The following is an 81,435-nucleotide window of genomic DNA, read 5'->3' on the forward strand; positions in this document are numbered from 1 at the left end:
GGGGCGCCCGCCCCCCCCCCCCCCCGGGGGGCCCCCGGCGGCGCCCCCCCCCCCCCCCCGCGCGGGCCCCCGGGGGGGGGGGGGGGGGGCCCCCCCCGGGCCCGGGGGGGGGGTGGGCCCGGGGGCCCGCCACGACGAGGCGACGCTCGTAGGTGACGACGCGAGCCTCGGCCAGCGCGGCGCGCACAACGTCGCCGTAGGCCCGCACGAGCCCTCCGGCGCCGAGCAGCGTGCCGCCGAACCAGCGCGTCACGACGGCGACGACGTCGCTCAGACCCGAGGCGACGAGCGCCTCCAGCATCGGCGCGCCCGCCGTGCCCGACGGCTCGCCGTCGTCGTTGCTGCGCCGCACCTGACGCTGGGGGCCGAGCACGAACGCGCTGCAGTGATGGCGCGCGTCCCAGTGCTGCTTACGAGCGGCCTCGACGACGGCCCGTGCGGCCACCTCCGACGCGTCGTCGTCACCCGCCCCCACCGGCGTCAGTTCACACAGGAACCGCGAGCGCTTGACCTCGATCTCGGCGATGGCCGGGCCTGCGAGGGTGGTGAACCGAGACGTCGTCATGTCCGGCGACGATACCGGGCGCGATGATGCGAAACGACGACGCGGAACGTGGCGCCCCCGTCGCGTGCACGTCAGAATGGGGGCATGACGTCGCGCCATCTGCCCGCATCCGCTCGCGCCCTCGTCGTCGGTGGCGCCTGCGTGCTCGCCGTCGCCGCGGGGTCGTCCTCTCCCGCCGCCGCCATCACGCGCAGCCCGGGTGTGAGCTCGAGCAGCACCGCCGGGGCGTCCGAGGGAGCTCAGGAGTTGACCGTGCAGACCGCCACGGCCTCCCCGAGCACCGTCAAGGGGCCGACGACGCCGACGGTCGACGAGCCCGGCGACAACGAACCTGCCCTCGTCCTGGGTGGTTTCGGCCTCGGCGCGCTCGCCCTCGCGGGAACGTTCGTCGTCGCCCGGCGGCGTGTCGTCGACGATCCAGGCTCGGCCACCACCCACACGGAGTGAGACCGGTCACTCATGGCCGCGCGAGGCGCCCGGCGATCCGCGTCGATGGGCGGAAATCAACGCACCTGAGGTAGCGTTACTCCCACGACAGAAACTTAGGATCCCCAGGGCCCTCCGCCTGACGTCCGCACGCCCGCGTGCGGGGTGATGACGGCCGCCCTGGCAACACGACAGAGGGGGTCTCGCCATGGGGCGCGGCCGGGCCAAAGCCAAGCAGACCAAGGTTGCACGCGAGCTCAAGTACTTCTCGCCGGACACCGACCTCAGCGCGTTGGAGCGAGAGCTCCGTGCCTCGCGCAGCGCGAACGAAACGCGTCAGGCGCAAGCCGACGACGAGGGCGACGAATATGACCGCTACTCCAAGTGGGCGTCGGACGACGACTGACCACGACGAGCGCGCAACCCGCTTCTTCTTGAGTTGACGTGAACGAGAGCCTCCATCCCATCGGGACGGAGGCTCTCGTCGTGCTGACTTTTGCGTGGGCCGGCGACGAGCGCCGAGCTCGAGGGGCTCGAGCGCCCGTGCTCACGCGTCAGGCGTAGCTGCCCACGATCTGGCAGGCGCCGGCGTCGACGCCCTTGGCGCCGGAGATGATCTCTGCCTCCGCGGCGTCGAGGTTCTCGGTGCGTGCGATCTCGCCCATGCGCCATGCGGGCAGGTCGAGTTCGGCGCACACCTCGATGGCCGTCGCGGCCTGCTCGGCGGGCAGCACGGCGACGAAGCCGACGCCCATGTTGAGGGTGCGTTCGATGTCATCCTGGGGCACGTTGCCGACGCGCTGGGTGACGTCGAAGACGGCCGGCGGCGTCCACGTCGAACGCTCGATGCGCGCGCCCATGCCCTTGGGCAGGACGCGGGCGACGTTCGCCGCCAGGCCCCCGCCGGTGACGTGGGACAGCGCGTGGATGTCGACGCCGTCGGTGCGGATGAGGCGCAGCAGGTCGGCAGCGTAGACCCGCGTCGGTTCGAGCAGCTCCTCCCCCAGCGCGCGGCCGAACTCCTCGACGTGCTTGTCGTAGCCCCACCCGGCGCTCGCGTAGACCTTGCGCACGAGCGAGTAGCCGTTGCTGTGCAGGCCGCTCGCGGCGAGGCCGAGGACGACGTCACCCTCGCGCACCGACTCGGGAAGGATGAGATCGGCCTTGTCGACGACGCCCGTCGCGGCGCCCGCGACGTCGTACTCGTCCGCGGCGAGCAGGCCCGGGTGCTCGGCCGTCTCCCCACCGATGAGGGCGACGTTCGCCTGACGGCACGCGGCGGCGATGCCCTTGACGATGGCCGCGATGCGCTCGGGCACGACCTTGCCGGTCGCGATGTAGTCGGTCATGTAGAGCGGCTCCGCGCCGCACACGACGATGTCGTCGGCGACCATGCCGACGAGGTCGAACCCGATCGTGTCGTGCGTGTCGAGCGCCTGCGCGATTGCCACCTTCGTGCCGACGCCGTCCGTCGACGTCGCAAGGATCGGGTGCTCCATGCGCGCGAGGGCGGAGGCGTCGAACAGCCCAGCGAACCCGCCGAGGCCGCCGAGCACCTCGGGGCGCTGGGCCTGCTTGACGGACGCCTTCATCAGCTCGACGGCCTTGTCGCCGGCCTCGACGTCGACGCCGGCGCCGGCGTAGGTGATGGGTTCGTTGTGCTGGGTCATCGTCGTCCTTCGAGGTGCGAGGTCACGGTGCGGGCGCGGCGCCGCCGTCAGTGCTGCGGCGGCGCGGGAGGATCGAGAGGCGTCGGTCAGTTCGACGTGTGCCGACGGGCCGGGCTGACGGCGGCGCCCCCGGCGGGCGAGACGCCGTCGGGGTTGGTGCGGGCGAGGTCGATCGACTCGTCCTGGCCGAGGTCGGCCGTACCGACCGTCGTCGGATCGACGCCGCCGAACTCGACAGGCAGCTGCAGCTCGAGCAGGCCCTTGCCGAGGCGATCATCAGCGGGCAGCTCGACGGGGTAACGGCCCGTGAAGCACGCGGTGCACAGGTTCTCGCGGGGCTGCCCGGTGGCGGCGATCATGCCGTCCTCGCTGATGTAACCGAGCGAGTCGGCACCGAGAGACGTCGCGATCTCGTCGACGACGAGGCCGTTGGCGATGAGTTCGGCGCGCGTCGCGAAGTCGATGCCGTAGAAGCACGGCCAGCGCACGGGCGGGCTCGAGATGCGCACGTGCACCTCGGCCGCGCCGGCCTCGCGCAGCATCCGCACGAGGGCGCGCTGGGTGTTGCCGCGCACGATCGAGTCGTCGATGACGACGAGGCGCTTGCCCTTGATGACGGGCTTGAGCGGATTGAGCTTGAGGCGGATGCCGAGCTGGCGGATCGTCTGGCTCGGCGCGATGAACGTCCGCCCGACGTAGGCGTTCTTCACCAGGCCCATGCCGTACGGAATCCCGGACTCCTCGGCGTACCCGATCGCGGCGGGCGTCCCGGATTCCGGTGTCGGCATGACCATGTCGGCGTCGACGGGGAACTCACGCGCGAGCTGACGACCCATCTCGACGCGGCTCTCGTAGACCTCGCGGCCGGCGATCGTCGTGTCGGGACGGGCGAGGTAGACGTACTCGAAGACGCAGCCCTTCGGCTCGGGCTCGGCGAACGTCGTCGAGCGCAGACCGTCCGCGTCGATGGCGATCATCTCGCCCGGCGCGACCTCGCGCACGTAGCTGGCGCCGACGATGTCGAGCGCCGCCGTCTCGCTCGCGACGACCCAACCGCGCTCCAGGCGGCCGATGACGAGCGGGCGGATGCCCTGCGGGTCACGCGCGCCGTAGAGCGTGTTCTCGTCCATGAAGACGAAGCAGAACGCGCCCCGCAGGTGAGGCAGCAGGGCGAGGGCCGTCTTCTCGAGGCTCGTGTCGAACTGAGCGCCGAGCAGCGCCGTCACGAGCGCGGTGTCGGTTGTGTTGCCGCGACGCAGCTCGCCGAAGGTGTTGCCGAGCTCGCCGTGGATCTCTTCGAGCTTCTCGCGCAGCTCGGCGGAGTTGATGAGGTTGCCGTTGTGCGCGAGCGCCACGGTGCCCGCCTCGGTGTCACCGAGCGTCGGCTGCGCGTTCTCCCAGGTGGAACCACCCGTCGTCGAGTACCGGCAGTGGCCGATCGCGAGGTGGCCGCGCAGGGAGGCGAGGCTCGTCTCGTCGAACACCTGGGAGACGAGGCCCATGTCCTTGTAGACGAGCAGGCTCTTGCCGTCGCTCGTCGCGATACCTGCCGACTCCTGGCCGCGGTGCTGCAGCGCGTACAGGCCGTAGTAGGTGAGTTTCGCGACCTCTTCACCCGGCGCCCAGACCCCGAAGACGCCACATGCGTCCTGGGGGCCCTTCTCGCCGGGATGGATGTCGTGTGAGAGTTTGCCGTCGCCGCGTGCCACAGACATCAGTCTTTCACGACCTGAGCCGCAGCGTGCATCCTACGGGCAGCCGGGCGCCGGGGCGCAGGACGCATACGGGCGTCAGGAACGACGGTCGGCGACGACGAACGCGAGGCCGCCGAGCAGCGTGCCGAGGGCACCGAACAGGACGACGAGGTAACCGGTCGATGACGACGCCGTGTAGTTGCCGCCGTCACCGCCGTCGAGGGAGACGAAGAGGCCCGCGAGGGCTCCGATGACGGCGCCCGTCAGCAGGAACGGCATGACGCGGGGCGCACGACGCACGCGAGCGAGGGGCACGCCGTCGCGGTTCATGGCCGGACGTTCGTCGGCGCGCACCTCGTCATGTGCCGGGCGTGGGGCCTCCGACGCCGGGCGGGCGTCGTCACGGGTGTCGTGGCGGCTCTCGTCGCGCTCGGCGGTTTCGGTGCGGGGTTCAGGCGTGCTCACCCCACCACGGTAGCAACGCCCGCGGGCGCATCACGACGCGGTAAATCCCGGCCCGGCGCAAGTGACTCGGCGGTAGGGTGGCCACAGAAATGTGTGCTCGTACGACTGATGGGACGCGACCGTGAAGTGGTTCATCCTCGAAAACGTCATCCTGCTGCTGGCTCTGATCGCCTACCTGCTCATGCGCGACCCGAAGAAGGGCGCGCCGAAGCGCCCGGGTTCGGTCGGCATCCACGGAGTGAACGGCAAGAACAAGATCGGCCATAACGACTCCGTCGACGAAAGCGTCGAGACGCCTGACGCGAAGGCCGCGGCCACCTCCGAACTCGAGGAGAAGCCTGCGAAGGGTGCCGCAAAGACGGCCGACGAGGTGAAGACCGGCGCACCGAAGAACGAGACGGCCGAGCAGCAGCCGGCCGCCCAGGACGCGCCCGCGAAGACGGAGGCTCCCGCGCCGAAGAACGCGCCGTCCAACGGCCAGAAGGCTGCCGCGGCCGGTGCTGCGGCGGCTGCCGGTGGCGCTGCGGCAGCGGCCGACGACTGGGATGCCGCCCCGGCTCCTGCTCACGAGACGCCCGCCGCGCCCGCCGCATCGAGTGGTGACGACTGGGATGCCCCCGCTCCGGCTCTCGACGCGACCGCTGCCCCGGCCGCGCCGTCTCAGGCTGCGAACGCCGCGCCTGCCGCATCCGGCGGCGACGACTGGGACGCCCCCGCCCCCGCTCTGGACGACTCCGCCCCGGCCGCCGCTGCGCCTGCCGCGTCCGGTGGTGACGACTGGGACGCTGCTCCCCCGGCTCTCGACGACTCCGCTCCCGCCCCCGCTGCGCAGCCGCAGCAGACCCCGGAAGCCACCCAGGCACCGCAGGCCACGCCCGCCGCCTCCGGTGGTGACGACTGGGACGCTGCTCCCCCGGCTCTCGACGACTCCGCCCCCGCTGCGCAGCCGCAGGCAGCTGCGCCGGCAAGCGATCCGGCCCAGGCCGAGACCCCCGCACCGGCCCGGGACACGGCGACGAGCCAACCTGCCGCGGCCCCGGCACCCGCACCGGCGTCGTCGGGTGGCGATGACTGGGGAACGGAGCCGCTGCCGCTCGACCAGCTCGACTCGCTCGCCCCGGCAGCGCCCGCAGCGACGGACGAGAAGGCTGCCACTGCGGCCGCGTCCACCGCTGCTGACTCGACCCCGGTCGCCCCGGCTGCTCCCGAAGCTGACGGCGAGAAGGCCGCTGCCGAAGCAGCATCCACCCCGGCGGCGGACTCGACGTCGACTCAGGGCGCATCGACGAGCACGAACGACACGACGACTGACGCCGCCACCCGCCCGTCCGAACAGGCCGCTGACACCACCGACAACGGCACGTCCGGTGCTGCGGTTGCGGCCGGTGTCGCGGGAGGGTCGGCCGCCGCTGCCGCGATGGCGTCGGGCCGCTCGTCGGACGACACGGCGACCGACGCGTCGGACCGTTCCGCGGAAGCCGACTCGACCGCGACGCAGACGCAGTCCAAGCACGCGGGCTCGGGAGCGCAGGACGCCGCCGCGTCGGCACCCGCCACGACCCCTGCTGCGCCGAAGCCCTCGGGCGGCGACGATTGGGGCACCGAGCCGCTGCCGTTGGACCAGCTTGACCAGTTCGCTCCGGCGACGACAGACGCGGCCGCAGCGCCTGCGGAGTCGGCCGGTGTCGGTGTGAGCGAGCCCGTCGCCGACCCGTCCACGTCGACGACCGGCGCTGCGTCGAACGCTGCCACGACGACGGTGGCGCAGCCGCCGGCGACCGAGGATGCCGCGAGCGCCTCGCAGACGGCGGTCGAGGCCGACGTACGCACCGACGACGCCGCTCAGCCACTGCAGGACTTCACGTCCGACGAGCTGGCTCACGACACGGCTTCATCGAGCGAGTCGGGGCAGTCGCCGCAGGGCGCCGGTTCGCCGTTGCAGGCTGCTCCCACGGCGGCTGAGGTCTCGGCTGCCGAGGTGGCTGACGGTCCCTTCGGCCCCGGCTCGGCCGAGCCCAACGAGGACGGTTCGGCACCGTCGCCGGCGTACACGATCAAAGGCAACGCGGACACGATGCTGTTCCACACGCACGAAAGCCCGAGCTACGAGCAGACCGAGGCCGAGGTGTGGTTCACGAGCGTGGACGCCGCCAAGGCCGCGATGTTCCGCCACTGGGACCCCGCTCAGCGCTGATCGACTCGGCTCCTGAAGATGGCCGCTCACCTCGAAGGTGGGCGGCCATCGCCGTTCTCGGCCGCCTGACCGAGCCCTTCGGCACCCTGCGCACATCGCGCGGGTCCGCACACGCTCCCCTGACAGCAAGATGGCGAGTAGCTCACACGTCGGCAGGTAACTGCCCGCCGACCTGTGAGTTTCCCGCCATCCTCCAGGCTCCGTTTGCCTCCCGGGCGGGGCGGGGCCCCGGCCACCTCCGCGGCCGGCGCTGCTGGCCAGCCCGGCACCGTTGCGAGTCCCGTCAGGCTGGGACGAGCGGCAGTTGGGCCGAGACGTCGGCGCGCTGCCCCGACGTCCGCAGGCGCCCCTCGGAGCGGGCGGCGTCCCACGTCAGGCGGCCGGTGGCGAGTTCGAGCCAGGTGACGGCGTCGGTCTCGATGACGTTCGGGGGCGTGCCGCGCGTGTGGACCGGGCCCTCGATGCACTGGACGGCGCCGAACGGCGGCACGCGCACCTCGACGGTGCGGCCGGGCACCTGGATGCCGAGCTCTTCGAGCGTGTAGCGCACGGCGAGGGCGGTGGTGGGTCGTGCCGTGTCAGCGGGGTTCGCGGCCCAGGCGAGGACGGCGGCGCGACCCGCTTCTGGCGCGATGCGGCGACGAGGTGGCATGCGCCCCATCCTAGGGGCGCCCTCCCCTTCCGCGATTCTCGTTCCCATCGGCGAACCACGGACACGTCGGCGATTCCTGTCCACCTTCGCGATTCCTGCCTCCATCGGCGATTTCCGTCCACATTCGCACCGCCTACATTGGTCGCATGGCTCGCCGACGCATCCCCACGACTGCCCCTGAGACCGCCGCCGGCGACCCCTTCGAGTTCATCACCGACGAGCGCGGCGGCGTCACCGTCATGCGCGACGGGCACCCACAGTCGCACGTCCACCCGGACGATCCGACGCTGCTGGAGTTCGAGTACGTCCAGCACTTCGCGCTCGTGCTCGACGCGCTGACGCCGCCCGTGCCGTCCCTGCTCGGCGTCACGCACGTCGGCGGCGCAGGACTGACGTTGGCACGCTACGTCGAGGCGACCCGCCCCGGGTCGCCGCAGATCGTCCTCGAGCCCGACGTCCGCCTCACCGACGCCGTCCGTCGCGAACTGCCGCTGCCCCGCACGCATCGCATCCGGGTACGGCCGGCTGACGGCGCCTCGGGCGTCGCAGCTCTCAAGGACGACTCGGCCGACGTCATCGTCCTCGACGCATTCGCCGACGGACGCGTGCCGGCCGAGCTGGTCAGCCCGACGTTCGCGGCCGACGTCGCGCGTGTGCTCAAGCCGGGTGGCGTGTTCATCGCCAATCTCGCCGACGAGCCAGGGTTCGCGTGGACATCACGCGCCGCCGCGACGTTCACCGCCGTGCTGCCACACGCCGTCATTGTCGGGGCGCACGAGGTGCTCAAGGGCAAGCGCTTCGGCAACGTCGTGCTGGCCGCGTCGGCCGATGCCAGCGCCCTCGACCTCGACGCCGTCACCCGCGCCGCCGCTCGTGCGCCCCTGCCGACGGGCGTCCGGCGCGGCGCCGAGCTGGCACGGATGTTGCGGGCGGGCGCCCCTTTCACCGACAACGACGCGGCACGCTCCCCCGTCCCGCCGCAGCTCGGTGCGTGGCGAGTGCGCTGACGCCTGCGAGCGTGACACGATCGGCTGCACCGCCACGACGAAGGAGAACGATGCCCGAGGGTCACGTCACGCACCGCATCGCGGGGATGATGAACGACAACTTCGCTGGGCGAATCATCAAATCTTCCTCTCCCCAGGGCCGATTCGCCGAAAGCTCCGCGCGCATCGACGGCCGTGCCTTCGATCACGCCGAGGCCTACGGCAAGCACATGCTTGTCGCGTTCGAAGGGCTCGACGAGCGCGTCAACATCCACCTTGGTCTGCTCGGAAAGTTCTTCTGGACGTACGGTGTCGAGCCCGTCGAGGCGCCGATCACCGGCGCCATCCGGTGGCGTCTCGGAGCATCGGCCGACGACGGTGATGCGCGCGGCAGTGTGGTCATGGATCTGCGTGGCCCCAACGTCTGCGCGCTCAAGACTCCGGACGAGGTGGCGGCGATCGTCGGCAAGCTCGGGCCCGACCCGTTGCGCACGGACGCCGACCCTGACGTCGCGTGGGTGCGGATCCGCCGCACGTCGACGCCGATCGCCGCGCTGCTCATGGACCAGAAGGTGTTCAACGGCGTCGGCAACATCTACCGAGCCGAGGTGCTCTTCCGCCACGGCCTCGACCCGAAGATGCCGGGGAAGTTCCTGCGCCGCACCGAGTTCGACGCGATCTGGGCGGACCTCGTCGCGCTCATGCCGCTCGGGGTACGCGACGGCCGCATCGACACCGTCCGCGACGAACACTCGCCCGAGATCATGGGGCGTTATCCGCGCGTCGACAAGCACGGCGGCGAGGTCTACGTCTATCGACGCGCGGGGCAACCGTGCCTCGTCTGCGGCACGCCCGTGGCACTCGAGGAGTTCGCGGGCCGCAACCTGTTCTGGTGCCCACGCTGCCAGCCGCATCACCGCCGTCGCACGCCCAACCCGTGAGGGCCGCAATCCCGCATGGCAGAGTTTCAGACCCCGACTCGCCAGTTGAGAGCCGCAATCCCGCATGGCGCAGTTTCAGCCCCAATCCGAGCAGCCGAGCCGAGATGGGGCACCGCCCGGGCCCGCACCTCGTGAACACGCCGAGAGGCCCATTCCTGGTTCCAGGAATGGGCCTCTCGAACGACCGCGCACCAACCGTCAGCGATGCGCAGGCCGTCAGCCGAAGATCTTTCGCAGCGGCACCTGGTGCGTCTCGGAGAGCTCGGCGACCGGGATCGAGAACAGGTCACCGACGGCGAGCGCGCCGCCACCCGTCTCGCCGATCTTCGCTGCGGCTACACCGGCCTTCGACGCGAGCGCCTCGAACGCCTCGACGTGCTCCGGTGCCACCGCGACGAGGGCGCGAGCGGCCGACTCGGAGAACAGCGACACGAACGCGTTGTCGGTGAACGACACCGACGCACCGACACCATGACGCATGACGCCTTCAGCCAACGCGACCGCGAGACCGCCGGACGACAGGTCGTGAGCCGCGGCGAGCAGGCCGTCACGGGCACCGTCGATGAGCACCGACGCGAGCGCCTTCTCGTTCTCGAGGTGCACCATCGGCGGCGGGCCCCCGAGGTGGCTGTGCACGACGCCGGCCCATTCGGAGCCGTCGAGCTCGTCGCGCGTCTCCCCGAGCACGTAGAGCGCGAGGCCCGCATCCTTCCACGCCGACGGCGTGCGCTTGCTGACGTCGTCGAGCACGCCGAGGACGGCGACGACGGGCGTCGGGTGGATCGCGACGTCACCCGTCTGGTTGTAGAACGACACGTTGCCGCCCGTCACGGGAGTACCGAACGCGCGGCACGCCTCGATGATGCCGTCGACGGCCTGGCTGAACTGCCACATGACGCCCGCATCCTCGGGCGAGCCGAAGTTGAGGCAGTCGGAGACGGCAAGCGGCGTCGCGCCGGCGGCCGCGACATTGCGGTACGCCTCCGCGACGGCGTGCTGCGCGCCGATGAACGGGTCGAGCTTCGCGAAACGGCCGTTGCAGTCCGTCGAGAGCGCGACGCCGAGCCCGGTGCCCTCGTCGACGCGCACGACGCCGGCGTCGTCAGGCATGGCGAGCGCCGTGTTGCCCATGACGTAGCGGTCGTACTGGTCGGTGATCCACGACTTGTCGGCGATGTTCGGCGAACCCAGCACCTGCAACAGCTGCGCGCGCAGCTCGTGGCCCGACGCCGGTCGGCGCAGCAGCGACGACACGTCGTCCTGCATCGCGTCAAGGTACTCGGGTCGCGCGAGCGGGCGCTCGTAGACCGGCCCGTCGTGCGCGACGGAGCGCGGCGGCACGTCGACGACGACGTCGCCGTGCCAGGTGATGACGAGGTTCTCACCGTCGGTGACCTCGCCGAGGACGACGGCCTCGACGTCCCACTTCTCGGCGATCGCCATGAACGCGTCGAGCTTGTCTGGCGCGACGACGGCCATCATGCGCTCCTGCGACTCGGACATGAGGATCTCCTCGGCCCGCAGCGAGCTGTCGCGCAGCGGCACGCGGTCGAGTTCGATGTGCATGCCGCCGTCACCGGCGGAGGCGAGTTCGGATGTCGCGCAGGACAATCCGGCGCCCCCGAGATCCTGGATGCCCTCGACGACGCCCGCCGCGTACAGGTCGAGGCAGCACTCGATGAGCACCTTCTCGGCGAAGGGGTCGCCGACCTGGACGGCGGGTCTCTTCGTCGGCCCTTCGGAGTCGAACGTCTCGGAGGCGAGCACCGAGACGCCGCCGATGCCGTCGCCACCCGTCTTGGCGCCGAACAGCACGACCTTGTTGCCCTGGCCTGCGGCCTTGGCCAGGTGCAGATCCTCGTGGCGCAGCTTGCCGACGCACAGCGCGTTGACGAGCGGGTTGCCCTGGTAGCAGTCGTCGAAGACGACCTCGCCGCCGATGTTCGGCAGGCCGAGGCAGTTGCCGTAGCCGCCGATGCCGGCTACGACACCGGGCAGGACACGCGCGGTGTCGGGGTGGTCGAGCGCGCCGAAGCGCAGCGGATCCATGACGGCGATCGGGCGCGCACCCATCGCCATGATGTCGCGGACGATGCCGCCGACGCCGGTCGCGGCGCCCTGGTAGGGCTCGATGTAGCTCGGGTGATTGTGGCTCTCGACCTTGAAGGTGACGGCCCAGCCCTGACCGATGTCGATGACGCCGGCGTTCTCGCCGATGCCGGCGAGCTGCTTGCCGCGCGGCGTCTCGCTCGGCAGGTCGCCGAAGCGGCGCAGGTGCGTCTTCGACGACTTGTACGAGCAGTGCTCGCTCCACATGACGGAGTACATCGCGAGTTCGGCGCTCGTCGGGCGACGCCCGAGGATCTCGCGGATGCGCGCGTACTCGTCGTCCTTGAGGCCGAGTTCGGCCCACGGCTGCTCGACGTCGGGCGTCGCCTCGGCCTTGCTCACCGTGTCGAGGCCGTCCGTCTTCGGTGCGGCGATGATCTGGCTGTCGGCGCTGAAGCCCTCTTCGGCAGCGGCGAGCTGGCCCGGCTCCGGGCTCGTGTTCATCTCAGTCATCAGTGCTGTCTCCTCAGACGCTCGCGAGCGCCGTGATGGCGGACGTGAAGAAGGCGAGCCCGTCGGTCGAGGGGCCGAAGCCCTCCTCGACGCAGTGCTCGGGGTGCGGCATGAGGCCGACGACGTTGCCGCGTTCGTTCGTGACGCCGGCGATGTCGCGGTACGAGCCGTTCGGGTTGCCCTGCAGGTAGCGGAAGACGACCTGGCCCTCGCCCTCGAGACGGTCGAGCGTCGCGTCATCGGCGACGAAGCAGCCCTCCCCGTTCTTCAGCGCGATGGTGATCTCCTGATCGGCCGTGAAAGCGTTCGTCCACGCGGTGGAGGTGTTCTCGACACGCAGCACCTGGTCCTTGCACAGGAACTTCTGGTGGTCGTTGCGGATGAGCGCGCCGGGCAACAGATGCGATTCGCACAGGATCTGGAAGCCGTTGCAGATGCCGATCACCGGCATGCCGCCCTGCGCCGCGGGGATCAGCTCATCCATGACAGGGGCGAAGCGCGCGATGGCGCCGCAGCGCAGGTAGTCGCCGTAGCTGAAACCGCCCGGCACGACGACGGCGTCGACGCCCTTGAGGTCGGCGTCACCGTGCCACAGGTCGACGGGGTCTCCCCCGGCGAGGCGGACGGCGCGCTTCGCGTCGTGATCGTCGAGCGAACCGGGGAAGGTGATGACGCCGATCTTCACTGCTCGTCCTTCAGGTCGTGCACGCTGACGACGTCCTCGATCACGGGGTTGCTCAGCAGCTTGTCGGCCGCCTCACGCGCCGCAGCGAGGTGCGCGTCCGTCACATCACCGTCGACGGCGAGGACGAAACGCTTGCCCTGGCGCACGTCGGTGAACTGCTCGAAACCGAGGCGCGGCAGCGCACCGGCGACGGCCTGACCCTGCGGGTCGAGGATCTCGGACTTCAGCATGACGTCGACGACGACGTGGCCCATGGGTTCTCCCTGTGAGAGGCGGTGTGTCCAGCACCCTGAGTCTAGGCGGCGCCACCGACAACGCCCCATTCCCGCTCACGTCGTGCGCAGCGGCAGGTGGATCCAGCCCTCTTGACGGGCCGCGTCACGGTGCGCACTCGAGACCTGCACGCCGCGCAGATCCGCGTCGCGCGCGACGAGCGCGCAGATGAACGCGTCGAGGACGTGATCCGAGGCGATCAACGCACTGCGATGCTCGTCGATGTTTGCGCACGACGACATGATGTCCGGAACTCCTGCGCACAGCGCCGCGACGATCTCCGCGCGCTGGGCCTCGCTCCCCGCACCCTTGTACTTCCGATACGAGGGCGCGTTCCACAGGGCCAGGGCCGCTGCGGGATACACCTCGACGAGCGCCCCCGAACCGTCGCGTGGGGACGAGGAGGTGACGCTGAGGCGCGAGCGCAACCCCGCGAAGCGGAACGCCACGTGGGCGATGCGATCGGCCGAGACACTGAGCGGCCTGACGGCCGGCCGCGCCGGATCAGCGCTCGAGCCGTGGCGCTTCGTCACCTCGATGACGTCGAGATCCGTGGCCCGATAGACCAAGCGCTGGCGTTCGTCCGGCGTCGCGTAGGACGCTTCCCGCACCTCGGACCCTCCCGGTTCCCCACTACCCTGATCACCCACGAGTTCGACGAACTCCTGAGGCCAGCCGAACGGGCAGTCGACGCCGATCTTGGCGTCACTGCGATCGAGCAGGCTGATGAGCATCGCGTCTTCGACGCACTCACGACCCTCGCCCCAGACGTCGACGATCGTCGCGCGGTCCCCCTCCCAAGCCAGCTCCACCGCAGCGGTGTTGACCGGGGCGGCAGCCAGATCGACACCGATGCTGATGCCGTGGGCCGGTCGCTGAACCTCGGGCTCGCCCGCCGCCCTGCGACCCGTCACGCGAACGTGCGGCCCGTCAGTGCTTCGTAGGCCTCGATGTACTTGGCGCGCGTGGCGGCGACGATGTCGTCGGGCAACGCCGGCGGCTGCTCGCCCGACGACTTGTCCCAACCAGAGGCCGGGGACATCAGCCAGTCGCGCACGAACTGCTTGTCGTACGAATCCTGTGCGCGCCCCGGCTGCCACGACGCGGCCGGCCAGAAGCGCGACGAGTCGGGCGTCAGCAGCTCGTCGGCGAGCACGAGCGTGCCCTCGGCGCGCACGCCGAACTCGACCTTCGTGTCGGCGATGAGGATGCCCCGCTCGGCGGCGATCTCGTTGCCACGCGCGAGGATTCGCACGGTGAGGTCACGGATCTCATCCGCGCGCTCCCGCCCGACGAGCACGACGGCCTCGTCGAACGTCATCGGCTCGTCGTGATCCCCGATCTCGGCCTTCGACGTCGGCGTGAAGATCGGCGTCTCGAGCTTCGAGGCATCGACCAAGCCGTCCGGCAGGGCCACCCCACACACCGCCCCCGTCTCGCGGTACTCGGCGAGCCCGCCACCCGTCAGGTACGCGCGGGCGATGGCTTCGAGCGGCACCATGTCGAGCCGTTCGACGAGCACCGCACGGCCCGCGACGGCGTCGGGCACGTCCGTCGAGACGACGTGGTTGGGCACGAGGTCTGCCATCTGCTCGAACCACCACAGCGACAGCTGCGTCAGCACCTTGCCCTTGTCGGGGATCGGTGTCGAGAGGATGAAGTCGAACGCCGAGATGCGGTCGCTCGCGACGAGCAGCACCTGGTCGTCGCGAGCCTCGCCGTCCGCGTCGAGCGGCGCGTACAGGTCGCGCACCTTGCCGGAGTAGACGTGCGCGTACCCAGGAAGTTCGAGTGTCTCGCTCATGCCTGCTCTCCTTCGACGGTGATCTCACCCTTGAGTGCCTTGAGTGCGATGTCGGTGCGGTGATGACCGCCGGGCAACGTGATGCGCTCGACGCCCGCGTACGCCACCTCACGGGCGGCGGCGAGATCCGCACCCCGTCCGACGACCGACAGCACGCGCCCACCGGACGAGACGATTCCGCCGTCGCTGCCGAGCTTCGTCCCCGCATGCAGGACGTACGCACCGTCACCCGCCGCGGTGCCGTCGCCGTTCACCTCGTCGAGGCCGTCGATGCGCGCACCCGTCACCGGCTTTGCGGGGTAACCCTCGCTCGCGACGACGACGGTGACGGCGGCGTCATCGCTCCATTCGAGCGGCCCGAAGTCAGCGAGCTCACCCAGTGCGGCAGCGCGCAGCAGACCGCCGAGCGGCGTCCGCAGACGCGCGAGGACGACCTGCGTCTCCGGGTCGCCGAAGCGCGCGTTGAACTCGACGACCTTCGGGCCCTTCGACGTCAGCGCCAGCCCGACGTACAGCACGCCCGCGAACGGCGTGCCGCGGCGCGCCATCTCGTCGATCGTCGGCTGCGCGACTCGCTTCACGACATCGTCGACGAGCCCCGCCGGCGCCCAGTCGAGCGGCGAGTACGCGCCCATGCCACCGGTGTTCGGGCCCGCATCGTCATCATGGGCGCGCTTGAAATCCTGCGCCGGCTCGAGCGGAACGACCGTCTCACCGTCGCTGATGCAGAACAGCGACACCTCGGGGCCGTCGAGAAATTCTTCGATGACGAGGCTCGACCCGGCGTCGAGACAGGCCCGGGCGTGCGCGAGCGCCTCGTGGCGGTCGTTCGTCACGACGACACCCTTGCCGGCCGCGAGCCCGTCGTCCTTGACGACGTACGGGGCTCCGGTCGCATCGAGGGCCGCGGCGACCTGCGTCATGTTCGTGCACGCGTGCGCGCCGGCGGTCGGGACGCCGGCGGCCGCCATGACGTCCTTCGCGAACGCTTTCGACCCCTCGAGTCGGGCGGCTTCGGCGGACGGGCCGAACGTGTCGATTCCGGCTGCGCGCACCGCGTCCGCCACCCCGGCGACGAGCGGCGCCTCGGGCCCGATGACGACGAGGTCGGCTCCGATCTCCTGCGCGAGTTCGGCGACGGCGTGACCGTCGAGGATGTCGACGTCACGCACCTGGGCGTCGGCGGCCATGCCTGGATTTCCGGGGGCGGCGACGATGACGTCGACCTGCGGATCCGCTGCGAGCCCCTTGACGATGGCGTGCTCGCGCGCGCCCGTTCCGACGACCAAAGCCTTCATGGCTGCAACCCTACCGGCGAGGAGGCGGCGCGCGCGGCCCCGGGAACCCAGGGGGAGGAAATGCTCCCGGGGCGGCGCGCACCTGGCGCGAAGTGGGTCGAACCATCGGGGGGAGGTGGTGACACGCTCCTTCGCGCACCGGACGGGCCGGCACGACCCACTATGGCACGACCACGGGCACCCGTTCGCTCACGGTTTGGCAGAATTGCGTCATTGGCGAACATTCGCCAAGAGCGTCACTTCTTCCTCCCTCGTCGACAGGCGGCCGTCATGCCCCATGAGTCATCCACCGATGTACCTTCGGGGGCACCCGGCACACCCGCCGGCGCTCTCGGCGCGCCTGCCGGCACCCCCGGCACGATCGGCGGCGGCACGCCCGCCGACGCGATCGCCGACCTCGCCGCGATGATGCCCGAGGGCGCTGCGACGACGAACGCGCTCGCCGACCTCATCGGCGAGGACCGTCCGACCGAGCTCTACCTCCACCTGCTCATGCACGGCGCGTGCGACGAGGACGATCTCGCCGCAGCCGGATTCGCCGTTGACGCTACCGCCGTCGCCCTGCGCATCCTCACCGCGCGTGCCATGGTCGAGCGGGATTCGTCGGGGTGGCGGGTCACGCCTCCGGAGCAGGCGCTGCCCACCCTCGCGGGGCAGCTCGAGTCACGCGCGACGAGTATCCGCGCCGCGTTGCCGGGCCTCGTCGCCGCCCACCGCAACGCCGCGAAGGTCACGGGCGCGAACCGACTGTTCGAAGGCACCGACGCGCTCGACGGCGAGCGCGAGGTCGCTTTCGCGTTCGCCCAGTGCGTCGCGAACGCTCGTCATGAGGTGCGAGCCATGCGCACGCGATCCATCGCGACGCGCTCGCCCATCCTCGACGCGCTGCCCGGTTCACGCGACGGGCGCGTCGGCGCCTCGCAACGTCTCGTGACGGTCGACACCGTCATCGACTCGAGCCTGGTCGCCGACTTCGACGCCGACGACTTCGCCTCGCTGCAACCCACGCCGAACGTCCGCGTCACCCTTGCGACGGGCGTTCCGTTCACCGCCGCTGTCAACGACGACGGGATGGCGGTCATCGAGACCGTCAGCGGTGGCGGTGTGGCGGGGCTCGTCGTGCACGACGCCGGACTCGTCGCGGCGGTGTCGTCGACGATCGACCTCATGCTGCGCCTCGCCGCTCCCCTCGCCGCGACCCATCCGCGTGCGTCGACGCAGTCCATGGCGCGCCAACGCACGGACGGTGCGCAGGCTGCCACGACGGATGCGTTGAGCGACCAGGAGCGCCTCATCCTGACGCTGCTCGCCGCAGGAGTGCCCGACGCCACCGTGGCGCGTCGCGTCGGCGTCAGCCAGCGCACGTTCGATCGGCGCGTCCGCAGCGTCATGGATCGCCTCAACGCCCAGACACGGTTTCAGGCCGGGGTGCTGGCCGCCCGACGCGGCTGGTTGTGAGCCCTGTCGCGACATGCACCCCGACGCGCCGAACGGGCCGACGAACGCTCTAAGGTAGAGGGTCATCCGCGCGCGGCGCGGTGAGCCAGCACGGCGAGGGGAAGCACTGCGTGAGCACGGTTGAGGGACGTCCGGCCGGCCAGGTCGACGAACTGCCCGACGAGGTCACCCGCGAGATCGCGATCGAACAGGCGCACGTCGAGCGCGTCTACGCCGAACTGGCGAAGGCGGGCGAGCGCGTCGGCATCGTCGAATCCGAAGGCCTCGCGCGCGGGCGCGCGAGCCGTTCCGGCGACATGCGCGACGAGGAGAAGGCCGGCCTGTTCGAGCGCGACGCGCTCATGTTCTCCGCCGGCAAGCGACGCGCGACACTCGAGCAGCAGTTCGAGGGCCTCGTCTTCGGGCGCCTCGACCTCGACCACGCGATGACGGCGGGTGCGGGCGCGACCGACGCGACGGGCACCGAGGCGGCCGGCGGGTTCGTCTCCACCGGCTCGGGTGACGACCTCGAGGTGCGCTACATCGGTCGCCTGGGCGTGCGTGACGACGAGTACGAACCACTCGTCATCGACTGGCGCGCGCCGGCGGCATCACCGTTCTACCGCGCGACGCCCGTCGCCCCGGAGAAGGTCGTGCGCCGCCGCGTGCTGCGCTGCCGTGACGCTCGCGTCCTCGGCGTCGAGGACGACCTCATGACGGTGGAGGCGCCGGAGGGCATGACGGTCGTCGGTGACGGCGCGCTCATGGCCGCCCTGACGCGCTCGCGCGGGGCGCGGATGCGCGACATCGTGGCGACGATCCAGCGCCACCAGGACGAGGCGATCCGCGCCGACGCGCGCGGCGTCACCCTCATCACGGGTGGGCCGGGCACGGGCAAGACCGTCGTCGCGCTGCACCGCGCGGCCTACCTGCTCTACTCGGATCGGCGCCGATTCGAGTCGGGCGGCATCCTCGTCGTCGGCCCGTCGGCCGCCTACACCGCTTACATCGAGCGCGTCCTGCCGTCGCTCGGCGAGGATTCGGTGGCGCTGCGCGCGCTCGGCGACCTCGTCGGCGGGCTGACGGCGACGCGCCTCGACGCGCCGGCTGCGGCCGCCGTCAAGGGTGGGCTGCGCATCCGAAAGGTGCTCTCGCGCGCCGCGAAGGACGTCGCGCCCGACGCGGCGACGAGCCTGCGCACGATGGTCGCGGGCCTCGCCGTCCACCTCGATGAGCGCGAGCTGCGCCGCATCCGCGCGAGCCTGCTCAGCCACCACCAGCACAACAAGCTCGCCGGCAACCCCGCCGACGTCGTCGAGGCCCTCGCGGCCGCGGCGTGGCTGCAGGTGCGCGAGCACACGAACCTGGAGCGCACCGAGTTCGTCGACCGCTTCGAGGATTCGCGCGACGTCGAGGCGTTCGTCGCCGACTGGTGGCGCCCGATCGACCCGCGTCACGTGCTGCTGTGGCTCGGTGACGCCGACCGGCTCGCGCGCTATGCACGCGGCGTGCTGAGCATTGGTGAGCAGGCGGAACTCGTCGCGTCGATCGCCGTCGCGGTCGAGCGCGGCGAGTGGTCCGTGGCCGACGTTGCGCTCGTCGACGACCTGCTCGCCCGCCTCGCCGAGGTGCCCGAGGCCGCCCGCGAGGAGCGTGGTTTCTACGAGATCGAGGAGTTCGACAACCTCACCGACTACGGCGTCCACGAGGTCGAGGTGACCGGATCGCGCCGTCAGGGCGGCGAGGTCGGCTTCGAGGTAACGCCCGCCGACGCCCGCGAGCGGCTGCTCGCCGGGCGCCTCACGCGCGCCGAGGAATACAGTCACGTCCTCGTCGACGAGGCGCAGGACCTGTCGCCGATGCAGTGGCGCGCCGTCGGTCGGCGCGGAAAGTTCGCGTCGTGGACCGTCGTCGGCGACCTCGCGCAGGCGTCGTGGCCCGACCTCGACGAAGCCGCCGAGGCACGCGAGGAGGCCTTCGGGACGAAGAAGCGTCAGAGCTTCCACATGACGACGAACTACCGCAACGCGCGCGAGATCTTCGACTTCGCGGCCGACCTCATCCGACGCTACGTGCCCGACGCCGACATCCCCGACGCCGTGCGCGAGACCGGCATTCACCCCGTCTCGATCGACGTGAGCCGCGACGACGTCATCGCCCGCGCCCGCGAAGCCGTCACCGACCTGCTCGAGCAGGTCGACGGCAGCGTCGCCGTCATCGCGCCCGCGGCGTGGCGGCAGGCGCTGGCTGAGCTCGACGGCGCAGCGGGCCGCGTCGTCGTCATCGACCCGATGTCGACGAAGGGCCTCGAGTACGACGCGACGCTCGTCGTCGACCCCGATGAGATCACCGCCGAGTCACCTGGCGGCGCGCGCGTTCTCTATGTTGTGCTGACTCGTGCCGCGCACCGCATGACGGTGCTCGACGTGCGCTGACGCGAGACATGAGTGACGACGGAGCGAGGACGACATGACCCACACCCCTGACGCCGCGCTGCCGGCGAGTGACGGCCCCGACGGCGGCGCGAACGCGAGCCCGACCGCGGGCGACGGCGGTCTGCACGGCTCGGTCGCGGGCACGTCCGACGCGGTGCTCGGCGCGTACCGACGCAGCATCGACAACATCGACGCGGCGATCATCCACATGCTCGCCGAACGCTTCCGCATCACGCAGGCCGTCGGCGAGTACAAGGCGACGCACGAGCTGCCGCCCGCCGACCCGTCGCGCGAGGAGCGTCAGGTCGCCCGCTTGCGCGGCCTCGCCGCCGAATCGGGCCTCGACCCCGAGTTCAGCGAGAAGTTCCTGCGCTTCGTCATCGACGAGGTCATCCACCACCACCTGCAGGCGGCGTCCGACGCGTCCTGACGTCGGCGGTTCGCGTGTGCGTCAGCCGAACAACGCCACCGTCTGACGACTGATGGCGACGAGGGCGCCGCTCGCGGGGTCGTAGATGCGCGCCCCCGAGTGGGCGTAGCCGTCGTGGGCGGCGTCCGTCGTGACGTCGTACCACCACGTCGTCGCCGGGTCGGACGAGACGGGCGCGGTGAACTCGAGCGTCCACGTCATCGTCGACATCGGGGCCGGCGAGTGCAGCATCTGCCCCGCTGCCGGCGGCCACGCGTCGATGAGCGTGACGAGGTGCGCGACGCCGAAGTCGTCGGTCAGCTCGCGGAATCGCATGTAGCCGGTGAGGTCACCGTCAGTAGCTGCGGAGAACGGCAGCACCCCGCTGGCCGGGCGCAGGTCGACGCGTGCGATGAACTCGGGCGTGAACGGCTCGATGTACGGAATGGCCTCGAGCATCTCGAACGCCGGGCGCGTGCCTGCGTCGAAGGTCGGATCGAGCGCCACCTTCGAGTCGCGTTGCGCACCGAACGTCAGCAGGGCGATGGCGCGGACGGTGCTCTCGCCGGAATCGTCCGGCTGCACGAGGCGCGCCTCGACCTGTGTCGCCGACTTGCCCTGCCGCAGCACCTCGACGCGCACCTCGGCCGGGCCGGCGGAGGCCGGTGCGACGAAGTTGACGGTGAGCGAACGCAGCGACGTCGGATCCGCGGCCAGCTCACCGAGCACGCGGGCGACGAGGACGCCTGCGACGACGCCACCGAACGTCGCCCGACCCTGCCCCCAGCCCGCCGGAATCGTGACGGCGTGCTGCCGCGCGGCGGCGGCGAGCAGGACGTCGATGTCGTGCCGGTTCTGTTCGCCCGGCGTGTTCGAGGTGGTGGTGTCGCTCATGACGCCATCGTAGGAGTCGATTGGCCTTGTGTGGGCTGAGTCATACCGGCGAGTAATCCAGGGGGTGGCGGGGCGTGGCCGGGCCCTTCCCACCCACGGCGCGCGCCTGCATCGGCCGGCGTCGAGCAGGGTGGCCACCAGGCCGACGTGGTGCGCTGCGGTCAGGTCAGTCGTTCGCCATGCGCCACCCTGCGGCGATGGCCTCGGCCGCGGAGCAGAACATGCGCTCCCCCTTGCTCGGCGTGATGACGGTCTTGTCGTACGTCGCCGAACCGGGCGCGTGCGCGATCTTGGCGCCCTTCGAGTTGATGTTGCCCTTGATCGCGCACGCTCCGCCGGTCGAGCCGGCACCGGCCGGCGACGATGGAGCGGCTGGCGCGACGGGCGTCGAGGGTGCCGGCGCAGCTGACGTCGACGCAGCAGCGCTCGAGCCTGCGTCATCCTGGTGAAAACCGTTGCACGGCGGGCCCCACGTGCCGCGGTGGGCGTTCTTCGCCTGGTTCTGTGCCGCGAGATATTCGAGGCGATGCTCGTACGGCCCGTCGTAGGTCTCCTCACGCCCGTAGCCGCCCTCGATCTGCGCGAGCGCGACGTTCGTCGTCCCGCCGACGAAGACGTGACGCAGCAGGCGGCCGTACTTGTCGCGATCGCCCTGCGACGAGTCCGCCGCGAGCTGCACCTGCTTGCTCTGCACGAGCGACTGCATGTGACTGCTCGCCTCCTTGCCGAAGCACTGCACGGGCGTGTTCGGCTTGCGCGTCTCGGGGGTGTCGAGGCCGATGATGCGGATCTTCTCGCGCTTTCCGTCGATACGGACGGCGATGGTGTCGCCGTCGATGACGCCGACGACGTCGTACACCGCTCCCGAACCCGTCCCGGCGCCCTGCCCGCGCGTGTCGCCGCCCTTCGCGGAACTCGACGCGGCGTCGGACGCCGGTTTCGTCGATGTCGAGCCACTGTCGGCAGGCCTGGGCCCTGACGCTGACGCGCGCGACGAGCCCGACGCCGAGGGCGCCGGCTGCGTGCCGTTCGACGAGGACGCCGTGGGCGACGCGCTCGTCGCCGAGTGCGATGCGTCCGACGAGGTGCCGCAGGCCGCGGTGCCCGCGAGGAGCGCAGCCGCGCCCAGGCTCGTCACGGCTCCGCGGATCGTCGTCATCGTCGTCACGCGCGTCAGCGTAGACGTCGGCACCGACAACGCGGCCCGATCGGGGCGGAGACGCCCGTCACTGCGGCGTTCGCTGACCCGATCACCGACCCCGCCCGGCTCGACGAATGTGGCCGAGAATCGCCGATGTGGACGGGGGTCGGCCGTCAGGGGGTGACGAGTTCGCGCAGGCGCTGCGGGCCGACGGCGAGCAGCAGCGTCGGAAGACGCGGGCCGGTCTCCTTGTCGATGAGCAGTGTGTAGAGCAGCTTGAAGAACTCGCGCTGGCTCGCGCCGAGGGCTGCGGCCGTCTCCGGGTCGGCCTTGCGGTCGGGTCGGAAGTCGGCACCCTTGCCGATCTGCACCTTCGGCACACCGTAGACCTGCGTCGTCAGCCCGTCGAGCGACCACGCGTCCTCGATGCGCGGCAGCCCCTGCTCGCCCGGTACGTCGAGGCCGTCGAGCAGGATGCGCAGGGCGGTCTTCTGCTCGTCGCTGGCGGCTGCGAGGGCGTCGGCGTTCTTCGTCTCCCGCACGACCGTGCGTTCGTCGTCGGGCATGTAGCGCGCGACCCAGTTCTCGACGTTCGTCAGGCGCGGGCGCAGCGCGTCGAGGCTCGACGGGGGGTTCGCCGGGTCGAGCGTGCCGACAATGCGCAGCGTCTGCGTCTCGTCACCCGTCGTGATGTCGCTGATGCTCGCGAGGGTGCGGTAGGCGACCGGGTACTCGGTCGCGGGCAGCACCTTCTCAGCCGTCGTCGACGCGCGCACGTAGGCGGCGACGTCGCCCGGCTGGCCCTTGTCGGCGGCGACCTTCGCGACGAGCGCGTCCCACTCGTCGTACATGCGCTGCACGTCGGAGTCGAACGCGACGGTGAAGCTCTGGTTCGGCTTCTTGCGCGCGTAAAGCCAGCGCAGCAGGGCCGGTTCCATGATGCCGAGCGCGTCCTTCGGGGTCGGCACGCCACCCTTGCTCGAGCTCATCTTCGCCATGCCCTTGATGCCGACGAACGCGTACATCGGGCCGAGCGGGCGCTCCCACCCGAAGATCGGAGCGACGTCCTTGCCGACGACGAAGCTCGAACCGGGGCTCTGGTGATCGACGCCCGACGGCTCGAAGACGACCTTCTCGACCGACCAGCGCATCGGCCAGTCGATCTTCCACACGAGCTTGCCGTTGCGGTGCTCACGCAGGTCGACGGTCTCGGTGTGCCCGCAGCGGCACGTGTACGTGAGGTCGTGCGTGGCGTCGTCATAGGCGGTGACGGTGGTGAAGTCGGTGCCGCACGCCGAGCAGTACGGCTTGTACGGGTAGTAACCGGACGCGCTGCCGCCGTCGTCCTCGGCTGCTGCCCCGGAACCGGCCTCCGCCTCGGCGGCTGCCGCCTGCTCCTCCTCGGACAACACGGGCGCCTTCTTGCCGCCCTTGACGGGCTTGCCGCTGCCGGCGGCGTCGCCGTCAGGCTTCGGCAGGGTGCGGTAGCGCGCGAGGATGGCGTCGAGTTCGTCGCGCTTGCTCATCGCGAAGAGGATCTGATCCGTGTAGGCGCCCGCGCCGTACTGTTCGCTCTGGCTGATGCCTCGGTAGACGACTCCGAGCGCGGCGAGGCCCTCCTCGAACTGGGCGCGGAAGTGCTCGGCCCAGCTGCTCGCCGAACTGCCCTTCGGCGCGGGCACGCGCGTCAGCGGCATGCCGATGTACTGCTCGTACGAGGCGTCGACGCCCTCGACGTTCGGCACCTTGCGGTAGCGGTCGAAGTCGTCCCAGCTGATGATGTGCTCACACTCGATGCCGCGGCGACGGATCTCGTCGGCGACGAGGTGCGGCGTCATGACCTCGCGCAGGTTGCCCAGGTGCACCGGGCCCGAGGGGCTGATGCCGGAGGCGACAACGACCTTCGTGCCACGCTTCTCGGCTTCGGCGATCGTCTCGTCGGCAAGTCGCGAAACCCAGTCGGCGTCAGGAGGCAGCACAGTCGTCATGGCGCCATTTTAGGGGCGTGCACGCCGTGCTCGGAACCACGGACCGCGGCCGTCACGCCGCCGCGAATCGCGTGGGGTCGAATAGGTCGACGGCGTGCGGCGTGTGGCCACCGAGCGCGAGATCGGCGAGGATCTCGCCCACCACGGGGACGAACTTGAAGCCGTGCCCCGAGAAGCCGCACGCGACGACGACGTTGTCGTACGCGGGGTGCATGCCGATGACGAAGTGCTCGTCTGGTGTCGTCGAGTACATGCAGGCCTTGGCGTCCGACGCGGGCGAATGCGCCAGCGCCGGCAGGGTGAGCGCGAGGCGCTCGCGCATCCGTTCGTCCTCCCACGCCTCGACATCACGCGCGATCGTCTCGGGATCACACTCGGCCCCCATTCGGAAGAACGCCACCTTGGCGCCTCCATCCGGCCCGTCGATGGCCGGAAAGCCGTAGATCTGGGCCGCATCGGCCCGCTCGTGGATGTAGATCGGCCCCGCGGCGAAACTCGCGTACGCAGCACCGGTGGGGAACCAATGCATCACCTGTCGCTCGATCGTGATCGGCACCTCGAGTTCCTCGAGCAGACGGGGCGCCCAGGCGCCAGGGCACACGACGAGACGATCCCCGCGCAGCTCACCCTCCGATGTCCGCACCGTCACGCCCGAGGGATTGCTCGACCAGTCGAGCACCCGAACGCCGAAGCGTAGATCGGCACCCGCGGCGAAGGCACGGGCGAGGTGAGCACGCACGGTGTTCTCGGGCCGGGCGAAGCCCGCGGCGGCCTCGAAGAGCCCGACCTCGTGGTCGGCCGGGGTGAAGTGCGGAAAACGCCGGCGGATCTCGGCCGCATCGAGGACCTCATGGGGCAGGTCCCACTGCTGGGAGGCAAGCAGGCTGCCGGAGAACGTGAGCGAGTCGGGATCGCCTGCGTAAAGGCCGCCGGTGAGCGTCCGGACGGGCTCATCGGCCGAGGCCTCGAGGTCGTCCCACAGCTCGTAGGCGCGCAGGAGCAGCGGAACGTAGGCGGGATCCTCGAAGTAGGACTGCCGGATGATGCGCGAGCCGCCATGGCTCGAGCCCATGGCATGGGCGGGTTCGAACCGCTCGAGGCCGATGACCTGCGCACCGCGGCGCGCGAGATGTGCCGCGGCAGCCGACCCCATGCCGCCCAGACCGATGACGATGACCGTCTCCATGCCTATTCCTCTCAACCGAGTTGCCCCGACGCGTACGTCGCGGTCACGTGCCGCCAGCATGCCACTGTGGAACCGCCTGCAGGGTAAGCAGATGCCTAAGCAACCAAGACGTAACGTCGGGCCGGTTGACGTCACCTCCGCGTTACATCGATGACACGGCAGCCGACCTCAGGCACGTCAGTGTGGGAAGCAACCGAGTTGCTGAAACAGCATCACCGTGATGCTCTGCGCGAAAGGCACACCGATGGCCACTCCACCTGACACCATCTCCACCACCCTCCCGGGGTCCACCGCGATGCGTCGACGCGTCATCGCCGGCTCCTTCGTCGGCAATTTCGTCGAGTGGTTCGACTACGCGGTCTACGGCTACTTCGCACATGAGATATCGGGGGCCTTCTTCCCGAACGACACTCCTCGAACGGCCCTCGTGAAGACGTTCGCGCTGTTCGCGCTGTCGTTTCTCTGCCGCCCCATCGGAGGTGTCGTCTGGGGCCACATCGGCGACCGCATCGGGCGACGCTCGGCACTCGCCGCGTCGATCCTGCTCATGTCGGGCGCCTCCTTTCTCATCGCGCTCCTGCCCACGTATCACGCCGTCGGCATCCTCGCGCCCGTCCTCCTGCTCGTGCTGCGCCTCGTCCAGGGTTTCTCCGCTGCCGGCGAGTACGCCGGAGCGAGCGCATACCTGACGGAGTACGCCCCCGCATCACGGCGCGGCCTCACCGGTGCCGTGGTACCCGCTTCGACCGCGTCCGGCCTGCTCGTGGGGTCGCTCATCGCCGCGGGGATGAGCGCGTGGATGCCGGCGTCGGACCTCGCCTCCTGGGGATGGCGGCTGCCGTTCGCCCTGGCGCTGCCTCTCGGCCTCGTCGGATTGACGATCCGCCGTCGCCTCGACGACAGCCCCGAGTTCCTCGCTGCCCGTGAGAACACGCCGGCCTCCGAGGCCGCGCCGATCGCCCTCGTCCTGCGCGAGCGCCGCGCCCTCGTCGTCACTTTTGCCGCGGCCCTGCTCAACGCCGTTGGGTTCTACGTCGTCCTGTCCTACCTGCCCACCTACCTCAGCACCGAGCTCGACCTCGATCAGACTCTTTCGTTCGTCGCCGCCACGATCGCGCTCGGCTGCTACATCGCCCTCGTCCTCGGCGCCGGGGCACTGTCGGATCGCTACGGCCGCAAGCCGCTCATGTACGCAGCCAGCACCCTGTTCATCGTCGGCTCCGTCCCTGCCTTCGTCGCCCTCGGATCGGGCAGCTTCGCCGTCATCGTGCTCGTGCAGATCCTGCTCGGCGGGGTGCTCGCACTCAACGACGGAGTACTGCCCTCCTTCCTCGCCGAGCAGTTCACCACCCGAACGCGCTTCACCGGTTTCGCCCTGACGTTCAACCTCGCGAACGCGCTTTTCGGCGGCACCGCACCGATGATCGCGACGTGGCTCGTCGGCCGCACGCACTGGACCATCGCACCGGCCGTCTACCTCGTCGCGGTCGCCGTGGTCACGCTGGTCGCCGTCGCCTTTGCCCGGGAGACCGCCGGCAAGCCCCTCGCCCGCGATTGACACCCGCCCTCGCACGAACCCGATCTCACCTCTGACCCACCTGGAAGGAACCAACCATGACCACGAACACGACCTCCGGATCGCCCACGACTCCCCCGGTCGACGCCACAGCCCACGCCCTGGAGACGTTTCGCTCCGATCGCCTGCGCACGGTGCACAACGGCACCAAGGTCCCGCTGACGTTCTCCGCCGGCGAGTTCGAACGTCGGCTCGCGGGGCTGCGATCGACGATGACACAGCTTGGTGTGGACGCCGTCGTCCTCACCTCGATGCAGGCGATCAAGTACTACTCCGACTTCCTCTACACCTCGTTCGGTCGTGGTTACGCTCTGGTCGTCACGCACGAGACGAGCACGACCGTCTCGGCCGGGATCGATGCCGGGATGCCATGGCGACGCAGCCACGGGGATAACGTCGTCTACACCGACTGGGAACGCACCAACCCCGAACACGCCGTCGCCACCCTCCTGGAGACCGCACACGTCGCGCGCGGCGTCCTCGGATTCGAGTACGACCACCTCACGCTCCATCGCCGAGATCAGTTCGCTGCCGCTCTGCCCGGGGCGCGCATGATCGACATCGGCCAGGCAGTCATGCGTCAGCGGATGATCAAGTCCGCCGAGGAGATCGCCCTCATCACCGAGGCTGCCCGCATCGCGGATCTCGGAGCGGCTGCGATCCGCGACGCGCTCGACGGCATGCCCGCCGGAGGTTCGAGCGAGTACGAGATCGCCCTGGCCGGCACCGAGGAGATGGTGCGTCGCATCGCGTCGTCCTTCCCGGACAGTGAGTTGCGGGACACGTGGGTGTGGTTCCAGTCGGGCCTCAACACCGACGGCGCCCACAACTGGCCCACGACCCGGCGCGTGCAGCCCGGCGACCTGCTCAGCCTCAACTGCTTCCCCATGGTTTCCGGGTACTACGTCGCCCTCGAACGGACGATGTTCTACGGCGAGCCTGACGACGCGACCCTGGCGCTGTGGGAATCGCTCGTGACGGTGCACGAACGCGGCCTGGAGCTCATCCGCCCCGGCGCACGATGCCGCGACATCGCCGACGAGCTGAACGGGTTGATGGCCGAACTCGGCATCCTGCCGCTGCGCACCTTCGGCTACGGCCACTCGTTCGGGGTGCTCTCCCACTACTACGGGCGCGAAGCGGGCCTCGAACTGCGCGAGGACATCGACACGGTGCTCGAACCGGGCATGGTCGTGAGCATGGAACCGATGATCACGGTGCTCGACGGCAACCCCGGTGCCGGCGGCTATCGTGAGCACGACATCCTCGTCATCACCGCAGACGGGGCGACCAACATCACCGGCTACCCCTACGGGCCCGCCCACAACATCGTGCCCGCGCGTCACTGACACGTGCGCCACTGCGACGTGGGGGCCGGTGAGGTGCGCGGACGGCCGGCCCCCACGCCATCACGCCGAGGAGGACCATGACGACCGAGAGCTCGGGCTTTCCCGCCCTGCGCAACGGGCTGGACGTGCTGCGCGCCTTCGATGCCGGCCACGACCGGCTCGGCGTCGTCGAGCTCGCCGAACGTACTGGCCTGCACAAGAGCACGGTCTCGCGCCTGCTCGTCGCCCTCGAGGACGAGGGCCTCGTGGAGCGGGACGAGCAGAGCCGCAAGTACTCCCTCGGGCTCGGCCTCGTCCTGCTCGCCGGGCCGCTGCTCGGATCGCTCGACGTTGGGCACGCCGCCCGTCGCCCCCTGCGCCATCTACGAGACGTCACGGGCGAGTCAGCCGCGCTCGTACGATGGACGGGCCAGGAGGCCGTCGTCATCGAACAGGTGGCGAGCCGGCACGACATCGCACACGTCACGCCGGTCGGTGCGCGCTACGCGACGGCATTGAGCGCATGCGTGCAGGTGTTCCTCGCGGACCAGCCGCCGACGCGCGTCGACGCGCGGATCACTGCGGGCACCATCGACCTGCCCGGGGCGGACGACGGGGCGCTCGAGGGGCTCCACGCCCTGCTCGAGGAGGGTCATGACACGGGCGTCTTCATCAACGATCGGCGAACGTCTGCCGACGTCATCGGCCTCGCAGCGCCGGTGCACGACCATCGCGGAGATCTCGCCGCCGCCGTCCTGCTCGCGGCGCCCGCCCATCGAGTCGGCGCGGACGGCATCGGCCTGCTCGCTCGCGCCACCCGCGAAGCTGCCGAGCAGACGTCACGAGCGCTGGGGTACGTCGCCTCTCCTCGCCCGGACGGGTCCGTGCACCTGCCCCCGCATGAGGGCGGGTAACTCATGGGTAGGCGGGTAAGGACCCGGCTATCTGTGAGTTACTCACCATCTTGGGGCCGGCTGCTCGTGCACCGACACGGACGCCGGGCTCGTCAGAGCTTCGCGAGCCACTTCTCGTGGGAACCGTCGAACGGTGCGACGCCGTCACGCACCATCGTCATGACGGTGTCGGCAGCCTCACGCGCCGCCGTCACGAGTCGCGGCGGGTAGCTCATCTCGCGGGCGTGCCGCTCGAACTCGTCCTCGTCGTCGATGCCGAGGTCACCGTTCGTGCGCTTGACGACGTCGAGGTCGAGGTCGAGCGTGAACGCCTCACCCTGGTTGACGGTCGTCGGCGTCGTGATGTCGACGTAGACGTCGATGTCATGGTCCTTGCCGCCCGGAGCGGTGTTGAAGGTGGCCACCCACCAGGCGTCGTCGGGAACGAGGACGACGAAGTCGCCGTGCGCTGCGAACTCGAGCCCGGGTCGTGCCACACGGGTGCCACCCGTCACCCCAAGCCACAGCCCCTGTGCGTCACGGCCGAGCACGACGGCGTCGAACCCCCAGTGCTCGTCACCGTTGTACTTGCCGAACTGCAGTCGGATCGCTTCCCTCGCCACACACCCAGCCTACCGGCGGCCCGCCGGCGCCAGGACGCACACGAACGCGCCGCAGGGGTCGACTCGTCAGCGAGTCGGCCCCTGCGGCGAGAGATGGGAGAGTCAGTCGTTCAACAGATCGTGGCGGACGATGACCTCGTCACGACCCGGGCCGACGCCGATGACGCTGACGCGCGCGCCGATCTGCTTCTCGACGAACTCGATGTAGCGCTGCGCGTTCTCGGGCAGGTCCTCGAACGTGCGGCAACCGGTGATGTCGGCGTTCCAACCCGGCAGCATCTCGTAGATCGGCTTCGCGTGGTGGAAGTCGGTCTGGTTCTCCGGCATCTCCTCGACGCGCTCGCCGTCGATGTCGTACGCGACGCAGACGGGGATCTCGTCGAAGGAGTCGAGGTTGTCGAGCTTCGTGACGACGAAGTCGGTGACGCCGTTGACGCGTGTCGCATAGCGCCCGATGACGGTGTCGAGCCAGCCGATGCGGCGCGGGCGCCCCGTCGTCGTGCCGAACTCGCCGCCGATCTCGCGCAGGCGGTCGCCGACCTCGTCGTGCAGCTCCGTCGGGAACGGGCCCTCGCCGACGCGCGTCGTGAACGCCTTGAGGATGGCGATGACGCGGTCGACGCGCGTCGGCGGGATGCCCGCACCGGTGCAGGCGCCCGCCGAGATCGCGTTCGAACTCGTCACGTACGGGTAGGTGCCGTGGTCGACGTCGAGCAGCGTCGCCTGACCGGCCTCGCACAGCACGACCTCGTCGGCGTCGAGCGCCTTGCTCAGCAGCAGCGACGTGTCCTTCACCATCGGGCGCAGCCGCTCGACGTACTGCAGCAGATCCTCGACGACCTCGTCGACCTCGATCGCGCGACGGTTGTACGTCTTCACCAGCAGCTGGTTCTTCGTCTCGAGCGCCGCCTCGACCTTCTGTCGCAGGATCGACTCGTCGAAAAGGTCCTGCACACGGATGCCGATGCGGTTCATCTTGTCGGCGTACGTCGGGCCGATGCCGCGCCCGGTCGTGCCGATCTTGCGGTTGCCGAGGAAGCGCTCGGAGACCTGGTCGATCACCTTGTTGTAGCGCGGGATGAGGTGCGCGTTCGAGGAGATGACGAGCTTGCTCGTGTCGAGACCACGCGCCTCGAGGGCGTCGATCTCCTCGAACAGCACGCCGAGGTCGACGACGACACCGTTCGCGATGACGGGCGTGACACCCGGCGTCAGGATGCCCGACGGCAACAGGTGCAGCGCGTACTTCTCACCGTCGATGACGACCGTGTGCCCGGCGTTGTTGCCGCCGTTGAACTTCACGACGTAGTCGATTCGGCTTCCGAGAAGGTCGGTGGCCTTGCCCTTGCCTTCGTCGCCCCACTGGGCGCCGACGAGAACGATTGCCGGCATCGGTATCAACTGCCTTTGCGTAGCTGGTGGGCTGACGCCGCTCCCCCGCCACGCTCGACCCCCGGCGCGCGGCGGCCTCGAGCGACGAACCGGGCGTCAACTCTTACCGCCCAAGGTTACCCGCTGGCACGCATCCGTCGCGGTCGTCGTCAGCAGGCGAGCCGATGCGTCGCCCGCCGAGCACCACCGGACGCCCCTCATCGAGTGCCTGGTCAGCCCTCGAAGCCGGTGAGGCCACGTTCGGTGAGCTTCACCGCGAGCTGGAAGCGCGTCTCGACGCCGCACTCCTCCATGAGCGCCGCGACGCGGCGTCGCACCGTCCGCAGGCTGACGCCGAGCGCCCGCGCGATCGCCTCGTCCTTCAACCCGGCCTGCATGAGCTCGACGAGACGCTCCGACGTCGGTTCCGCGCCGTCGTCGACGCCGGAGGCCGCCGCCCACATCCGGTCGAACAACTCGACGAACGCGCGCACGACGACGGCGTCGCGCAGCACGACGTACCGCCCACCCTCGCCGCCCCAATCGGTGTTGGCGATGACGGCATCCGTTCCGTAGCAGACGAACTCGTTCGGGATGTGCGTCGCGAGGCGCTGCTCCTCGCCCAGGTTCGCCCACTCGACGACGTCGAGGCTGCGCGTGCTCGCGGCGTCGAACTCGTGCAGGCCACGCAGCAGGCGCCCGTCGGCGACGAGGCGCGCGAGCACCGGCTGCTCCCCGGCGCTGACGGCGAGTGCGTCGGTGTGCGTGAACCGGATCGGGCCCGAGGTCGATGCCGCCAGGTGGTCCATGACGTCACCGAGCCCGTCGATCTCGACGTACTCGCGACCCGCCTCGGCGGTGTCGGCCTGCTCCTGGCCTGCACGATGGTCGCCGGCGAAACCATCGATGGCGTCGCGCAGGCGGGCGAGGTCGCGACGTCGCTCGGCGTGGCGCGCCTCCTCGGCCGACAGGACGCGTTCGAGCCCGGCGCGCGGATGATCGGCGGAAGGGCGGCCGTCCTCGGTGATGCGCACGAGACGCAGCGCGCGCAACTGTTCAGCCGCTGCCTCGACGTCACCGACGGGCGTGTTGAGCCGCGAGGCGTACACACCGAACGGTCGCGCCTGGTCACGCAGCACCTGGCGGTAGAGCTGTTCGGCGAGGTCGTCGATGCCGAGGACGGCGAGAGGATTCACGCCGTCAGGCTAACGCGCCGTGGCCGCCAGATGACATGCGACGGGGGTGTGGCCCCTCCCGGCCACACCCCCGTCGCGCCCGCCCTGTTCCAGGCGGCGGACGACGCCCGACTCCCCGTTCGCTCATCCCCCAGAGATACCGGGCGCCGACAGCCGCGCCCCGAGAGGCACGACGATTCGACGCACCGGGTGCGAGCGCTCCCTGATCGGGCATCGTCACATCTGAGACGCGGCGATCAGGAGATCGGTTCCCTCACGCCGACATCATTTTCGGACGCGGCGCTCGAGCGCGTCTCAGACGCCCAACTCACGCGCCGCGGTGGCCGAGGAGTCGCGCAGGAAGTCGGCGCAGCGTCGCTGCTCGTCGACCTCACCGATCTCGCCGGCGGCCTTGCTCAGCGCGGCGAGTGCGCGCAGGAAACCGCGGTTCGGCTCGTGCTCCCACGGAACGGGCCCCTGGCCCTTCCACCCGGCGCGGCGCAGGGAATCGAGGCCGCGGTGGTAGCCGGTGCGCGCGTAGGCGTACGCCTCGACGGTCTCGCCGTCACCCAGCGCGTCCTCGGCGAGCGTCGCCCACACGAGCGAACTCGCCGGGTACATGCGGGCCACGTCGCGGGCGTGGACGCCGAGGTCGAGCTTCTCGGCTGCGGGGTCGACGTCGAGCTTGGTCTCCGGAATGGCAAGAAGGTTGTCCATGCCGCCATTGAAGCATCGACACCCGACAACCCCGCCGCGACGGGCTGGCAACACCCACGTCGCACCCCTCACGCCGCCGACCGACTCCACCGAGTTTCACGTCAGGACCAACGTCCCAGCCCCTTTCACCGCTCGTGCCGCACGACGAGAATGGAGGCATGACCTTCCACGTCAGCACCGCGACCCCCTGGCAGCCCTCCCCCGGAACCGAGCTCACCGACGCGACTCTCGAGACGATCCACCGTTGGTGGCGCGCCGCCAACTACCTGTCGGTCGGGCAGATCTACCTGCTCGACAACCCCCTGCTGCGCGAGCCGCTCACGCGCGACAACGTCAAGCATCGCCTGCTCGGGCACTGGGGTACCACGCCCGGGCTCAACTTCCTCTACGCCCACCTCAACCGCGTCATCGCCGAGCGCTCTCAGCCGACGATCTACGTCACCGGCCCCGGCCACGGCGGCCCCGGCATGGTCGCCAACACCTACCTCGAGGGCACGTACTCGCAGATCTACCCGAACGTCGGGCTCGACGAGGCGGGCCTGCGCCGGCTCGTGAAGCAGTTCAGCTTCCCCGGCGGCATCCCGTCGCACGCGGCACCCGAGACGCCCGGCTCGATCCACGAGGGCGGAGAGCTGGGTTACGCCCTCAGCCACGCCTACGGCGCCGTCTTCGACAACCCCGAACTGCTCGCGTTCACCGTCATCGGTGACGGCGAGGCGGAGACGGGGCCGCTCGCGACGTCGTGGCACTCGAACAAGTTCGTCAACCCTGTCACCGACGGCGTCGTCCTGCCCGTGCTGCACCTCAACGGCTACAAGATCGCGAACCCGACGGTGCTCGCCCGCATCAGCGACGAGGAGCTCGACGCCCTCATGCGCGGCTACGGCCACACGCCGTACGTGTTCGAGGCGGGCTTAGACGGCGAGGATCCGATCTCGATCCACCGCCGTTTCGCGACGCTGCTCGACGAGGTGTTCGACCACATCGCCCGCATCAAGGCCGAGGCCGCCGAAGCCGGCGCCGAGAACGCCGAGCGTCCGCGCTGGCCGATGATCGTCTTCCGCACGCCGAAGGGTTGGACGGGCCCGAAGACGATCGACGGCAAGGTCGCCGAGGGTCACTGGCGCAGCCACCAGGTGCCGCTCGCCAACGCCCGCGACACCGACGAACACCTCCACGACCTCGACGCGTGGCTACGCAGCTACCGCCCCGACGAGCTGTTCGACGAGGCCGGGCGCCCGGCCGACGACATCCTGGCCCTCGCCCCCGACGGCGAGCTGCGCATGGGCGCGACGCCCTACGCCAACGGTGGCGAACTGCGCGTCGCTCTCGAACTGCCCGACTTCCGTGACTTCGCCGTCGACGCTGGCAGCGACGACGAGCGCGGCACGGCGGTCGCCGAGTCGACGCGGGTGCTCGGCGAGTGGCTGCGCGCCGTCGCCGCCGCGAACCCGGAGAACTTCCGCATCTTCGGGCCGGACGAGACCGCGTCGAACCGACTGCAGGCCGTCTACGAGACGACGAACAAGCAATGGATGGGCGCGTACGAGCCCAACGACGCCGAAGACCCGATGGGCCGCGTCGGTCAGGTCATGGAGATGCTGTCCGAGCATCAGTGCCAGGGCTGGCTCGAGGGCTACCTGCTCACCGGGCGCCACGGGCTCATGTCGAGCTACGAGGCGTTCATCCACATCGTCGACTCGATGTTCAACCAGCACGCCAAGTGGCTCAAGGTGACGAACGAGATCGGCTGGCGCCGGCCCATCTCGTCGCTCAACTACCTGCTGAGCTCGCACGTGTGGCGTCAGGATCACAACGGTTTCAGCCACCAGGATCCCGGTTTCATCGACCACGTCGTCAACAAGAAGAGTGACGTCATCCGCGTCTACCTGCCTGCCGACGCGAACACGCTGTTGTCTACGTTCGACCACGTCCTGCGCACCGAGCAGTACGTCAACGTCGTCGTCGCGGGCAAGCAGCCCAACCCCGTCTGGCTGACGATGGACGAGGCCGTCCGGCACTGCGCTCGCGGCCTGGGCATCTGGGAGTGGGCCGGCACCGAGGTCGCCGGTGAGGAGCCCGACGTCGTGCTCGCCTGCGCGGGCGACATCCCGACGATCGAGGTGCTCGCCGCGGCGAAGATCCTGCGCGAACGCGTGCCGGGGCTGAAGGTGCGCGTCGTCAACGTCGTCGACCTCATGCGCCTGCAGGCCGAGAAGGAGCACCCGCACGGCCTGAGCGACCGCGAGTTCGACACGATCTTCACGCCAGACAAGCCGATCGTGTTCGCTTACCACGGCTACCCGTGGCTCATCCACCGCCTCACCTACGGGCGCACTGGGCACAGCAACCTGCACGTGCGCGGGTTCATCGAGGAGGGCACAACGACGACGCCGTTCGACATGGTGATGCGCAACGACCTCGACCGCTTCCACCTCGTCATCGACGTCCTCGACCGTGTACCCGACCTCGGTGCACGCTGCGCGGGCCTGCGTCAGGAGATGCAGGACCTGCGCCTCGAGGCACGCGCCTACGCCTACGAGAACGGCGAGGACCTGCCCGCCGTCGCGTCGTGGGTGTGGTCCGACGCCGGCGACACCGGCACCGAAACCGGTGGCCCGCAGCAGGACACGGGCGGCGACAACGTCTGATACCTGACACGCGAACGGCCCGCCCCGATCATTCGGGGCGGGCCGTTCGCTCAGCGGCGGGTCAGGTGATCAGGCCTTCTTGGCGGCCTTGCTCTTGCCGGCCGAACCGAGCTCGTTGCAGGCCTGGACGACACGCTGAGCCATGCCCTCCTCGGCGGCCTTGCCCCAGGCACGCGGGTCGTACAGCTTCTTGTTGCCGACCTCACCGTCGATCTTGAGGACGCCCTCGTAGTTGCCGAGCATCCAACCGGCGACGGGACGCGTGAACGCGTACTGCGTGTCGGTGTCGACGTTCATCTTGACGACGCCGTACGAGACGGCTTCGGCGATCTCCTCGGGCGAGCTGCCCGAACCGCCGTGGAAGACAAGGTGGAACGGCTTGTCCTCCGCCTCGGAGAACTTCGCCTTGACAGCGTCCTGCGCGTCCTTGAGGACGGACGGGCGCAGCTTGACGTTGCCCGGCTTGTAGACGCCGTGCACGTTGCCGAACGTCAGGGCCGTCATGTAGTAAACATCCGTGCCCGCGCCGAGCGCCTGGGCGGTCGCGATGGCGTCCTCCGGCGTCGAGTACAACTGCTCGTTGATCTCGTTGGCGACGCCGTCCTCTTCACCGCCGACGACACCGACCTCGATCTCGAGGATGATGTTCGCCTCCTTACACTTGGCGAGCAGCTCCTGGGCGATCTCGAGGTTCTCTTCGAGCGGCACGGCCGAACCGTCCCACATGTGCGACTGGAAGAACGGCTCGCCACCGTTCTTGACGTTCTCGATCGACGCCTCGAGCAACGGACGGACGAAACCGTCGAGCTTGTCCTTCGGGCAGTGGTCGGTGTGCAGGGCGATGTTGACGTCGTACTGCTTGGCGACCTCACGAGCGAACGCGGCCATGGCGAGCGCGCCCGCGACCATGTTCTTCTGCGTCGGGCCCGAGAAGTACTCGGCGCCACCGGTGGAGACCTGGATGATGCCGTCCGAACCGGCCTCGGCGAAGCCACGGATGGCGGCGTTCAGCGTCTGCGACGACGACACGTTGATGGCCGGGTACGCGAAGCCCTCCTTCTTCGCGCGATTGAGCATCTCGCGGTAGATCTCGGGGGTTGCGATGGGCATGTCATCACCTCTCGTGTTGGCACAACAATGGCGCGTTTCGGGCGCACTTCGTGAGCGGCTGGCCCGCTGCCTCCATCCTCGCACGGGGCGTCGCGCAACGGGGCGGGCGGCGGGAGTTTGCTTCGCCCGAGTTCCGGCCGCGTCAGGCGCGGGGGTGGGCGTCGCCGGCGTCCGCGTGGTTGCTTCCGATTGCGCTCCCATGGGCGTCGCCGTCGACACGCTGGCCGAACACGTGCCGTCGGATCCACGCGTGCATCGTGACGGCGGCCGCGGCGCCCGCGTTGATCGAGCGCGTCGAACCGAACTGGGCGATGTCGAGGACGGCGTCGGCGCGTTCGAGCGCGTCGGCGCTCACACCCGGGCCCTCCTGGCCGAAGAGCAGGACGCAGTGCTCGGGCAGGTCGAACGCCTCGAGCGGGACGCTGCCCGCCACGTTGTCGATGGCGATGACGGGCAGGCGCGTGGGGTGGCCGGCGGCGTCGACGGGCCCGGCCGTGGCGGCCCAGGCGAGCAGGTCGTCGACCGTGGGGTGGTGGAACTCGTGCTGGTAGCGGTCGGTCACCATCGCGCCGCGACGGTTCCAGCGCCGCCGTCCGACGATGTGAAAAGCCTTGGCGTTGAACGCGTTCGCCGTGCGGATGACGGAGCCGATGTTGAAGTCGTGCTCCCAGTTCTCGACGGCGACGTGAAACGCATGACGCGCCGTGTCGAGCTCTTCGACGATGGCGTCGTGCCGCCAGTAGCGGAAACGATCCTCGACGTTGCGGCGGTCGCCGTGCTCGAGCAGCTCGGGGTCGTAGCGCGGGTCGAGCGAGCCGTCGGGTGTGCTCGGCCAGGCGCCCTGCCACGGTCCGACGCCGACCTCGTCCGTGCCCCCAGCGTCAGCACGGCGGTGTTGTGCGTCGCCGTCGTCGATCTGTTTCGCCCCGTCCACGTCTGCCATGGCGGTCAGCGTAGGCGGGCGCGACGAGTTCACCATCGTCCGGGTGACGCGCCGTACCTCACCCGCGCGTCTCAGCGGTTTCTTATCGCCCGCCGGTAGGCTCGGCCTCGTGATGCATGCCCTCGGCCCTCAGTTCATGGATCCGAACTACCTGCTCGCCCACTTCGGCGGCGCGTTCTTCTGGATCTCGCTCGCGATCGTCTTCATCGAATGCGGGCTCCTGTTCCCGATCCTGCCCGGCGACTCGCTGCTGTTCGCGATCGGCATGTTCACCGCGACGTCTGCCACGAGCGGCTTCGACATCCCCCTCTACGTCTCGCTGCCGGCTCTGTGCGTCGCCGCGTTCGCGGGCAACGTCGTCGGCTACGAGATCGGGCGGATCGTCGGCACCCCCCTGTACGAACGCGACGGCAGGGTGCTGAAGAAGAAGTACTTCGACCAGACGAACGCGTTCTTCGACAAGCACGGCAGCAAGGCCCTCGTCATCGGACGCTTCGTGCCCATCGTCCGCACGTTCATCACCGTCGTCGCGGGCGCGAGCCACATGGACCGCAAACGCTTCTTCACCTGGTCGGCCATCGGTGCCGTGCTGTGGGTGCTCGTCGTGACGTTCGCCGGGTTCTTCCTCGGCCGCGCCTTCCCGAGCCTCGGCAAGAACATCGACGCCGCCATCATGGTCGTCGTCCTCGTCAGCGTGCTGCCGATGATCTTCGAGTGGGTCAAGCACCGCAAGCGCGCCAAGGCGCTCGTCAAGGAAGCCGGCGACATCGTCGACCACAACCCTGACAACTGAAACTCGTCGCGACCACGCTGACGAAGCGAGCAACGCTGCCGCATCGAGAAACGCTGACGAGCGGCGCCCGGCCCAGGCCGCGGCGCCGTTCGTGCGTGCGGTTCGTCGGACGTCGCGTCACTCCCTAGGATGAGGGCGTGGATACCCAGGCTGTTCTGACCCTGCTCCAGCAAGCCGCCGAGACCTACATCAACCCCCGTTTCGAGGCGCTCGCGTCGCACGAGGTGACCGAGAAGAACCCGGGCGACCTCGTCACCGTCGCCGACCGCGAGGCGGAGGTGTTCATCACCGCCGAACTGCAGAAGGCCTACCCTGACGCGCTGATCGTCGGCGAAGAAGCCGTCGCAGCCGACCCGAGCATCCTCGACCGCATCGAATCCGCCGACCACTGGTTCACGGTCGACCCCGTCGACGGCACGAAGAACTTCGTCCACGGCTCACCGAACCACGGCGTCATGGTCGCCGAGATGCGCGGCGGCGACATCGTCCGCAGCTGGATGTGGCAGCCGCAGCTCGGGCACGCGTACGTCGCGGAGAAGGGCAATGGCGCCTTCCTCGACGGGGTGCGCATCGAGCCGCACGTCGTCGGCGATGCCCCGAAGGGCGTGACGTCACGTCAGACGCGCGTCGGCGAATCACTCGACGGGCTGCCGCCGCTCGGGCTGTCGTGGGTGTGCTGCGCGGTCGACTACCCCCAGATCGCCTCGGGCGGCGCGGACTACATCCTGTACGTCACGACGAAGCCGTGGGACCACGCGCCCGGCGCGCTCTTCATCCGCGAGGCGGGCGGCGTCTCCGCCTACGCCGACGGCTCGCCGTACGACCCGCGCTACGAACTGACACCCAAGCCGCTGCTCGTGACGGCCGACGCCGCGCTGCACGAGCGGTTGCGGCCGTTCGTCTGATGACGCGCTGCGCTGCCTGCGTGAGTGGCGCCGATTGAGTGAGTGGCGCCGATTGAGTGGGTCGCGCTGGCTGCGTGGGGGCGTGGCCGTGTGAGCCGGCCGGCTGTCGGTTAGGAGCTTGCAACCCCACCATGCGGAATTACAGCTCCCAGCGGCGCCCCTGAGGGCCGAAAACCCGCCATGCCGGCTCGCAGCTCTGACGGGGGCATGACGAACCCGCGCCGAGCGTTGGTCAGGCAGTCTGCGTCGGTCAGGTGGTGAGCGTCGGTCAGGCGTCGCGCTTCAGGTGCTGGTAGCTCGCGATCAGTCGCTCGCGCCACCACTGCCGGCGCTCGGGGCTCGCGCGGTGACGCTCGACGCACGTCGGGTCGAGGTGGCGCGCGGCGGCGGCGCGAGCTACGTCGATCGTCCCGTCACGAGGGACGAGGGGGTCGGCGATGACGTCGCCGTCGAGCAGGTTGATCGTGCCGAGGCCGCACGCGTGATCGAGCTCGGTCAGAGCAGCCGCGAGCGCCACGCCTGCCGCCATCCCGGGGCTCGAATCGAGCGCCGAACTGACGACCATCGGGAGGCCTGTCTCGTCTGCGATGCGCAGCGCCGCGCGCACTCCCCCGAGCGGCGCGACCTTGACGATCGCGAGATCAGCGGCCTCGAGCTCGACGACGCGCATCGGGTCGTCGGCCTTGCGGATCGACTCGTCGGCGGCGATGAGAACGTCGATTCCGTTGCGCGCGAGCGTCTTCCGAACGCGCGCCAGATCTTCGACGGGCATGACGGGCTGCTCGACGTATTCGAGGTCGAACGCAGCCAGTCGTGTGATCGCGGCGACGGCCTGGTCGACATCCCATCCGCCGTTCGCGTCGAGACGCACCTTCGCGTCGGCGCCGAGGCCGTCACGGACGGCGGCGACGCGGGCGACGTCGTCGTCGAGGTTCTGGCCCCTCTCGGCCACCTTGACCTTCGCGGTGCGGCACCCGTCGAACCGGGCGAGCACCCCGGCGACGGCGCCGGCGGGAACGGCCGGGACGGTCGCGTTGACGGGCACCGTCGCGCGCACCGGCTCGGGCCACCCGAGGTACGCCGCCTCGATCGCAGCCGCGAGCCAGCGCGACGCCTCGGCCGGCCCGTACTCGAGGAACGGCGCGAATTCTCCTGCACCACAAGGCCCCTGAAGATAGGCACACTCGCGATGCTCCACACCACGAAAGCGCGTGTTGAGCGGAATCGAGACGACCTCGAACCCATCGAGCAGCTCATCGAGCGACGAGAGGGGCAGTTCAAGAGGCCGCGCGTTCATGCCCCCTATCGTCGCAGCAGCTTCCGCGATGCAGGCCCCGGGACACGAACCGCCCTTACGCCACGTGCAGGCCCGCGCGTCCAGCCCGGGACATGAACTGCCTTCATGCCATCTGACGGCCATGCGCGGGCGGCGCTTCCCAGACTCGCGCGCAGCGCCCCCGCGAATACGAGCGGCAGGGTCGAATCGGCGCATCCTGCCGCTCCTACTCGACCGATTCGCTCGTGTTCAGGAGGCGGGCACACAATGGCGTCATGACGAAGATCGCGCTCATCACCGGAACCTCCAGCGGCATGGGGCTGCACGCCGCCATCGCTCTCGCCAAGGCGGGCGCCACGGTCGTCGCGACGGTTCGTTCGTTCGACAAGGCGGGCGAGCTCAACGAGGCGGCGGCCAAGGCGGGCGTCACGCTCGACGTCCGTGAACTCGACGTCACCGATCATGGCGCGGGCGAGAAGCTCGTCAATGCGGTCGTCGAGCAGTACGGGCGACTCGACGTGCTCGTCAACAACGCGGGGCGCGGGTGCGTCGCTACCGCGGAGACGCTCGACATGCTGACGATCAAGGAGCAGATGAAGACGAACTACTTCTCGGCCGTCGCGCTGACGCAAGCCGCACTGCCGCACATGCGCAAGGCCACGTCCGGCATGATCCTGACGGTGACGTCGGTCGGCGGCGCCGTCGGCCAGCCGTTCGCCGACGCCTACTGCGGCGCCAAGTTCGCCGTCGAGGGTTTCATGCAGTCGCTGTCGACGGTCGCCGCGGCGTTCGGCATCAAGGTCAGCGTCATCGAACCGGCCGCCGTGGCGACGAACTTCGTCGAGAACGTCCAGCGCGACGACGCGGGGCCGTACGCCGACCTGCTCGCCGCGTACATGAAGCGCACCGAAGGTGCCTTCGCCAACGCCCAGAGCGCCGAGAGCGCGGGCGAGGCCATCGCCGGGGCGGCCCTGTCGGACGAGTACCGCTTCCGCTGGCAGACGAGCGACGCGGCGACGACGTTCGCGGGGATGTCGCTCGCGGACCTCGACGGCTCGAAGGTGTTCGAGGCCACGCGGAGCTGGACGCAGGGCTGACGCAGCGCAGACAAGACGAACGCACCGGACGATCACGGATCGTCCGGTGCGTTCGTCGTCGGCAAGGCCGGTTCCAGAGCGGCGACGTCGAGGGCCTCAGGCGTGTGCGCCACCCTCGATGAGCACGACGCCGACGGCGATGAGGGCCATGCCGCACCACATCATGCGAGTGATGGGCTCCTTGAACACGAACCGGCTGACGAGTGCCGTCAGCGCGACGCCTGCGGCGGCCCAGATGCCGTACGCGACACCGATGCCCATGCCTTCACTCAGAGTGCGCACGAGCAGGTACAGCGCCAGGGTGTAAGCGACCCCGACCACGGCGTAGTACCGGGCCCGCCCCTGCGCTGCGACGCGCATGAAGGCCGTGCCGATCACCTCGCTGATGACCGCACTGACGAGGAAGATGTAGCTCACGCGCGCACCTCGTTCATCGTCGCGCTCGAACCGTCCTCGGCCGGTGCTTGGGAGTCGGAGCCGACCTCGACCATGATCACGCCCCCGATGACGAGTGCGACGCCGCAACCCATCATCAGCGTGAAGGGCTCGCCGAACACCACCGTCCCGACGAATGCCGTGAGCGCCACGCCGAGCGCGCCCCAGATGCCGTAGACGACGCTGAGTGCCATGCCCCGGCGCAACAGCAACGCCAACAGGACGAAGGCGACGAGGTCGGCGATGAGCGTGAGCAGAAACCACGCGGCGTCCTGCTCCGCGCGCTTCAGCGCTGACGAGCCGATGACCTCGCACACGACCGCGCATCCGAGCATCAGGTAGTTCTTCACGCCTCCTCCTCCTTCACGTTCTTGATCTTCTTGCCGGGCTTCGTGTCGGGTTCGTGTGGCGACGTGTGGTGAGGGGCGTCATCGTCGACGGCGCCGATCTCCGATGTGGCGCCCATGCAGGACGTCGTCAGCATGCCCCTGGTGCGAAGACGCTGCGTGTCGCTCGCCCTGCGTCTGAGGGGCGAGGAGCTGTTCGGCGAGTGCCTGCACGCCCGAGCGGCCGTCGTCGTCGAGGGGCAGGGCGCCGCTGGCGTCGGCGAACCACACGCCGTCGGCCATGAAGCGGGCGCCCTCGAGACGTGCCCGCGTCTGCGGGTCGAGACCTTCGGGCAGCGCCACCCAGGGCTCGAAGTGCTCTTCCCAGCGGCGCGTGAGGACCTCGCGCAGGCGCGGATCTGCCATCATCGCGAGGTCTGCTTCGTCGACCTCGCCCGCGAGCATCCATCGGACGTACGCCGTCAGCCGCGGCCACGGCGACACGGGGTCGACGTCCGCCAGGAGCTTCTCCAGTTGGCGCTTCTGGTCGTCAGCCACCCGATCGACGACCGCGAGCATGGGCGCTTCCTTGGTCTTGAAGTGGTACATCAGCCCCGGCTTCGTCAGCCCGGCCGCGTGCGCGACCGTGTCGAGCGACACCGGCTCCTGACGCCGCATCAGCGCGAGCGCCGCGTCGAGGATGACCTCACGTGAACTCTGCCTCATGACCTTTACTTTACCTTTCGGTTGGTAAAGTTCGAATGCCGCGAACGGGGGCTGGGCGCCGGCCTCTGCCTCTGCCTCTGCCTCTGCCTCGGGGGACGATGGACCAAAGCGATGAGCGCGCACCCCCGCGGGTGCGCGCTCATCGCAGATCACGTGTGGAACGCCCGGCCCGCCATGCGCGAAGACCGCGCCCTCACCTTGCCCGCAAACGTACCCGGGTGCATTTGCGCGCAGAGGGCGGCCCCCGGCCTCAGCAGGAGACGGCGCGGGCGGCCCTGGGGGTTCTCAGAAGTACCAGGGGAAACCCGACCAGTCGGGGTCGCGCTTCTCGAGGAACTGATCGCGGCCCTCGACGGCCTCGTCCGTCATGTACGCGAGGCGCGTGGCCTCACCGGCGAACACCTGCTGGCCCATGAGGCCGTCGTCGGTGAGGTTGAACGCGAACTTCAGCATGCGCTGCGCCTGCGGCGACTTCGCCATGATCTCCCGCGCCACCTGCAGAGCCTCGCTCTCGAGCTCGGCGTGCGGGCAGACGAAGTTGACCGCACCCATCCGGTGCATGTCGTCGGCGGTGTAGGTGCGGCCGAGGAAGAAGATCTCCCGCGCGAACTTCTGCCCGACCATCTTCGCGAGGTACGCCGAGCCGTAGCCGGCGTCGAACGAGCCGACGTCGGCGTCGGTCTGCTTGAACCGCGCGTGCTCGCGGGAGGCCATCGTCAGGTCGCACACGACGTGGAGGCTGTGCCCGCCACCGGCGGCCCAGCCGGGCACGAGGCAGATGACGATCTTCGGCATGGTGCGGATGAGCCGTTGCACCTCGAGGATGTGCAGACGCCCACCTTCGGCCTTGACACGCAGTTCGTCGACGCCGCTCGCGGAGTCGTCACCCGTTGGATCGGCCGCGTACTGGTAGCCGGAGCGGCCACGGATGCGCTGGTCGCCGCCCGAGCAGAACGCCCACTTGCCGGCGCTGCCGGTGCCCTCGGGCCCGGGGCCGTTGCCGGTGAGCAGGACGACGCCGACGTCCGGTGTGCGGCGCGCGTGATCGAGCACGCGATACAACTCGTCGACGGTGTGCGGACGAAAGGCGTTGAGCACCTCGGGACGATCGAACGCCACACGCACACAACCGAGTTCGCGACTGCGGTGGTACGTGATGTCGGTGAGATCCTCGAACCCCTCGACGGCGGTCCACGCGCTCGGGTCGAAGGGGTTCTCGGGCTGCCGGACGGCTTCGTCAGGGGTGGTCTCACTCATGCCGTCAGTCTAGGACGCGGCGGTGACGACCCCATCGCGCCACTCGAAGGGCGACGGTGGCGGCCCCGCAGCCCCGTGCACCCCTGCGATTTTCGTCCCCCTCCGTGAATTTCGTCCACATTCGCCACTGGCCGTGGCTGCTCACCCTTGGGGCGTCGTGGGGCACCGGGGCGTATCGCGGGAAACGATCCGCTTGGACGGAGGACCTGGGTCAAGGGAAAGGCAGATCGGGAGCGTCAACAGGCCGTCACGCCGCACGATCCGAGGATGACTCGACGTGGAACCCGCCGATGAGCTGCCTCGGCAGCGGCGCCATCGCGGTGTTGTTCATCCTCATGGCGGCTACCAGGCGCTGTCCCCGGAGAAGCTGATCCGCTACAACCAGCGCTGGGGTTGGCAACCTCGCTGGGTGCGCGAACGCGCCACCTTCACCCCCAACGTCCTAGGAGCCCGCATCGCCGGCGCCGTGGGCTGCATCGTGGGCGTGGGTTTTCTGAGCAAGGCCCTGGCCGCCTGACGTTCATCTACGGGGACGCATGGTGCCAGTCTTCGTGGGACGGCGGCGATGTCGTCATGAGCATGCTTGCGTACACCGGCCGTCACGGGCGTCGTCACCCTCCGTGGATGGACGCGGCGAGCTCGTCAGGAGCATGTTCGGCGGCGACGCCGACCGTCGCGTCACGCCGTGACGCCGTGATGGCCGACCCCGCGCCGGCGACGACGACGAGGAGCACTGCTAGCGTGCGCGTCGCACCGAAGCCCTGATCGAGCAGCAGCCAACCCGCGAGCGCCGCGATGACGGGTTCGAGGGCGAGCAGCACCCCGAACACGGCCTTCGGCAGCCGCCGCAGCGCCGACAGCTCGAGCGCATACGGGACGACGGAGGCGAGGAACGCGGTGCCGATGGCGAGCGCGAGGTAATGGACGTCCGTCAGCCCCGTCCAGGCGCCCTGCGCTCCGAACGGGACGAGTGCGACGGTGCCGACGACGAGCGCCATCGCGAGGCCACCCGCGCCGTCGACCGCTCCCCCGACGCGTTCACTCGCGAGGATGTACAGCGCCCAGAAGAACCCCGCGCCGAGGACGAACGCGACGCCGACGAGGTCGAGCGAACCACCTGCGTCATCAAAACCGAGGATCATGACCCCGACGAGCGCCAGCACGATCCAGGCGAAGTCCTTGAGCTTGCGCGACAGGATCGCGGCCAGCCCGAGCGGGCCGAGGAACTCGATGGCGACCGCCGGGCCGAGAGGAATGCGCGCGATCGCCTCGTAGAACATCCCGTTCATACCTGCGAGAGCGAGGCCGAACGCGGCGACAGCCGTCCACTGCGAACGCGTCCAGGTGCGCACCCTCGGGCGCGTCACCAGCGCCAGCATGACGGCGGCGAGACCGAGCCGCAGCGTCGTCACGCCCGCCGCTCCGAGCGGGCCGAAGAGCTGCGTCGCGAGGCTCGCCCCGAACTGCAGGGATGTGCACGAGCCGATGACCATGAGAACGGCCGGGGCCGTCGAGGAGGACATGACGCTGGACGAGGAAAACCGTGACGGGGCCACCGAAGCTCCTGAACATCTGTGGGCCGCCGCAAACCCGGGTTCTCACGACAGTGACCGCGCCGCGGTCACCACTGCTGACGGGCGCCACGATACGGCCGCGCCGCAACGCGTCGCCAGACGGGCTCAGCCCGTGAACCGGTGGCACGCAGACGGGGCCCTGGCAACGTCGTCACCCAGCCGCGATCGCTCATCCCCAGCCCCGATCGCTCGTCGCTCACGCGCCGCGCTCGACCCACCGTGCCCCATCTGTGGACCGGCGGGCGAGAGCGTCAGGAGGTGCGGTGCACCTTGTGCTGCGCGGCCTGGGCGCGCGGACGCACGACCATCTGATCGATGTTGACGTGCTCCGGTAGTTCGGCGATGTAGGCGACGGCGTCAGCGATGTCGTCCTGCGTCAGCGGCGCCTCGACGCCCTGGTACACGGCCGCGGCCTTCTCGGCGTCACCGCCGAAGCGGACGAGCGCGAACTCGTCACTCTTGACCATTCCGGGGTCGATCTCGCAGACGCGCACCGGCTTGTCGAACAGCTCCAGGCGCAACGCCCCCATGAGAGCGCGCACGGCGTGCTTCGAACCGCAGTACCCGGCGCCGCCCTCGTAGCTGACGATGCCGGCCGTCGACCCGATCGTGATGATGACGCCGTGCGCCGCCTCCAGCGCCGGCAGGAACGCCTGGATCGTCGCCGCGGTGCCGATGACGTTGACGTCGTACATGCGGCGCCAGTCGTCGAGGTTCGCCGTCGCCACGGGCTCGGCACCGAACGCGCCACCGGCGTTCGCCACCAGCACGTCGACGCGCGAGCCGGCCTGAGCGGCGAGGTTCTTCACGTCGTCGACGTTCGTCACGTCGCACTGGACGGCACGCCCGTCGATCTCCCGGGCGAGCTCCTCGACCCGGTCGAGTCGCCGTGCCGCGCACACCACGTCGTACCCCTTCGCGGCGAGCGCGCGAGCCGATGCCCGCCCGATCCCGCTGCTCGCACCCGTCACCACTGCCACCTTGCGCTCAGTCATGACCCCATCCTGCCCGTCCTGGCCGCGCCCCGCACCTGACGTCCGCCGGCGCGAGGCACGTCACCTGGCTCTGCCGGGCGCGTCGTACAGTGAACGTCATGCCTGAGCTCGTGCCGTTCGCCGTCGACCGCGCCGACATCACGCCCTACTACGAGGCCCTCGACGCCGCGCTCGCCGGCACCGGCCCGGCCCTCGCGCCCTACGAGGCGGGCGCGCCGACCCCCGACGTCCCGCCTCACCCCACCGACGCACCCGAGCGCCTCGCGCTCGTCGTCTCGACGAGCGGCTCCACCGGCACGCCGAAGCGCGCGATGCTGACGAAGGACGCGCTCATCGCGAGCGCGACGGCGACGCACGAACGCATCGGCGCGGGCACGTGGTTGCTGCCGCTGCCGCCGCAACACATCGCGGGCACGCAGGTCATCGTGCGCTCACTCATCGCGGGCACGACACCGATCGTCATGGACGCCTGGTCGCTCGAGCAGTTCACCAGGGCCACGACGCTCGTCGCCCGCAACGCGCCGCCCTTCTCCCCCATCCACACGAGCCTCGTCCCGACGCAGCTGCGTGACGTCCTCGACGCCGCCGAGCGCGACGACCCCGTCGGCGTGCGCGCTCTCGAGACGGCTCGGCGCTACCGCAGCATCCTCGTCGGGGGCGCCGCGACGCCCCCCGACCTGCAGTCGCGCGCCCGCGACGCCGGGCTCGCCATCGTGACGACGTACGGCTCGAGCGAGACGGCCGGCGGCTGCGTCTACGACGGCGTCCCCCTCGCGGGCGTCGGCGTCCACGTCCTCGACGCTGACGACGAAGGCCTCGGTCGCATCGCCCTGTCCGGCCCGACGCTGGCGAGTGGCTACCTCGGCGACGCCGAACGATCGGCCGCGACGTTCGTCGCCGCACGCACTCTCGCCAGGCCCACGATCGACTCATCGCCCGTCGACTCCGCTCCCGACGGCGACGCGTCCCGCGAATCTGCCCCCACGGGGCTGTCAGAGCGCCGACGCAGCGAGGCGACACCCGGCGAGGCGACGCTGTTCGTCACCGACGACCTCGGACGCTTCGACGGCGCGTTGCACATCGAAGGGCGCATCGATGACGTCATCAACACGGGCGGATACAAGGTGAGTCCGCGCGTCGTCGAGGAGGTCGTCCGCGGTGTCGACGGCATCCGTGACGCCGTCGTCGTCGCCCGCCCGCACGAGCGCTGGGGGCAGTGCGTCGCTGTGGCTGTCGTCACGACCGAACGTCGCGAGGCAACCGATGACGTCCTCGCGCGTCTCATGGGTGAGTGCCGAAAGGCGTTGCCGCCGTACGCCGTCCCGGCCATGGCTCGCGTGCTCGAGACGATCCCGCTGACGGGCGTCGGCAAGCCCGATCGCACGCTCATCGCCTGCTCGCCCGAGTGGCACAATCTACGAGACCCCCGCTAGATCGCCGGAGCCCCGGCCCACACGACCTGGAGAACATCCCGCACATGGCCACCCTGAACCAATGGGTCGAGGGCGCGCGCCCCCGCACGCTGCCCGCCGCCATCGCCCCCGTCCTCGTCGGAACGGGCGCGGCCTACGCGATGGAGAAGGCGAACCCCGGCTATGCGCTGCTCGCGCTCATCGTCGCGCTGTTCCTCCAGATCGGCGTCAACTACGCCAACGACTACTCCGACGGCATCCGCGGCACCGACGAGGACCGCGTCGGCCCGGTGCGCCTGGTCGGTCAAGGCCTTGCGAACCCGGGCAACGTCAAGCTCGCCGCGTTCGGATGCTTCTTCGTCGCCGCGTTCGTCGGCCTCGCGCTCGTCACGCTGTCGAACACGCCGTGGCTGCTGCTCGTCGGCGTCGCCGCCATCCTCGCGGCCTGGTTCTACACCGGCGGCAAGCGCCCGTACGGCTACATGGGGCTCGGTGAGGTCTTCGTCTTCGTCTTCTTCGGCCTCGTCGCGGTGCTCGGCACGACGTACACGCAGGCCCACACTCTGTCGCCGTCCGCGTGGGCGGGCAGCATCGGCGTGGGCGCGATCGCCTGCGCGATCCTCGTGACGAACAACCTGCGCGACATCCCGACGGACGTCGAAGCCGGCAAGCACACCCTCGCCGTGCGGCTCGGCGACAAGGCCACCCGCACGTTCTACGTCCTGCTCATCGCCATGTCCGTCGCCGCCGTCGCGGTGTGCACGCTGTTCCACGTCGCCGCTGCGGCGGGCTTCGTCGCCCTCATCGCCGCGATCCCGCCGGTGCTGCGCGTCATGCGCGGCGCCACGGGCCGCGACCTCGTGCCGGCCCTCGCCGGCACCGGCCGTTACCAGCTGCTCTACGGCCTGCTCCTCGGCGGCGGCCTCTACGCCGCGCACCTCATGCACTGACGGCCCTGACGGCGACGCCCACCGCGCCATCATCCGCTGCCAATCCGACGACGACAGCGGCAACGACGACAAAGACTTCAACACACGCGAAGGCCGGCCGCCCCCTCGGGGACGGCCGGCCTTCGTCATCATTCGTCCGCGACCAGCACGCCCGGCCCGTCAGGGGCCCGGTGCGGATCGAGCGTCGATCAGTCCTCTTCGACGTCCTCGGCCTCACGCATCTGCTGCGCACGGGCACGACGCTTCTCGACGCGATCTTCGACGACGTCGACCGTCTCCTGACGGAAGCGGTTGAGCGCGAAGAAGCTGATCGCCGTCGACGCGAGCGCCGCGACGATGAGCAGCAGGAAACTGCGCAGCCCGCACAGGTAGCCCAGGCACACGCAGCCGAAGAAGACGAGGATGCGCAGAACGGTGTAACGAGCGACAGGTGCCATCAGCCGATCACAGCCCCGAGTAGGAGTGCTGGCCGACGAAGAACACGTTGACGACGCCGTAGTTGATGAGGATGCACGCGAAGCCGACGAGGACGACGGCGGCGGCCTTGCGTCCGCTCCACCCGACCGTCACGCGGCTGTGCAGGTAGGCCGCGTAGACGATGAAGATGACGAGCGACCACACTTCCTTCGGGTCCCAGTTCCAGTAGTGACCCCAGGCCTCCTGCGCCCAGATGGCGCCGCACAGGACGGTGAACATCCACAGCGGGAACGCGATGATGTGCACGCCGTAGGCGAGGCGGTCGAGGGTCTCCGAATCGGGCAGCGAGCGCAGGAAACCGCCGCTCTTGCCCCTCTCCTCGCGCGTCTTCTGGGCGAGGTACAGCGCTGTGATGACGAAGCCGATCGTGAACAGGCCGACGGACAGCGTCGCGACCGTCACGTGGATCGACAACCAGTACGACTGCAGCGACGGCATGAGCTTGCTCGCCTCGGTGTAGTACACCTTCGCCGCGAGGATGAGGAACAGCGTCGCGGGCAGCGTGACGAACGCGCCAAGCCAGCGCACGTCCTTTCGCAGGCTCCACAGCAGGAAGCACACGAGCAGGAACGCGGTACCGGCGAGGTCGAACTCGTACATGTTGCCCAGCGGCGGGCGGTGCACGGCGAGCGATCGCATGACGATGCCCGCGATGAGGAACGCGGCACCCAGCCACGTCAGCGCCATGCCGGTGCCGGCCCACTGACGCTTGTGACCGTCGGCCGGGACGTCGGGGGTGCCGTCGCCGTCGAGGTCACGACGTTCGCGGGTGCGTTCGAGCACCGCCGTCGCACCGCCGACACTGGCCTTCGACGACGCTGCCGCGCCGGCGCTCGTGGCCTCGGCGCTCATGGCGTCGGCCTCGACAGCAGCCTCATCGGCCGCGCCTCGGCGTCCGGCCCGCGCCTGACGGCCAGGGGCCTGGGCGAGGTCGACGCAGAACGAGAGCATCGCGAGGGTGAGGACGAGCGCGGCCGCATACACGGCGCGCGTGGAGTTCTGCGCGAGGGTGCTGTGCGCCTCGTCGATGAATGCGAAAGCGGACATCATGCCTTACCTGTCGTCTTCGTGGTGGGGGCCGCCGCGCGGCTGATGCGTTCGAGGATGTCGTCGACCGCCAGCGCGAGACGAGGATCCTCACCCTTGGCGAGCCCACCGATCTCAACCACTGTACGCGCGTCGGTGTCGCCATCCGTAGCGGAACGGACGCGGACGAACACGCGCCGACGACGGATCGTCAGGGAAAGCACGAGGCCGGCGAGTGCGAGGACGCTGAACAGTAGGGCCGGCCCCTTGCCGGGGTCGTGACGAATCGACAGCCCCGCCCACCGTGGCGCCGCGTCGAACGTCACGGAGCCGAGGTTGTTCGGCAGCTGCACCGTCTGGCCGAGGGCGAGCTGCAGACGCACCGGCTGGCCCTTCTCGTCCTTGAGCTGCGTCATCGTGCCGGTGTCGAGGCTGAACACCGACTGCGGGCGACCGTTCGGGTACAGGTCGCCCGTGAACGCCGTGAGGTACAGCGCCGGCGCCTTGGCGTCGGGGAAGGCCGAGCTCGGGCCCAGGTTCGGGTCGAGGTAGGCCGTCGGCAGGAAGAAGCCGGTGAGGCCGATCTGCTTCGGTGAGGCGCCCGAGATCTTGAATGCGCCGGTCGACTTGTACTTGTTGTCGATCGACAGGAACGGCGTGGATTCGTCATACAGGACGTTGCCCTTCGCGTCCTTGAACGTGATCTTCGGGGCGTAGCCGTTGCCGAGCAGGTACACCTCGCCGCCTCCCACCTTCAGCGGGTGGTTGACCTTGATCGTGTCCTTCTTCCACGCGCTGTTCGCCGACTCCCGGTAGTCGACGTCGGCGGTGAAGTCGCGCGGTTGACCCCACTGGCTGCTCGTCGGGTCGACGTTGCTCTCGAACGTCACCTTGAGCGTGTTCATCTTGAGCGCCCAGTCGGGGATGTCCTGCTCCGCATCGACCCACGGCCCGAGCTTCAGGGTGTCGTAGCGCGACGGCGTCGAGGCAAAACCGCTGCCCTCGGGGACGATGACGTCACCGCGCCAGCCCCAGACGTGCCCGGCCGCGACCGAGACGATGATGCCGATGAGGCTGAGGTGGAACAGCAGGTTGCCCGTCTCGCGCAGCATGCCGCCCTCGGAGGCGACCTCGAACTCGCCCGTGCCCTTGCGCAGCGCGAACCGCTTGCGCCGCAGGACGGTACGCGTCGCGGCGATGACCTGCTCGGGGGTCGCCTCGAGCGTCACCTCGCGGTGCGCGGGAAGGCGTGAGAGGCGGCGGGGCATCGCGGGCGGGCCCTGCCGCATCGCCTTGTAGTGCACCCGGACGCGCGGGATGATGCAGCCGACGAGCGACACAGTCAGCAGAAGGTAGATGGCGGCGAACCACGGCGAGCTGTAGACGTTGAACATGCCGAGCCGGTCGAGCCACGGCGCCAGATCCGGATGATCGAGGCGGTACTGCGTGACACGCTGCTCGTCGATCGAGTGCTGCGGGAAGATCGAGCCCGGCACGGCCCCGACCGCGACGAGCAGCAACAGGAACAGCGCCGTGCGCATGCTCGTCAACTGCCGCCAGAACCAGCGCAGGCCGCCGAGGAACCCGAGACGCGGCTGCGTCACCGTCGCCCGATCGTCCCGCGAGGACGTCTTCGTCGAGTCTGCGTCGGCCGCATCGTCACGGGGCACGTCGCCGCGCGCCGCACCGCCCATGGATGCCTCGCCGTGAGCAGCGTCGTCGACGCGGAACGCGCCGGGTTCGGGGTTGTCTGACGTCTTGGCCACTAGATCACCGGTTCGAACTGATTGACGAGATGGGTCTGGATGTCGGCGATGAGCGAGTTCCACAGACCCGTCACCATGAGCACGCCGATGGCGATCATGAGGCCGCCGCCGACGAGCTGGATCGGACGATGCCGCGCGCGCAACCACTTCGAGGCGCGCTCGGCGCGGCTCCAGCCGGCCGCGATGAGAATGAAGGGGATGCCGATGCCCAGGCTGTAGCAGGCGGTGAGCAGCAACCCGCGTCCGTTGACACCGCTCGATCCGAGTGCGGTGTTGGCCGCGAGGATCGCGCCGTAGACCGGCCCGACGCACGGCGACATGCCGAGCGCGAACACGGCGCCGAGCAGCGGAGCGCCGAGCAGCCCCGCGGCCGGGCGCCAGCGCACGGTGAATCCGCGCTGGCCGAGCACGCCGAGGAACAGCAGGCCCATGACGATGACGAACACCCCGCCGACGCGCAGCAGCAGCGTGTCGTGGGCGCCGACGGTGTCGACGAAGAACGACAGCGCGGCCTGCAGGCCGACGAACACGACGGAGAAGCCGAGGACGAACAGGCACGCGCCGAGGATGATGCGGGTGCGACGCTTCTCGTCGGTCAGGCCGGTCACGTAGGCGAGGAAGCCTGGTACGAGTGGCAGCACGCACGGCGAGGCGAACGAGACGAGCCCCGCGAGGGCAGCGAAGAACATCGCGAGCGGCAACGCGCCGTCCGCGACGATCTGTCTCGGCGAGTCGCTCGCCGCGAGCAACGCGATCAAGCCTTCTCCGCCAGCACCTTGTCGACCATGTTGCGCACCGTCGTCTCCGTCGTCGCCCCGCTGACGCGCGCGGCGATGCGGCCCTGCGCGTCGAGCACGAGCGTCGTCGGGGTCGCGGAGACCTTGCGCTGCAGGCCCTGCAGGTTGGCGCCGTCGTCATTGGCCAGGGACGGGTACGTGACGCCCCACTTCTTCAGGGCCGAACTGGCGACGGCGTTCGAGTCACGCTGGTCGATGCCCATGAACACGACGTTCTTGCCCGACTTCTCGTACGACTGCCACGCCTTTTGCAGGTGCGGCATCTCGGCCTGGCACGGGCCGCACCAGGCGCCCCAGACGTTGAGCACGACAACCTTGCCGCGAGCCTGCTCCACGTTCCAGTCGGTGCCGTCGAGCAGCTTGCCACTCAACGTGACGGGCTTGTCGCGCTTGGCTGCGGGAAGCTCCTCGACGGTTCCGTCGCCGCCGACGTAGCCCTTCTGGTCCTGCGCCTGCTTGCTGATCTCTTCGTTCTTGCCGTCACCGCACGCCGTCGCACCGAACGTCAGAGCACCGGCAGCGATGACGGCGGCGACGCGCCGGGTGATGCTGCTGCTCATGCTCCCACCGCGTTCGTCGAGGCGGCGAGCAACCGGCCGGCGGGTTCGGTGTAGCGCACGTCGGTGATCTCATCGCCGGTGAACTCGATCGTCGTCACCGACGCGAGCGTGCACTCGCGCGAGCGCGGGTCGTGCCACAGGCGCTTGCCCTCGGCGAAACGACGCGCCGTCCACACCGGCAGCTGGTGGCTGACGATGACGGCCTCGTGCCCGGATGCCGCATCACGAGCATCACGGATCGCCGCATCCATGCGCGCGGCGATCTCGTCGTACGGCTCGCCCCAGCTGGGGCGGAACGGGTTGGTGAGCTTCGGCCAGAAGCGCGGCTGCATGAGCTGCTTGGGGTTCGAGCCCACCGTCATGCCCTCGAAGTCGTTGCCTGCCTCGATGACACGCTCGTCGAGCGTGACAGGCAGACCGAGCTTGTCGGCGATCGGCGCCATCGTCTCCTGCGCTCGCTCGAGCGGCGAGCTGACGAGGTGCGTGACGTCACGTGGCGCCAACCACTGGCTCGTCAACTCGGCCATCTCGTGCCCGAGCTCAGAGAGGTGGTATCCATCGAGGCGCCCGTACAACACCTTCTCGGGGTTGTGGACCTCGCCGTGGCGCACGAGGTGCACGAGCGTCGTGCCGGGCACCCGCGGCTCGCTGACGGCGGCGGGTGACGGCTGCGGCGTCCGCGACGGATCGGAGGTGACGTGCTCGGACATGCTCACAGTGTCGCAGCCGAGTCTGTGGACGCCGCGGCGCGCGCCGCGGTCGGCAGCGCTTCGACGATGTGCGCGACGGCCTCGTCGTCGTGGCTCGCGGAGACGAACCAGGCCTCGAACGACGACGGCGGCAGGTGCACGCCCTGGGCGAGCATCGCGTCGAAGAAGCGGGCGAAGGCATGGATGTCCTGTTTCTTGGCGCCATCGTAGTTCGTCACGGCCTCATCGGTGAAGAAGATCGAGAACATCGAACTCGCCCACTGCACCTGGTGCGGGACGCCGGCCTTCATCAGCTCGCTCGAGGCCGCATCGGCGATCGTGTGTGCGACGCGGTCGAGGTGGGCGTAGACCTCGGGCGTGCAGGCCTGCAGGGTCGCGAGGCCGGCGGCCGTCGCGATCGGGTTACCGGCGAGGGTGCCCGCCTGGTAGACGGGGCCGTCGGGTGCGAGCAGCTCCATGAGGTCGCGACGCCCACCGAACGCAGCAGCTGGGAAGCCGCCACCCATGACCTTGCCGAACGTGAACAGATCTGGCGCCGTCTCACCCTGCTGACCCTCGTGACCGAACCAGCCGGCCGCGGAGCAGCGGAAGCCCGTCATCACCTCGTCGGAGATGAGCAGAGCGCCGTGCTTCGTGGTGATGTCGCGCAGCGCCTTCGTAAAACCGGGCACCGGCGGCACGACGCCCATGTTGCCCGGCGAGGCCTCGGTGATGACGGCGGCGACCTCGTCACCGTGCTCGGCGAAGGCCGCGTCGAGCGCGTCGACGTCGTTGTACGGCAGCACGATCGTCTCTCCCGCACTGGAGGCGGGGACGCCGGCCGAGTCGGGCAGGGCGAACGTCGCGAGGCCGGAGCCGGCGAAGGCGAGCAGCGCGTCGACGTGACCGTGGTAGCACCCTGCGAACTTGACGATCTTGCTGCGCTGCGTCGCGCCGCGGGCGAGACGGATGGCCGACATCGTGGCCTCGGTGCCGGAGGAGACGAGGCGTACCTGCTCGACCGGCTCGACGCGGCTGACGATCTCGGTGGCGAGCGCCACCTCGTTCTCGCTCGGCGTGCCGAAGCTGAACCCGCGCGACGCGGCCTGCTGCACCGCGTCCATGACGCGCGGGTCGGCGTGGCCGAGGATCATCGGCCCCCACGAGCAGATGAGGTCGACGTAACGGTTGCCGTCGACATCCGTCAGCCACGGCCCCTTCGCCTCACGGATGAAGCGCGGCGTGCCGCCGACGGCGCGGAACGCGCGCACCGGGGAGTTGACGCCGCCTGGGGTGACCGAGCGGGCGTGATCGAGCAATGCCTGAGACGTCGAGGTGTTCTGGCTCATGCGCATCATTGTTCCATCGCGCACTGACAACCCCCTCCACGCCGGCCCCCTCACGGCCGTGAGGCCCACCACAGCAGCGTCGCGTCGTCGCACCCGCGACGGGGACGGCCGGTGCGCGCCGTCGCAGGGAACGTCCCGTCATACTCCTCGCTCCGGGCGTGGCAGGTGGTACCTCGACACACCGTGCGCGGGGTGGTGGCGTGCTCCGGTCGTCAGCGCTCGCTGGCCTCGACGGCCTCGCCGACGCGGCGCATGGCATCCCCGAGGCTCGCGAACTGACGCGCGGGCATCACGTCGACCATAAAGGCTCGCACACTCGCGACGTGCACCTTGGCTGCCTCGTGCAGGGCCTGCAGCCCGTCCTCGGTGAGGACGAGTTCGACGCCGCGCGAGTCGTCGAGGCAGGGCTGACGCTCGACCCAGCCGCGCCGTTCGAGGCGGTTGGCGGTGTGCGTCAGCCGGCTGCGTGACTGCACGACGATGGCCGCGAGCGCACTCATGCGCAGGCGCCGACCCTCCGATTCGGAGAGCATCGAGAGGATCTCGTACTCGGCCAGCGACATGCCGTGGGCGAGAAGTTCACGATCGAGCGCCGTCTCGAGCGCCCGCGCGCCGCGCAGATAGTGCCGCCATGCAGCCTGCTCGGACTCGCTCAACCACGCCGTCTCGCCACCTCGCATCACGCTACTCGCCTCTCCTGCAGCCGCTTCCTCAACAGACCCAGTATTCCCGGTGTTCACCGTCAGTTCCACACGAACCCCCTGTTGGGGTGTGGAATGGAATACGCGCCCCGGGCATGTAGTTGAACATTCAACAACACTCCGCTACGGTGAGCGCATCGACCACCAACGATCTGAAGGAAAGGGGCTCGTCATGGCCTCCCTCAACACCCTCCCCGCCGGCACCTGCAACATCGACCCGGCGCACACGGAGATCTCGTTCGTCGCCCGTCACCTCATGGTGACGAAGGTGCGCGGCAAGTTCACCGACTACTCGGCGACGGTCGTCGCCGCCGACCCGATCTCGGATTCGAGCGTCGAGTTCACGGTGCAGACCGCGTCGATCGACACGGGCAGCGCCGACCGTGATGCGCACGTCAAGTCGGGCGACTTCTTCGACGTCGAGACCTACCCCACGATGACGTTCAAGGCCACGCAGATCACGGACGACGAGATCACGGGTGACCTGACGATCAAGGATGTGACGAAGCCCGTCACGTTCTCGTACGACTTCAACGGTGTCGCGACCGACCCGTGGGGCGCCACGCGCGCCGGTTTCGAGGCGTCGGGTGAGATCAACCGCAACGACTTCGGCATGACGTTCAACGCTCCCCTCGACGGTGGCGGCGTCCTGATCAGCGAGAAGATCAAGATCAACCTCGACCTCGAGTTCACGAAGGCCTGACGACGATCGAACGATCGTAGGTAGGACCGGAGCGTTGTGTTCGTCGAGCACGGCGCGGACGAACGCTCATGTCATGCGAGGATCCTGCCGAAGCGAGCGTTGAGGAGTCAGGCCCGGAAAAAGGCCTGACGTCGATCAAGCAACCCCTGCGTCGATGAGGGCTGCTTCGATCTGGTCGAGGAAGGCATCAGGGTCGCTGCGCAGGCCGACGTCGGGAATGCGCAGGACGCGATCGCCGTGGAGGGCGACGGCGGTCTGCCGCAGCGCGTCGGCGATCGGGTTGGCGCCGCCCTGGTGGTGTGCGCCGTCGATCTCGGCGACGAGGCCCGCGGCGTTCCAGCGTGCATCGAGGTACCAGCGTCCTGCGTTGCACTCACTCGCTCCACAGTCATGGATCTAGCCTGACGCGCGCGCCGCGCCCGGCGCCATCGACGCCGGCCCACCCTGGGGCCTCCCCCGCCTCACGATGGCGCCCACGATCGTCACCGACGGGGATGACAGCCGCAGACGCCGACAAGGGTTGAGGAGGTTCGCGCCCCCCTGGAGCGCGAACCTCCTCAACCCTTGCGTCGATGACTGATGCAGCGGTCAGACGATGAGACCGGGCGTCTGCTTCGACGCCTTTTCGAAACGCGCCTGCACGTCAGCCCAGTTGACGATGTTCCACCACTGCTTGACGAACGTCGCCTTGTCGTTCTTGTACTGCAGGTAGTACGAGTGCTCCCACATGTCGAGCATGAGCAGCGGAACCATGCAGATCGGCACGTTGCCCTGGTGGTCGAAGTGCTGAACGATGTACAGCTTCTGCGCGACCATGTCCCACGTCAGCACCGACCAGCCGGAACCCTGCACACCGAGGGCGTTGGCCTCGAACTGCGCGCGGAACTTGTCGAACGAACCGAAGTCGGCGTCGATATGAGCCGCGAGATCACCAACGGGCTTGTCACCACCGTCAGGCGACATGTTCGTCCAGAACACCGAGTGATTGACGTGGCCACCGAGGTGGAACGCCAGGTTCTTCTCCAGCGTGCCGAGGAACGTGAACTCCTCCTTGTCACGCATCTCCGACAGCTGGTCGACGGCCGTGTTGATGCCCTTGACGTACGTCGCGTGGTGCTTGTCGTGGTGCAACTCCATGATCTCGCCCGAGATGTAGGGCTCGAGAGCTGCGTAGTCGTAGGGAAGTTCCGGGAGCGAGTAGTCAGCCATGACCCCACGCTACCCACCTGCGACTCAGTCGCAACTAAGGCATACCTCGTCAGATGCGATAAAGTCGCACCTGGGACGGGAAGCGCGAGAGGCCACGAGCAACAACTCGTGGCCTCTCCTCATGCGTGACGAGATGGGCTGGGCGCCCGATCGGTCGTCAGCACGCGTCAGATCGTCAGCGCACGATCTATTTGACGCGCTTCCTCAACGCTTGATGGAACCTTCGCAAGCTCAGGCCCCACCGAGCCAGATCGTCAGCGCACGATTTTTTCGACGCGCTTCCTCAACGCTCGTTGGAACCTTCGCAAGCTCAGGCCCCACCGAGCCAGATCGTCAGCGCACGATCTTTTCGACGCGCTTCCTCAACGCTCGTTGGAACCTTCGCAAGCTCAGGCCCCACCGAGCTAGATCGTCAGCGCGTAGTACGTCAAGATGATCGACGCGCCGGCACGCTTGATGCACGTCAGCGACTCGCGGATCATGCGCTCACGATCGATCCAACCGTTCGCTGCAGCCGCCTCGATCATCGCCATCTCACCCGACACCTGATACGCCGCGACCGGCACCGTCGCGGCAGCCGCGACGTCCGACAACACGTCCAGGTACGGCAGCGCGGGCTTCACCATGAGGATGTCCGCACCCTGCTCCTCGTCGAGCATCGCCTCACGCAACGACTCGGTGCGGTTGCGCGGATCCTGCTGATACGTCGCGCGATCACCCTGCAACGAACTCTGCACGGCCTCACGGAACGGGCCGTACGCCGCCGACGCGTACTTCGCCGAGTACGCCATGACGGCGACGTCGTCGTGCCCCGACAGATCGAGCGCCGCACGGATGACACCGATCTGGCCGTCCATCATGCCACTCGGGGCGAGCACGTGCGCACCGGCCTGCGCCTGCGCCACCGCCATCTGCGCGTACACGTCGAGCGTCGCGTCGTTGTCGACCCGGCCCGCGTCGTCGAGCACCCCGCAGTGACCATGGTCGGTGAACTCGTCGAGGCACAGGTCACCCATGACGAGCAGGTCGTCACCGACGGCGTCACGCACGGCACGCAGCCCGACGTTGAGGATGCCGTCAGGATCGAGCGCACCCGAACCCACGGCGTCCTTCGACTCCGGCACGCCGAACAGCATGACGCCTGCGATGCCGGCGTCACGCGCGCGCTTCGCTTCCGCGACGAGCGAGTCGAGCGTGTGCTGCACGACGCCCGGCATCGACGCGATCGGCGTGTTCTCCGAAGCGTTCTCGCGCACGAACACCGGCAGGATGAGGTCGGACGGCGAAACGACCGTCTCGGCGACCATGTCGCGCATCACCGGCGACGTGCGCAGCCGCCGCGGACGGTGCGTCAGATCGTAGCTACTCATCAGGCCTTCACCTTTCGTCGGGCCGCCCCGCGTCGATCGCTCGGGCGGCGTACCTTCTCCCCAGACTCCGCGGCCTCGTGGGCCAGCGACCGGCCGTAGCCGGCGAGAGCGTCGACGAGGGACGCCGCCGACGCCTCGGGCGCGACGACGTCGACGCGCAGCCCGTGCTCTTCGGCGGTCTTAGCCGTCGCCGGGCCGATGCACGCGACGACGGTCGACGTGTGCGGCTTGCCGGCGATGCCGACGAGGTTGCGCACCGTCGAGCTCGACGTGAAGCACACGGCGTCGAACTTGCCCGACTTGATCGCCTCACGCACCTCCGGCGCGGGCGGGGCCGCGCGCACCGTGCGGTACGCGGTGACGTCGTCGACCTCCCAGCCCATCTCCTCGAGGCCCGCGACGAGCGTGTCCGTCGCGATGTCGGCGCGCGGCAGGAAGACGCGGTTGATCGGGTCGAGATCCTCGTCGTAGTCGGGCCACACCTCGAGCAGACCCTGTGCCGACTGCTCACCCGACGGCGTCAGGTCGGCCTCGAGGCCCCACTCGCGCAGCGCGTTCGCCGTCACCCCGCCGACGGCGGCTATCTTGACGCCCGCGAACGCGCGCACGTCGAGCCCGAACTCGGCGAACTTCTCGCGCACGGCGCGCACGGCGTTGACGGACGTGAATCCGACCCACTCGTAGCGCCCCGTGACGAGGCCCTTGACGGCCTTCTCCATCTGCTGCGGCGTGCGCGGCGGCTCGACGCTGATCGTCGGCACGACGGTGCTCGTTGCGCCGTGCGTCGCGAGACGCTCGATCATCGAACCCGATTGCTCCTTCGTGCGCGGCACGAGCACGTTCCAGCCGAACAGCGGCTTGTTCTCCCACCACGACAGCAGGTCGCGGTGGGCGACGGTCGAGCCGACGATCGCCATGACGGGCCCGTCGAACGAGGCTCGCTTGAGCACGGCGGGCACCTCGTCCAGCGTCGTCGTCACCGTCGACTGCGTGATCGTCGTGCCGTTCTCCGTCAGCGCGACGGGCGTGTTGCCCCGTCGGCCGGCCTCGCGCAATTCGCACAGCGACGTCTTGAGCGCGTCGGCCTGGCCGAGCACGACGACGGTGATGCACGCGTCGATCGAACGCCCCCAGTCGATCTTCGGGTCGCCGGCAGTGACGACGTGGACGGTGCGCGCCTTCGCGTCCGTCAGCGGCACGCCCGCGTACGCGGGCACCGCGGAGACGGCCGAGACGCCCGGGACGATCTCGAAGTCGATGCCCGCCTTGGAGCACGCGAGCGCTTCTTCGGCGAGGCCGTGGAACGTCGACGGGTCGCCGTCCATGAGGCGCACGACGAGCGGCTGCTCGCCACCTCGAGCCGAGCTGCCGGCGTCATCATGCTGCGCTGCAACGGATTTCGCGGTCTTGACGACGAGCTTCGCGCGGCTCGCGGTGGTGAGCTGCGCGCCCGCGTCGCCATAGCCTGCGTCGACGAGCTCGACCTCGTCGCGCACGAACGGCGCGACGAAGCGCTCACCGCAGATCTGGTCGAAGATCACCGCGTCCGCGTTCTCGATGAGGCGCGCGGCGCGCATCGTCAACAGGCCCGGGTCGCCCGGGCCCGCGCCGACGAAGGCCACCCTCGCGTGGTGCTGGTCGGTGCTCATGCGCCTGCCTCCTTCGTGCTCGTCGTGGGATTCGGTGTCTCGCGCGGCGGGATGACGGCGCCCGCGCCGTCGTCGAGCAGCGTGCGGGCGAGCGCCTCCCCGACGGCGACCGGGTCGTCGTAGGAGCCGACGTCGCTGCGGCGCAGCTCGAACGAGCCGTCGGGCGCACCGACGAAGGCGCGCAGTGAGATCTCGAGCGAGCCGTCGGGCTCTTCGACGATCTCCGCAAGCGCGCCGACCGGTGCCGCGCAGCCAGCTTCGAGGGCGCCGAGCACGGCGCGCTCGGCGGTGACGGCGGCGCGCGTGTCGGCGTCGTCGAGTTCGGCGAGCGCCGCGATGACGCGTGCGTCACCCTCGCGGCATTCGAGCCCGAGCGCGCCCTGGCCGGGGGCGGGCAGCATCTGCAGCGGGTCGATCGTCTCGCTGATGGCGTCGGTGCGTTCGACGCGCGCCAGCCCGGCGCGCGCCAGGATGACGCCGTCGAGTTCTCCGCTCGTCACGTAGCCCATGCGCGTGTCGATGTTGCCGCGGATGTCGCGGATCTCGAAGCCGAGCCCGAGCGCCTGCAACTGCGCGGCACGTCGCGGCGAGCCGGTGCCGACGACGGCGCCCGCAGGCAGTTCGCCGAGCGTCAGGCCGTCACGAGCGATGAGGGTGTCGCGCGGGTCCTCGCGCACGGGGATGCCGGCGATCACGAGGCCCGGTTCGGGCGCGACGGGCAGGTCCTTGAGCGAGTGCACCGCCATGTCGACCTCACCGTCGAGCAGTGCGCGGCGGATGGCGGCGGCGAACACGCCCGTGCCGCCCATTTGCGCGAGCGAGGCGCGGTTGACGTCGCCCTCGGTCGTGATCTCGACGATCTCGACGGCGTGGCCGTGCGCGCGCAACTGTTCGGCCACCCACGTCGACTGCGTCATCGCGAGGTGGCTGCGTCGGGTGCCCAGGCGGATCGGCGCGGCGTCGGCTGCTTGGCTGTTCATGGCATCTCCGGGGGAACCGTGACGACGCGCGTCTGCGCGGGGTCGAGGTCGAAGAGGGCGGAAAGCACTGCGGCGTAATCACTCTCACCGACAGCACCACCCTGGCTGGCAAGTTCTTTCACCCGCACCGTGGGCGTGTGCAGGAGTTTCTCGACGACGCGGTGCACCGTCAGCTGCACCTGCGCGCGAGTCGTCTCGTCGAGGTCGACGCGGCTGTCGAGGCGGCTCAACTCGGCGGCGACGATGTCGGCGGCGTTGGCGCGCAGCGCCGCGACGGTCGGGGCGACGCGCTCGGCGCGGCGCGCGACGACGTAGGCGGCGACCTCGCTCGTCACGAGATCCTGGACGGCCTTGATCTCCGCCTCCGCGCCGGGCTCGCCCTCGACCTGCGGGCCGAGGTCGCCGAGGCCGAGCACGGCGACGCCGCGGACGCAGGAGACCTCGTCGGCGACGTCGCGCGGCAGCGCGAGGTCGACGTAGACCTGGGGGCGCCCTTCAGGATTCGCGCGAGCCGCGAGCGTCGCGTCGATGACGTGGCCAACGGCGCCGGTGCACGACACGACGAGGTCGGCCGCGGCGAGGGCGTCGGGCAGTTCGTCGATGGGGCGCGCGGCGCAGCCGGCGGCGTCGGCGAGGCGGCGCGCGGCGTCGAACGTGCGGTTGACGACGGTCACCTCGCCAAGACCGTGCCGGACGAGCGTGTGGGTGGCGAGGGAGCTCATGGCGCCCGCCCCGACGACGACGGCGCGCACACCCGTCAGGTCGCCGAGCATGTTGCCCGACAGGTCGAGGGCGCGCTCGACGAGGGAGCGGCTGACGGTGTCGATGCCCGTCTCGGAGTGCACGCGCTTGCCGACGCGCAGCGCCTGCTGCACGAGGCGCGACATGACGGGGCCGATGCGCCCGGAGCGCTGCCCCTCGCGCAGGCTCTCGCGCAGCTGGGCGAGGATCTGGCTCTCCCCCACCGCGAGTGAGTCGAGGCCGGCGGCGACGTTGAACAGGTGCGCGACGGCGCGTTCGTCGAAGTGGACGTAGAGGTGTTCACGCAGCTCGCCGAGGCCGACACCCGTCGCGGCGGCGAGCGCCTCACCGATCTCGGTGACGGCGCCGTGGAACGTCGTCGCATCGGCATACACCTCGACGCGGTTGCACGTCGACAGCACGATCGGCTCGTCGACGTTCTCCCCCGCAAGCAGCCGCTCGAGCAGCGCCTGCTGACCTGCGGGGTCGAGAGAGGCACGCTCCAGCACGGCGAGTGGCGCCGAGCGGTGGGACAGGCCGAGGACGATGACGCTCATGCCAGGAGCTCCTTCGTGGTGCGAGAGCGGGCGAGGCGTGAGTGCTGCTCACGGAACGCGAGGATCTGGAGTTCGCCCGCCATGTCGACGCCGCGCACCTGCACGTCGGCGGGCACGGTCAGGACGGTGGGGGCGAAGTTGAGGATGCTGCGCACACCGGCGACGACGAGGCGGTCGGCGACCTGCTGCGCCGCGGTGGCGGGCGTCGCGATGATGCCGATGACACCCTCCCCCGGCTCGGGTCGCAGCGCCTCGAACGGGACGATGACGCGGCCGCCGACGTCCGTGCCGACGACGCGCGGGTCGTCGTCGATGAGCCACTTGATGTCGAAGCCCTTGACGCCGATGCCGCCGTACGTCGTGAGCGCACGCCCGAGGTTGCCCATGCCGACGATGGCGACGGACCACTCGCGCTCGAGGCCAAGGGCGCCGGCGACGTGGTCGGCGAGGGTGACGATGTCGTAGCCGACACCGCGCACGCCGTACGAGCCGAGGGCCGACAGATCCTTGCGCAGCTTGGCGGAGGAGACCCCGGCCTGCTCGGCGAGCGCCTCGGAGGAGATTCGCTCCTGCCCCATCGCGGCGCGCTCGTTGAGCACGCGTAGATACACCGGTAGCCGATTCACGGTGGCGTCGGGAATCTCCCGGCGCTCTACGTGCTCGGTGCTCACGGCAGCTACGGCCTTTCCTCGGGGTTCACGCGCTCACTTCGCGGTGCGGGGCGCGTATACCAAACGCCTGCACAGGCGTTCGCGGGACCCCCCGAGCTTAGACCTTGTGCACCGAGGCACAAAGTGACGTGACGTCGTTCACGTCCGCGTGATGACGCGGAATGAGGGCCATTTGGACGCGACGGGACCTTGGTCCCTACCTCCGCCGACGCCCGCCCGTGACGGCGCGGCGCAGCCGATCCTCGTCGACGCGCCAGTAGTCGTGCTGCTTGCCGTCGACCAGCGTGACGGGGATCTGCTCGGCATACTTCGCCACGAGATCGGGGTGCTCGAGCATGTCGATCTCCTCCACCTCGGCGCTCGTCTCCGCGGCGACCTTCTCGACGACGGCGCGCGCGTCGTCGCACAGGTGGCAGCCGGGCTTGGTGATGAGGGTGATTCTTCTCACAGCGTCATCGGGGGTGTGTCCGAGAGCGCGTCGCAGCGGGGAGACGTTCATCGCACCAGCCTAGGAGCATGCCCCGAGCATGCAACAGGCCCCTGCCGCGCGTGGCGGCAGGGGCCTGGAGCGTCAAGAGTGATCAGGTCACTTCTTGTTACGACGCTGGTGACGCGTCTTGCGAAGCAGCTTGCGGTGCTTCTTCTTGGCCATGCGCTTGCGGCGCTTCTTGATGACGGAGCCCATGAGTGAACCGTTCCTTACCTGTTGTCCTTGGCGATGCCCGTGCCGACATTCGCCGGTGCGTTCCTGCCCCACCGCGAGGTGGGTCGGCCACGGGAATATCTGAGCCATCGTATCGTCTGCTGTTTTGCTGCGCGACTCGTGGGGGTGACGCGCCGTTCACCGGCGAGTGCTTCGACGTCCCGTCGTGGCGCTCGCGCCCATCGCCCACGGGTCGTCACTGCCGGGCAAGGTGGACGTCAGTCGAACCAGACGTCCAGGCCATGATGCGGGAAGACGGCTTCACGTGTCGCCATGACGGCCTGGTCGACCTGCGACTCGGGATGCATGCCGGAGGCCCACGACTGGAACCACACGTCGTCGTTCTCGGCGACACCGTCACCCATCTTCGTCGGCGCCGTGCGCCCCGTGATGGCCTCGACGTGGCGGCGCCACTCGTCCGGCGTCGGCGTCTCGAGCGGGATCGGGTGATCGGCGGCGATGGCCGTCAGGTGCGTCCACGAGCGCGGGACGACGTCGACGAGCTCGTACCCGCCGCCGCCGAGCGCGACCCAGCGCCCGTCGCACACATCGTGCGCGAGCTCGTGCAGCGACTGATGCGCCATCTTCTGCGCGTCGACCGTCAGCACCATGTGCGCGAGCGGGTCGGAGTAGTGCGAGTCGCAACCGTGCTGGGTGACGAGCACCTGCGGCGCGAAGGCCGTCACGACAGGGTGGACGACGGCGTGCAGCGCGCGCAGCCACTCGGCGTCGCCGGTGCCGGGCGGCAGCGACACGTTGACGGCCATGCCCTCGGCCTCGGGCCCGCCGCAGTCGCGGGCGAAGCCGGTGCCGGGGAACAGCACGGTGCCCGACTCGTGGATCGAGATCGTCAGCACGCGCGGGTCGTTCCAGAACGTCTTCTCGACGCCGTCGCCGTGGTGGACGTCGATGTCGACGTACGCGACGCGCTCGACGCCCTGATCGAGCAACCACTGGATGCCGATCGCCGCGTCGTTGTAGATGCAGAAACCGCTCGCCGCGACGGGCATCGCGTGGTGCAGGCCGCCGGTGAAGTTGACCGCGTGCTCGTACTCACCGGTGTGCACGGCCTGGACGGCGCGCAGCGTACCGGCCGCGATGAGCGCGGAGACGTCGTGCATGCCGACGAACGCCGGGTCGTCCTCCGTGCCCAGACCGAACGACGTATCGGCGTCCGCCGGGTTCGCCGATGCGGCCATGACAGCGTCGACGTACGCGCGCGAGTGGACGCTGAGGAGGAACTCGTCGCTTCCGTCTGGCAGGCGTGGCGCCTCGACGTCGACATGCCCCAGAACGCCGAGACCCTCCGCGAGGCGCGCAGTCAGCGCGAGCCGCAGAGGGTTCATCGGGTGACCCTCACCGAAGTCGTACCGCGTCAGCGCGGCGTCCCAGATGACGAGGGTCGGGTGGGGCATGACGTCAGTGACGCGCGTCGAGGACGTCGCTCGGGATGGAGGTCTCGTCGGCACCGAGCGGGTAGACGAACGCAGCCTCTTCCTCGGACTCGGTGTCGGACGAGTTCGGGTTCATCGGACGACGGTGCTCGGTCGGCAGGAAACCGCGGCTCGACGCGAACGCCACACCACGCGCGTTGTCGGTGCCGACCCAGTAGATGACGGCGCCCAGGCTCTCCTTGCGCGCCTGCTCGAGAACAGCTTCGAGCAGCGCGACGGCGACGCCCGTGCCACGCGCGTCGGGTGTGACCCACAGGCCGAACAGCTCGCCGTACGGCGACTCCTCGTCGTCACGCACATCGCTGCGCAGCGAGACGACGCCGACCTTGTCGCCGTTCTCGTCGGTCGCGAGGATGCGGCGCGCACGCGCCATGCGTCGACGCCACGCGCTCTCGTCGAGCTGCTTCTCGGCGGACGACGACGCCGCGAAGGCCTCGGGCGACTCCTCCAGAGCGCTCAGGCGAACGTCGCGGTAGATCTGCCAGTCGTCTTCGCCAAGGGTTCGTACAGTCAACGCAGTCATACGCATATCGAACCACGTTTGGCTGAGCCGATGGGCGCTGGGGGTGCCGTGCGCCGGATGCCGGGAGCGGCGGCCGCGATGAGGCGCGCAATCTGCTTGCCCGTCAACGTTCTTGGATGGGTGAACATCGGGTGAACGAGCGATCGAGGGGCGGACGGAAGCGAGTCGAGGAAGCGCCGAAGCGTCGCACGAACGACACGCCCCACTGATTCAGCCGTGTTGATTCTTCCCTGCTGGTTCTTCCCGCCGATCGAGCCCTACGAGCTCAACCCATCGACGCAGACTTGTCGTGGCAGGCCTTCATCGCCGCCACCATCGCCGCGCGCACGGCCCGCTGGTCGAGTTCGGCGAGCGCCGTGATCGTGGTCCCGCCGGGGCTCGAGACCTTCTCGCGCAGCTGGACGGGCGACTCCCCCGACTCCGCGAGCATCGTGCCCGCGCCGACGATCGTCTGAACGGCGAGCCGGTGCGCGACATCGCGCTGCAGGCCGAGCAGGACGCCCGCCTCGATCATCGCGTCGGCGAGGTAGAACAGGTACGCCGGGCCGCTGCCGGAGACCGCCGTCACGGCGTCGTGGTCCTTCTCGGCGACCGTGATGACATCGCCCGACGCGGCGAGGAGCGTCTTCGCGCGCGCCAGTTGGTCGTCGTCGCAGTGTGCGCCGGGCGTCACCGCGTGCATGCCCGCCCCGACCATCGCGGGAGTGTTCGGCATGACGCGGACGACCGCGGCGCCGTCGGGCAGGTGCTCCTCGAGCGAGATGGTCGATCGCCCCACGGCGAGGCTGACGACGACGGCGCCGTCCGCGAGATGCGGGCCGATCTCCTCGAGTACGTCGTCGAGCTGGTACGGCTTCACGCCGAGCACGACCGTCTCGGCGCTCGCGACGGCGTCGGGGTTCGACGTCATCGTCGCGACGCCGTACTTCTCGCGCAACTGCGTGCCGCGCTCGACGCGACGCGACGTGGCGACGACGTCATCCGCGTCGAAACCGCCTGCGAGAGCGCCGGCCATGACGGCCTCGTTCATGTTGCCGGTGCCGATGAACGCGATGCGGCGGGCGGACTTCGTCATGTCATCTCCTGCGTCGAACGGGGTTGGGCAGCGTCAGTGCCAACGACGGCCGCCCCGCGAGCGCGCTCGCGACGTATGTCGACCACATCGGGCCGTACGGGACGACGACGCGGCGCGCGAAGGCGTCATCGTGGTGGGTCGGGGCCGTGATGCCGAGCGGGGTGACGACCTCGGCACCCTGCGCGTCGTGGCGGCGCACGAGGGAGGCGGCGATGTCGAGCAGCAGCGCGTCGTCGGTGTCGAAAGCCGTGACGGCTTGCGCGTCGAGCAGCGCCTTCGTGATGTCGACGAACGCGTTGCCGCTCTCGCGCGCCGATGTCATGCCGAGCGCGGCGTCGAGGCGTTCCGTCGTCAGACGCACGCGACGCCCTTTCGTGGCGAGGTCGCTCAGGTCGTCGGACGCGCCGCGCAGGCGGGTGGGCAGCACGATGCCGGTCTCCGGAAAATCCTGGCGCAGTTCGTCGCCGAGCACGTAGACGGCCTGGATGTAGAGGGGGTCGGTGACGGTGAGCGTCAGCGTCACCCCCGCGTTGCGCGCGGCCTGCCCGACCTCGCGCAGACTGTTGATGAGGACGCCGCCCGAGACGTCATCGGCGAAGACGCCGAACGTGCCGACGTCGATCGTCAGATCCGGTGACGGCGCGCCGCTCGCGGCGAGCGCGCTCACTGCGCCGATCGTGTCGGCCTGGACGGTGAGCAGGTCGTCCGTGCTCGCCGGCGGCACGAGCAGCGGGCGCCACGAGATACGGGATTGTTCATCGGGGCTTTCAGCGGTAGTGCCGGCTGCTGCGCTCGTGAGTTCGTCGGTGACGCGGATGGCGTCGTCGATGCTCTCACCGGCGACGAGCGACTTCGCCGCGGCGCGCGCGATCGGCCCACGCGACGCCGCCGAGACGACCTTCGACGTGGCTGCGGGCAGACGCGGACCGAACGAGTACTTCGGCATCGGCGCCACCTCCTTCGTCGACGTTTCGACCCAGCCTACGTGGCCCACCCGTGCGTCAGCACACCGTCTCGCGGCTCCGCACGGGGCGGGTTCGTCAGAACGGCGAACTGATGCGTCCGGCCCCGATCGCGAGGTGCAGCCGCGCGAACGCGAGCGCCTCGGCGAGGTCGACGAGCCGGTCTTCGTCGGACAGGCGTCGCGTGCCGACCTCGACGACGACGTCGCCGCCGAACTGGTCACGCGCGAGCATCTCGAGCATCTGCGCGCACGGCTGCGTGCCGCGCCCCGGAACGAGGTGCTCGTCCTTGTAGGAGCCGAGCCCGTCGGCGAGGTGGATGTGGCTGAGGCGATCGCCGAGTTCTTCGGCAACGGCGATGGCGTCGCTGCCGGACGTCGCCGTGTGCGACAGGTCGAGCGTCGTGTGCGCGTAGTGGTTGCGCCGCAGATCCCAATGGGGCAGGTACGCCTGCACCTCGCGTCCGCGAGCGCGCCACGGGAACATGTTCTCGACGGCGAGCTTGATCTCCGGGTGGCGGGCCTCGCGTTGCGCGACGCCGTCGACGAACCCCGTCGCGTACTCCTTCTGCCACCGGAACGGCGGGTGCAGGACGACCGTGCCGGCTCCCACGTCGCGTGCGAGGTCGACGGAACGGTCGATCTTGCCCCACGGCTCGTTGCCCATGACGCGTTGCGTGAGCAACAGCGTCGGGGCGTGGATCGACAGGATCGGCACGCCGTGACGTTCGGACAGCTCGCGCAGGGCCCGCGCGTCCTGGCTCGCCGGCTCGGTCCAGACCATGACCTCGACGCCGTCGTAGCCGAGTTCGGCTGCGATGCGGAAGGCCGCCGCCGTGCTCAACGGGTAGCACGACGCGGTGGACAGACCGACGCGGATGCTCACACCAGCGCGTCCAATCGGCGCAGGATGAGCCCCTCGCGCAACGCCCAGGGGCACACGTCGAGGGAGTCGACGTCGAACAGATCCATCGTCGCCTCGATGACGACGGCACCGGCGAGCACCTGCGCGCTGCGTTCGACGCTGACGCCGGGCAGCTGCGCGCGTTCGGTCGCCGTCATCGCCGCGAGTCGGGGGACGAGGTCGCTAAGGCCTGCGCGGGCGAGCGAGCGCGGCGCGAACGGGCCGTCACTCGACGGCGCGGCCCCCGTCAGGCGCGCGAGGGAACGGATCGTCTTGCTCGTGCCCACGGTGCGATCAGGTGTGCCCCAGCGCGTCAGATCCCGTGCGACGCCGGCGATCTCGGCGCGCACGCGCGTGCGCAGGGCGCGCAGATCTTCCGCGGACGGCGGATCGCCCGCCAGCTCACGCGTGAGGCGCCCGGCCCCCAGCGGCAGACTGACGGCGGTGTCGGGCGTCTCGTCGATACCCGTCGCGAGTTCGAGCGAGCCGCCGCCGATGTCGATGCCGAACAGGCGCCCGCTCGACCAGCCGAACCAGCGGCGCGCGGCGAGGAACGTCACGCGCGCCTCCTCCTCGCCCGTCAGCACGCGCAGCTCCTGGCCGGTGTGCTCACGCACATGATCGAGGACGGCCTGACCGTTGGGCGCCTCGCGCACCGCGGACGTCACGAACGACATGAGTTCGCGGATGCCGGCGTCTTCGGCGATCGTCACGCATTCGCCGACGAACTGCGTCAGATCGGCGATACCGGATGCGTCGATGAGGCCGTCGGCGGTGACGTGTTCGGACAGGCGCAGCACGCGCTTGTGCGACATCGCGGGCAACGGCTGGGCGCCGGGGTGCGCATCGACGACGAGCAGGTGCACGGTGTTGGAACCGACGTCGATGACTCCGAGGCGCATGGTCGCAGGGTATCCGGCTCAGCGGAACGTGGGGTACCAGGCGTCGTAGTCGGTCTCCAGCTGGGTGAGGCCCTTGTGGAAGTGCCGCTGCGCGAGGGTCTCGATGTCGGTCGTCGTCGTGACGGCGTCGGTGTAGAACGCCATGACGGCGCCGTTGCCGTACGTGTCGCGCAGGAAACGCGCGAACGTGAACGCCACGTAGTACGCGTCGGCGGCGTTCGCGCCGCGCAGTTCCTCGTCGCTCGGCAGATGCGGACGGATGTCGGTGCGCTTGTGCGGCGCCTGCGGGACGAGCTTCTGGCCGACGTACTCGGCCCACCCCTCGAGCAGCCACAGCGGCCGCGTCTCGCGCAGCTTCTCGAGCGTGAGGGCGTGGAACGCCTCGTGTGCGAGCGTCTCGCGGGCCGTCACGTCGTTCGCGTGACGCACCGTCCACGGCGCGACGACGACGAACGGCAACGTGCCGCCGCGCGTCACCGTGCTCGCGAGCTGGCTGCCCGGCTCGGTGCCCGTGTACTTCTTGAAGTCGGCGTCGTCGCGCGGCACGACGACGAGCAACGGGTTCGCAGAGGCGTGACGGTCGAGGCCGCGCACGGCGGAGACGGCGCGCTCACTCGCCGTCACGATGCCGGAGGGGATGACGGCGTGCGCACCGGCGACGATCATCGCGCCACCCTTCGACTGCGTGCGCGGCGTAGCCCCGACCTTCTCGGCGATGCCGCTCTGCGCCATCCGGGCCGCGGGCGTGGTGGCGGGGCTCGTCGTCGAACTCGAGGTGGGGTTCGAGGCGCTGCGCGTCGTGAGGGCGCTGCACCCGGTCAGCAGGGAGAGTGCGAGGGTGCCGGCAGCGAGGCTCGTGCGCGAGGTCATGCGTGGCCTCCCCTGTCGGCGTCGCGGGTGTCTGCGGCGGAACCTCGACGATACCCGCGCCGGGCGGCGAGCACCTATCATCGCGGGCGTGGCTGAATGCGATCTCGAGATACCGCGCACCTGGGTCGAGTTCGACGACCCGGCGAGCGAGGCGGACGCCGTCGAGCGCTTCCGCTGCGACCTCACGTGGTTGACGTCGAACTGGACGTGCACGTTCGGCGACGGATGCTGCGGCATCGATGCGTCGAAGCCCGACCTGGGATGCTGCGTGCTCGGCGCGCACTTCACCGGCGACGAGGACGAGGCGCACACCGCGTCGGTCATGAAGACGTTGACGCGCGACGAATGGCAGTTCTACGACGAGGGCCACTCGGCTGACGGCTGGGTCGAGGTCGACGAGGACGGCGACCGCAAGACGCGCGTCGTCGAGGGTGCCTGCATCTTCTTGAACCGGCCGGGATTCGGTGACGTCACCTCGTCGGTGGAGGGTTCGGACGACGTGAGGACGGCCGGCCCCGGCCTGGGTTGCGCGCTGCATCAGAAGGCGTGGGCGACGGGCGTCGAGCCGTGGTCGCTCAAGCCCGAGGTGTGCTGGCAGTTGCCGATCCGACGTTCGTATCGTCGCGTGACGCTGCCCGACGGTGAGGAGTATCTCGAGACGACGATCGCGGAGTACGACCGTCGCGGATGGGGTTCGGGCGGGCACGACCTCGACTGGTACTGCTCGGGCAACTCCGAGGCGCACGTGGGAGCCGAGCCGGTCTACGTCTCGCAGCGACCCGAATTGGTCGAGCTCATGGGCCAGGCCGCCTACGACGTGCTCGTCACGTACTGCGAGGCGCACCTCGCAGCGGCTGCCGCGCTGGCCGTCACCCCTGCCGGACGCGACCTGCTGCCGTTGTACGTGCATCCCGCGACGCTGGAGGCCCAGGGCCGCTGAATTTCACCACAACTGCACCATCCCGTGGCGCGCCGCCTGACCCGCGACACCGAGTGCTGACCTGGCCGGGTGCCGTCATCCCTCGATTTTCGCCGATCTTGCGTCATGAGCGCGCGCCGTTTTCACGCGTTGATGACACAACATCGCGACGGTAGTGGCGGGGGGCTAAGAGCCCTCCCGAGGGCGGCTGAGCGCAGGATTACCCGCCATCCCGGGGTTGTCGGCGCTCACGTCTAGGGTTTCGGCCATGGCGAGCAAGGCTTCGAAGCGAACGACGTACCGATGCACCGAGTGTGGGTGGCAGACGGTCAAGTGGGTCGGGCGATGTGGCGAGTGTCAGGCGTGGGGCACCGTCGAGGAGGTCGGCGGGCCCGTCGCCGTGCGCACGCAGGCGGCGTCGAAGGTCGCCAACCCGGCGAAGCCGATCCGCGAGGTCGACGCGACGAAAGCCTCCATCACGACGACGGGCGTCGGCGAGTTCGACCGCGTCCTCGGTGGTGGCCTCGTACCGGGCGCCGTCATGCTCGTCGCGGGAGAGCCGGGCATCGGCAAGTCGACGCTGCTGCTCGACGTCGCCGCGCGCGCGGCACGCGCTGACACGAAGGTGCTCTACGTCAGCGGCGAGGAATCCGCGGCGCAGGTGCGTCTGCGCGCCGACCGCACGGACGCGGTCGCCGACACGCTCTACCTCGCGAGCGAGACCGACCTCGCCACCGTGCTCGCGCACATCGATGCGGTCCAACCGACGTTCCTCGTCATCGACTCCGTGCAGACGATCGCGAGCGCCGAGGTCGACGGTTCGGCCGGCAACGTCTCGCAGGTGCGCGAGGTCGCGGCCGCCATCATCCAGGTGGCGAAAGCCCGCAACATCTCGACGGTGCTCGTCGGGCACGTGACGAAGGACGGTTCGATCGCCGGCCCCCGTCTGTTGGAGCACCTCGTCGACGTCGTCATCACCTTCGAGGGCGAACGTCACTCGCGTCTGCGGCTCGTGCGCGCGGTCAAGAACCGCTACGGGCCGACCGACGAGGTCGGTTGCTTCGACCTGTCCGACGGCGGCATCCAGGGTCTGTCGGACCCGAGCTCACTGTTCCTCACCTCGCGCGACAAGCCCGTCGCGGGTACGTGCGTCACGGTGACGCTCGAGGGTCGCCGACCACTCGTGACGGAGGTACAGGCGCTCGTCGCGCCGTCGGCAGGTGGTTCGCCGCGCCGCACGACGTCAGGGGTCGACTCCTCGAGGACCGCGATGATCCTCGCCGTCCTCGAACGCCGCGCGGGTGCCCCCGTCAGCCGTGCCGACTGCTACGTCTCGACGGTCGGGGGCGCGAAGCTGAGCGAACCGGCGTCCGACCTCGCCGTCGCGTTGTCCCTGCTCAGTTCGGCGCAGGAGAAACCGCTGCCGGCGGGGCTCATCGCCGTCGGCGAGGTGGGACTTTCGGGAGACATCCGCGCCGTCAGCGGTGTGGCGCGACGTCTCGCCGAGGCGGCGCGCATCGGGTTCGACAAGGCGATCATTCCTGCCGGGTCGCTCGGCACCGAGAAGGCCCCCGCGGGCATGCGCATCGCCGAGTGCGCCGACCTCGGCTCGGCGATGCGTGCCGTCGGAACGGCATCAGGTGATTGAGCGGCCCGGTCAGCGATGCCCCGAGGGCCCGGATTCCCACCGGCCAGTTGAGTCACTTACGTCCCGACGAGTCACTCACGACTGACTCATCCTCACCCACGTGACGCAGCGGCCCCGCCACCGCGCCCGAGACACCCCAGACGACCATCAGCACCCCCACCGACCACGACGTGATCCATCCGCCCACCCCGGCCACGGTTTCCCTAACCTGGAAGCCAACCCCTCACCACGTGTGGCCACCATCACAGGCCGCGATCGGTACTGCGAAGTAACCCAAACCCGGCACTAAGGTGCCAGAGGCATCGAGCGCGCCGCATGGCTGCGCCGAGTACGACGACGACCTGAGGATGAACCAGACGTGTTTTCCGGACGTAACGCCCGCGCTGCCGCTCTGCCCGCGCAGCTGTCCCGTAGCTGGCTGCTCGCCAGCGCCATGAAGCCCGAACTCTTCGACGCGGCCCTCGCCTCCGAGGCCGATTCCGTCATCTTCGACATCGAGGATGCCGCGCCTGCGGCCGACAAGTCCACGGCGCGCGACAACGTCGTCAAGGCCCTCGAGGACGGCGCGACCGGTTGGGTGCGCATCAACGACATCAACACCGAGTTCTGGGAGGACGACCTCAACGCCCTCCACGGCATCCCCGGCCTGCGCGGCGTCATGCTCGCGAAGACGGAGAAGCCCGAGCACGTCACGCTGACGGCGATGCGCCTCAACCCGGGCACCCCCGTCCTCGCGCTCGTCGAGTCGGCCATCGGCATCGAGAACGCAACGTCGATCGCGTCCGCCCCGGGCACCTTCCGCCTCGCGTTCGGTGTCGGCGACTTCCGCCGCGACACCGGCGCGGGCGCCGACCCGATGGCGCTCGCGTACGCGCGCTCCAAGCTCGTCGTCGCCTCCCGCGTCGGCCAGCTGCCCGGCCCGATCGACGGCCCGACCCTCACCGACTCCGAGGACGAGCTGCTCGAGGCGTGCAAGGTCACCCAGAACATGGGCATGACGGGCAAGCTGACGCTGCGCATCGACCAGACCGACCCGATCAACCGTGGCCTGTCCCCCAGCCACTCCGAGATCGAGTGGGCCGCCGAACTGCTCGACTCGCACGAGCACGGCGGCGGTACGCGCGACGGCAGCTACGCGCCGCGCCTGGCACGAGCGCAGAAGATCCGCAACCTCGGTGAGTCCTATGGGCTCTGGACGGTCTGATCAGCAGGCATCGCAACACCTGAGCGGGTGGGTGCGCGCCGCCACGTCACGATGTGATGTCGGCGCGTGCTCGCCCGCACCCGCAGTCAGTAGAGTTCACGGTGGGTGAGGAACGAGACGAGCAGGTGGGTCATGGCAAAAGAGGCAAGTGTGACTGAGCGATCCAACGAGGCCCTGCTCTGGGAGACCCTCGCCGCCATCGCTCCCGGCACCGAACTGCGCGACGCTCTCGAACGCATCCTGCGCGGGCGCACCGGAGCGCTCATCGTCGTCGGGCACGACGACGTCGTCGACAAGATCTCGACGGGCGGCTTCCCGATCAACATCGACTTCTCCGCGACGCGCCTGCGCGAACTCGCAAAGATGGACGGCGGCATCGTCGTCAGCTCCGGCCTGGAGAAGATCATCGGTGCGGCGATCCAGTTCGTCCCCGATTCGAGCATCGAGACGCGCGAGTCCGGCACCCGTCACCGCACGGCCGAACGTGTCGCGAAGCAGACCGGTTTCCCCGTCATCTCCGTCAGCCAGTCGATGCAGATCATCGCCGTGTACGTCGGCGGCATGCGTCACGTGCTCGAGGGCTCGCCCGCGATCCTGTCGCGCGCCGGGCAGGCGCTGCAGACGCTCGAGCGGTACAAGAAGCGCCTCGACGAGGTCACCGGCTCCCTCTCCGCTCTCGAGATCGAAGACTTGGTGACGGTGCGTGACGTCGCCCAGGTGCTGCAGCGCCTCGAGATGGTGCGGCGCATCAGCGAGGAGATCTCCTCCTACGTCGTCGAACTCGGCACCGACGGTCGCCTCATCGACCTGCAACTGCAGGAACTCATCGGCGCCCTCGGCAACGACCGTGAACTCGTCATCCGTGACTACCTGGAATCCGCACGCGACGGCTACCCGCTCGAACAGGCCGACGCGAACCTCGCCTCGCTGAGCAACGACGACCTCATCGACATCAGCGCCAACGCGCGCGCGGTCGGCTTCCCCGTCGCGGGTGACGCGCTCGACGCCCTCGTCACTCCGCGCGGCTACCGGTTGCTGTCGAAGGTGCCGCGCCTGCCCGGCGCGATCATCGACCGACTCGTCGACCATTTCGGCAGCCTGCAGGCCATGCTCGCCGCGGACTTCGACGACCTGCTCACCGTCGACGGCGTCGGCGAATCGCGCGCCCGCGCCGTGCGCGAAGGGCTCTCGCGTCTCGCCGAGAGCAGCATCCTCGAACGCTACGTGTGAGCACGCTGCTCCCGGAGGCACGGCGCGACGACCTCGTCGCACGTCTCAACGCCTGGTTCCTCGATGCCGCGCGCCCGCTGCCATGGCGCTCCCCCGACACGACGCCGTGGGGCATCTTCCTGTCCGAGGTCATGAGCCAGCAGACGCCCGTCGCGCGCGTGGCTCCGATCTGGCAGGAATGGCTCGAGCGCTGGCCCACCCCGTCGGACCTGGCGGCCGCCGCGCCAGGTGAGGCCGTCCGTCACTGGGGCCGCCTCGGCTACCCGCGTCGTGCCCTGCGGCTGCACGACGCCGCCGTCACGATGGTCGAACGGCACGGCGGCGAGGTGCCGTCGACGCACGACGAGCTGCTCGCGCTACCCGGCGTCGGCGAGTACACGGCAGCGGCCGTCGCGTCGTTCGCATTCGGTGAGCGCGTCACCGTCATCGACACGAACATCCGACGCGTCGAGGCGCGTACGGTGACCGGCGTCGAGTTTCCCCGACCCAACCTGAGCGCCGCAGAACGCCGACTCGCCGCGCTGCTGCTGCCGCAGGACGATCACGTGCTGTGGAACGCCGCGTCGATGGAGTTCGGAGCGGTCGTGTGCACCGCGAAGGCCCCCGCCTGCGGTACCTGCCCGATCATCGACGCCTGCGCCTGGCAGCTCGCGGGCGCGCCCGTCTACGACGGCCCCGCCCGGCGCGGGCAGGCCTGGGCCGGCACCGATCGGATGGTGCGCGGCAAGCTGCTCGCGGTGCTGCGCGAGGCGCACGGCCCCGTCGAACGCGCCCGCCTCGACGAGGCCTGGGACGACGACGCCCAGCGTGAGCGCTGCCTCTCATCGCTCATCACGGACGGTCTCGTCGACCCCATCGACGACGAGCTGTTCGCGCTGCCCGGCCACCGCTGGGCCACCCCCTCAGACGACGATGTCGGTCGGTCAGTGAAGCGTCAGCTCGCGTGATCGGCGTGCGGCCCGGCCTCCGTCGGCTTGACGTGCGCAGCCTCGGGGTTGGCCGGCGCGTGGAGGTGGAGCGATTCCATCACCTCGGCGAGAACCGCTTCCTGCCCACCCTTCGCCTCGACGACGATGCCCGGCTCGTCAGCCTGCAGCGGCTCGAGCGTGTCGAGCTGGCTCTGCAGCAGGGACGCCGGCATGTAGTGGCCCTTGCGCTCGGCGAGACGCTGTTCGAGCTGCTCGCGCGAGACGTCGACGTGGCAGAACGACACCGTCGGGCGCCCCTCGCGGAGCAGCTCACGGTAGCTGCGCTTGAGCGCACTGCACGTGATGACGGCGCTCTTGCCGAGGCTCTCGTGCTCGTCGATCCACTCGCCGATCTTCGTCAGCCACGGCCAGCGGTCCTCGTCCGTCAGCGGGATGCCGGCGCGCATCTTCTCGACGTTGGCCTGCGGGTGCAGGTCGTCGCCCTCGACGTACGTCCACCCCATGGCGTCGGCGAGACCCGTCGCGACGGTCGTCTTTCCCGAGCCCGAGACGCCCATGACGATGACGAACTGGGACTGCGGTTGTGTGCTCATGCTCTTCACCCTAACGTTCGATTCTGCACCCGAGAACTGGCTCTGGCCACCGGCCCGTTCGCGGGCATCGGTGCCCCTGGACGACGAACCCCCTCGCGCGCAGATGCACCCGGGTGCGTGTGCGCGCGAGGGGGTTCGGTGAGTGCGAGCGCCCTGCGTCTCAGACGATGAGGTGCAGGATCCAGACGCAGGCGAAGCCGACGACGGAGATGACCGTCTCCATGAGCGACCACGACTTGAGGGTCTGCACGACGCTGAGGCCGAAGTACTCCTTGACGAGCCAGAACCCGGCGTCGTTGACGTGGCTGAAGAACAGCGAGCCGGCGCCGATCGCGAGCACGACGAGGGAGAGCTGGTTGGCGTCGAGGTGGGCGACCATGGGCGCGACGATGCCGGCGGCGGTGATCGTCGCGACAGTCGCCGAACCCGTCGCGAGACGGATACCGACGGCGACGAGCCACGCGAGCAGCAGCGGAGAGAAGTTGCTGCCGTCTGCCCAGTCCTTGATGACGTTGCCGACGCCCGCGTCGACGAGGAGCGTCTTGAAGCCACCGCCGGCGGCGACGATGAGGATGATGCCGGCGACGGCGGGCAGGCCCGCGCTCATGATGCCGTTCGTTTTCGCGATCGACAGGCCGGCGCCCTTGCCGAGCAGGATCATCGCGACCATGGTCGAGATGAACAGCGCGACCGGCGGGTTGCCGAGGAACGCGATGACGGACAGCGCCGTGCCCTTCTTCATGCCGGCGATCTCGGCGATGGCCGAGATGAGCATGAGGACGACGGGCAGCAGGATGCACGTGATCGCGGCACCGAACGACGGGCGACGCGTGGACGTCGTGTCGTTCTTCGCGTCGACGGCGGTGGCGCCGTCGTGCTCGCCACCGTCATGCGCGCCCGAACCCGCGTCGCGGACCGAGCCGTCGGCAGCGAGCGCCGCCGGAGCATCGACGGGGACGAGACGCGCGACGAGGCGCCCGAGCAGCGGGCCGGCGACAATGAGCGTCGGGATGGCGGCGATAATGCCGAACAGCAGGGTGCGGCCGGTGTTGGCGTGGACGGCCTCGATCGCGGCGACGGGGCCGGGGTGCGGCGGCACGAAACCGTGGAGCACCGACAGGCCGGCGAGGGCCGGGATGCCGATGAGCAGCACCGGTTGCTTCGTGCGGCGCGCGACCGACAGGACGATCGGGATGAGCAGGACGACACCGATCTCGAAGAACATCGGCAGGCCGATGATCGCGGCGACGAGCGCCATCATCCACGGCAGTGCGGCGGCCTTGACGCCGCCGACGAGCTTGTCGACGATCGCGTTGCCGCCGCCGGAGTCCGCGAGCAGCTGACCGATCATCGCACCGAGGGCGACGAGCAGACCGACCGAGCCGGCGGTCTTGCCGAAACCGGTCGTGAAGCTGTCGACGGCGGCCTTGCCTGGCACCTGGGCGACGGCGGCGAGCGCCGCGCTGCCGAGGATGAGGCCGAGGAACGGGTGGAGCTTGAACGCGCTGATCGCGAGGACGACGACGGCGATGCCGGCGAGCGCCGCAAGGGTGAGTTGCCCGGACGAGGCGTGGGAGATCGGCCCGGTCGCGTCCGCTGCAAGAAGGTGAACCATGTGCGATGGCCCTTCCCTGGTGGGTGGTCAATGAGGCGCGGCCACTCGTCCAAGAACGGCCAACCGGCTCACAGTAGTCGTCGAGCCCATGCAGGCACCTCTGCATCGGCTAACGAATGGACAACAAACGTTTTGGTCGACCGCGCTCCTCCGAGCGTCAGAGCGTCAGAGCGTCAGCAGCATGCGCGTGTTGCCGAGGGTGTTGGGCTTGACGCGGTCGAGGTCGAGGAATTCGGCGACACCTTCGTCGTACGACTGCAGCAGTTCGTCGTAGACGGTTCGCTCGATCGGGATGCCTTCGATCTCGACGAACCCGTGGCGCGCGAAGAAGGCGGTCTCGAACGTCAGGCAGAACACGCGGTCGACGCCGATGATGCGCGCCTGGTGGATGAGGGCGTCGAGCAGGCGCCCTCCGACGCCGTGGCCGCGGACATCGCCGGACACGGCGAGCGTTCGCACCTCCGCGACGTCCTCCCACATGACGTGCAGCGCACCGCATCCGACGATGTCGTCGTCGAGCTCGGCGACGATGAACTCGCTCAGGTTCTCGTAGTAGCTGACGGCCGGTTTGTCGACGATCGCCTTCGACTCCACGTACGGCGTCACGAGCCGTCGGATGCCTCGCACATCGGCGGCGCGGGCACGGCGAAGCACGACGGAACTCATGCACTCCACCCTAGGCACTCGCTTCGGGGCCGCAGCCGCGCGTCCCAGCTGACGAACCCCGTCAAGCCCGCCCGACGAGAACACGACGGTGCGGCCCCCCCCCCCCCCCGGGGGGGGGGCCCCCCCCCCCCGGGGCCCCCCCCCCGCCCCCGGGGG

The 81,435-nt window shown here is 69.7% G+C and carries 79 protein-coding genes; 24 read left to right on the forward strand and 55 right to left on the reverse strand.

Annotation, left to right across the window (positions count from 1 at the left end; translation table 11 throughout):
- The coding region (locus tag NQ706_RS10750) for an IMPACT family protein (RefSeq protein ID WP_404360904.1) at positions 1-664 on the reverse strand (664 nt) is incomplete at its 3' end.
- On the opposite strand from NQ706_RS10750, the gene NQ706_RS10755 reads away from it, so the two are divergent.
- Both NQ706_RS10755 and NQ706_RS10760 read left to right on the forward strand, forming a co-directional pair.
- Positions 650-1,012, forward strand: a complete 363-nt coding sequence (locus NQ706_RS10755; protein ID WP_038569388.1) for a hypothetical protein — start codon at positions 650-652, stop codon at positions 1,010-1,012. The genes NQ706_RS10750 and NQ706_RS10755 overlap by 15 nt on opposite strands.
- Before the next feature lie 187 nt (positions 1,013-1,199).
- Positions 1,200-1,397 (forward strand): DUF3073 domain-containing protein, encoded by a 198-nt coding sequence (locus NQ706_RS10760; RefSeq protein WP_006943260.1) that lies wholly within the window; start codon positions 1,200-1,202, stop codon positions 1,395-1,397.
- Positions 1,398-1,545: 148 nt separating this feature from the next.
- Here the strand turns inward: NQ706_RS10760 and purM are convergent, their stop codons facing one another.
- The 3 genes from purM to NQ706_RS10775 all read right to left on the reverse strand — a co-directional run bounded on the left by purM (position 1,546) and on the right by NQ706_RS10775 (position 4,820).
- Complete coding sequence (gene purM, locus NQ706_RS10765; protein ID WP_038569390.1) at positions 1,546-2,661, reverse strand: phosphoribosylformylglycinamidine cyclo-ligase; 1,116 nt, start codon at positions 2,659-2,661, stop codon at positions 1,546-1,548.
- An 86-nt stretch (positions 2,662-2,747) separates the two neighbouring features.
- Positions 2,748-4,370: an amidophosphoribosyltransferase gene (gene purF, locus NQ706_RS10770; protein ID WP_051806155.1), complete on the reverse strand. Its 1,623-nt coding sequence runs from the start codon at positions 4,368-4,370 to the stop codon at positions 2,748-2,750.
- Positions 4,371-4,451: 81 nt separating this feature from the next.
- Entirely contained in the window at positions 4,452-4,820 is a 369-nt protein-coding gene (locus NQ706_RS10775; protein WP_006943257.1) for a hypothetical protein, read from the reverse strand.
- Between the two features lie 121 nt (positions 4,821-4,941).
- On the opposite strand from NQ706_RS10775, the gene NQ706_RS10780 reads away from it, so the two are divergent.
- A complete protein-coding gene (locus NQ706_RS10780; RefSeq protein WP_051806157.1) occupies positions 4,942-7,014 on the forward strand; it encodes a hypothetical protein in 2,073 nt (690 codons plus the stop codon).
- A gap of 283 nt (positions 7,015-7,297) precedes the next feature.
- On the opposite strand, the gene NQ706_RS10785 is transcribed toward NQ706_RS10780, so the two are convergent.
- Entirely contained in the window at positions 7,298-7,666 is a 369-nt protein-coding gene (locus tag NQ706_RS10785) for a sterol carrier family protein (RefSeq protein ID WP_038571587.1), read from the reverse strand.
- A 146-nt stretch (positions 7,667-7,812) separates the two neighbouring features.
- Here NQ706_RS10785 and NQ706_RS10790 point away from each other — a divergent pair, with 146 nt between their 5' ends.
- Both NQ706_RS10790 and NQ706_RS10795 read left to right on the forward strand, forming a co-directional pair.
- Positions 7,813-8,673: a spermidine synthase gene (locus tag NQ706_RS10790; protein WP_051806159.1), complete on the forward strand. Its 861-nt coding sequence runs from the start codon at positions 7,813-7,815 to the stop codon at positions 8,671-8,673.
- Positions 8,674-8,723: 50 nt separating this feature from the next.
- A complete protein-coding gene (locus NQ706_RS10795; protein ID WP_038569395.1) occupies positions 8,724-9,593 on the forward strand; it encodes an Fpg/Nei family DNA glycosylase in 870 nt (289 codons plus the stop codon).
- 216 nt (positions 9,594-9,809) lie between these two features.
- Here NQ706_RS10795 and purL read toward each other — a convergent pair whose 3' ends face one another.
- From purL to purD, 6 genes are all read right to left on the reverse strand, one after another.
- Positions 9,810-12,155 (reverse strand): phosphoribosylformylglycinamidine synthase subunit PurL, encoded by a 2,346-nt coding sequence (gene purL, locus NQ706_RS10800; RefSeq protein ID WP_081873738.1) that lies wholly within the window; start codon positions 12,153-12,155, stop codon positions 9,810-9,812.
- Between the two features lie 13 nt (positions 12,156-12,168).
- Complete coding sequence (purQ, locus tag NQ706_RS10805) at positions 12,169-12,840, reverse strand: phosphoribosylformylglycinamidine synthase subunit PurQ (RefSeq protein ID WP_038569400.1); 672 nt, start codon at positions 12,838-12,840, stop codon at positions 12,169-12,171.
- Positions 12,837-13,094 carry a phosphoribosylformylglycinamidine synthase subunit PurS gene (purS, locus tag NQ706_RS10810; protein ID WP_038569404.1) on the reverse strand — a complete coding sequence of 86 codons (258 nt, stop codon included), beginning with the start codon at positions 13,092-13,094 and terminating at the stop codon, positions 12,837-12,839. The genes purQ and purS overlap by 4 nt, the downstream gene beginning before the upstream one ends.
- A 75-nt stretch (positions 13,095-13,169) precedes the next feature.
- The gene (locus tag NQ706_RS10815; RefSeq protein ID WP_051806161.1) at positions 13,170-14,027 is read right to left on the reverse strand and encodes a DUF429 domain-containing protein; all 858 of its coding nucleotides are present in this window, start codon (positions 14,025-14,027) and stop codon (positions 13,170-13,172) included.
- Positions 14,024-14,917 (reverse strand): phosphoribosylaminoimidazolesuccinocarboxamide synthase, encoded by an 894-nt coding sequence (locus NQ706_RS10820; RefSeq protein WP_038569406.1) that lies wholly within the window; start codon positions 14,915-14,917, stop codon positions 14,024-14,026. The genes NQ706_RS10815 and NQ706_RS10820 overlap by 4 nt, the downstream gene beginning before the upstream one ends.
- Positions 14,914-16,215 carry a phosphoribosylamine--glycine ligase gene (gene purD, locus NQ706_RS10825; RefSeq protein ID WP_038569408.1) on the reverse strand — a complete coding sequence of 434 codons (1,302 nt, stop codon included), beginning with the start codon at positions 16,213-16,215 and terminating at the stop codon, positions 14,914-14,916. Before purD ends, NQ706_RS10820 begins: the two co-directional genes overlap by 4 nt.
- Before the next feature lie 270 nt (positions 16,216-16,485).
- On the opposite strand from purD, the gene NQ706_RS10830 reads away from it, so the two are divergent.
- From NQ706_RS10830 to NQ706_RS10840, 3 genes are all read left to right on the forward strand, one after another.
- Positions 16,486-17,673: a LuxR C-terminal-related transcriptional regulator gene (locus NQ706_RS10830; RefSeq protein WP_038569410.1), complete on the forward strand. Its 1,188-nt coding sequence runs from the start codon at positions 16,486-16,488 to the stop codon at positions 17,671-17,673.
- Between the two features lie 110 nt (positions 17,674-17,783).
- Entirely contained in the window at positions 17,784-20,087 is a 2,304-nt protein-coding gene (locus NQ706_RS10835) for an AAA family ATPase (RefSeq protein ID WP_081873834.1), read from the forward strand.
- Between the two features lie 34 nt (positions 20,088-20,121).
- Positions 20,122-20,517, forward strand: a complete 396-nt coding sequence (locus tag NQ706_RS10840; protein WP_081873741.1) for a chorismate mutase — start codon at positions 20,122-20,124, stop codon at positions 20,515-20,517.
- Between the two features lie 21 nt (positions 20,518-20,538).
- Here the strand turns inward: NQ706_RS10840 and NQ706_RS10845 are convergent, their stop codons facing one another.
- The 4 genes from NQ706_RS10845 to solA form a co-directional block, all read right to left on the reverse strand.
- Positions 20,539-21,390, reverse strand: a complete 852-nt coding sequence (locus NQ706_RS10845) for an acyl-CoA thioesterase II (protein ID WP_006943642.1) — start codon at positions 21,388-21,390, stop codon at positions 20,539-20,541.
- 166 nt (positions 21,391-21,556) lie between these two features.
- On the reverse strand, positions 21,557-22,549 hold the full coding sequence (locus NQ706_RS10850) for a thermonuclease family protein (protein ID WP_081873835.1): 993 nt from the start codon (positions 22,547-22,549) through the stop codon (positions 21,557-21,559).
- A gap of 155 nt (positions 22,550-22,704) precedes the next feature.
- On the reverse strand, positions 22,705-24,519 hold the full coding sequence (lysS, locus tag NQ706_RS10855) for a lysine--tRNA ligase (RefSeq protein WP_038569412.1): 1,815 nt from the start codon (positions 24,517-24,519) through the stop codon (positions 22,705-22,707).
- A gap of 52 nt (positions 24,520-24,571) precedes the next feature.
- Positions 24,572-25,705: an N-methyl-L-tryptophan oxidase gene (gene solA, locus NQ706_RS10860; protein ID WP_006943656.1), complete on the reverse strand. Its 1,134-nt coding sequence runs from the start codon at positions 25,703-25,705 to the stop codon at positions 24,572-24,574.
- A 244-nt stretch (positions 25,706-25,949) separates the two neighbouring features.
- Between solA and NQ706_RS10865 the strand changes: the two genes are divergently transcribed.
- The 3 genes from NQ706_RS10865 to NQ706_RS10875 all read left to right on the forward strand — a co-directional run bounded on the left by NQ706_RS10865 (position 25,950) and on the right by NQ706_RS10875 (position 29,523).
- Entirely contained in the window at positions 25,950-27,263 is a 1,314-nt protein-coding gene (locus NQ706_RS10865) for an MFS transporter (protein WP_006943636.1), read from the forward strand.
- Positions 27,264-27,319: 56 nt separating this feature from the next.
- Positions 27,320-28,630 carry an aminopeptidase P family protein gene (locus tag NQ706_RS10870; protein WP_235181946.1) on the forward strand — a complete coding sequence of 437 codons (1,311 nt, stop codon included), beginning with the start codon at positions 27,320-27,322 and terminating at the stop codon, positions 28,628-28,630.
- A 77-nt stretch (positions 28,631-28,707) separates the two neighbouring features.
- Positions 28,708-29,523, forward strand: coding sequence for an IclR family transcriptional regulator (locus NQ706_RS10875; RefSeq protein WP_006943622.1), 816 nt, complete (start codon positions 28,708-28,710; stop codon positions 29,521-29,523).
- Positions 29,524-29,615: 92 nt separating this feature from the next.
- Here NQ706_RS10875 and NQ706_RS10880 read toward each other — a convergent pair whose 3' ends face one another.
- From NQ706_RS10880 to NQ706_RS10895, 4 genes are all read right to left on the reverse strand, one after another.
- On the reverse strand, positions 29,616-30,125 hold the full coding sequence (locus NQ706_RS10880) for a DUF402 domain-containing protein (RefSeq protein WP_006943696.1): 510 nt from the start codon (positions 30,123-30,125) through the stop codon (positions 29,616-29,618).
- A gap of 102 nt (positions 30,126-30,227) precedes the next feature.
- Positions 30,228-31,517 carry an adenylosuccinate synthase gene (locus NQ706_RS10885; RefSeq protein ID WP_038569416.1) on the reverse strand — a complete coding sequence of 430 codons (1,290 nt, stop codon included), beginning with the start codon at positions 31,515-31,517 and terminating at the stop codon, positions 30,228-30,230.
- A gap of 212 nt (positions 31,518-31,729) precedes the next feature.
- Positions 31,730-32,692 carry a hypothetical protein gene (locus NQ706_RS10890; protein WP_404360913.1) on the reverse strand — a complete coding sequence of 321 codons (963 nt, stop codon included), beginning with the start codon at positions 32,690-32,692 and terminating at the stop codon, positions 31,730-31,732.
- Between the two features lie 294 nt (positions 32,693-32,986).
- Complete coding sequence (locus NQ706_RS10895) at positions 32,987-33,388, reverse strand: DUF3151 domain-containing protein (RefSeq protein WP_038569418.1); 402 nt, start codon at positions 33,386-33,388, stop codon at positions 32,987-32,989.
- A 158-nt stretch (positions 33,389-33,546) separates the two neighbouring features.
- On the opposite strand from NQ706_RS10895, the gene NQ706_RS10900 reads away from it, so the two are divergent.
- Positions 33,547-36,039: a phosphoketolase gene (locus NQ706_RS10900; RefSeq protein ID WP_038569420.1), complete on the forward strand. Its 2,493-nt coding sequence runs from the start codon at positions 33,547-33,549 to the stop codon at positions 36,037-36,039.
- Between the two features lie 69 nt (positions 36,040-36,108).
- Here the strand turns inward: NQ706_RS10900 and fbaA are convergent, their stop codons facing one another.
- Both fbaA and NQ706_RS10910 read right to left on the reverse strand, forming a co-directional pair.
- Positions 36,109-37,149, reverse strand: a complete 1,041-nt coding sequence (fbaA, locus tag NQ706_RS10905; protein WP_038569422.1) for a class II fructose-bisphosphate aldolase — start codon at positions 37,147-37,149, stop codon at positions 36,109-36,111.
- Between the two features lie 142 nt (positions 37,150-37,291).
- Entirely contained in the window at positions 37,292-38,092 is an 801-nt protein-coding gene (locus NQ706_RS10910) for a TrmH family RNA methyltransferase (protein ID WP_243754930.1), read from the reverse strand.
- A 112-nt stretch (positions 38,093-38,204) separates the two neighbouring features.
- Between NQ706_RS10910 and NQ706_RS10915 the strand changes: the two genes are divergently transcribed.
- The gene (locus NQ706_RS10915; protein ID WP_038571631.1) at positions 38,205-38,885 is read left to right on the forward strand and encodes a DedA family protein; all 681 of its coding nucleotides are present in this window, start codon (positions 38,205-38,207) and stop codon (positions 38,883-38,885) included.
- 137 nt (positions 38,886-39,022) lie between these two features.
- Entirely contained in the window at positions 39,023-39,790 is a 768-nt protein-coding gene (locus NQ706_RS10920) for an inositol monophosphatase (protein ID WP_006943701.1), read from the forward strand.
- Between the two features lie 268 nt (positions 39,791-40,058).
- On the opposite strand, the gene NQ706_RS10925 is transcribed toward NQ706_RS10920, so the two are convergent.
- On the reverse strand, positions 40,059-41,087 hold the full coding sequence (locus NQ706_RS10925) for an o-succinylbenzoate synthase (RefSeq protein WP_006943687.1): 1,029 nt from the start codon (positions 41,085-41,087) through the stop codon (positions 40,059-40,061).
- A gap of 254 nt (positions 41,088-41,341) precedes the next feature.
- On the opposite strand from NQ706_RS10925, the gene NQ706_RS10930 reads away from it, so the two are divergent.
- Positions 41,342-42,163 carry an SDR family NAD(P)-dependent oxidoreductase gene (locus NQ706_RS10930; protein WP_051806165.1) on the forward strand — a complete coding sequence of 274 codons (822 nt, stop codon included), beginning with the start codon at positions 41,342-41,344 and terminating at the stop codon, positions 42,161-42,163.
- A 96-nt stretch (positions 42,164-42,259) separates the two neighbouring features.
- Here NQ706_RS10930 and NQ706_RS10935 read toward each other — a convergent pair whose 3' ends face one another.
- The 4 genes from NQ706_RS10935 to NQ706_RS10950 all read right to left on the reverse strand — a co-directional run bounded on the left by NQ706_RS10935 (position 42,260) and on the right by NQ706_RS10950 (position 44,907).
- Entirely contained in the window at positions 42,260-42,580 is a 321-nt protein-coding gene (locus NQ706_RS10935) for a multidrug efflux SMR transporter (protein WP_006943678.1), read from the reverse strand.
- The gene (locus NQ706_RS10940; protein ID WP_006943680.1) at positions 42,577-42,948 is read right to left on the reverse strand and encodes a multidrug efflux SMR transporter; all 372 of its coding nucleotides are present in this window, start codon (positions 42,946-42,948) and stop codon (positions 42,577-42,579) included. The genes NQ706_RS10935 and NQ706_RS10940 overlap by 4 nt, the downstream gene beginning before the upstream one ends.
- Before the next feature lie 78 nt (positions 42,949-43,026).
- Positions 43,027-43,650, reverse strand: coding sequence for a TetR/AcrR family transcriptional regulator (locus NQ706_RS10945; protein ID WP_404360917.1), 624 nt, complete (start codon positions 43,648-43,650; stop codon positions 43,027-43,029).
- Positions 43,651-43,935: 285 nt separating this feature from the next.
- A complete protein-coding gene (locus tag NQ706_RS10950; RefSeq protein WP_038569428.1) occupies positions 43,936-44,907 on the reverse strand; it encodes a 1,4-dihydroxy-2-naphthoyl-CoA synthase in 972 nt (323 codons plus the stop codon).
- Between the two features lie 277 nt (positions 44,908-45,184).
- On the opposite strand from NQ706_RS10950, the gene NQ706_RS10955 reads away from it, so the two are divergent.
- The gene (locus NQ706_RS10955) at positions 45,185-45,424 is read left to right on the forward strand and encodes a hypothetical protein (RefSeq protein WP_150112791.1); all 240 of its coding nucleotides are present in this window, start codon (positions 45,185-45,187) and stop codon (positions 45,422-45,424) included.
- A 94-nt stretch (positions 45,425-45,518) separates the two neighbouring features.
- Here NQ706_RS10955 and NQ706_RS10960 read toward each other — a convergent pair whose 3' ends face one another.
- Together NQ706_RS10960 and NQ706_RS10965 are read right to left on the reverse strand one after the other, a co-directional pair.
- Positions 45,519-46,430 carry a DMT family transporter gene (locus NQ706_RS10960; RefSeq protein ID WP_038569430.1) on the reverse strand — a complete coding sequence of 304 codons (912 nt, stop codon included), beginning with the start codon at positions 46,428-46,430 and terminating at the stop codon, positions 45,519-45,521.
- A gap of 302 nt (positions 46,431-46,732) precedes the next feature.
- A complete protein-coding gene (locus NQ706_RS10965; protein WP_038569432.1) occupies positions 46,733-47,476 on the reverse strand; it encodes an SDR family NAD(P)-dependent oxidoreductase in 744 nt (247 codons plus the stop codon).
- A 98-nt stretch (positions 47,477-47,574) separates the two neighbouring features.
- Between NQ706_RS10965 and NQ706_RS10970 the strand changes: the two genes are divergently transcribed.
- Both NQ706_RS10970 and NQ706_RS10975 read left to right on the forward strand, forming a co-directional pair.
- A complete protein-coding gene (locus NQ706_RS10970) occupies positions 47,575-48,909 on the forward strand; it encodes an AMP-binding protein (protein WP_404360920.1) in 1,335 nt (444 codons plus the stop codon).
- Positions 48,910-48,953: 44 nt separating this feature from the next.
- Positions 48,954-49,838, forward strand: a complete 885-nt coding sequence (locus NQ706_RS10975; RefSeq protein WP_038569434.1) for a 1,4-dihydroxy-2-naphthoate polyprenyltransferase — start codon at positions 48,954-48,956, stop codon at positions 49,836-49,838.
- 188 nt (positions 49,839-50,026) lie between these two features.
- Here the strand turns inward: NQ706_RS10975 and NQ706_RS10980 are convergent, their stop codons facing one another.
- The 8 genes from NQ706_RS10980 to NQ706_RS11015 all read right to left on the reverse strand — a co-directional run bounded on the left by NQ706_RS10980 (position 50,027) and on the right by NQ706_RS11015 (position 57,182).
- Positions 50,027-50,275 (reverse strand): DUF4229 domain-containing protein, encoded by a 249-nt coding sequence (locus tag NQ706_RS10980; protein ID WP_006943689.1) that lies wholly within the window; start codon positions 50,273-50,275, stop codon positions 50,027-50,029.
- Positions 50,276-50,282: 7 nt separating this feature from the next.
- Entirely contained in the window at positions 50,283-51,365 is a 1,083-nt protein-coding gene (ccsB, locus tag NQ706_RS10985) for a c-type cytochrome biogenesis protein CcsB (protein ID WP_338032957.1), read from the reverse strand.
- A complete protein-coding gene (locus NQ706_RS10990; RefSeq protein WP_038569435.1) occupies positions 51,362-53,107 on the reverse strand; it encodes a cytochrome c biogenesis protein ResB in 1,746 nt (581 codons plus the stop codon). Before NQ706_RS10990 ends, ccsB begins: the two co-directional genes overlap by 4 nt.
- Positions 53,107-53,865: a cytochrome c biogenesis CcdA family protein gene (locus tag NQ706_RS10995; RefSeq protein WP_006943620.1), complete on the reverse strand. Its 759-nt coding sequence runs from the start codon at positions 53,863-53,865 to the stop codon at positions 53,107-53,109. The genes NQ706_RS10990 and NQ706_RS10995 overlap by 1 nt, the downstream gene beginning before the upstream one ends.
- Positions 53,862-54,464 (reverse strand): TlpA disulfide reductase family protein, encoded by a 603-nt coding sequence (locus tag NQ706_RS11000; protein ID WP_038569436.1) that lies wholly within the window; start codon positions 54,462-54,464, stop codon positions 53,862-53,864. The genes NQ706_RS10995 and NQ706_RS11000 overlap by 4 nt, the downstream gene beginning before the upstream one ends.
- A complete protein-coding gene (locus tag NQ706_RS11005) occupies positions 54,461-55,180 on the reverse strand; it encodes a histidine phosphatase family protein (protein WP_081873742.1) in 720 nt (239 codons plus the stop codon). The genes NQ706_RS11000 and NQ706_RS11005 overlap by 4 nt, the downstream gene beginning before the upstream one ends.
- Positions 55,177-56,502 (reverse strand): glutamate-1-semialdehyde 2,1-aminomutase, encoded by a 1,326-nt coding sequence (gene hemL, locus NQ706_RS11010; protein ID WP_150112793.1) that lies wholly within the window; start codon positions 56,500-56,502, stop codon positions 55,177-55,179. The genes NQ706_RS11005 and hemL overlap by 4 nt, the downstream gene beginning before the upstream one ends.
- A gap of 212 nt (positions 56,503-56,714) precedes the next feature.
- Complete coding sequence (locus NQ706_RS11015; protein WP_038569437.1) at positions 56,715-57,182, reverse strand: MarR family winged helix-turn-helix transcriptional regulator; 468 nt, start codon at positions 57,180-57,182, stop codon at positions 56,715-56,717.
- A gap of 193 nt (positions 57,183-57,375) precedes the next feature.
- On the opposite strand from NQ706_RS11015, the gene NQ706_RS11020 reads away from it, so the two are divergent.
- Positions 57,376-57,906, forward strand: coding sequence for a YceI family protein (locus tag NQ706_RS11020; RefSeq protein WP_038569438.1), 531 nt, complete (start codon positions 57,376-57,378; stop codon positions 57,904-57,906).
- Between the two features lie 135 nt (positions 57,907-58,041).
- On the opposite strand, the gene NQ706_RS11025 is transcribed toward NQ706_RS11020, so the two are convergent.
- From NQ706_RS11025 to NQ706_RS11100, 16 genes are all read right to left on the reverse strand, one after another.
- Positions 58,042-58,302, reverse strand: coding sequence for a DUF559 domain-containing protein (locus tag NQ706_RS11025; RefSeq protein ID WP_404360933.1), 261 nt, complete (start codon positions 58,300-58,302; stop codon positions 58,042-58,044).
- A 192-nt stretch (positions 58,303-58,494) separates the two neighbouring features.
- Positions 58,495-59,115 carry a superoxide dismutase gene (locus tag NQ706_RS11030; RefSeq protein WP_038569440.1) on the reverse strand — a complete coding sequence of 207 codons (621 nt, stop codon included), beginning with the start codon at positions 59,113-59,115 and terminating at the stop codon, positions 58,495-58,497.
- A gap of 404 nt (positions 59,116-59,519) precedes the next feature.
- The gene (gene hemB, locus NQ706_RS11035; protein WP_038569441.1) at positions 59,520-60,485 is read right to left on the reverse strand and encodes a porphobilinogen synthase; all 966 of its coding nucleotides are present in this window, start codon (positions 60,483-60,485) and stop codon (positions 59,520-59,522) included.
- Positions 60,485-62,134, reverse strand: a complete 1,650-nt coding sequence (locus NQ706_RS11040) for a bifunctional uroporphyrinogen-III C-methyltransferase/uroporphyrinogen-III synthase (protein WP_038569442.1) — start codon at positions 62,132-62,134, stop codon at positions 60,485-60,487. Before NQ706_RS11040 ends, hemB begins: the two co-directional genes overlap by 1 nt.
- A complete protein-coding gene (gene hemC, locus NQ706_RS11045) occupies positions 62,131-63,114 on the reverse strand; it encodes a hydroxymethylbilane synthase (RefSeq protein ID WP_038569443.1) in 984 nt (327 codons plus the stop codon). The genes NQ706_RS11040 and hemC overlap by 4 nt, the downstream gene beginning before the upstream one ends.
- Positions 63,111-64,412, reverse strand: coding sequence for a glutamyl-tRNA reductase (locus NQ706_RS11050; protein WP_038569444.1), 1,302 nt, complete (start codon positions 64,410-64,412; stop codon positions 63,111-63,113). The genes hemC and NQ706_RS11050 overlap by 4 nt, the downstream gene beginning before the upstream one ends.
- Positions 64,409-65,083 (reverse strand): redox-sensing transcriptional repressor Rex, encoded by a 675-nt coding sequence (locus NQ706_RS11055; RefSeq protein WP_038569445.1) that lies wholly within the window; start codon positions 65,081-65,083, stop codon positions 64,409-64,411. Before NQ706_RS11055 ends, NQ706_RS11050 begins: the two co-directional genes overlap by 4 nt.
- A gap of 196 nt (positions 65,084-65,279) precedes the next feature.
- On the reverse strand, positions 65,280-65,582 hold the full coding sequence (locus NQ706_RS11060) for a glutaredoxin family protein (RefSeq protein WP_038569446.1): 303 nt from the start codon (positions 65,580-65,582) through the stop codon (positions 65,280-65,282).
- 87 nt (positions 65,583-65,669) lie between these two features.
- The gene (locus tag NQ706_RS11065) at positions 65,670-65,768 is read right to left on the reverse strand and encodes a 30S ribosomal protein bS22 (RefSeq protein ID WP_003792170.1); all 99 of its coding nucleotides are present in this window, start codon (positions 65,766-65,768) and stop codon (positions 65,670-65,672) included.
- Between the two features lie 236 nt (positions 65,769-66,004).
- Complete coding sequence (locus NQ706_RS11070; protein ID WP_038569448.1) at positions 66,005-67,201, reverse strand: acetoin utilization protein AcuC; 1,197 nt, start codon at positions 67,199-67,201, stop codon at positions 66,005-66,007.
- Between the two features lie 4 nt (positions 67,202-67,205).
- Entirely contained in the window at positions 67,206-67,763 is a 558-nt protein-coding gene (locus NQ706_RS11075) for a GNAT family N-acetyltransferase (protein WP_038569450.1), read from the reverse strand.
- Positions 67,764-68,028: 265 nt separating this feature from the next.
- Complete coding sequence (gene proC / locus NQ706_RS11080; protein WP_038569452.1) at positions 68,029-68,838, reverse strand: pyrroline-5-carboxylate reductase; 810 nt, start codon at positions 68,836-68,838, stop codon at positions 68,029-68,031.
- A 1-nt stretch (position 68,839) separates the two neighbouring features.
- Positions 68,840-69,784 (reverse strand): hypothetical protein, encoded by a 945-nt coding sequence (locus tag NQ706_RS11085; protein WP_150112794.1) that lies wholly within the window; start codon positions 69,782-69,784, stop codon positions 68,840-68,842.
- 94 nt (positions 69,785-69,878) lie between these two features.
- Positions 69,879-70,685, reverse strand: coding sequence for a sugar phosphate isomerase/epimerase (locus NQ706_RS11090; protein ID WP_051806171.1), 807 nt, complete (start codon positions 70,683-70,685; stop codon positions 69,879-69,881).
- Positions 70,682-71,605: a Ppx/GppA phosphatase family protein gene (locus tag NQ706_RS11095; protein ID WP_038569454.1), complete on the reverse strand. Its 924-nt coding sequence runs from the start codon at positions 71,603-71,605 to the stop codon at positions 70,682-70,684. The genes NQ706_RS11090 and NQ706_RS11095 overlap by 4 nt, the downstream gene beginning before the upstream one ends.
- Before the next feature lie 18 nt (positions 71,606-71,623).
- Entirely contained in the window at positions 71,624-72,475 is an 852-nt protein-coding gene (locus NQ706_RS11100) for a hypothetical protein (protein WP_038569456.1), read from the reverse strand.
- 88 nt (positions 72,476-72,563) lie between these two features.
- Here NQ706_RS11100 and NQ706_RS11105 point away from each other — a divergent pair, with 88 nt between their 5' ends.
- The 5 genes from NQ706_RS11105 to NQ706_RS11125 all read left to right on the forward strand — a co-directional run bounded on the left by NQ706_RS11105 (position 72,564) and on the right by NQ706_RS11125 (position 78,423).
- The gene (locus tag NQ706_RS11105) at positions 72,564-73,415 is read left to right on the forward strand and encodes a hypothetical protein (RefSeq protein WP_038569458.1); all 852 of its coding nucleotides are present in this window, start codon (positions 72,564-72,566) and stop codon (positions 73,413-73,415) included.
- A 247-nt stretch (positions 73,416-73,662) separates the two neighbouring features.
- Entirely contained in the window at positions 73,663-75,042 is a 1,380-nt protein-coding gene (gene radA, locus NQ706_RS11110) for a DNA repair protein RadA (RefSeq protein WP_006943940.1), read from the forward strand.
- A 358-nt stretch (positions 75,043-75,400) separates the two neighbouring features.
- A complete protein-coding gene (locus NQ706_RS11115) occupies positions 75,401-76,246 on the forward strand; it encodes a CoA ester lyase (RefSeq protein ID WP_006943934.1) in 846 nt (281 codons plus the stop codon).
- 132 nt (positions 76,247-76,378) lie between these two features.
- Entirely contained in the window at positions 76,379-77,476 is a 1,098-nt protein-coding gene (gene disA / locus NQ706_RS11120; RefSeq protein WP_038569460.1) for a DNA integrity scanning diadenylate cyclase DisA, read from the forward strand.
- Positions 77,473-78,423 carry an A/G-specific adenine glycosylase gene (locus NQ706_RS11125; RefSeq protein ID WP_239303260.1) on the forward strand — a complete coding sequence of 317 codons (951 nt, stop codon included), beginning with the start codon at positions 77,473-77,475 and terminating at the stop codon, positions 78,421-78,423. The genes disA and NQ706_RS11125 overlap by 4 nt, the downstream gene beginning before the upstream one ends.
- On the opposite strand, the gene NQ706_RS11130 is transcribed toward NQ706_RS11125, so the two are convergent.
- From NQ706_RS11130 to NQ706_RS11140, 3 genes are all read right to left on the reverse strand, one after another.
- Complete coding sequence (locus NQ706_RS11130; RefSeq protein WP_038571678.1) at positions 78,411-78,998, reverse strand: gluconokinase; 588 nt, start codon at positions 78,996-78,998, stop codon at positions 78,411-78,413. The genes NQ706_RS11125 and NQ706_RS11130 overlap by 13 nt on opposite strands.
- 160 nt (positions 78,999-79,158) lie before the next feature.
- A complete protein-coding gene (locus NQ706_RS11135) occupies positions 79,159-80,613 on the reverse strand; it encodes a GntP family permease (RefSeq protein ID WP_038569462.1) in 1,455 nt (484 codons plus the stop codon).
- Between the two features lie 165 nt (positions 80,614-80,778).
- Positions 80,779-81,279: an amino-acid N-acetyltransferase gene (locus NQ706_RS11140; protein ID WP_038569464.1), complete on the reverse strand. Its 501-nt coding sequence runs from the start codon at positions 81,277-81,279 to the stop codon at positions 80,779-80,781.
- Positions 81,280-81,435 lie beyond the last annotated feature (156 nt).

The sequence above is a fragment of the Dermacoccus sp. BD5 genome (genome assembly GCF_044878485.1).
GTDB lineage: Bacteria > Actinomycetota > Actinomycetes > Actinomycetales > Dermatophilaceae > Dermacoccus > Dermacoccus nishinomiyaensis.

Coding starts and splice junctions, on each gene's coding strand:
- NQ706_RS10755 (WP_038569388.1), top strand. CDS start 650: ATGACGTCGCGCCATCTGCCCGCATCCGCTCGCGCCCTCGTCGTCGGT.
- NQ706_RS10760 (WP_006943260.1), top strand. CDS start 1,200: ATGGGGCGCGGCCGGGCCAAAGCCAAGCAGACCAAGGTTGCACGCGAG.
- purM (WP_038569390.1), bottom strand. CDS start 2,661: ATGACCCAGCACAACGAACCCATCACCTACGCCGGCGCCGGCGTCGAC.
- NQ706_RS10785 (WP_038571587.1), bottom strand. CDS start 7,666: ATGCCACCTCGTCGCCGCATCGCGCCAGAAGCGGGTCGCGCCGCCGTC.
- NQ706_RS10790 (WP_051806159.1), top strand. CDS start 7,813: ATGGCTCGCCGACGCATCCCCACGACTGCCCCTGAGACCGCCGCCGGC.
- NQ706_RS10795 (WP_038569395.1), top strand. CDS start 8,724: ATGCCCGAGGGTCACGTCACGCACCGCATCGCGGGGATGATGAACGAC.
- purL (WP_081873738.1), bottom strand. CDS start 12,155: ATGACTGAGATGAACACGAGCCCGGAGCCGGGCCAGCTCGCCGCTGCC.
- purS (WP_038569404.1), bottom strand. CDS start 13,094: ATGGGCCACGTCGTCGTCGACGTCATGCTGAAGTCCGAGATCCTCGAC.
- NQ706_RS10820 (WP_038569406.1), bottom strand. CDS start 14,917: ATGAGCGAGACACTCGAACTTCCTGGGTACGCGCACGTCTACTCCGGC.
- purD (WP_038569408.1), bottom strand. CDS start 16,215: ATGAAGGCTTTGGTCGTCGGAACGGGCGCGCGCGAGCACGCCATCGTC.
- NQ706_RS10830 (WP_038569410.1), top strand. CDS start 16,486: ATGCCCCATGAGTCATCCACCGATGTACCTTCGGGGGCACCCGGCACA.
- NQ706_RS10840 (WP_081873741.1), top strand. CDS start 20,122: ATGACCCACACCCCTGACGCCGCGCTGCCGGCGAGTGACGGCCCCGAC.
- NQ706_RS10845 (WP_006943642.1), bottom strand. CDS start 21,390: ATGAGCGACACCACCACCTCGAACACGCCGGGCGAACAGAACCGGCAC.
- NQ706_RS10850 (WP_081873835.1), bottom strand. CDS start 22,549: ATGACGACGATCCGCGGAGCCGTGACGAGCCTGGGCGCGGCTGCGCTC.
- lysS (WP_038569412.1), bottom strand. CDS start 24,519: ATGACGACTGTGCTGCCTCCTGACGCCGACTGGGTTTCGCGACTTGCC.
- solA (WP_006943656.1), bottom strand. CDS start 25,705: ATGGAGACGGTCATCGTCATCGGTCTGGGCGGCATGGGGTCGGCTGCC.
- NQ706_RS10865 (WP_006943636.1), top strand. CDS start 25,950: ATGGCCACTCCACCTGACACCATCTCCACCACCCTCCCGGGGTCCACC.
- NQ706_RS10870 (WP_235181946.1), top strand. CDS start 27,320: ATGACCACGAACACGACCTCCGGATCGCCCACGACTCCCCCGGTCGAC.
- NQ706_RS10875 (WP_006943622.1), top strand. CDS start 28,708: ATGACGACCGAGAGCTCGGGCTTTCCCGCCCTGCGCAACGGGCTGGAC.
- NQ706_RS10885 (WP_038569416.1), bottom strand. CDS start 31,517: ATGCCGGCAATCGTTCTCGTCGGCGCCCAGTGGGGCGACGAAGGCAAG.
- NQ706_RS10895 (WP_038569418.1), bottom strand. CDS start 33,388: ATGGACAACCTTCTTGCCATTCCGGAGACCAAGCTCGACGTCGACCCC.
- NQ706_RS10900 (WP_038569420.1), top strand. CDS start 33,547: ATGACCTTCCACGTCAGCACCGCGACCCCCTGGCAGCCCTCCCCCGGA.
- fbaA (WP_038569422.1), bottom strand. CDS start 37,149: ATGCCCATCGCAACCCCCGAGATCTACCGCGAGATGCTCAATCGCGCG.
- NQ706_RS10910 (WP_243754930.1), bottom strand. CDS start 38,092: ATGGCAGACGTGGACGGGGCGAAACAGATCGACGACGGCGACGCACAA.
- NQ706_RS10915 (WP_038571631.1), top strand. CDS start 38,205: ATGCATGCCCTCGGCCCTCAGTTCATGGATCCGAACTACCTGCTCGCC.
- NQ706_RS10925 (WP_006943687.1), bottom strand. CDS start 41,087: ATGAACGCGCGGCCTCTTGAACTGCCCCTCTCGTCGCTCGATGAGCTG.
- NQ706_RS10930 (WP_051806165.1), top strand. CDS start 41,342: ATGACGAAGATCGCGCTCATCACCGGAACCTCCAGCGGCATGGGGCTG.
- NQ706_RS10945 (WP_404360917.1), bottom strand. CDS start 43,650: ATGAGGCAGAGTTCACGTGAGGTCATCCTCGACGCGGCGCTCGCGCTG.
- NQ706_RS10950 (WP_038569428.1), bottom strand. CDS start 44,907: ATGAGTGAGACCACCCCTGACGAAGCCGTCCGGCAGCCCGAGAACCCC.
- NQ706_RS10960 (WP_038569430.1), bottom strand. CDS start 46,430: ATGTCCTCCTCGACGGCCCCGGCCGTTCTCATGGTCATCGGCTCGTGC.
- NQ706_RS10965 (WP_038569432.1), bottom strand. CDS start 47,476: ATGACTGAGCGCAAGGTGGCAGTGGTGACGGGTGCGAGCAGCGGGATC.
- NQ706_RS10970 (WP_404360920.1), top strand. CDS start 47,575: ATGCCTGAGCTCGTGCCGTTCGCCGTCGACCGCGCCGACATCACGCCC.
- NQ706_RS10975 (WP_038569434.1), top strand. CDS start 48,954: ATGGCCACCCTGAACCAATGGGTCGAGGGCGCGCGCCCCCGCACGCTG.
- NQ706_RS10980 (WP_006943689.1), bottom strand. CDS start 50,275: ATGGCACCTGTCGCTCGTTACACCGTTCTGCGCATCCTCGTCTTCTTC.
- ccsB (WP_338032957.1), bottom strand. CDS start 51,365: ATGATGTCCGCTTTCGCATTCATCGACGAGGCGCACAGCACCCTCGCG.
- NQ706_RS11000 (WP_038569436.1), bottom strand. CDS start 54,464: ATGAGCAGCAGCATCACCCGGCGCGTCGCCGCCGTCATCGCTGCCGGT.
- hemL (WP_150112793.1), bottom strand. CDS start 56,502: ATGAGCCAGAACACCTCGACGTCTCAGGCATTGCTCGATCACGCCCGC.
- NQ706_RS11015 (WP_038569437.1), bottom strand. CDS start 57,182: ATGCGAGGTGGCGAGACGGCGTGGTTGAGCGAGTCCGAGCAGGCTGCA.
- NQ706_RS11020 (WP_038569438.1), top strand. CDS start 57,376: ATGGCCTCCCTCAACACCCTCCCCGCCGGCACCTGCAACATCGACCCG.
- NQ706_RS11030 (WP_038569440.1), bottom strand. CDS start 59,115: ATGGCTGACTACTCGCTCCCGGAACTTCCCTACGACTACGCAGCTCTC.
- hemB (WP_038569441.1), bottom strand. CDS start 60,485: ATGAGTAGCTACGATCTGACGCACCGTCCGCGGCGGCTGCGCACGTCG.
- NQ706_RS11040 (WP_038569442.1), bottom strand. CDS start 62,134: ATGAGCACCGACCAGCACCACGCGAGGGTGGCCTTCGTCGGCGCGGGC.
- hemC (WP_038569443.1), bottom strand. CDS start 63,114: ATGAACAGCCAAGCAGCCGACGCCGCGCCGATCCGCCTGGGCACCCGA.
- NQ706_RS11050 (WP_038569444.1), bottom strand. CDS start 64,412: ATGAGCGTCATCGTCCTCGGCCTGTCCCACCGCTCGGCGCCACTCGCC.
- NQ706_RS11060 (WP_038569446.1), bottom strand. CDS start 65,582: ATGAACGTCTCCCCGCTGCGACGCGCTCTCGGACACACCCCCGATGAC.
- NQ706_RS11065 (WP_003792170.1), bottom strand. CDS start 65,768: ATGGGCTCCGTCATCAAGAAGCGCCGCAAGCGCATGGCCAAGAAGAAG.
- NQ706_RS11070 (WP_038569448.1), bottom strand. CDS start 67,201: ATGCCCCACCCGACCCTCGTCATCTGGGACGCCGCGCTGACGCGGTAC.
- NQ706_RS11075 (WP_038569450.1), bottom strand. CDS start 67,763: ATGACTGCGTTGACTGTACGAACCCTTGGCGAAGACGACTGGCAGATC.
- proC (WP_038569452.1), bottom strand. CDS start 68,838: ATGACGAAGTCCGCCCGCCGCATCGCGTTCATCGGCACCGGCAACATG.
- NQ706_RS11085 (WP_150112794.1), bottom strand. CDS start 69,784: ATGCCGAAGTACTCGTTCGGTCCGCGTCTGCCCGCAGCCACGTCGAAG.
- NQ706_RS11095 (WP_038569454.1), bottom strand. CDS start 71,605: ATGCGCCTCGGAGTCATCGACGTCGGTTCCAACACCGTGCACCTGCTC.
- NQ706_RS11100 (WP_038569456.1), bottom strand. CDS start 72,475: ATGACCTCGCGCACGAGCCTCGCTGCCGGCACCCTCGCACTCTCCCTG.
- radA (WP_006943940.1), top strand. CDS start 73,663: ATGGCGAGCAAGGCTTCGAAGCGAACGACGTACCGATGCACCGAGTGT.
- disA (WP_038569460.1), top strand. CDS start 76,379: ATGGCAAAAGAGGCAAGTGTGACTGAGCGATCCAACGAGGCCCTGCTC.
- NQ706_RS11130 (WP_038571678.1), bottom strand. CDS start 78,998: ATGAGCACACAACCGCAGTCCCAGTTCGTCATCGTCATGGGCGTCTCG.
- NQ706_RS11135 (WP_038569462.1), bottom strand. CDS start 80,613: ATGGTTCACCTTCTTGCAGCGGACGCGACCGGGCCGATCTCCCACGCC.
- NQ706_RS11140 (WP_038569464.1), bottom strand. CDS start 81,279: ATGAGTTCCGTCGTGCTTCGCCGTGCCCGCGCCGCCGATGTGCGAGGC.